The organism is Streptomyces sp. NPDC018263 (assembly GCF_055562575.1).
Window position 1 is genome coordinate 55728 of record NZ_JBVHFA010000003.1, and the last position, 114694, is coordinate 170421.

99 protein-coding genes, 2 tRNA genes, 2 pseudogenes and 1 riboswitch (2 of these 104 only partly in view) are annotated in these 114694 nt (G+C 70.9%); of the genes and pseudogenes, 46 read left to right on the forward strand and 57 right to left on the reverse strand.

What is annotated here, in order from left to right; translation table 11 throughout:
- From folE to dacB, 6 genes are all read right to left on the reverse strand, one after another.
- Positions 1-141 carry the 5' end (the start) of a GTP cyclohydrolase I FolE gene (gene folE / locus ACZ3HQ_RS09375; RefSeq protein ID WP_135787453.1) on the reverse strand. It extends 465 nt beyond the left edge of the window, so the window shows 141 of its 606 coding nt (coding positions 1-141); its start codon is at positions 139-141; its stop codon lies off the left edge, out of view.
- Positions 142-250: 109 nt separating this feature from the next.
- Positions 251-2290, reverse strand: coding sequence for an ATP-dependent zinc metalloprotease FtsH (ftsH, locus tag ACZ3HQ_RS09380; RefSeq protein WP_467509118.1), 2040 nt, complete (start codon positions 2288-2290; stop codon positions 251-253).
- A gap of 194 nt (positions 2291-2484) precedes the next feature.
- Positions 2485-3045 (reverse strand): hypoxanthine phosphoribosyltransferase, encoded by a 561-nt coding sequence (gene hpt / locus ACZ3HQ_RS09385; protein ID WP_031182761.1) that lies wholly within the window; start codon positions 3043-3045, stop codon positions 2485-2487.
- Positions 3046-3132: 87 nt separating this feature from the next.
- Positions 3133-4233, reverse strand: coding sequence for a tRNA lysidine(34) synthetase TilS (gene tilS, locus ACZ3HQ_RS09390; protein WP_467509119.1), 1101 nt, complete (start codon positions 4231-4233; stop codon positions 3133-3135).
- A 193-nt stretch (positions 4234-4426) separates the two neighbouring features.
- Positions 4427-5533 carry a zinc-dependent metalloprotease gene (locus ACZ3HQ_RS09395; protein ID WP_467509990.1) on the reverse strand — a complete coding sequence of 369 codons (1107 nt, stop codon included), beginning with the start codon at positions 5531-5533 and terminating at the stop codon, positions 4427-4429.
- A 228-nt stretch (positions 5534-5761) separates the two neighbouring features.
- Complete coding sequence (gene dacB, locus ACZ3HQ_RS09400) at positions 5762-7324, reverse strand: D-alanyl-D-alanine carboxypeptidase/D-alanyl-D-alanine endopeptidase (RefSeq protein WP_467509120.1); 1563 nt, start codon at positions 7322-7324, stop codon at positions 5762-5764.
- Between the two features lie 112 nt (positions 7325-7436).
- On the opposite strand from dacB, the gene ACZ3HQ_RS09405 reads away from it, so the two are divergent.
- Both ACZ3HQ_RS09405 and ACZ3HQ_RS09410 read left to right on the forward strand, forming a co-directional pair.
- On the forward strand, positions 7437-7928 hold the full coding sequence (locus ACZ3HQ_RS09405) for an inorganic diphosphatase (RefSeq protein WP_030811306.1): 492 nt from the start codon (positions 7437-7439) through the stop codon (positions 7926-7928).
- A gap of 117 nt (positions 7929-8045) precedes the next feature.
- Positions 8046-9701, forward strand: coding sequence for a threonine/serine exporter family protein (locus ACZ3HQ_RS09410; RefSeq protein ID WP_467509121.1), 1656 nt, complete (start codon positions 8046-8048; stop codon positions 9699-9701).
- 11 nt (positions 9702-9712) lie between these two features.
- On the opposite strand, the gene ACZ3HQ_RS09415 is transcribed toward ACZ3HQ_RS09410, so the two are convergent.
- Positions 9713-10738 carry a DedA family protein gene (locus ACZ3HQ_RS09415; protein WP_467509122.1) on the reverse strand — a complete coding sequence of 342 codons (1026 nt, stop codon included), beginning with the start codon at positions 10736-10738 and terminating at the stop codon, positions 9713-9715.
- A 150-nt stretch (positions 10739-10888) separates the two neighbouring features.
- On the opposite strand from ACZ3HQ_RS09415, the gene ACZ3HQ_RS09420 reads away from it, so the two are divergent.
- On the forward strand, positions 10889-11254 hold the full coding sequence (locus ACZ3HQ_RS09420; RefSeq protein WP_130338306.1) for a YbjQ family protein: 366 nt from the start codon (positions 10889-10891) through the stop codon (positions 11252-11254).
- A 16-nt stretch (positions 11255-11270) separates the two neighbouring features.
- Here ACZ3HQ_RS09420 and ACZ3HQ_RS09425 read toward each other — a convergent pair whose 3' ends face one another.
- Positions 11271-12032, reverse strand: a complete 762-nt coding sequence (locus ACZ3HQ_RS09425; protein WP_467509993.1) for a MerR family transcriptional regulator — start codon at positions 12030-12032, stop codon at positions 11271-11273.
- 131 nt (positions 12033-12163) lie between these two features.
- On the opposite strand from ACZ3HQ_RS09425, the gene ACZ3HQ_RS09430 reads away from it, so the two are divergent.
- Together ACZ3HQ_RS09430 and ACZ3HQ_RS09435 are read left to right on the forward strand one after the other, a co-directional pair.
- Positions 12164-13450, forward strand: a complete 1287-nt coding sequence (locus ACZ3HQ_RS09430) for an ion channel protein (protein ID WP_467509123.1) — start codon at positions 12164-12166, stop codon at positions 13448-13450.
- Positions 13451-13486: 36 nt separating this feature from the next.
- Positions 13487-14890 carry a glutamate decarboxylase gene (locus ACZ3HQ_RS09435; RefSeq protein WP_467509124.1) on the forward strand — a complete coding sequence of 468 codons (1404 nt, stop codon included), beginning with the start codon at positions 13487-13489 and terminating at the stop codon, positions 14888-14890.
- Between the two features lies 1 nt (position 14891).
- On the opposite strand, the gene ACZ3HQ_RS09440 is transcribed toward ACZ3HQ_RS09435, so the two are convergent.
- The 3 genes from ACZ3HQ_RS09440 to ACZ3HQ_RS09450 form a co-directional block, all read right to left on the reverse strand.
- The gene (locus tag ACZ3HQ_RS09440) at positions 14892-15440 is read right to left on the reverse strand and encodes a DinB family protein (RefSeq protein WP_467509125.1); all 549 of its coding nucleotides are present in this window, start codon (positions 15438-15440) and stop codon (positions 14892-14894) included.
- A gap of 123 nt (positions 15441-15563) precedes the next feature.
- Entirely contained in the window at positions 15564-17024 is a 1461-nt protein-coding gene (locus ACZ3HQ_RS09445) for an aldehyde dehydrogenase family protein (protein ID WP_467509126.1), read from the reverse strand.
- 114 nt (positions 17025-17138) lie between these two features.
- Entirely contained in the window at positions 17139-17963 is an 825-nt protein-coding gene (locus ACZ3HQ_RS09450; RefSeq protein ID WP_467509995.1) for a helix-turn-helix domain-containing protein, read from the reverse strand.
- Between the two features lie 333 nt (positions 17964-18296).
- Here ACZ3HQ_RS09450 and ACZ3HQ_RS09455 point away from each other — a divergent pair, with 333 nt between their 5' ends.
- A complete protein-coding gene (locus ACZ3HQ_RS09455) occupies positions 18297-18806 on the forward strand; it encodes an ATP-binding protein (RefSeq protein WP_467509127.1) in 510 nt (169 codons plus the stop codon).
- Positions 18807-18925: 119 nt separating this feature from the next.
- Here the strand turns inward: ACZ3HQ_RS09455 and ACZ3HQ_RS09460 are convergent, their stop codons facing one another.
- Positions 18926-19195 carry a DUF397 domain-containing protein gene (locus ACZ3HQ_RS09460; protein ID WP_387650679.1) on the reverse strand — a complete coding sequence of 90 codons (270 nt, stop codon included), beginning with the start codon at positions 19193-19195 and terminating at the stop codon, positions 18926-18928.
- A gap of 398 nt (positions 19196-19593) precedes the next feature.
- On the opposite strand from ACZ3HQ_RS09460, the gene ACZ3HQ_RS09465 reads away from it, so the two are divergent.
- Both ACZ3HQ_RS09465 and ACZ3HQ_RS09470 read left to right on the forward strand, forming a co-directional pair.
- Positions 19594-20076: a hypothetical protein gene (locus ACZ3HQ_RS09465; protein ID WP_467509128.1), complete on the forward strand. Its 483-nt coding sequence runs from the start codon at positions 19594-19596 to the stop codon at positions 20074-20076.
- 99 nt (positions 20077-20175) lie between these two features.
- The gene (locus ACZ3HQ_RS09470; RefSeq protein ID WP_467509129.1) at positions 20176-20703 is read left to right on the forward strand and encodes a DUF4232 domain-containing protein; all 528 of its coding nucleotides are present in this window, start codon (positions 20176-20178) and stop codon (positions 20701-20703) included.
- Between the two features lie 151 nt (positions 20704-20854).
- Here the strand turns inward: ACZ3HQ_RS09470 and ACZ3HQ_RS09475 are convergent, their stop codons facing one another.
- Entirely contained in the window at positions 20855-21964 is a 1110-nt protein-coding gene (locus tag ACZ3HQ_RS09475) for a DUF2786 domain-containing protein (protein WP_467509130.1), read from the reverse strand.
- Between the two features lie 133 nt (positions 21965-22097).
- On the opposite strand from ACZ3HQ_RS09475, the gene ACZ3HQ_RS09480 reads away from it, so the two are divergent.
- The 4 genes from ACZ3HQ_RS09480 to ACZ3HQ_RS09495 all read left to right on the forward strand — a co-directional run bounded on the left by ACZ3HQ_RS09480 (position 22098) and on the right by ACZ3HQ_RS09495 (position 26810).
- Positions 22098-22877: a Clp protease N-terminal domain-containing protein gene (locus ACZ3HQ_RS09480; RefSeq protein ID WP_467509131.1), complete on the forward strand. Its 780-nt coding sequence runs from the start codon at positions 22098-22100 to the stop codon at positions 22875-22877.
- A gap of 60 nt (positions 22878-22937) precedes the next feature.
- Positions 22938-24605 (forward strand): bifunctional 3'-5' exonuclease/DNA polymerase, encoded by a 1668-nt coding sequence (locus tag ACZ3HQ_RS09485; protein ID WP_467509132.1) that lies wholly within the window; start codon positions 22938-22940, stop codon positions 24603-24605.
- Positions 24606-24633: 28 nt separating this feature from the next.
- Positions 24634-24698, forward strand: a riboswitch (guanidine-III (ykkC-III) riboswitch).
- Between the two features lie 10 nt (positions 24699-24708).
- Entirely contained in the window at positions 24709-25023 is a 315-nt protein-coding gene (locus ACZ3HQ_RS09490) for a DMT family transporter (protein WP_467509133.1), read from the forward strand.
- Between the two features lie 116 nt (positions 25024-25139).
- The gene (locus ACZ3HQ_RS09495) at positions 25140-26810 is read left to right on the forward strand and encodes an eCIS core domain-containing protein (RefSeq protein ID WP_467509134.1); all 1671 of its coding nucleotides are present in this window, start codon (positions 25140-25142) and stop codon (positions 26808-26810) included.
- Positions 26811-26873: 63 nt separating this feature from the next.
- Here the strand turns inward: ACZ3HQ_RS09495 and ACZ3HQ_RS09500 are convergent.
- The 11 genes from ACZ3HQ_RS09500 to bldG form a co-directional block, all read right to left on the reverse strand.
- A tRNA-Thr gene (locus ACZ3HQ_RS09500) sits at positions 26874-26947 on the reverse strand.
- A gap of 106 nt (positions 26948-27053) precedes the next feature.
- A complete protein-coding gene (locus ACZ3HQ_RS09505) occupies positions 27054-28688 on the reverse strand; it encodes an alpha/beta hydrolase (RefSeq protein ID WP_467509135.1) in 1635 nt (544 codons plus the stop codon).
- Between the two features lie 58 nt (positions 28689-28746).
- Positions 28747-29952 (reverse strand): DNA polymerase III subunit delta', encoded by a 1206-nt coding sequence (locus ACZ3HQ_RS09510; protein WP_467509136.1) that lies wholly within the window; start codon positions 29950-29952, stop codon positions 28747-28749.
- A 142-nt stretch (positions 29953-30094) separates the two neighbouring features.
- Positions 30095-33160: a dTMP kinase gene (gene tmk / locus ACZ3HQ_RS09515; RefSeq protein ID WP_467509137.1), complete on the reverse strand. Its 3066-nt coding sequence runs from the start codon at positions 33158-33160 to the stop codon at positions 30095-30097.
- Positions 33161-33345: 185 nt separating this feature from the next.
- Complete coding sequence (gene topA / locus ACZ3HQ_RS09520) at positions 33346-36177, reverse strand: type I DNA topoisomerase (RefSeq protein WP_467509138.1); 2832 nt, start codon at positions 36175-36177, stop codon at positions 33346-33348.
- Positions 36178-36435: 258 nt separating this feature from the next.
- Entirely contained in the window at positions 36436-36633 is a 198-nt protein-coding gene (locus ACZ3HQ_RS09525; RefSeq protein WP_467509139.1) for a hypothetical protein, read from the reverse strand.
- A 267-nt stretch (positions 36634-36900) separates the two neighbouring features.
- Positions 36901-38421: a DUF7059 domain-containing protein gene (locus ACZ3HQ_RS09530; protein ID WP_467509140.1), complete on the reverse strand. Its 1521-nt coding sequence runs from the start codon at positions 38419-38421 to the stop codon at positions 36901-36903.
- Positions 38422-38484: 63 nt separating this feature from the next.
- Positions 38485-39096: a small secreted protein gene (locus ACZ3HQ_RS09535; protein WP_467509141.1), complete on the reverse strand. Its 612-nt coding sequence runs from the start codon at positions 39094-39096 to the stop codon at positions 38485-38487.
- 185 nt (positions 39097-39281) lie between these two features.
- The gene (locus ACZ3HQ_RS09540; RefSeq protein ID WP_467509142.1) at positions 39282-41702 is read right to left on the reverse strand and encodes a sodium-translocating pyrophosphatase; all 2421 of its coding nucleotides are present in this window, start codon (positions 41700-41702) and stop codon (positions 39282-39284) included.
- Positions 41703-42043: 341 nt separating this feature from the next.
- Entirely contained in the window at positions 42044-42481 is a 438-nt protein-coding gene (locus tag ACZ3HQ_RS09545; RefSeq protein ID WP_467509143.1) for an ATP-binding protein, read from the reverse strand.
- Positions 42482-42644: 163 nt separating this feature from the next.
- Positions 42645-42986: an anti-sigma factor antagonist BldG gene (gene bldG, locus ACZ3HQ_RS09550; RefSeq protein ID WP_010986038.1), complete on the reverse strand. Its 342-nt coding sequence runs from the start codon at positions 42984-42986 to the stop codon at positions 42645-42647.
- 82 nt (positions 42987-43068) lie between these two features.
- Between bldG and ACZ3HQ_RS09555 the strand changes: the two genes are divergently transcribed.
- Positions 43069-45639: a DEAD/DEAH box helicase gene (locus tag ACZ3HQ_RS09555; protein ID WP_467509144.1), complete on the forward strand. Its 2571-nt coding sequence runs from the start codon at positions 43069-43071 to the stop codon at positions 45637-45639.
- 192 nt (positions 45640-45831) lie between these two features.
- On the opposite strand, the pseudogene ACZ3HQ_RS09560 reads toward ACZ3HQ_RS09555, so the two are convergent.
- The 7 genes and pseudogenes from ACZ3HQ_RS09560 to ssd all read right to left on the reverse strand — a co-directional run.
- A pseudogene (locus tag ACZ3HQ_RS09560) lies at positions 45832-46149 on the reverse strand (Rv3654c family TadE-like protein); the annotation flags it as partial.
- Positions 46146-46484, reverse strand: coding sequence for a TadE family type IV pilus minor pilin (locus ACZ3HQ_RS09565; RefSeq protein ID WP_467509145.1), 339 nt, complete (start codon positions 46482-46484; stop codon positions 46146-46148). The gene ACZ3HQ_RS09565 and the pseudogene ACZ3HQ_RS09560, both read right to left, overlap by 4 nt.
- Before the next feature lie 31 nt (positions 46485-46515).
- Positions 46516-46716 (reverse strand): DUF4244 domain-containing protein, encoded by a 201-nt coding sequence (locus tag ACZ3HQ_RS09570; protein WP_086690392.1) that lies wholly within the window; start codon positions 46714-46716, stop codon positions 46516-46518.
- A gap of 81 nt (positions 46717-46797) precedes the next feature.
- The gene (locus tag ACZ3HQ_RS09575; protein ID WP_467509146.1) at positions 46798-47583 is read right to left on the reverse strand and encodes a type II secretion system F family protein; all 786 of its coding nucleotides are present in this window, start codon (positions 47581-47583) and stop codon (positions 46798-46800) included.
- A complete protein-coding gene (locus tag ACZ3HQ_RS09580) occupies positions 47580-48455 on the reverse strand; it encodes a type II secretion system F family protein (RefSeq protein WP_467509147.1) in 876 nt (291 codons plus the stop codon). The genes ACZ3HQ_RS09575 and ACZ3HQ_RS09580 overlap by 4 nt, the downstream gene beginning before the upstream one ends.
- A gap of 348 nt (positions 48456-48803) precedes the next feature.
- Positions 48804-50003, reverse strand: coding sequence for a TadA family conjugal transfer-associated ATPase (locus tag ACZ3HQ_RS09585; RefSeq protein ID WP_467509148.1), 1200 nt, complete (start codon positions 50001-50003; stop codon positions 48804-48806).
- Entirely contained in the window at positions 50000-51106 is a 1107-nt protein-coding gene (gene ssd / locus ACZ3HQ_RS09590) for a septum site-determining protein Ssd (RefSeq protein WP_467509149.1), read from the reverse strand. Before ssd ends, ACZ3HQ_RS09585 begins: the two co-directional genes overlap by 4 nt.
- A gap of 581 nt (positions 51107-51687) precedes the next feature.
- Here ssd and ACZ3HQ_RS09595 point away from each other — a divergent pair.
- Entirely contained in the window at positions 51688-52518 is an 831-nt protein-coding gene (locus ACZ3HQ_RS09595; protein WP_467509150.1) for an HAD family hydrolase, read from the forward strand.
- A gap of 343 nt (positions 52519-52861) precedes the next feature.
- On the opposite strand, the gene ACZ3HQ_RS09600 is transcribed toward ACZ3HQ_RS09595, so the two are convergent.
- Complete coding sequence (locus ACZ3HQ_RS09600; RefSeq protein WP_467509151.1) at positions 52862-53686, reverse strand: Fic family protein; 825 nt, start codon at positions 53684-53686, stop codon at positions 52862-52864.
- 129 nt (positions 53687-53815) lie between these two features.
- Here ACZ3HQ_RS09600 and ACZ3HQ_RS09605 point away from each other — a divergent pair, with 129 nt between their 5' ends.
- Positions 53816-54796: an ATP-binding protein gene (locus ACZ3HQ_RS09605; protein ID WP_467509152.1), complete on the forward strand. Its 981-nt coding sequence runs from the start codon at positions 53816-53818 to the stop codon at positions 54794-54796.
- Between the two features lie 20 nt (positions 54797-54816).
- Here ACZ3HQ_RS09605 and ACZ3HQ_RS09610 read toward each other — a convergent pair whose 3' ends face one another.
- Positions 54817-56082, reverse strand: coding sequence for a polysaccharide deacetylase family protein (locus tag ACZ3HQ_RS09610; RefSeq protein ID WP_467509153.1), 1266 nt, complete (start codon positions 56080-56082; stop codon positions 54817-54819).
- A gap of 345 nt (positions 56083-56427) precedes the next feature.
- On the opposite strand from ACZ3HQ_RS09610, the gene ACZ3HQ_RS09615 reads away from it, so the two are divergent.
- The 6 genes from ACZ3HQ_RS09615 (at position 56428) to ACZ3HQ_RS09640 (ending at position 64250) form a co-directional block, all read left to right on the forward strand.
- On the forward strand, positions 56428-58764 hold the full coding sequence (locus ACZ3HQ_RS09615; RefSeq protein ID WP_467509154.1) for a SulP family inorganic anion transporter: 2337 nt from the start codon (positions 56428-56430) through the stop codon (positions 58762-58764).
- Positions 58765-58890: 126 nt separating this feature from the next.
- Positions 58891-60849 carry an acetate--CoA ligase gene (acs, locus tag ACZ3HQ_RS09620; RefSeq protein WP_467509155.1) on the forward strand — a complete coding sequence of 653 codons (1959 nt, stop codon included), beginning with the start codon at positions 58891-58893 and terminating at the stop codon, positions 60847-60849.
- Between the two features lie 170 nt (positions 60850-61019).
- Positions 61020-62462 carry a Na+/H+ antiporter NhaA gene (gene nhaA / locus ACZ3HQ_RS09625; protein WP_467509156.1) on the forward strand — a complete coding sequence of 481 codons (1443 nt, stop codon included), beginning with the start codon at positions 61020-61022 and terminating at the stop codon, positions 62460-62462.
- A 54-nt stretch (positions 62463-62516) separates the two neighbouring features.
- Positions 62517-62996 carry a phage holin family protein gene (locus ACZ3HQ_RS09630; protein WP_467509157.1) on the forward strand — a complete coding sequence of 160 codons (480 nt, stop codon included), beginning with the start codon at positions 62517-62519 and terminating at the stop codon, positions 62994-62996.
- Entirely contained in the window at positions 62993-63928 is a 936-nt protein-coding gene (locus ACZ3HQ_RS09635) for an alpha/beta fold hydrolase (protein WP_467509158.1), read from the forward strand. Before ACZ3HQ_RS09630 ends, ACZ3HQ_RS09635 begins: the two co-directional genes overlap by 4 nt.
- 139 nt (positions 63929-64067) lie before the next feature.
- Positions 64068-64250, forward strand: a complete 183-nt coding sequence (locus tag ACZ3HQ_RS09640; protein ID WP_467509159.1) for a hypothetical protein — start codon at positions 64068-64070, stop codon at positions 64248-64250.
- A gap of 66 nt (positions 64251-64316) precedes the next feature.
- On the opposite strand, the gene ACZ3HQ_RS09645 is transcribed toward ACZ3HQ_RS09640, so the two are convergent.
- From ACZ3HQ_RS09645 to nth, 3 genes are read right to left on the reverse strand one after another with little or no spacing between them, the layout of a single operon-like run.
- Positions 64317-65516 (reverse strand): MarP family serine protease, encoded by a 1200-nt coding sequence (locus ACZ3HQ_RS09645; protein WP_467509160.1) that lies wholly within the window; start codon positions 65514-65516, stop codon positions 64317-64319.
- A gap of 56 nt (positions 65517-65572) precedes the next feature.
- Positions 65573-66268, reverse strand: a complete 696-nt coding sequence (locus tag ACZ3HQ_RS09650; RefSeq protein ID WP_467509161.1) for an NUDIX hydrolase — start codon at positions 66266-66268, stop codon at positions 65573-65575.
- A 51-nt stretch (positions 66269-66319) separates the two neighbouring features.
- On the reverse strand, positions 66320-67141 hold the full coding sequence (gene nth, locus ACZ3HQ_RS09655; RefSeq protein ID WP_467509162.1) for an endonuclease III: 822 nt from the start codon (positions 67139-67141) through the stop codon (positions 66320-66322).
- A gap of 311 nt (positions 67142-67452) precedes the next feature.
- On the opposite strand from nth, the gene ACZ3HQ_RS09660 reads away from it, so the two are divergent.
- Both ACZ3HQ_RS09660 and ACZ3HQ_RS09665 read left to right on the forward strand, forming a co-directional pair.
- Complete coding sequence (locus ACZ3HQ_RS09660) at positions 67453-68127, forward strand: Crp/Fnr family transcriptional regulator (protein ID WP_030811441.1); 675 nt, start codon at positions 67453-67455, stop codon at positions 68125-68127.
- Positions 68128-68183: 56 nt separating this feature from the next.
- Positions 68184-68999 carry a nucleotidyltransferase domain-containing protein gene (locus ACZ3HQ_RS09665; RefSeq protein ID WP_467509163.1) on the forward strand — a complete coding sequence of 272 codons (816 nt, stop codon included), beginning with the start codon at positions 68184-68186 and terminating at the stop codon, positions 68997-68999.
- Here the strand turns inward: ACZ3HQ_RS09665 and ACZ3HQ_RS09670 are convergent.
- The 4 genes from ACZ3HQ_RS09670 to ACZ3HQ_RS09685 all read right to left on the reverse strand — a co-directional run bounded on the left by ACZ3HQ_RS09670 (position 68996) and on the right by ACZ3HQ_RS09685 (position 71395).
- The gene (locus tag ACZ3HQ_RS09670; protein ID WP_467509164.1) at positions 68996-69826 is read right to left on the reverse strand and encodes an MBL fold metallo-hydrolase; all 831 of its coding nucleotides are present in this window, start codon (positions 69824-69826) and stop codon (positions 68996-68998) included. The genes ACZ3HQ_RS09665 and ACZ3HQ_RS09670 overlap by 4 nt on opposite strands.
- The gene (locus tag ACZ3HQ_RS09675; protein WP_467509165.1) at positions 69823-70713 is read right to left on the reverse strand and encodes an NUDIX hydrolase; all 891 of its coding nucleotides are present in this window, start codon (positions 70711-70713) and stop codon (positions 69823-69825) included. Before ACZ3HQ_RS09675 ends, ACZ3HQ_RS09670 begins: the two co-directional genes overlap by 4 nt.
- A 62-nt stretch (positions 70714-70775) precedes the next feature.
- A complete protein-coding gene (locus ACZ3HQ_RS09680; protein ID WP_467509166.1) occupies positions 70776-71240 on the reverse strand; it encodes a RidA family protein in 465 nt (154 codons plus the stop codon).
- On the reverse strand, positions 71237-71395 hold the full coding sequence (locus tag ACZ3HQ_RS09685) for a DUF4177 domain-containing protein (RefSeq protein ID WP_018547934.1): 159 nt from the start codon (positions 71393-71395) through the stop codon (positions 71237-71239). The genes ACZ3HQ_RS09680 and ACZ3HQ_RS09685 overlap by 4 nt, the downstream gene beginning before the upstream one ends.
- A 71-nt stretch (positions 71396-71466) precedes the next feature.
- Between ACZ3HQ_RS09685 and bagA the strand changes: the two genes are divergently transcribed.
- Both bagA and bagB read left to right on the forward strand, forming a co-directional pair.
- Positions 71467-72444, forward strand: coding sequence for an ATPase BagA (gene bagA, locus ACZ3HQ_RS09690; protein ID WP_467509167.1), 978 nt, complete (start codon positions 71467-71469; stop codon positions 72442-72444).
- A complete protein-coding gene (gene bagB, locus ACZ3HQ_RS09695) occupies positions 72441-73820 on the forward strand; it encodes an ATPase BagB (protein ID WP_467509168.1) in 1380 nt (459 codons plus the stop codon). Before bagA ends, bagB begins: the two co-directional genes overlap by 4 nt.
- Before the next feature lie 158 nt (positions 73821-73978).
- On the opposite strand, the gene wblA is transcribed toward bagB, so the two are convergent.
- Positions 73979-74317 carry a transcriptional regulator WblA gene (gene wblA, locus ACZ3HQ_RS09700; RefSeq protein ID WP_030811461.1) on the reverse strand — a complete coding sequence of 113 codons (339 nt, stop codon included), beginning with the start codon at positions 74315-74317 and terminating at the stop codon, positions 73979-73981.
- A gap of 530 nt (positions 74318-74847) precedes the next feature.
- On the opposite strand from wblA, the gene ACZ3HQ_RS09705 reads away from it, so the two are divergent.
- On the forward strand, positions 74848-77115 hold the full coding sequence (locus tag ACZ3HQ_RS09705) for a transglycosylase domain-containing protein (protein WP_467509169.1): 2268 nt from the start codon (positions 74848-74850) through the stop codon (positions 77113-77115).
- Between the two features lie 60 nt (positions 77116-77175).
- Here ACZ3HQ_RS09705 and ACZ3HQ_RS09710 read toward each other — a convergent pair whose 3' ends face one another.
- Positions 77176-77643: a GatB/YqeY domain-containing protein gene (locus ACZ3HQ_RS09710; RefSeq protein ID WP_031182704.1), complete on the reverse strand. Its 468-nt coding sequence runs from the start codon at positions 77641-77643 to the stop codon at positions 77176-77178.
- Between the two features lie 93 nt (positions 77644-77736).
- On the opposite strand from ACZ3HQ_RS09710, the gene ACZ3HQ_RS09715 reads away from it, so the two are divergent.
- The 4 genes from ACZ3HQ_RS09715 (at position 77737) to ACZ3HQ_RS09730 (ending at position 80176) form a co-directional block, all read left to right on the forward strand.
- The gene (locus ACZ3HQ_RS09715; protein WP_467509170.1) at positions 77737-78663 is read left to right on the forward strand and encodes a metallophosphoesterase; all 927 of its coding nucleotides are present in this window, start codon (positions 77737-77739) and stop codon (positions 78661-78663) included.
- A gap of 99 nt (positions 78664-78762) precedes the next feature.
- The gene (locus ACZ3HQ_RS09720) at positions 78763-79509 is read left to right on the forward strand and encodes a Pr6Pr family membrane protein (protein WP_467509171.1); all 747 of its coding nucleotides are present in this window, start codon (positions 78763-78765) and stop codon (positions 79507-79509) included.
- A gap of 64 nt (positions 79510-79573) precedes the next feature.
- Positions 79574-79647, forward strand: a tRNA-Pro gene (locus ACZ3HQ_RS09725).
- A 205-nt stretch (positions 79648-79852) separates the two neighbouring features.
- Positions 79853-80176, forward strand: coding sequence for a hypothetical protein (locus ACZ3HQ_RS09730; protein WP_467509172.1), 324 nt, complete (start codon positions 79853-79855; stop codon positions 80174-80176).
- A gap of 122 nt (positions 80177-80298) precedes the next feature.
- Here the strand turns inward: ACZ3HQ_RS09730 and ACZ3HQ_RS09735 are convergent, their stop codons facing one another.
- Positions 80299-80613: a YfhL family 4Fe-4S dicluster ferredoxin gene (locus ACZ3HQ_RS09735; RefSeq protein WP_467509173.1), complete on the reverse strand. Its 315-nt coding sequence runs from the start codon at positions 80611-80613 to the stop codon at positions 80299-80301.
- A 204-nt stretch (positions 80614-80817) separates the two neighbouring features.
- On the opposite strand from ACZ3HQ_RS09735, the gene ACZ3HQ_RS09740 reads away from it, so the two are divergent.
- The 3 genes from ACZ3HQ_RS09740 to ACZ3HQ_RS09750 all read left to right on the forward strand — a co-directional run bounded on the left by ACZ3HQ_RS09740 (position 80818) and on the right by ACZ3HQ_RS09750 (position 83032).
- Positions 80818-81462 carry an ABC transporter ATP-binding protein gene (locus ACZ3HQ_RS09740; protein ID WP_467509174.1) on the forward strand — a complete coding sequence of 215 codons (645 nt, stop codon included), beginning with the start codon at positions 80818-80820 and terminating at the stop codon, positions 81460-81462.
- Entirely contained in the window at positions 81459-82301 is an 843-nt protein-coding gene (locus ACZ3HQ_RS09745) for an ABC transporter permease (protein ID WP_467509175.1), read from the forward strand. Before ACZ3HQ_RS09740 ends, ACZ3HQ_RS09745 begins: the two co-directional genes overlap by 4 nt.
- 317 nt (positions 82302-82618) lie before the next feature.
- Positions 82619-83032, forward strand: coding sequence for a nitroreductase/quinone reductase family protein (locus ACZ3HQ_RS09750; RefSeq protein WP_467509176.1), 414 nt, complete (start codon positions 82619-82621; stop codon positions 83030-83032).
- A gap of 248 nt (positions 83033-83280) precedes the next feature.
- On the opposite strand, the gene ACZ3HQ_RS09755 is transcribed toward ACZ3HQ_RS09750, so the two are convergent.
- The 4 genes from ACZ3HQ_RS09755 to ACZ3HQ_RS09770 form a co-directional block, all read right to left on the reverse strand.
- Positions 83281-83766 (reverse strand): hypothetical protein, encoded by a 486-nt coding sequence (locus tag ACZ3HQ_RS09755; RefSeq protein WP_467509177.1) that lies wholly within the window; start codon positions 83764-83766, stop codon positions 83281-83283.
- Between the two features lie 758 nt (positions 83767-84524).
- Positions 84525-86042: a LacI family DNA-binding transcriptional regulator gene (locus tag ACZ3HQ_RS09760; protein ID WP_467509178.1), complete on the reverse strand. Its 1518-nt coding sequence runs from the start codon at positions 86040-86042 to the stop codon at positions 84525-84527.
- A 27-nt stretch (positions 86043-86069) separates the two neighbouring features.
- Positions 86070-86414 (reverse strand): helix-turn-helix domain-containing protein, encoded by a 345-nt coding sequence (locus ACZ3HQ_RS09765; RefSeq protein WP_467509179.1) that lies wholly within the window; start codon positions 86412-86414, stop codon positions 86070-86072.
- A 157-nt stretch (positions 86415-86571) separates the two neighbouring features.
- The gene (locus tag ACZ3HQ_RS09770; protein ID WP_467509180.1) at positions 86572-87090 is read right to left on the reverse strand and encodes a helix-turn-helix domain-containing protein; all 519 of its coding nucleotides are present in this window, start codon (positions 87088-87090) and stop codon (positions 86572-86574) included.
- Positions 87091-87390: 300 nt separating this feature from the next.
- Here ACZ3HQ_RS09770 and ACZ3HQ_RS09775 point away from each other — a divergent pair, with 300 nt between their 5' ends.
- The 4 genes from ACZ3HQ_RS09775 (at position 87391) to ACZ3HQ_RS09790 (ending at position 92288) form a co-directional block, all read left to right on the forward strand.
- Entirely contained in the window at positions 87391-88692 is a 1302-nt protein-coding gene (locus tag ACZ3HQ_RS09775) for a DUF3631 domain-containing protein (protein ID WP_467509181.1), read from the forward strand.
- Positions 88693-88881: 189 nt separating this feature from the next.
- The gene (locus ACZ3HQ_RS09780) at positions 88882-89805 is read left to right on the forward strand and encodes a DUF2637 domain-containing protein (protein WP_467509997.1); all 924 of its coding nucleotides are present in this window, start codon (positions 88882-88884) and stop codon (positions 89803-89805) included.
- A 141-nt stretch (positions 89806-89946) separates the two neighbouring features.
- The gene (mobC, locus tag ACZ3HQ_RS09785) at positions 89947-90588 is read left to right on the forward strand and encodes a plasmid mobilization relaxosome protein MobC (RefSeq protein ID WP_467509182.1); all 642 of its coding nucleotides are present in this window, start codon (positions 89947-89949) and stop codon (positions 90586-90588) included.
- The gene (locus ACZ3HQ_RS09790) at positions 90588-92288 is read left to right on the forward strand and encodes a relaxase/mobilization nuclease domain-containing protein (RefSeq protein WP_467509183.1); all 1701 of its coding nucleotides are present in this window, start codon (positions 90588-90590) and stop codon (positions 92286-92288) included. Before mobC ends, ACZ3HQ_RS09790 begins: the two co-directional genes overlap by 1 nt.
- Here the strand turns inward: ACZ3HQ_RS09790 and ACZ3HQ_RS09795 are convergent, their stop codons facing one another.
- Together ACZ3HQ_RS09795 and ACZ3HQ_RS09800 are read right to left on the reverse strand one after the other, a co-directional pair.
- On the reverse strand, positions 92289-92846 hold the full coding sequence (locus ACZ3HQ_RS09795) for a flavoprotein (RefSeq protein ID WP_467509184.1): 558 nt from the start codon (positions 92844-92846) through the stop codon (positions 92289-92291).
- Positions 92843-94114: a helix-turn-helix domain-containing protein gene (locus ACZ3HQ_RS09800; RefSeq protein WP_467509999.1), complete on the reverse strand. Its 1272-nt coding sequence runs from the start codon at positions 94112-94114 to the stop codon at positions 92843-92845. The genes ACZ3HQ_RS09795 and ACZ3HQ_RS09800 overlap by 4 nt, the downstream gene beginning before the upstream one ends.
- A 176-nt stretch (positions 94115-94290) precedes the next feature.
- Here ACZ3HQ_RS09800 and ACZ3HQ_RS09805 point away from each other — a divergent pair, with 176 nt between their 5' ends.
- The 9 genes from ACZ3HQ_RS09805 to ACZ3HQ_RS09845 all read left to right on the forward strand — a co-directional run bounded on the left by ACZ3HQ_RS09805 (position 94291) and on the right by ACZ3HQ_RS09845 (position 103222).
- Positions 94291-94722, forward strand: coding sequence for an ATP-binding protein (locus ACZ3HQ_RS09805; protein WP_467509185.1), 432 nt, complete (start codon positions 94291-94293; stop codon positions 94720-94722).
- A gap of 3 nt (positions 94723-94725) precedes the next feature.
- Entirely contained in the window at positions 94726-96045 is a 1320-nt protein-coding gene (locus ACZ3HQ_RS09810) for a UDP-N-acetylglucosamine 1-carboxyvinyltransferase (protein ID WP_467509186.1), read from the forward strand.
- Positions 96042-97277, forward strand: coding sequence for a metallophosphoesterase (locus tag ACZ3HQ_RS09815; RefSeq protein WP_467509187.1), 1236 nt, complete (start codon positions 96042-96044; stop codon positions 97275-97277). The genes ACZ3HQ_RS09810 and ACZ3HQ_RS09815 overlap by 4 nt, the downstream gene beginning before the upstream one ends.
- Positions 97274-97813: a dCTP deaminase gene (gene dcd, locus ACZ3HQ_RS09820; RefSeq protein ID WP_467509188.1), complete on the forward strand. Its 540-nt coding sequence runs from the start codon at positions 97274-97276 to the stop codon at positions 97811-97813. Before ACZ3HQ_RS09815 ends, dcd begins: the two co-directional genes overlap by 4 nt.
- Positions 97810-98346: a dCTP deaminase gene (locus tag ACZ3HQ_RS09825; RefSeq protein WP_467509189.1), complete on the forward strand. Its 537-nt coding sequence runs from the start codon at positions 97810-97812 to the stop codon at positions 98344-98346. The genes dcd and ACZ3HQ_RS09825 overlap by 4 nt, the downstream gene beginning before the upstream one ends.
- Positions 98343-99458: a glycosyltransferase family 4 protein gene (locus ACZ3HQ_RS09830; RefSeq protein ID WP_467509190.1), complete on the forward strand. Its 1116-nt coding sequence runs from the start codon at positions 98343-98345 to the stop codon at positions 99456-99458. The genes ACZ3HQ_RS09825 and ACZ3HQ_RS09830 overlap by 4 nt, the downstream gene beginning before the upstream one ends.
- Positions 99459-99552: 94 nt before the next feature.
- Positions 99553-100596 (forward strand): serine hydrolase domain-containing protein, encoded by a 1044-nt coding sequence (locus ACZ3HQ_RS09835; RefSeq protein WP_467509191.1) that lies wholly within the window; start codon positions 99553-99555, stop codon positions 100594-100596.
- Between the two features lie 251 nt (positions 100597-100847).
- Positions 100848-102830, forward strand: coding sequence for a hypothetical protein (locus ACZ3HQ_RS09840; protein ID WP_467509192.1), 1983 nt, complete (start codon positions 100848-100850; stop codon positions 102828-102830).
- Positions 102827-103222, forward strand: coding sequence for a hypothetical protein (locus ACZ3HQ_RS09845; protein ID WP_467509193.1), 396 nt, complete (start codon positions 102827-102829; stop codon positions 103220-103222). The genes ACZ3HQ_RS09840 and ACZ3HQ_RS09845 overlap by 4 nt, the downstream gene beginning before the upstream one ends.
- A gap of 874 nt (positions 103223-104096) precedes the next feature.
- Here the strand turns inward: ACZ3HQ_RS09845 and ACZ3HQ_RS09850 are convergent.
- From ACZ3HQ_RS09850 to ACZ3HQ_RS09885, 8 genes and pseudogenes are all read right to left on the reverse strand, one after another.
- Positions 104097-104417, reverse strand: coding sequence for a hypothetical protein (locus ACZ3HQ_RS09850; RefSeq protein ID WP_467509194.1), 321 nt, complete (start codon positions 104415-104417; stop codon positions 104097-104099).
- On the reverse strand, positions 104414-104728 hold the full coding sequence (locus ACZ3HQ_RS09855; RefSeq protein ID WP_467509195.1) for a hypothetical protein: 315 nt from the start codon (positions 104726-104728) through the stop codon (positions 104414-104416). Before ACZ3HQ_RS09855 ends, ACZ3HQ_RS09850 begins: the two co-directional genes overlap by 4 nt.
- 215 nt (positions 104729-104943) lie before the next feature.
- Positions 104944-105087, reverse strand: a pseudogene (locus ACZ3HQ_RS09860) (IS701 family transposase); the annotation flags it as partial.
- 320 nt (positions 105088-105407) lie between these two features.
- The gene (locus ACZ3HQ_RS09865) at positions 105408-107513 is read right to left on the reverse strand and encodes a PA14 domain-containing protein (protein WP_467509196.1); all 2106 of its coding nucleotides are present in this window, start codon (positions 107511-107513) and stop codon (positions 105408-105410) included.
- A gap of 857 nt (positions 107514-108370) precedes the next feature.
- Entirely contained in the window at positions 108371-108676 is a 306-nt protein-coding gene (locus ACZ3HQ_RS09870) for a hypothetical protein (RefSeq protein WP_467509197.1), read from the reverse strand.
- Between the two features lie 271 nt (positions 108677-108947).
- Positions 108948-109457 carry a hypothetical protein gene (locus ACZ3HQ_RS09875; RefSeq protein ID WP_467509198.1) on the reverse strand — a complete coding sequence of 170 codons (510 nt, stop codon included), beginning with the start codon at positions 109455-109457 and terminating at the stop codon, positions 108948-108950.
- Between the two features lie 20 nt (positions 109458-109477).
- Complete coding sequence (locus ACZ3HQ_RS09880) at positions 109478-114151, reverse strand: putative T7SS-secreted protein (RefSeq protein WP_467509199.1); 4674 nt, start codon at positions 114149-114151, stop codon at positions 109478-109480.
- Positions 114151-114694, reverse strand: partial view of a hypothetical protein gene (locus tag ACZ3HQ_RS09885; protein ID WP_467509200.1) — the 3' portion only. It continues 107 nt past the right edge of the window; only the last 544 of its 651 coding nucleotides appear in the window; its start codon lies off the right edge, out of view; its stop codon occupies positions 114151-114153. Before ACZ3HQ_RS09885 ends, ACZ3HQ_RS09880 begins: the two co-directional genes overlap by 1 nt.

The window sequence follows — 114694 nt, forward strand, 5'->3', positions numbered from 1 at the left end:
CCGTGCGGGGGTTTCCAGGAGGCCCTCGCGGTCGGGGTCCTCGCCGACGGCTATCAGGAGCTCGCGGACGGCGTTCTCGGCGCGTTTCTCGTCGAACTCGCCGATGGTGCCGTCTCCGGCAAGCGTCACGGGGTCGGTCATGTGGTGCCTCGTTCCTGTGCGTCCAGCGCGCGGGCATGGTGAAATGCCGCGCCCCCCAGGCTAGAACCCGGGGGGCGCGGCATACATTCCGGCCAGTGGCCGGGGAGCGTCAGCTCTCGGGGCGGTCCTCGGGGGACGGCTCCGGGACCGGACTCTGCTCGGTCGCCGTGGACTTGACCGTGCTGATCGCGGGCGTCGCGCCGTTCGCACCGTTGGTCAGTGCCAGCTCCCGGGGGGAGAGCACCGGCGGGCGGGTGGACGGCGTACGCCGCGAGGAGCCGGTCCAGGCCGGACGCGGCGGGCGCTTGTGGATCGACGCGAAGATCTCGGCGATCTCCTCCTTGCCCAGGGTCTCCTTCTCCAGGAGCGCCAGGACCAGGTTGTCGAGCACGTCCCGGTTCTCGACCAGGATCTCCCACGCCTCGTTGTGCGCGGTCTCGATAAGCTTCTTGACCTCTTCGTCGACCAGTCCGGCGACCTCTTCCGAGTAGTCGCGCTGGTGTGACATCTCACGGCCGAGGAAGGGCTCGGAGTTGTCGCCGCCGAACTTGATGGCGCCGAGCCGCTCGGTCATGCCGTACTGGGTGACCATCGCGCGGGCCACGTTGGTGGCCTTCTCGATGTCGTTCGCCGCGCCGGTGGTCGGGTCGTGGAAGACCAGTTCCTCCGCCGCGCGTCCGCCCAGCATGTAGGCGAGCTGGTCGAGCATCTCGTTGCGCGTGGTCGAGTACTTGTCCTCGTCCGGGAGCACCATCGTGTAGCCCAGGGCACGGCCCCGCGACAGGATGGTGATCTTGTGGACCGGGTCGGAGTTCGGCGAGGCCGCCGCGACCAGGGCGTGTCCGCCCTCGTGGTACGCGGTGATCTTCTTCTCCTTGTCCGACATGATCCGGGTCCGCTTCTGCGGGCCCGCGACCACACGGTCGATCGCCTCGTCCAGCGCGTGGTTGTCGATCAGCTTCTGGTCGCTGCGCGCGGTGAGCAGCGCGGCCTCGTTGAGCACGTTGGCCAGGTCGGCGCCGGTCATGCCGGGGGTCCGGCGGGCGACGGCGGCCAGGTCGACGTCGGGCGCGACCGGCTTGCCCTTCTGGTGGACCTTGAGGATCTCCAGGCGGCCCTGGAGGTCCGGCGGGTCGACCGCGATCTGCCGGTCGAAACGACCGGGACGCAGCAGGGCCGGGTCCAGGATGTCGGGCCGGTTCGTGGCGGCGATCAGGATGACGCCGCCCTTCACGTCGAAGCCGTCCATCTCGACCAGGAGCTGGTTCAGGGTCTGCTCGCGCTCGTCGTGACCGCCGCCGAGCCCGGCACCGCGGTGCCGGCCGACCGCGTCGATCTCGTCGACGAAGACGATCGCCGGGGCGTTCGCCTTGGCCTGCTCGAAGAGGTCACGGACTCGGGAGGCACCGACACCGACGAACATCTCGACGAAGTCGGAACCGGAGATCGAGTAGAACGGCACCCCGGCCTCGCCCGCGACGGCACGCGCCAGCAGGGTCTTGCCGGTACCCGGGCGGCCGTACAGCAGCACACCCTTGGGGATCTTGGCGCCGACGGCCTGGAACTTGGCCGGCTCCTGGAGGAACTCCTTGATCTCGTGGAGCTCCTCGACGGCCTCGTCACAGCCGGCGACGTCGGAGAAGGTGGTCTTCGGCGTGTCCTTGGTGATGAGCTTCGCCTTGGACTTGCCGAAGTTCATGACCCGCGAACCACCGCCCTGCATCTGGTTCATCAGGAACAGGAACACGACCACGATCAGGACGAAGGGCAGCAGGGTGAGCAGCACGCCGACGAACGGGCTCTGCTTCGAGGGAGAGACGGTGTATCCCTCGGTGATCTGCTTGTCCTGGTACTTGTTCTGCAGGGTCTGCGCCAGTGCCACGCCCTGGTCGCCGATGTAGCTCGCCTGGATCTTCGAGCTGTCCTTGACCTTGACGCCGTCCTTGAGCGTGACCTTGATGGTCTGCTCGTCACCGGTGGTCAGCTTGGCCGACTTGATCTTGTTGTCGTTGATCGCCGCCACGACCTGGCCGGTGTCCACCGTCTTGTAGCCGCCGGAATTGCCGACGACCTGCATCAACACGACCACGGCAAGGACGGCCAGCACGATCCACATGACCGGCCCACGGAAGTATCGCTTCACGTCCATCCACACGGAGCGGTGACGCCCCGTCCCTCCTGCCATAGTGAGTTTGATAAGACAGTTCTTCTGACGGTACCCCAGCCTCGTCGTCCGCAGCCGCACTCGGCGGCCCGGACGGACCACGGCCCGTCTTCCAATGCTCCAACGTCACGGAGCCCGCCGGGGTTCCCGATCTTCCCCGGCGGTGTGCGCCGCTCGGGTCAGCCGCCGTAGACGTGGGGCGCGAGCGTACCGACGAACGGGAGGTTCCGGTACTTCTCGGCGTAGTCCAGGCCGTAGCCGACCACGAACTCGTTCGGGATGTCGAAGCCGGCCCACTCGACGTCGATGGAGACCTTGGCGGCGTCCGGCTTGCGCAGCAGCGTGCACACCTTCAGGGAGGCGGGCTCGCGCGAGCCGAGGTTGTTGATCAGCCAGGACAGGGTCAGCCCGGAGTCGATGATGTCCTCGACGATCAGGACGTGCCGGCCCTTGATGTCGGTGTCGAGGTCCTTGAGGATGCGGACCACGCCGGAGGACTGGGTGCCCGCCCCGTAGGAGGACACGGCCATCCAGTCCATGGTGACGGGGGTGGACAGCGCACGCGCCAGGTCTGCCATGACCATGACGGCGCCCTTGAGGACACCGACGATCAGCAGGTCCTTGCCCGCGTACTCCGCGTCGATCTTCGCGGCCAGTTCGGCCAGCTTCGCGTCGATCTCTTCCTTGGTGATGAGCACCCGCTGGAGGTCGGCACCCATGTCTTTCGCGTCCACCCGCATCACTTTCGGTCGTCCCGCATTTACGGCCGCACCGGCGGCCACCGGCAGGCCCGGCCCCGGCGGAGTCGGGCTCCGGGGGTCGGGATTTCAGCCTTGCCGAATCACCAGTCTGCCACCCTGCCGCCGGGCGACGACCTTGCCCGGCAGATTGATGGCTCCCTGGCCGCGCCAGCCGGTGATCAGGCGGTCCATCTCCTCGATGTGCCGGGCGAAGAGCGAACCGGCCGGAGCGCCCGCCTCGATGGCGGCCCGGCGCAGCACCCGGCGGCGCACGGCGGGGGGCAGCGCGTAGAGCTTGGCGCACTCCAGCACGCCCTCGGCGTCGCGTACGGAGGTCTCGGCCTGGCCGGCCCAGGCGTCCAGGGCGTCGGCGTCGTCGCGGGAGAGCTGGGCGGTGCGGGCGAGCGCCTCCACGACGCCCTTGCCGAGCGCCTTCTCCAGCGCGGGCAGGCCCTCGTGGCGCAGCCGGGAGCGGGTGTAGGCGGGGTCGGTGTTGTGCGGGTCGTCCCAGACGGGCAGCGACTGGACCAGGCACGCCTTGCGGGCGGTCTGCCGGTCGAGCTGGAGGAACGGGCGCCGGTAACGGCCGTCGGCCCCCGAGACCGCGGCCATGCCGGACAGCGAGCGGATGCCGGACCCGCGGGCGAGGCCGAGCAGGACGGTCTCGGCCTGGTCGTCGCGGGTGTGGCCGAGCAGGACGGCGGCGGCGCCGTGGCGTTCGGCGGCGGCGTCCAGGGCGGCGTACCGGGCGTCCCGCGCGGCGGCTTCCGGTCCGCCCTCGCGGCCCACGGTGACGGAGACGGACTCCACGGGGGCGAGGCCGAGTTCGCGCAGTCTCAGGGCGACCTCGTCGGCGCGCAGGGCGGAGCCGGGCTGGAGGCCGTGGTCGACGGTGACGCCGCCGGCGCGCAGGCCGAGGCGGGGGGCCTCGAAGGCGAGGGCGGAGGCGAGCGCCATGGAGTCGGCGCCGCCGGAGCAGGCGACGAGCACGAGCGGCGCGGTGGCGGGGGCGGGGCCCCGGTGGCGCTGCGCGGTGCCCGGCCCGCCGGTTCGGTGGGCGACGGCCACGGCGCCGTGGCCGGTGGCGTGTCCGGTGCTGCCGTGCTCGGCGGCCTGGCCGGTGGCGATGTCGTGGAGGACGCGGCGGACCGCCAGGCGTATCGCCGCGACCGCGGGATGGGGACCCATGTCCGGTTCCCTTCATGAAGTTTCGGGGGACGAGCCCGAAGTCCGGTCACTCAGAGTGCGTCGATGGTGACAGAAGCGGGCCCTTCCCCGAGCATTGCACGCCTACGCATGGCTGACGGTCCCTCGGACGGGTGATTGGAGGGGCGTTTCCCTGCCGTCCACTCGCTCGCACCGCTCGCACCGCTTTCAGGGTTCAGGGTTCAGTCGTGCGGTGGACGCGCGCGACCCAGCCGGCCGGGTCGGAGATCTCGGCCTTGGTGGGCAGCGTGTTGGGCGAGGTCCACACCCGGTTGAAGCCGTCCATGCCGACCTCGTCGACGACCGCGCGGACGAAGCGCTCGCCGTCGCGGTACTGGCGCAGCTTGGCGTCGAGCCCGAGGAGCTTGCGCAGCGCGAGGTCGAGGCGGGAGGCGCCCTTGGCCCGGCGCTGCTGGAACTTCTCGCGGATCTCGGCGACGCTCGGCACGACCTCGGGGCCGACGCCGTCCATGACGAAGTCGGCGTGCCCCTCCAGCAGGGACATCACGGCGGTCAGACGGCCGAGGATCTCCCGCTGGGCCGGGGACTGCACCAGCTCCACCAGCGAGCGTCCGCCGTCCTCCTGCTCGCCCTCGGGGCGGCCCCCGGCGAGCGACTGGGCGGCGTCCCGGATGCGCTCCAGAAACGTCATCGGGTCGACGTCGGTCTCCGCGAGGAACGCCTGGATCTCGCCCTCCAGATGGTCGCGGAGCCAGGGCACGGCGGTGAACTGGGTGCGGTGGGTCTCCTCGTGCAGGCACACCCACAGCCGGAAGTCGTGGGGGTCCACGTCGAGTTCACGCTCCACATGGACGATGTTCGGCGCGACGAGCAGCAGCCGGCCGCCTCCGCCGGGGGCGGTGCCCGCGGGCAGGTCGGGGGCGGCGGGGGCGAAGGTCTCGTACTGGCCGAGGACACGGGAGGACAGGAACGACAGCAGCATGCCGAGTTCCACGCCGGTCACCTTGCCGCCGACGGCACCGAGGACGGCGTTGCCCGCGCCGGGGCCGCGCCGCTCCTGCATCTTGTCGAGCAGGGGCCTCAGCAGCTCCCGGAACCCGGCGACGTTGGCCCGCACCCAGCCGGGCCGGTCGACGACCAGTACCGGGGTGTCGTGGACGTCGTCGGTCCCCATGCGGGTGAACGCCCGTACGTGCTCCTCGGAGACCTTGGCGTGCCGGCGCAGCTCGGCCACCACCGCCCTGGCCTCGTCCCTGCTGATCTCCGGCCCCGGCCGCACGAGCCGCGTCGCGGTCGCCACCGCGAGATTCCAGTCGACCATCCCCTGAGAAGCGGTGCCACCGAAGCTCGTCATGCGTCAACGGTACGTGAGCCCCCGCCCTCCGGGCAGTCCACGAACCGGGCCGAGCGGCCCGCCGGTGAGCCCCGGAGGCCCGGCGCTGACGGGCACCGGTACCGACAAGACGAATCCGAGCCCGCACCGCGTCGGCTGCCCGCTGGGCGCGGGCCGTATCCCGCCGAGGTCGGCCCCCGGTCGAACCGTCGGAGGCTAGCCGCAGCCGCAGTTGGCGAGGGTTGTGGCTGTGTGGTCCAGGGCGGACTGGGCGGACTGGGGGTCGGTGGTGCCTGAGGTGAGGAAGGCGAAGGCGAGGAGGTGGCCGTCCTTGGTGACGACCGTGCCGGCGAGGGAGTTGACGCCGGTCAGGGTGCCGGTCTTGGCGCGGATGAGGCCGGCCGCGCCGCCGTCGGCGTAGCGCTCGGCGAGGGTGCCGGTGAACCCGCCGACGGGCAGGCCGGTGAGGACGGGCCGCAGGCCGGGCCGGGCGGGGTCGGCGGCGGTGGCGAGCAGGGAGGTCAGGAGGTCGGCGGTGAGCCGGTCGTCCCGGTCGAGACCGCTTCCGTCGTGGAAGGAGGCACCGCGCATCGGCAGCCCGAGCTTGGTCAGCCGGGCGGCGACGGCCTTGGCGCCGCCCGCGAAGCTGCCGGGCTGCCCGGAGGCGAGGGCGGTCTGCCGGGCCAGCGCCTCGGCGATGTCGTTGTCGCTGTTGGTCAGCATCCGCTCGACCACGTCGGACAGCGGGGGCGAGGAGACGGTGGCGAGGGTCGTCGCGCGGGAGGTGGCCTTGGAGGGGCCGGGCGGGGTCGCCATGATGCCCGCCTCCTTCAGCAGCCCCGCGAAGGTGCGCGCGGCCTCGGCGGCCGGGTCGGCCACGCGGGTCACCGGTCCGCTGCTGGAGTTGTCCGTCCGGCCCTCGTCCGCGATGAGGGCGGTGACCTCGGCGAGGTTGTCGTTGACGCCGATCGGGTGCCGCGAGGGGCCGGAGTAGAGCGTCGTGTCGTAGGAGAGCGTGACCTTCTCCACGCCCCGCTTCTTCAGCGCGGCGGCGGTGCCGGTGGCCAGGGTGCGCAGGCTCGCCCAGCCGCCGCTCGCCTTGTGCGCGGTGAGGGTGGGGTCGCCGCCCCCGACGAGGACCAGCTCGCCGGTGTCGGGTTCGAGCGCGGTGCGGGTGGTGAGCCGGTGGTCGGGGCCGAGCGCGGACAGCGCGGCGACCGCGGTGGCGATCTTGGTGGTGGAGGCGGGAGTGAACGCCTGGTCGGAGTGGGTGCCGTAGAGACGGCTGCCGGTGGCCACGTCCACGACGGCGGCGGCCTGGCCGTCACCGAGGGCGGGGTCGGCGAGCAGGGGGTCCAGGACGTCCGCGATGCCGCTCGGCGGGACCTTGCCGGACTTCGCGGGCTCCGCGGCCGCGCCGAGCGCGCGCAGCACGGGCGGAGCGCTCGGGACCACGTCCGGGCCGCCCCCCTCGACGCCGCCGCCGTCGTGATCTGCGCCACGTGCGAGCGTGAGGGCGACCGCGCGGTCCCGCTCGGCCGTACGCTGACCCGCGCCGTCGAAGGGGCCGGCCACGGCCACTGCGCCGGCGGCCAGGGCCAGTCCGGCGGTGGCCGCCGAGGCGGTGAAGTACCAGGTCCGGGCGGGCCTGGGACCGGACCGGCCGGGTCCGGGACGCAGGGCGGACGTCAACCGGGCGAGACGCGGTTTCACGATGGACGCGGTGTGCGCCAGACTCGGTCGTAGGGCGCCCGCGAGCCGCTTCACATGCGGTCTCACGGACCGCAAAGGTCCCAGCTCCGGCACGACCACCAGCCCCTTTCGCGATCACACTCCTGCGTGAGGGACACTTAACCACCAGAACTATGCGCTGATCATGGAGGAGCCACCGGTGGAGTTCGACGTCACGATCGAGATCCCGAAGGGTTCGCGGAACAAGTACGAGGTGGACCACGAGACCGGTCGGATCCGCCTGGACCGTCGCCTCTTCACCTCGACCGCCTACCCGACCGACTACGGATTCGTCGAGAACACGCTCGGCGAGGACGGCGACCCGCTGGACGCGCTCGTCATCCTGGACGAGCCCACGTTCCCGGGCTGCCTGATCCGCTGCCGCGCGATCGGCATGTTCCGCATGACCGACGAGGCCGGCGGCGACGACAAGCTGCTGTGCGTCCCGTCGACGGACCCGCGGGTGGAGCACCTGCGCGACATCCACCACGTGTCGGAGTTCGACCGCCTGGAGATCCAGCACTTCTTCGAGGTCTACAAGGACCTGGAGCCGGGCAAGTCGGTCGAGGGCGCCAACTGGGTGGGCCGCCAGGAGGCCGAGGCCGAGATCGAGCGCTCCTACAAGCGCCTGGAGGAGCAGGGCGGTCACTGACCTGCCTTTCCTCGATGAGCGGGCCGCGTCACCCCGGTGGGGGTGGTGCGGCCCGCTCGCGCTTTCACGCGCATACTGAGGCGTAATCGGAAGGTGCCATTCAGGGAGCGGTGCGAGGTGTCGGAGGCGGAGGACCGCAAGCCCCGGTCGGACGAGGCGCGGGCCACGTTCGACCCGGAGATCACGTCCGAGTTCGCCATCCCGGAGGGACTCGCGGTCGCCAGAGGAAGCGGCGAGTCGGAGACGACGTCCGAGTTCGCCGTGCCCAAGGGGCTGGAGTCGACGCAGGCGGAGACCGAGCCGGAGGGTTCGGCGTTCAACACGCCGCGCACGTACAGCGTCAAGGACGCGCCGTCCGCGTTCACCCCCGCGACGGGCGTCCCGATGATCACGCTGATCACGGACGCGCCCTGGCAGGACCGGATGCGCACGATGCTGCGCATGCCGGTGGCCGAGCGCCCGGCGCTGGAGCCGGTGGCGCGCTCCGAGGACGAGGGCCCGGCGGTGCCGCGCGTGCTCGACCTGACCCTGCGTATCGGCGAGCTGCTGCTCGCGGGCGGTGAGGGCGCCGAGGACGTGGAGGCCGCGATGTTCGCGGTGTGCCGGTCCTACGGACTGGACCGCTGCGAGCCGACGGTGACCTTCACGCTGCTGTCGATCACCTATCAGCCCTCCCTGGTGGAGGACCCGGTGACGGCGTCCCGGACGGTCCGCAGGCGCGGCACCGACTACACGCGCCTGGCGGCGGTCTTCCGCCTGGTGGACGACCTCACGGACGCCGAGGCCCACCTCTCCCTGGAGGAGGCGTACGGCCGCCTGGCGGAGATGCGGCGCAACCGGCACCCGTACCCCGGCTGGGCGCTGACCATGGCCAGCGGCGGGCTGGCGGGCGCGGCCTCGGTGCTGGTCGGCGGTGACGCGATCGTGTTCGTCGCGGCCGCGCTGGGCGCGATGCTCGGTGACCGGCTGGCCTGGCTGCTGGCCGGGCGCGGGCTGCCGGAGTTCTACCAGTTCACGGTGGCCGCGATGCCACCCGCCGCGATCGGCGTGGCGTTCGCCCTGGCGGACGTGGACGTGAAGGCGTCCGCGGTGGTCACCGGTGGACTCTTCGCGCTGCTGCCCGGGCGGGCGCTGGTGGCCGGCGTGCAGGACGGGCTGACGGGCTTCTACATCACGGCGTCCGCGCGGCTGCTGGAGGTCATGTACTTCTTCGTCGCCATCGTGATCGGTGTGCTGACGGTGCTGTACTTCGGCGTCCAGGTGGGCGGCGAGCTGAATCCGGACGCGGAGCTGAACATCCAGTCCCGGCCGGTGCTGCAGATCCTGGCGTCCATGGTGCTGTCGCTGACCTTCGCGGTGCTGCTCCAGCAGGAGCGATCCACCGTGCTGTGGGTGACGCTCAACGGCGGTGTCGCCTGGTCGGTGTACGGCGCGCTGCACACGGCGGACTTCTCGCCGGTGGCGTCCACAGCGGTGGCGGCCGGTCTGGTGGGCCTGTTCGGGCAGTTGCTGGCGCGCTATCAGTTCGCGTCCGCGCTGCCCTTCACCACCGCCGCGATCGGCCCGCTGCTGCCCGGTTCGGCCACGTACTTCGGTCTGCTGTCCATCGCGCAGAGCGAGGTGGACAAGGGGCTGGTGTCGCTGGCCAAGGCCGTGTCACTGGCCATGGCCATCGCCATCGGGGTGAACCTGGGTGCGGAGATCTCCCGGCTCACCCTGCGGATCGGCTCCGCCGGCAAGCGCCGGGCGGCCAAGCGCACCAGGGGCTTCTAGGGGGCACGCCCCTACTGGGGGCGGTGGCCGCCCTGGTCGTACCCGTAGGGGTAGGGCTGCTGGGGCTGCTGCGGGTGCTGGGGCTGCTGGGGGCGCCCGTAGCCGTCGTACTGCGGCTGCTGCTGGGGCTGCTGTCCGTAGTACGGGTCCTGCTGCCGGCCGTAGCCGCCCTGGCCCTGGCCCTGGCCGGGGTAACCCTGGCCGCCCTGGGGCTGGTTGCCGTAGCCCTGCTGCCAGTGCTGCGGGGCGTGCGGCTGCTGCTGGGGGGCCGCCTGCTGCTCGTACGGACGCCCGTAGGGGTCCTCGTAGGGCTGGTCGGACTCGATGCGGCGGAGCTGGGTGGTGGAGTCGTCCATGACCGGGGCCTGCGGCTGCTGCTCGTACGCGGGCTGCTCGGGGGCCTGCTGCTGCGCGCGCTTGTTCTTGCCGCGGGCGCGCAGGAACTCGATGGCGATCGGGAGCACCGAGATGAGGACGATGAGGATGAGCATCGCCTCGATGTTGTCCTTGACGATGCCGATGTTGCCGAGCCAGGAGCCCAGCAGCGTCACCCCGGCGCCCCACAGCACACCGCCGATGACGTTGAAGGTCAAAAACGAGCGGTACCGCATCCCGCTGACGCCCGCGATGATCGGCGTGAAGGTGCGCACGATGGGCACGAAGCGGGCCAGGACCAGGGACTTGGGGCCGTACTTCTCGAAGAACTCGTGCGCCTTGGTGACGTTCTCCTGCTTGAACAGGCGCGAGTCGGGCCGGTTGAACAGCGACGGGCCGACCTTCTTGCCGAACATGTAGCCCGCCTGGTCGCCCAGGATCGCGGCGACGCAGATCAGCGCGATGGCCCCCCACAGCGGGAAGTCGAGCTGCCCCGAGGTGATCAGCAGACCGGCGGTGAACAGCAGCGAGTCACCCGGCAGGAAGAAGCCGATGAGCAGGCCGGACTCGGCGAAGACGATGAGCAGCAGACCCCAGATGCTGTAGGTGTTCAGCAGGTAGTTGGGATCGAGCCAGCTCGGGCCGAGGGCGAGTGTCATCACGGGTCCGGGCTCCTGAGGGGGGAAGAGGGCGGCGACGGCGGCTGCGATGCATGGGTGGCCGCCCAAAGCTATCAACGCTTCGTGACGGGCCCAGGTTCCACCGGCCGTCCCAGAATGCACTGTGCGGCGAGCGGGGCAAAGCTGTGCGCCATGGGACTCGAAGACTACGGCGGCGGCCAGGGGCCCGAGCCGGACGTACTGGTGGTGACGGCGAACGACGTGCCCGGACGGCGGGTGGAGCGGGTGCTCGGCGAGGTCTTCGGCCTCACCGTCCGCTCGCGGCACCTGGGCAGCCAGATCGGCGCCGGGCTGAAGTCGATGATCGGCGGCGAGCTGAAGGGGCTGACCAAGACCCTGGTGCAGACCCGCAACCAGGCCATGGAACGCCTGGTGGAGCAGGCACGCGCGCGGGGCGCCAACGCCGTGGTCGCCTTCCGCTTCGATGTCACCGAGGCGGCCGACCTGGGCACCGAGGTCTGCGCCTACGGCACGGCGGTGGTCCTGGCCCGCGAGTGAGCCAGGACCGGGGTGCCTACGCCCCGTGCCGGCCGGCGTTGGCGGCGATGGCCGCGTTCAGGTGGGCGGCGACGCCGGGACCGAGGGCCTCGTAGTACGCGGTGAAGCGTTCGTCGGCGACGTACATCTCACCCAGACAGCGGTGCATCGGGTAGGGACATTCGTAGAACCAGCGGCCGATGTGGCGGCGGTGCTCCTCGGCGAGGTCCATCGCCGCCGGGTCGGTGGGCGGGACGCCGTCGGCCACCAGGGTGGCGTAACGGGCGTTCCAGTCGTCGGACTCGGCGCGCATCCGCCGCCAGTCGGTCTTGGTGTAGCGGGCGGTGCGGCGGCGGGACTCGGCGTACGCCTCGGTGCCGCCCCAGCGGCGCTCGGTCTCCTCGGCGTAACTCTCGGGGTCGTGGTCCCCGAAGACCTCGAAGCGTTCCTCGGGGGTGAGGTGGATGCCCATCGTGCGTGCCTCCATGGCGTGTTCCACGGCCGCCGCCATCCGGCTCAGCCGCTCGATCCGGGCGGTCAGCAGTTCGTGCTGCCGGCGCAGGTGGGCGCGCGGGTCCGCGCCGGGATCGTCGAGCAGGGCGGCGACCTCGTCGAGCGGGAAGCCCAGCTCGCGGTAGAACAGGATCTGCTGGAGCCGGTCGAGGTCGGCGTCGGCGTAGCGCCGGTGTCCGGCGTGCGTGCGCTCGCTGGGCACGAGCAGCCCGATCTCGTCGTAGTGGTGCAGGGTGCGCACCGTGATCCCGGCGAACCCCGCGACCTGTCCCACGGAGAAGCTCAACGTTCCGCGCTCCTTGTCGTCGGCGGCGCCCGGTGCGCCGCCGAGTACACGCTCGGTCCTCACGCCGGGTGAGGTGCAAGGGGGATTCTGTTCGGGATGTTGTGCCGGTTGTGTCCACTTATGGTGAGCCCGTGGCCCAGGACACCGCGCGGCAGCCGCCCCCGACCGCTCCCACGGCCCCGGCACGTGCGCTGCTGCCGCTGATCCTGCCCTCCGTCTCGGTGGGGATCGCCTCCAGCCTCGTCTTCGTCGGGGTGAGCGCGGCCGCCGAGAAGCTCCAGCACGTGCTGTGGGGACCGCTGCCGGACGCGCTGGGGGTGGGCCGGTACTCGGTGCTGTGGATGTTCGTGATGCTCTTCGCCACCGGTGTCGCGGTCGGCCTGGTGGTGTGGAAGGTCCCCGGCCATGCCGGGCCCGACCCGGCCACCCTCGGCCTGGACGCGCCGGTGCTGCCGCCGAAGGTACTGCCGGGGCTGGTGCTCGCGGTGGGGCTGATGCTGGCGGGCGGGCCGAGCCTCGGGCCGGAGAACCCGATCATCGCGGTCAACGTGGGTCTCGCCATGTGGCTGGGGCAGAGGCTGGTGCGCCGGGCGCCGGACTCGCTGTGGCCGGTGCTGGCGGAGGCGGGCACCATCGGGGCGCTGTTCGGCACGCCGGTCGCGGCCGCGCTGGTGATCTCCGAGGCGCTGGCCGGGCGCCCGCTGCGGGGGCGGCTCTGGGACAACCTCTTCGCCCCGCTGACCGCCGCCGCGTGCGGCGCCATCACCACCACCCTGATCGCCCGCCCCACCTTCGACCTGGGCCTGCCGCCCTTCGGCCATCCCCGGTGGAGCGACGTGGTGGCCGCCCTGGTGATCGCCTCGGCGGCCGCCCTGCTCGGCATGTGCGCGGTCTACGTCTTCCCCTACGTCCACACCGCCTTCCGCCGGCTGCGGCACCCGATGCTGATGCTCCCGGCGGGCGGTCTGGTGCTGGGCGCGCTGGCGGCGGCGGGCGGCCATCTGACGCTGTTCAAGGGGCTCACCGAGATGGGGGAGCTGGCGCGGGACCCCGGCGGCTGGTCGGCGGGGCAGTTCGCGGTGATGGCGGTCGTGAAGCTGGCCGCGCTGGTGGTGGCGGCCTCCTGCGGGTTCCGGGGCGGGCGGATCTTCCCGGCCGTGTTCATCGGCGCCGCGCTGGGCCTGTGCGCGCACGCGCTCGTCCCGGCCGTGCAGCCCTCGGTCGCGGTCGCCACGGGCGTCCTGGGCATGCTGCTGGCGATCACCCGGCAGGGCTGGGTCAGCCTCTTCACCGCCGCCGCCCTGGTCTCCTCCCCCGCGGTGCTCGCCCTGCTGTGCATCGCCTCGCTGCCCGCCTGGCTGCTGGTGACCGGGCGCCCGCAGATGCAGTTGCGCGCGGACGGTACCCCGATCCGCTGAGATCTCCCTGATTTCCCCCTGATGGAGGCACGGCCCATGGCGCTGCACCGAGGTTCCAGGAAGCACGGGGAACGTCACATATCCGTCAACCCGTTCTTCGGGGACGCCGACCCCGTGAGCGGGATGACCGAGGCGCCGCCCACCCACCGGATGCCGGACGCGCCGCTGTCCCCGGCCACGGCCTACCAGGTCGTCCACGACGAACTCATGCTGGACGGCAACGCCCGGCTGAACCTGGCCACCTTCGTCACCACCTGGATGGAGCCGCAGGCCGGGGTGCTGATGGCGGAGTGCCTGGACAAGAACATGATCGACAAGGACGAGTACCCGCGCACCGCCGAGCTGGAGCGGCGCTGCGTGGCGATCCTCGCCGACCTCTGGAACGCCCCCGACCCCTCGGCCGTGGTCGGCTGCTCCACCACCGGCTCCAGCGAGGCGTGCATGCTGGCCGGCATGGCGCTCAAGCGCCGCTGGTCCAAGCGGAACGCCGACCGGTATCCGGGGGCCCGCCCCAACCTGGTGATGGGCGTCAACGTCCAGGTCTGCTGGGACAAGTTCTGCGACTTCTGGGAGGTCGAGCCCCGGCTGGTCCCCATGGAGGGCGACCGCTTCCACCTCGACCCGCGCGCGGCGGCCGGACTGTGCGACGAGAACACCATCGGGGTCGTCGGCGTCCTCGGCTCCACCTTCGACGGCTCCTACGAGCCCGTCGCCGCCCTCTGCGCCGAACTGGACGCCCTCAAGGAGCGCACCGGCCTCGACATCCCCGTCCACGTGGACGGCGCCTCGGGCGCGATGGTGGCGCCCTTCCTGGACGAGGACCTCGTCTGGGACTTCCGCCTCCCGCGCGTGGCCTCGATCAACACCTCGGGCCACAAGTACGGGCTCGTCTACCCCGGCGTCGGCTGGGCGCTCTGGCGGGACACCGGCGCGCTCCCCGAGGAGCTGGTGTTCCGGGTGAACTACCTGGGCGGCGACATGCCCACCTTCGCGCTGAACTTCTCCCGCCCCGGCGCCCAGGTCGCGGCCCAGTACTACACGTTCCTGCGTCTGGGCCGCGAGGGCTACCGCGCGGTGCAGCGCTCCACCCGGGACGTGGCGACCTACCTGGCCGAAAGGATCGAGGCGCTCGGCGACTTCCGTCTGCTGACCCGCGGCGACCAGCTCCCGGTCTTCGCCTTCACCACCGCCGGCCACGTCACCGCGTACGACGTGTTCGACGTCTCCCGGCGGCTGCGGGAGTACGGCTGGCTGGTGCCCGCCTACACCTTTCCGCCGGACCGGGAGGACCTCTCCGTGCTGCGGGTGGTGTGCCGCAACGGGTTCTCCCACGACCTGGCCGACCTCTTCCTCGCCGACCTCACCCGCGCCCTGCCCGGCCTGCGCCGCCAGCAGGGGCCGACCGGTGACCGGGAGGCGGCCACCGGGTTCCACCACTGAGCTAGGACATTTGCCGCTGCTCCTCCAGCGCGACCAGCTCGAACGCCGTCTTGCCGTCCAGGGACTCCCGGATGATGTCGGCGTGGCCGGCGTGCCGGGCCATCTCGCGGATCAGGTGGAGACAGAGCCAGCGCAGCGAGACCGCGCCGTCCGGCGGGAACCAGGGGGCGGAGGGCAGCGGGAAGGTGTCGTCCAGGCTGGGCGCGGAGCGGATCAGCTTCTCCGTCCCCGCCGCCAGCTCGGCCCAGTACGCGAGCTGCTGCGCGACCGTCTCATCGTCGGTGAGCTGAAAACACTCGTGCCAGTTCGACTGGTCCCGCTCCACCGCGGGCGGCTCCTGCCGGGCGCGGGCCTGCCACGCCTGCTCGACCTCGGCGACATGCTTCAGCAGGCCGCCCAGCGACAGTTCGCTCGCGCTGGGCCGGGTGCGCGCCTGCTCCTCCGTGACGCCCAGCAGGGCCCGGCGGATGCCGCTCCGCTGCTCCTCCAGGAACGCCAGCAGTGCTCCGCGCTCGTCGCCCGGCGCCTCGGCTCCCACATGAGTGACCATGACCGTCCGCCTCTTCCCTCGGCTACCGCCGGGGCCGTCCGCCCCGACACCGACGAAGCTACGGGCCATCGAGGTCAGATCCTGTCCTCAATGGCCCGTGGTGCCGGAACTTCTCGCGCCGGCTCAGAACGGGAAGCCGCTGCGCCCGTGCTGCACCGAGATCCACTTGGTGGTGGTGAACGCCTCCAGGGTCGTCTCGCCGTTCAGCCGGCCGGTGCCGGAGTGCTTCTCCCCGCCGAAGGGCACGATCGGCTCGTCGTGCACGGTGCCGTCGTTCACATGGAACATCCCGGTGTCGATCCGCTGCGCGAAGGCCACCCCGCGCTCGATGTCACCGGTGTGGACGGCGCCGCTGAGCCCGTAGGGGGTGTCGTTGACGAGGCGGACCGCCTCCTCCTCGCCGTCGAACGGGACGAGGAAGACGACCGGCCCGAAGACCTCCCGCCGCAGCAGCTCCGACCCCTCGGGCACGTCGGTGAGCACGGTGGGCGCGACCAGGTTGCCCTCGACCGGGCCGTGCACCAGCGCCGTGGCCCCCTCCGCGAGCGCCTGCTCGACCACGGCGGACAGGGCGTTCGCCTGCGTGGAGTTGATGACCGGGCCGATGACCGTGGCCGGGTCGCGCGGGTCGCCCACGGGCAGCGAGCGCACCTTGGCGACGAACTTCTCGGTGAACTCCGCTGCCACCGAACGGTCCACCAGCACCCGGTTGGCCGCCATGCAGACCTGCCCCTGGTGCACGAAGCGGCTGAAGACGGCCGCGTCCACCGCGTAGTCCAGGTCGGCGTCGTCCAGCACCACCAGCGCGCTGTTGCCGCCGAGTTCGAGCACCGCCCGCTTGAAGTGCGCGGCGCACACGGTGGCGACATGGCGGCCGGTGCCGTCGGAGCCGGTGAAGGAGATGACCCTCGGCACCGGGTGCTCCAGGAAGGCATCCCCGATCTCCGCGATGTCGGTGACGACCACGTTGAGCAGCCCGCCGGGCAGACCCGCGTCCTCGAAGAGCTTGGCGATGACGGTGCCGCCCGCGATCGGGGTGTTCTGGTGCGGCTTGAGGACCACGCCGTTGCCGAGCGCGAGCGCCGGGGCGACCGACTTCAGCGACAGCAGGAAGGGGAAGTTGAACGGGCTGATCACGCCCACCACACCGACCGGGACCCGGTAGACGCGGTTCTCCTTGCCCTCCAGGGGGGACGGCAGGATGCGGCCCTCGGGGGCCAGCGCCAGATGGACCGACTCGCGCAGGAACTCCTTGGCGAGGTGGATCTCGAAGCCGGCCTTCACGCGGGTGCCGCCCAGCTCCGCGACGATCAGCTCGGCGATCTCCTCCTCGCGCTCCTGAAGCAGGGTGAGGGCCCGCTCGAAGACCGCGCGACGCGCGTAGGGGCTGGTGCGCGCCCATTCCTTCTGGACGCGCTCGGCGGCCCGGTACGCCTGGTCGACCTCGTCGACCGAGGCCACGGTGATCGAGGCCAGCTTCTCGTCGTCGTAGGGGTTGAAGTCGATGACGTCCCAGGAGCCGGTGCCCGGCCGCCATTCGCCGTCGATGTACTGCTGGGCCAGGTCGCTGAAAAAGGCCGCCATGTGATCCCTCAATCGTGAGCGTACGGCTGAGTCACGCCAGGTGCTGATCACAGGCCATCGTACTGGTGCGCTACGGAGAGCGAGGAGCGCGTGGCTCCTCAACTCCGTTGTATGTCACACCTGTTCAGCGAGCCTCGCGATGAGTTCGCGGCTCTCCTCGGGACCGGGACTGTCCTGCTGGAGTTCCTTGAGGGCGTGCTCGTACTGGGCGACGTCCTCGCGCTTGTCCAGGTAGAGGGCGCTGGTGAGCTGCTCCAGGTAGACCACGTCGGAGAGGTCCGACTCGGGGAAGCTGAGCAGGGTGAAGGCACCGCTCTCCCCGGAGTGTCCGCCGAAGGCGAAGGGCATCACCTGAAGGCGGACGTTGGGCCGCTCGGAGACCTCGATCAGGTGCCGGAGCTGACCGCGCATGACCTCGCGGTCGCCGTACGGGCGGTGCAGGGCGGCCTCGTCGAGCACGATGTGGAACTCGGGCGCGTGCTCGCCGAGCAGGTGCTTCTGCCGCTCCAGGCGCAGCGCCACCCGCCGCTCGACGTCCGCCGCGCTCGCGCCGCGCATGCCGCGCCGGACGACGGCGCGGGCGTAGTCCTCGGTCTGGAGCAGGCCGTGCACGAACTGCACCTCGTAGACCCGGATGAGGTGCGCGGCGCCCTCCAGGCCCACATACGTGGGGAACCAGCTCGGCAGCACGTCGGAGTAACTGTGCCACCAGCCCGCCACGTTGGCCTCCCGCGCGAGGGAGAGCAGCGACTCGCGCTCCGCCTCGTCGTCGATGCCGTAGAGCGTCAACAGGTCTTCGACGTCCCTGGTCTTGAAGCTCACCCGGCCCAGTTCCATCCGGCTGATCTTCGACTCGGAGGCGCGGATCGAGTAACCCGCCGCCTCGCGTGTGATCCCCCGCGCTTCCCGCAGCCGCCTGAGTTGCGAGCCGAGCAGCATCCGCCGCACCACCGATCCGGGCTCTCCCGCGCTCACGTACGTCGCCTCCCCAACCATCCGCAAGTGACTGAGTCTGCCACTAAAACACTTCAAGCAGTACTCGTGCGGTTACGGAAACGGAAAGAGGTGAACCGTTTCTGCGTGCCAGAGGTCACGACCACTGGCGCCGATGTGCGCCCCGATGGCGGAAAAAATGGCCAAGAAGCGGTACGCGCAGGGCGATTTCGGCCGCGTGCACGTGCATCTGCCCTTGCATCTGCTGTGCGCATCCGAAACCATGGGTGCCGCGCCACCGCTGCCTCGCAACGACCGCGAATTCCGGGAGTGCCTCGCATGGGGACGAATGGATCGACCATGCTCAAGCCGTTACGGCAGGGCCTTCCTCCGCTGGACCCCTCGGCGGTGTCCGACGCCGCCTCCTGCGCGCTGCCGGCCCGCTACGAAGCCGTCCGCGAGGCCCGGAACTTCACCCGCTCCACTCTCGGCCGGTGGGACGTCGGCGACCGCTTCGACGACATCGCCCTGGTCGTCTCCGAACTCGTCACCAACGCGCTGCGCCATGCGCTCCCGCCCTGCGGGGGACAGTCGGCGCCCGTGCGGCTGCATCTGCTGCGCTGGACCGGGCGGCTGGTGTGCGCGGTGCGCGACCCCAGCGACGAGAGTCCGGTGCCGCGCGAGACCGAGGACGACTTCTCCGCCGAGTCCGGGCGCGGGCTGCTGCTGGTGGAGTCCTTCGCGGACGGATGGGGCTGGCACCCGGCTTCGGACGAGGCCGGGGGCAAGCTGGTGTGGGCGCTGTTCCGGCTCGGGAAGGACGACGTCGGGCAGGACGAACTCGGGTAGGGCGGTGCGGCGGGGCTGAACGTCGGGCAGCGCGGTTGCGGGTGCCCGACTCCCTTGCTGGTCAGGGGTGTTGACATCGTTGCCGGACCGGCTGCCGCCCAGGGGTGCCGGGGGTGGGTTCAGCCGGCGATGAGGTGGTCGAACTCGCCGTCCTTGATGCCGAGCAGCATCGCCTCGATCTCCGCGCGGGTGTAGACCAGCGCGGGGCCGTCCGGGAAGCGCGAGTTGCGCACCGCGACCTCACCGCCGGGCAGCCGCGCGAACTCCACGCAGGAACCCTGGGAGTTGCTGTGGCGGCTCTTCTGCCAGGCCACGCCGTCCAACTGCGTGGCAGCCATGCCGTTGTACACGTCGTACCCCCCGTACACGTCGTCAACGTAGCGGTCCACAGGTCGCTCCCCGCTGTGCACTGGTCTGATGTGGCCGATCGACCCGGATCATAACCTTGTTCATGTGCAGATGAATGGGCAGATGCACGTGCACGGCGGGTGTTCCCGCGGTTACAGCTTTGACGTCCGCTTTACCCGAGCCGCTGGGGCAGGTGATGTCGACGCGTCTGCCCGAAAGCGGCTCGTGGCATGCCTGGGGGCGCGCCAGGCCCGCGCTTCCGCGCCAGGTCGTCCGGATCGGACCGTCCCGCTTCGGGGGAGACGCGCGCCGCACCCTTTCTGTTGCCCGGTGTCCCGGATTCCCCCCGGTAACGGCTGGTAACTTGCTGCGGACCTCCGGCTCAGGGGGGCCTCGCGCACGGCCGGCGGGGCGACCGGCTACTGGTTGGGAGCTTGACGTGACGACGGCGAAGGTACGGGCCGCTGCGGCGGCGGCACTGATGGGCGCGCTCGCGCTGACCGTGACGGCGTGCGGCGGGGACAGCTCGCCGGACGACTCCCCCGGCACGAGCAGCGCGGCCCCGGCGCCCTCCGGCGCGGACGGTTCCGGCGGCGCGGGCGCCTCCGACCGGCTCCAGGGCAGTTGGATCACCACCGGCGGCGGCAAGATCGTCGCCCTGGTCATCACCGGCAGGCAGGCCGGCCTCTTCGTCACCGGCGGCACGGTGTGCAGCGGTACGGCGGGCGAGCAGTCCGGCCATGGTGTGATCAAGCTGACCTGCCAGGGCGGCGACGACAGCCGGGCCGAGGGCACGGTCGACTCCGTCAGCGGCAAGGCCCTGAAGGTGACCTGGAAGGGCAGCGCCGGGTCGGAGTCGTACACCAGGGCGGAGGGCGGCAAGCTGCCCACCGGGCTGCCGACGAGTTTGCAGCCGTCCTAGGCGCTCCCCGTCCTGGTGAATCGGCGGGGGCGCGTGTCGGCGCGCCGCGCCGAGGCGCCATGATGCGGGGAGACGTCACGACCTCGATGGGACCAGTACATGCGCCGCGTCATTCCGCTCACCCTCACCGCTCTCGCCGCCGCCCTCGCCCTGACCGCCTGCGACGACGGCGGCAGCGGCGGCGCGGACGGCGCCAAGAGCAAGGCCGGATCGGGCTGCGCGACCGGCGCGGTGGCCCTGGAGGTCGGCTCCGCGAGCGTCGCGCCCGCCGCCGGGGACACCGGCGAGGTGCCGGTCAGCATCACCAACCAGAGCGCCCCCTGCACCCTGGACCACTTCCCCGGCGTCGTCCTGCGCCAGGGCGACCGCACGGTGAAGCTGCCGGTCAGCGAAGGCGCGCAGGCCCAGACCCTGAAGCTCGCCAAGGGTGCGTCGGCGTCCTTCACCGTCTCCTACACGCGAGGCGCGGACGGCGACGCGAAGGCGCTGGCCGCGAGCACCATGGAGGTCACGCTGCCGGGCGGCGGCGACGCGAAGACCTTCCCCTGGAAGTTCGGCCCGGTGGCGGCCAAGGGCGCGGACTCGGTGAACGCTTCGGTGAGCGCGTTCCAGCAGGTCGGAGACTAGGGCTCCGCCTGGGGGCGGGGGCTCGGCCGGGCCGGGTTCCACAGCCTGCGGCCGGTACGGCGTCCCGGTCCGACAGCCTGCGGTCGGCGCGGTCAACGCGGGCCGCGCCGCTTCGGTCGGCCTCCGCTCGGCCACGCTCCCCTTCGCGGTCTCAGGGCAGTCTCGGGCGTGACCTCACCTGGGCCTCGTCCGCCGCTTTCGCTCCCTCTGTCCAGCCGGCCTCGTCGTTGATGCCGCGCAGGCGGGTGGTGGTCGTGCGGGGGAACATGGTTTCCAGGCGGTCGGTGACGGCTGTTTCGCGGGTGACCAGTACCGGGAGCAGGTCCTGGGTGACCTGGCTTTCGGCGGCGGCCGCGAGGCGGTCGCCGACGCGGTGGGCGTAGGCGGCGAGGAACGACTGGCGGAAGGTCTTGGTCCGCTTGCGGCCCCCGGCCCGCTGGGCGGCCTCGGCCTTCGCCATCGCGTGCGTGGCCTGCACCAGCAGCGAGGTGTACAGCAGCTCGACCGCCTCCAGGTCCGCCTCGAAGCCGACGACCGTGGAGAAGGCGTACGGCTCGTTCCACACCGCGCGGCAGTGGTTGGCACGGGCGACCGCGTCCAGCAGTACGGCCTTGGCCTGCTCGTACGGCGGCTCGACGCCTATGCGGCAGGCGCCGGGCGCGTCCGGCGCCGGGGCGGAGGCGGCGAGCAGCGCCTCGTCGACGCTGTGCCGGGCCATCAGCTCCTGCGCCTTGGCGGTGAGCGCCTCGGCCTCCTCCGGATACCCGGTGCCCTCGGCCTTGGCGAGCAGCGCGCGGATACGGCCGAGCATGCGCGACGTACCCGGTCCGGCGGGCCTGCGGGGTTCCTCCAGCGGCTCCAGCGTGGGCAGGCGCAGCAGCAGCCGGTACAGCTCCAGGACGGTGGTGGCGTGCGAGAAGCGGTCGGCGGGGCGGGGCTCGGGCTGCTCGGCGAGGGCGTCGAGCTGGGCGGTCCAACGGGGCCCGCGCGGCCGGTCCTTCGCCGCCTGGGCGCGGATCAGCGCGACGGCGAGGCCGAGGTGGGCGTCCTCCAACTCCCGCCGCACCAACCGCGTCACGTCGGCAGGCTGCCACCCGCGCTGCCAGGCGGCCGCCATGAACTCTTCGCCGCGCCGGGTGAGTTCGGCATCGGCACCGGTGTCGGCGGCGAGCAGGGACGCGCCGGTGTCGAGTCCCGAGTCGGTGTCGTCGTAGAGGGCGGCCGCGAAGGCGCGTTCGACGGTGCTGGCAGTGCTGGTCACGTGGTCGATCGTGCCACGGCGGACCGACAGCCCGCCGAAGCCGTCCACAGCCTGTGGAAAACCTCCCGGACTCCCCGCACATCACTGTCAACCATCGGTTGACAGTCCGCTACTGTCAACCTACGGTTGTCACATGGCGACCAACCCGAAAGTCACGGCATCCGTACGCCTCGACGACCTCATCGAGGCCATCAAGACCGCCCACGCCGAACCCCTCGAACAGCTCCAGGACGCGGTGATCGCCGCGGACCACCTGGGCGACGTGGCGGACCATCTGATCGGGCACTTCGTGGACCAGGCCCGCCGCTCGGGCGCCTCCTGGACCGACATCGGCAAGAGCATGGGCGTGACCCGGCAGGCGGCGCAGAAGCGGTTCGTCTCCAAGGAGTCGGCCGACCTCGACCCCAACCAGGGCTTCAGCCGCTACACCCCCCGCGCCCGCAACGTCGTCATGGCGGCGCACAACGCCGCGGTGACCGCCCGCAACGCCGAGGGCCGCCCCGAGCACCTGGTCCTCGGCCTGCTGGCCGAACCGGAGGGCCTCGCGGTCAAGGCCATGGAGGCGCAGGGCGTCGCCGCCGACGCCGTACGACAGGCCGCGACCGCCGCGCTCCCCCCGGCGACCGAGACCACCCCCGACCTGGTCCCCTACGGCCCCGAGGCCAAGAAGGCCCTGGAACTCACCTTCCGCGAGGCGCTCCGCCTCGGCCACAACTACATCGGCACCGAGCACATCCTGCTGGCCCTGCTGGAGCAGGAGAACGGCACCGGTGTCCTGGCCGGCCTCGGCATCACCAAGGAGGGCACCGAGGAGTACGTGAACCGGGTACTGGCGCTGCTCCTGGAGCAGAAGCAGGCGGCCGCCTCGGCCCAGCAGGCGGCCACCCACCCGGACGACGAGCAGGAAGGCTGACCCGCTCGGCGAAGGCGCGGGCCGGACCGGTTGTCAGACCCCCCTGCCACACTCGGACGCATGACCGACCGGTGGGCGCTCGCACCGGCCGAGGACGGTGGCGTGGACGTCGCCCCCCTCGGCCGGGACGGGCTGCCCGCGGGTCCGGTCCGGCGCGAGAGCGATCTCGCCCAGGCGGTGCGGAGCCGCCCGGAGACCGGACGCTGGGTGTGGAGGTCGACCGCCGAGGTCTATCCGCGCCTGCTCGCCACGGGGGTGCGAGTAGAGCGGTGCTACGACGTCGAGGACGCCGAGACCCTGCTCCTGGGCCACGAGGGACGGCACGGCGAACCACGCTCGGCCGCCGCCGCCCTGGCCCGCCTCCGGGGCGGCGCCGTACCGCCCGACCCGCCGCAGCGCGCGGCCGAACCGGGCGCGCAGTCCTCGCTGTTCGAGCCGACCGGCCCCCGGATGCCGCTGACCGACCTCCTGGAGGTCTACGCCGAGCAGCAGCGAAGACACGACCGGACCGCCCACCCCGACCGGATGCGCCTGCTGACCAGCGCGGAGTCGGCGGGGATGCTGGTGGCCGCCGAGATGAACCGCGCGGGCCTGCCCTGGCGCGCGGACGTGCACCGCGCCCTGCTCACCGACCTGCTGGGCGAGCGGTACGCGGGGGGCGGCGAGCCGCGCCGGCTGGCCGAGCTGGCCGACGAGGTGTCCGCCGCCTTCGGCCACCGGGTCCGCCCGGACCTCCCGGCCGACGTGATCCGCGCGTTCGCGCGGGCCGGCGTCAAGGTCTCCTCCACGCGCCGCTGGGAGCTGCGCTCCCTGGACCACCCGGCCGTGGCCCCGCTGCTGGAGTACAAGCGGCTGTACCGGATCTGGGTGGCGCACGGCTGGTCCTGGCTGCGGGACTGGGTGCGCGAGGGACGGTTCAGACCCGAGTTCCACGCGGGCGGCACGGTCACCGGGCGCTGGGTCACCAATGGCGGAGGCGCACTCCAGATCCCCAAGGTGATCCGCCGCGCGGTGGTGGCCGACCCCGGCTGGCGGCTGGTGGTGGCCGACGCGGCCCAGATGGAGCCCCGGGTACTGGCGGCGATCTCCCGCGACCCCGGCCTGATGGAGGTGGCGGCCCGCGAGGGCGACCTCTACCAGGCGGTGTCCGAGCGCACCTTCTCCGGCGACCGCGACCAGGCCAAGCTGGCCGTCCTCGGCGCGGTCTACGGCCAGACCGCGGGCGACGGCCTGAAGAACCTGGCCGCGCTGCGCCGCCGCTACCCCAAGGCCGTGGCCTACGTGGACGAAGCCGCCCGCGCGGGCGAGGAGGGGCGGCTGGTCCGCACCTGGCTGGGCCGCACCTGCCCGCCGGCGGCGGGGTCAGGCGCGGACGCGGCGGAGGAGGCGGGCATCCCGCTGGGCGACGAGCGGGAGGGACGGGAGGGAACAGCCGCCGACCGGGGCCGGGGCCGGTTCGCCCGTAACTTCGTCGTGCAGGGCAGCGCGGCCGACTGGGCGCTGCTGCTCCTCGCGGCCCTGCGGCGCGCGTGCGCGGACCTCGCCGCCGAGCTGGTCTTCTTCCAGCACGACGAGGTCATCGTGCACTGCCCCGCCGAGGAGGCGGAGCAGGTGGCCGAGGCCATCCGGGAAGCCTCCGCGCTGGCGGCCCGCCTCACCTTCGGCGACACCCCGGTCCGCTTCCCCTTCAGCACGGCCGTGGTGGAGTGCTACGCCGACGCCAAGTGAGCGCGCGCCACCTGTGCGACCATGGCGGACAGAGCGCGAAAGCGACTCCTGGACGAGGTGCGCCGTACCCAGCCCACGACAAGACGGCGCGTGGGAGTTCGACATGGGATGGATCGCGCTCGTGATCTCCGGAACGCTGGAAGCGGTGTGGGCGACGGCCCTCGGCAAGTCACAGGGCTTCAGCCGGCCGCTTCCGTCCGTCGTCTTCGTGCTGGGTCTGCTGCTGAGCATGTCCGGCCTGGCCTTCGCCCTCCGCACGGTCCCCGTCAGCACCGGCTACGCGGTCTGGGTCGGCATCGGAGCGGCCCTCACGGCGGCCTACGCGATGCTCTTCGACGGCGAACCGGCCAGTACGGTCAAGATCCTGCTGCTGCTCGGGATCATCGCGTGCGTGGCGGGACTGAAGCTGACGCACTGAGCGGTTCCCCGGACGGCCTCACGTGCCCCCGAGACTGCCCTTATGGTTCTTCCCGGCTGCCCGGGGGCGCGGCGATACTGCGCGGGAACGTGTCATCCCCCTGCCGAAGGAGCAGCGTGCGCAAGCACGAGGAGTACGACACCGCACCGGCCCGGTCCCACCGCCCGGCCGCCCGGCCCGCCGCCCCGGCGCAGGCGCCGCCCTCGCTGCGCGCGCTGCAACGCAGTGTGGGGAACGCGACGGTGGCCCGCATGCTCTCGCAGCGCGACGAGCCGGCCGACGGCCCCGCCGTACAGCGGCGGTCCCGCGTCCACGACGTGCTGCGCTCCTCCGGCCGGCCGCTGGAGCCCGGTGTCCGCGCCGAGATGGAGGGCCGCTTCGGCGGCGCCGACTTCGGTGACGTACGGGTGCACCAGGACGCGGCGGCGCAGCGCTCGGCGGCGGAGATCGGCGCCCGCGCGTACACCTCCGGGCGGCACATCGTCATCGGCGAGAACGGCGCGGACAAGCACACGCTGGCCCACGAGCTGACCCATGTCGTCCAGCAGCGCTCCGGCCCGGTCGCCGGGACGGACACCGGCGACGGCCTGCGCCTCAGCGACCCCTCCGACCGGTTCGAGCGGGAGGCCGAGGCCAACGCCCACCGGGTGATGTCGGGTGGCGGCCACGACCGCGCGGCACCGGCCGGCCCGGCACCCCAGAACGGCCGGGCGCCGATCCAGCGTTACGTCGAGATCTCGCCCGGCGAGGCCAACTACCCCACCAAGCACCGGCGTTCGTCCATCGGCTCCAACAAGAGCGCCGAGAGCGACGACCACTTCTTCCCCAGCCAGCAGGAGGCGGGCGGCAGTTACTTCTCGGACGCGCAGGCGCGCACGCCCAACATCGCCTTCAATGGCAGTGTCCCGCTGCGCCTCTCGGACAGCTTCGACCTGGCGATCGAGCAGGGGCCCGGCGAGTCGAAGGTCTTCTTCGCCACCGAGACCCACATCCGGGCCGCGAACGAGGCGCTCGCCGGCCGCGTACGGCTGCGCCGGGGCTCCCGCTTCCTGAAGGTGACGGGCGAGTCCGGCGAGCTGCGGCTCTACCAGGTCAAGCCGGTGGTGGAGACGAAGCAGACCGGTGTGGCCGGGGCGCTGGGCATGACGCAGAAGGCGACCGGCCTGTCGGTCCTCACCCCGCAACGCTGCAACGAGATGGCGGAGTTCGTCACCGGCAAGAAGGGCCTCTCCTCGCAGGGCATCGGCGCCTGGGAGAACTTCCTGGCCCGGGTCCTCGACCTCGTCGACGGCGGCGGCAGCACACACCTGGACGGCGTCGAGGAGGCGTTGCGGAAGGGCATCGCCGGGGACCAGGCCGCGTATCTGTCCTACTCCCAGACGATGAGCCGCACCTTCCAGGACCTGAAGACCGCCAACTCGCCCGCACTCGACGCGGCCCTGCGCGAACTGGGCCTCAACGAGTTCCTGCCACCCCCGCCGCCCGGCTCCGCCCTGGTGACGGTCGGCTACGGCGACGCCGCCCAGGAGGCGTCCCGCGACCGCGACAACACCTTCGAGTACCACTTCGGCGCCACCGTGGCGACCAGCGGCAACGACTACGTCACCATGGAGAACTACGCCCGCCGCGACCCCGGCGTGGGCAACGCCACCGCCTCCAGCGGCGACCCCTTGTTCTACTTCAAGATGTACGGCACCCGCCCCGACACCGGCGACACCTGGCACGGCAGCCAGGTGTCCACCGGCGGCTTCATCGGCGCGATCCTCTCGATCACCCTGGAGGGCTGACCGCCTCGCGCCGGTCGGGACAACAGAAAACCCCAGGCCATCCGACCTGGGGTTTCTCAGCGGAGCCGCTTTCGGGATTCGAACCCGAGACCTACGCATTACGAGTGCGTTGCTCTGGCCATCTGAGCTAAAGCGGCGTGTCGGACGCACCGGGGTGCGATCGGCAACGTCGGTAAGTCTACACAGGTTCGAGGGGTGGTTCGTACCGGGCCCCGGCCCGAGGGGCCCGGTCACGCGGGGTCGTCAGGTGCAGCGTTTGCCCTCGGCCGGAGGGGTGCCGCGGAGGAGGTAGGTGTTGATCGCGGTGTCGATGCAGGCGCTGCCGCGGCCGTAGGCGGTGTGGCCGTCGCCCTCGTAGGTGAGGAGGCGGCCCGAGGCGAGCTGGCGGGAGAGGGACTGGGCCCAGCGGTAGGGGGTCGCCGGGTCGCGGGTGGTGCCGACGACCACGATGGGGGCCGCGCCCTTCGCCTCGATGCGGTGCGGCTCGCCGGTTGCCTTCACCGGCCAGTACGCGCAGTTCAGGGAGGACCAGGCCAGGTTCGGGCCGAACACCGGGGACGCCTTCTCGAACCGCGGCAGCGCCTGCTCCACCTGCTCCGGGCCCTCGAAGGCGGGCGGCAGGTCGAGGCAGTTCACGGCCGCGTTGGCCATCATCAGGTTGCTGTAGTGGCCGCGGGCGTCGCGCTCGTAGTAGCTGTCGGAGAGCGCCAGCAGGCCCGCGCCGTCGTTCTCGTCCATCGCGGAGTTCAGCGCCTCGCGGAGCTGCTCCCAGGTGCTCTCGTCGTACATCGCGGCGATCACGCCGATGGTCGCCAGCGACTCGGTCAGGCGGCGGCCGTCCGCGTCGCCGGCCGGGATCGGGTGCGCGTCGAGCGTGCGGAAGAACTTCTCCAGGCGGTCGCCCACCTGCGCCGGCGTGGCGTCCTTGCCGTCCAGCGGGCAGTCGGCCCGCTCGACGCAGTCCGCCGAGAACGCCTGGAACGCCGTCTCGAAGCCCGCCGTCTGGTCCAGGTTGAGCTGCCTGGCGTCCAGCGAGGGGTCCATCGCGCCGTCCAGCACCAGGCGGCCGGTGCGGTGCGGGAACAGCCCGGCGTAGGTCGCGCCGAGGAACGTGCCGTAGGAGGCGCCCACGTAGTTCAGCTTCTTGTCGCCGAGCAGTTCGCGCAGGACGTCCATGTCGCGGGCCGCCTCGACGGTGGAGACGTGCCGCAGCAGCTTCGCGGAGTGCTCCCCGCAGCCCTCGGCGAACTTCCGGTCGGCGCCGACCAGCGCGTCCCTCTCCATGGCGTCGTCCGGGGTCATGTCCGTCTGCGTGAACGTGTCCATCCGGCGGCCGTCGAGGCACTCCACGGGCTCGCTGCGGGCCACCCCGCGCGGGTCGACGGCGACCATGTCGTAGCGGGCGCGGACCTCGGCGGGATAGCCGATGCCCGCGTACTGCTGGAGGTAGGCGATCGCGGAGCCGCCGGGGCCGCCCGGGTTCACCAGCAGGGAGCCGAGCGGCTTGCCCTTGCCCGTGGCCTTCTTGCGGGCGACCGCCAGCTTGATGTCGCCGGAGGCGGGCTTGTCGTAGTCGAGCGGCACCTTCATCGTGGCGCACTGGAAGCCGGCGGCGCCGCACTCCCGCCAGCTCAGCTTCTGCTGGTAGTACGGCGACAGCGCCGACGGCGTCGACACCGGCAGCGCGGCCAGCGCCGCCCCCACGGTGCCGTCCGAGCCCGTACCGCTCGCGCCGCAGCCGGACACGAGCAGCGCGGACGCCACGAACAGGGCCGCCGCCGTCCGGGCCGCGGCGCGGGAGGCGGCCGGCGGGCGGAACGGGCGGCGCGCCAGGGGCGGCCGGGCGGGCGGGGGCAGCGGGGAGGGCCTGGTGTCCATCAGGCGAGCGTAACGCTGAGCAACGCCCCGTGTGCCCTGCGTCCACCTTGTGGCGCGCTCACCCCGCGCGCAGGGCCATCGTCATCGCCTCCACCGCCAGCAGCGGGGCCACATTGCGGTCCAGGGCGTCGCGGCAGGCGGCGATGGCCTCGATACGGCGCAGGGTGGACTCCGGGGAGCCCGCGCCGGCGACGCGCTGGAGGGCGTCCTCGGCGTCCTCGTTGGCGATGGCCACGCGGGAGCCGAGCTGAAGGGCGAGGACGTCGCGGTAGAAGCCGGTGAGGTCGCCCAGGGCGACGTCGAGGCTGTCGCGCTGGGTGCGGGTGCGGCGCCGCTTCTGCGTGTCCTCCAGGTCCTTCATCACCCCGGCCGTGCCGCGCGGCAGCCGTCCGCCCTGGGCGGCGCCGAGCGCGGCCTTCAGCTCGTCGGTCTCCTTGCCGTCCATCTCCTCGGCAAGCTGCTTGGCGTCCTCGGCGGCGGCGTCGACCAGCTCCTGGGCCGCCTTGAGGCAGCCGCCGACCTCCTCGACGCGCAGCGGCAGCTTCAGCACCGAGGCACGGCGGCGGCGGGCCTCCGGGTCGGTGGCCAGGCGCCGGGCGCGGTCGACGTGCCCCTGCGTGGCGCGGGCGGCGGCCGCGGCGACCTCGGGCTCGACGCCGTCGCGGCGCACCAGCATGTCGGCGACGGCCGCGACGGGCGGGGTGCGCAGGTTCAGGTGGCGGCAGCGGGAGCGGATGGTCGGCAGCACGTCCTCGATGGAGGGCGCGCACAGCAGCCAGACGGTGCGCGGGGCGGGCTCCTCGACGGCCTTCAGCACGGCGTTGGCCGACTTCTCGTTCAGCCGCTCGGCGTCCTCGACCAGGATGATCTGCCAGCGGCCGGTCGCCGGGCTGGTGTACGACTTGCGGACCGTGTCCCGCATGTCCTTGACCAGGATCTCCGCGCCCACGGCCGCGACCGAGGACACGTCCGCGTGGGTGCCGAGCAGCGCGGTGTGGCAGCCGTCGCAGAAGCCGCAGCCGGGGGTACCGCCGAGGGCGCGGTCGGGGCTGACGCACTGGAGGGCGGCGGCGAAGGCGCGCGCCGCCTGATTGCGGCCCGCGCCGGGCGGGCCGGTGAACAGCCAGGCGTGGGTCATCTTCGACGTCTCGGGCGGCGGCTGGTCGGCCGCGGCGGCGGTGACGAGCGCGTCGGCGTCCCGCGCGGCCGCCTCCAGCGCCGCGCTCACCTTCTCCTGCCCGACGAGGTCGTCCCAGACGCTCATGGGTCACGCCGCCCTTTCCGTCACTTCGTGTTCCGTCGTCCATTGTGCGGGGAGCCACCGACAGTGCCGCCCGCACGGCGAAGGGCGGCGCCCTCCGTGACGCCGAAGCGCCCGGTGGACACCGCCCCCTGGTTCCGCCCGCCTAGCCGCGCCGGCCCCGGCCGCGCCGGCCGCCGTCGTCGTGCTCGTCGTAGGACCCGAGGAGTTCGTCCGCGAGCGACGGCAGGTCGTCCAGCGGGGTCTCCTCGGCCCAGTCGGGGCGCGGGCGGCGGGGCTTGCCGTCTGCGCCGAGCTGCGGGATCTCGCGGGTGCGGTCCTCGTCGTCCCGGACGGGCGGCAGGACGGCCGTCTCCTCGGCGGGGTTCACCGGAGGCAGTACGGCGGTCTCGTCGGCGTCCCGGTCGGAGAACCTCGGCAGCAGCGCCGTCTCGTCCGCCGCGCCCTGCGGGGCGGGCGGCTGCGGCAGCTCGGCCGTCACCTCGGACTCGGAGCCGCCGTCGCGCACCGGGCGCAGCACTGCCGTGTCGTCGCCCGCGCGGGGCGCCGGGGCGTCCGGGACGGGACGCTCGCGCTCGGACGGCTTGCGGGCCGCGGTGTCGGCCGCCGCGGCGGCCTCGGCCGCGCGCCTGCGGGCCTCCTCGGCGCGCAGCAGCGCTTCCTCCGCCTTGCGCTGCTTCTCCAGGCGCAGGGCCTCGGCCTCGGCGCGCTGCCGGGCCTCCTCCTCGGCCTGCTTGCGGCGCCGCTCCTCCTCGGCCCTGCGGCGGGCCTCCTCCTCGGCGCGGGCCTTCTCCTCGGCGAGGAGACGCTGACGCTCCTCCTCGGCACGGCGGTGCGCCTCCTCGGCACGGCGCCGGGCCTCCTCCTCCTGCCGCTCGGCCTCGCGGCGCTGCGCCTCCTCCAGCTCGCGGCGCTTGCGCTCCTCCTCCTCGGCACGCAGCCGGGCGAGCTGCTCGGCGCGCTCGCGCGCCACCCGCTCCTCCTCGGCCTTGCGGGCGGCCTCGATCTCGGCCTTGCGGCGGGCCTCCTCCTCGGCCTGCTTCCGTGCCTCCTCCTGGGCCTTGATCTCGGCCTCGGAGAGCGGCAGCACGGTGTCGAGCCGGTGCCGGATCACGCTGGTGACGCCCTCGGGCTCCTGGCCCGCGTCCACGACCAGGTAGCGGCCGGGGTCGGCGGCGGCCAGGGTGAGGAAACCGGACCGCACGCGCGCGTGGAACTCGGCCGGCTCGGACTCCAGCCGGTCCGGCGCCTCGGTGAAGCGCTCCCGCGCGACCTCCGGCGGCACGTCCAGCAGGACGGTCAGGTGCGGGACGAGACCGCCGGTGGCCCAGCGGTTGATGCGGGCGATCTCCGTCGGCGACAGATCCCGCCCGGCGCCCTGGTAGGCGACGGAGGAGTCGATGTACCGGTCCGAGATGACGACCGCGCCACGCTCCAGGGCGGGGCGTACGACGGTGTCGACGTGCTCGGCGCGGTCGGCGGCGTACAGCAGCGCCTCCGCGCGGTGCGACAGGCCGGCCTCGGACACGTCCAGCAGGATCGAGCGGAGCCGCTTGCCCACCGGGGTGGCGCCGGGCTCACGGGTCAGGACGACCTCGTGGCCCTTGGCACGGACCCACTCGGCGAGCGCCTCGGCCTGGGTGGACTTGCCCGCGCCGTCGCCGCCCTCCAGGGAGATGAAGAAACCGTTCCCCGCAGGGGCGGTGACCGGGTCGTCGCCGCCGAGCAGGGCGTCCTTGATGTCCTGGCGCAGCGGAATGCCGGAGCGGTCGTCGACCTTGGCGAGGACCAGCACGGCCACCGGGAGCAGCAGCGCGCCGACCAGCATCAGGGTGAACGAGGCACCGCCGTGCGCGAAGACGAAGCGGCCGTTCTCCAGCCGGTGGCGGCCGATGAGCCCGGCGACGACCGGGGCGATCAGCGCGCCGAGCGCCATGAAGACCCGGACGACGGCGTGCAGGTGCTCGGTGATCCGGGCGCGGCGGGATTCCTCGGTCTCCTGGTCGAGCAGGGCGTGCCCGGTGTTGGCGGAGATGCCCGCGCCGACACCGGCGAGGGTGAGGATCAGCAGGACGGTGGTGACGTCCGGGACGAGTCCGGCGGCCAGCAGGGCGATGCCGGTGAGCGCGATGGACAGGGCGAGCAGCCGGCGCCGGGACAGCGAGGGCAGCAGCGCGGGCGCGGTGCGGATGCCCACGCCGACACCGCCGGTCAGGCCCAGCACCAGCAGGCCGTAGAGCACCGGGCCGCCGCCCAGGTCGGAGGCGTGCAGCACGCACACCGCGACGGCGGCGGAGATGGCCCCGGCCACGGCGGCGCAGGCGACGACCAGCAGCAGGACGGCGCCCGTGCGGCCCTTGTCCACACCGGTGCCGGAGCGCGGACGGCGCAGGCCCTCCAGCGGGGAGCGCGGGCGCGGGGTGCGCGTGCCGGGCAGCTTCAGGGCGGTCAGCACGGACACCGAGGCGGCGAACAGGCCGGCCGCGACATAGGCCGCGAGGGCCGCGTGGTGCTGGTCGAACCAGGCGATGCCGGTGCCCAGCAGGTTGTTGAACAGGGAGGCGGTGACCAGGGCGGCGGCGGCCAGCGGCAGCGCCACGAAGCCGGTACGCAGCGACAGGCGGCGCAGCGCGTCCAGGTGGTCCGGCAGCGGCCGCACCGACGCGCCCTCCGGGGGCGGGGCGGGCAGCAGCGCGGGGGCCGCGCTCTCCCGGCACACCGTCCACAGCCGCTCGGCGATGCCGGTGACGAAGGCGGTGGCCAGCAGGACGGTCAGGGCGTTGCCCGGCGTCCAGTCGATCCACAGGGGCGCCACGACCAGCAGCGCGGCCCGCACACCGTCGGCGCCGACCATGGTCCAGCGCCGGTCGAGCGGGCCGTCGGGGGCGGTGAGCGTGGTCAGCGGGCCGAGCAGGACGGCACCGAAGAGCACGGTGGCCAGCACCCGGGCCCCGAAGACCGTCGCCACTGCGAACGCCGCGCCCCGGTAGCCCCCGCCGAGGGAGCCCTGGGTGACGGCCGCCTGGAGGACCAGCACCACCAGCACGAGCAGCGCGAGGGCGTCACCGACGCCGCTCACGAGCTGCGCGCTCCAGAGGCGGCGCAGGTCGGGTCGGCGCAGCAGTGAACGGACGGCGCGCTCGCGGGAATCCGCGACGAGGGCGTCGTCCTGTGCTGGGTTGGGGGCCGTTGGCTGCTCGGCTCGCGTCATGCGTTCAGCCTATCCGCAGCCACCCACCCCCATGCCCCCGTTGTCCCCACCCCTTCCCTGACCCTCACGCCTTGATCCCTTAAGGGGCGCACGCCGGAGCGCGGAACACCCCGGTCCGAGGCCGGTACCGGGGTGTTCGCAAACGCGGAAGCGCGTGAGGGAGAGGCGAGGGGAGAGGCGAGGGATCAGTCCTCCGCGCCGGAGCCCGTCGCCTTGGCCGACGTGGTCTTCTTGGCGGTCGTCTTCTTCGCCGTGGTCTTCTTGGCGGCCGTCGTCGTCTTCTTGGCCGCCGTCTTCTTGGCGGCGGTCTTCTTCGCCGGGGCCGCCTTCTTCGCGGTGGCCTTCTTCGCCGTCTTCTTGGCGGGCCCCTTCGCCCGCTTCTCGGCGAGCAGCTCGAAGCCGCGCTCCGGGGTGATCTCCTCCACACTGTCGCCGGAGCGCAGTGTGGCGTTGGTCTCCCCGTCGGTGACGTACGGACCGAAGCGGCCGTCCTTGACCACGACCGGCTTGCCGGAGACCGGGTCCTCGCCCAGCTCCTTCAGCGGCGGCTTGGCCGCGGCCCGGCCACGCTGCTTGGGCTGGGCGTAGATCGCCAGCGCCTCCTCCAGCGTGATCGTGAAGAGCTGCTCCTCGGCCGTGAGCGAGCGCGAGTCCGTGCCCTTCTTCAGGTACGGGCCGTAGCGGCCGTTCCGCGCGGTGATCTCGACGCCCTCGGCGTCCGTGCCGACCACGCGGGGCAGCGACATCAGCTTCAGGGCGTCATCGAGCGTGACCGTGTCGAGGGCCATGGACTTGAACAGCGAGGCCGTGCGCGGCTTGACCGCGTTCTTGCCGGTCTTCGGGGTGCCCTCAGGGAGCACCTCGGTGACGTAGGGGCCGTAGCGGCCGTCCTTGGCGATGATCTGGTGGCCGCTGACCGGGTCGGTGCCCAGCTCGAAGTCGCCGCTGGGCTTGGCCAGCAGTTCCTCGGCCAGCTCGACGGTCAGCTCGTCCGGCGCCAGGTCCTCGGGGACGTCCGCGCGCTGGTGCTGCTCGGTGTCCTTCTCGCCCCGCTCGATGTACGGGCCGTAGCGGCCGACGCGCAGCACGATGCCGTCGCCGACCGGGAAGGAGGAGACCTCGCGGGCGTCGATCGCGCCCAGGTCGGTGACCAGTTCCTTCAGGCCGCCGAGGTGGTCGCCGTCGCCGTTGCCCGCGTCCGCTGCGGCGCCGGTGTGCAGGCCCTCGCCGAAGTAGAAGCGCCTGAGCCACGGCACGGACTGGGCCTCGCCGCGCGCGATGCGGTCGAGGTCGTCCTCCATGCGGGCGGTGAAGTCGTAGTCGACGAGCCGGCCGAAGTGCTTCTCCAGCAGGTTGACCACGGCGAAGGACAGGAAGGACGGCACCAGGGCCGTGCCCTTCTTGAAGACGTAGCCGCGGTCCAGGATGGTGCCGATGATCGACGCGTAGGTCGACGGGCGGCCGATCTCGCGCTCCTCCAGCTCCTTGACCAGGGACGCCTCGGTGTAGCGGGCCGGGGCCTTGGTGGCGTGGCCGTCGACCGTGATCTCGTCGGCGGCCAGCGGGTCGCCCTCGGAGACCTGGGGCAGCCGGCGCTCGCGGTCGTCCAGCTCCGCGTTCGGGTCGTCGGCGCCCTCGACGTACGCCTTGAGGAAGCCGTGGAAGGTGATCGTCTTGCCGGAGGCGCTGAACTCGACGTCCCGGCCGTCGGCGGAGGTGCCGCCGATCTTGACGGTCACGCTGTTGCCGGTCGCGTCCTTCATCTGGGAGGCGACGGTGCGCTTCCAGATCAGCTCGTACAGCTTGAACTGGTCGCCGGTCAGGCCGGTCTCGGCGGGGGTGCGGAAGCGGTCGCCGGAGGGGCGGATCGCCTCGTGCGCCTCCTGCGCGTTCTTGACCTTGCCCGCGTAGGAGCGCGGCTGCGGCGGGAGGTAGTCGGCGCCGTACAACTGCGTGACCTGGGCGCGGGCGGCGCCGATGGCCGTCTCGCTCAGCGTCGTGGAGTCCGTACGCATGTAGGTGATGTAGCCGTTCTCGTACAGCTTCTGGGCGACCTGCATGGTCGCCTTCGCGCCGAAGCCGAGCTTGCGGCTGGCCTCCTGCTGGAGGGTCGTCGTACGGAACGGGGCGTACGGCGAGCGGCGGTACGGCTTGGACTCCACCGAGCGCACGGAGAACCGGGTGGTCTCCAGGGCGGCGGCGAGCGCGCGGGCGTTCGCCTCGTCGAGGTGGAGGGTGTTGGCGCTCTTGAGCCGGCCCAGGGAGTCGAAGTCGCGGCCCTGGGCGACACGCCGGCCGTCGACGCTCTGGAGGCGGGCGACCAGCGAGGACGGGTCCGAGACGTCGCCCGCGCGGCCGGTGGCGAAGGTGCCGGTCAGGTCCCAGTACTCGGCGGAGCGGAAGGCGATGCGCTCGCGCTCGCGCTCCACGATGAGCCGGGTGGCGACGGACTGGACGCGGCCCGCCGACAGCTTCGGCATGACCTTCTTCCACAGGACCGGCGAGACCTCGTAGCCGTAGAGGCGGTCGAGGATGCGGCGGGTCTCCTGGGCGTCGACCAGCTTCTTGTTCAGCTCGCGCGGGTTGGCGACGGCCTCGCGGATCGCGTCCTTGGTGATCTCGTGGAAGACCATCCGCTTGACGGGGATCTTCGGCTTGAGGACCTCCTGGAGGTGCCAGGCGATGGCCTCGCCCTCGCGGTCCTCATCGGTGGCGAGGAAGAGCTCGACGGAGTCCTTCATCAGGTCCCGGAGCTTCTTGACCTGCGCCTTCTTGTCCGCGTTGATGACATAGATCGGCGCGAAGTCGTGTTCCACGTCCACACCGAGGCGGCGGACCTCACCGGTGTACTTCTCCGGCACCTCCGCGGCGCCGGAGGGAAGGTCCCGGATGTGCCCGACGCTCGCCTCGACTACGTATCCGGGGCCGAGGTAGCCCTTGATCGTCTTCGCCTTGGCAGGCGACTCGACGATGACGAGTCGGCGGCCGCCCTGTGCGGTCTCGCTGGTCGGGGACAACTTCGCTCTTCTCTCCGGTCGGCGCTGGGGTCGCCCCCGGGCGCTCGTCCCTGGGGTCGCGGCGTGCGGTGGCTGGTGTGACGCTGCGGAGTGTGACGGTACATCCCGCCCCCGTGTCAAACGGGAAAAGCCCACAACGGCCACTCGAACGGTAACCCGACTACCGCCATTCCTGCCGCCCGGAGTACCCGCCAAGCGTTCGGCCCATGCCCGGAGCCCTCCGCTCCGGCCGCTGCCGCACCCGCCCGGCCGGCGGGGTCAGGGGCGCGTGAGGCAGTACGCGGCCAGTCCCAGCGAGACGAGCGCGGCGGCCGCCGCGAGCACCGCCGACGCGACCCGGCTCACACCGACGGCGACCGGTTCGGCGCGGCGCACCCGCACCCCGGTCCACACCATCAGAGCCCCTCCGAACAGGGCGAACACCGCTCCCGCGAACACCGCCGGCACGCTCTCCATGATCCGTCCGCCCCTCCCGCGCGCCCGGCGCGGTCCGCAACTCTCCAGCGCGGGGAGGCTGCCACGCCCGGTGAACGGCGGGGCGACGGCGGAGTGAACGGACGGGGCGGCGCACGCGGGCGGACGGCCGGCGCAGAACGTTTTCCGGCCGTTTTACCCACACGGCCGGTGCCCCCGGCATACGACGATGATCCGCCCGCCCGTCCACCGGCCCGGGTACGCCGGGTACGACAGTCGGATCAGCCGACGGGTCCGACCCGGTGCAGCTCAGTCCAGCGGCTCCAGGAAGCCCTGCTCCACCAGCAGCCGGATCTGCGCGGGCGTGCGGTCGCGCAGCACCACGGGGTCCTCGCCGACGAGCTGGGCGATGGCGTCCAGGATGACGCCCGCGCTCAGCGAGCCGTCGCACACGCCCGCGAAACCCGCGCCGATGGTGTCCACCTTCGTCGCCCGGCGCATGCCCCGGTGCTGACGGAGCACCACATGCTCGGGGTCCTCGGCGCCGGGCAGGCCGACCTGCTCCTGCACGACCTCGGCGGCGAGCTTGAAGTGGCCCTCCAGCAGGGCCGCGTCGTCGTGCGCGCGCAGGTGGTCGACGCGCTCGAAGTGGTCCCGGATGGTGTCGCCGAGCGGCTGCTCGACCGGGTGCGGCCACTCCTCCACGGTGACGGAGGGCTCGGCCGAGCCGGTGCGGCGCAGGGTGATCCAGCCGAAGCCGACCGCCCTCACCTTGCGCGCCTCGAACTCGTCCAGCCACGCGTCGTACCGCGACTGGTACTCCGCCACGTCCTCGCGGTGGTCCCCGGCGTCCCTGAGCCACAGCTCGGCGTACTGCGTGATGTCCTGGACCTCGCGCTGCACGATCCACGCGTCGCACCCGCGCGGCACCCAGGAGCGCACCCGGTCCTGCCAGTCCTCCCCCTCCACGTGCTGCCAGTTGGCGAGGAACTGCGCGAACCCGCCCTCGTTCAGCCTGTCCCCCGCCTGCTGAACGAGCGAGCGGCACAGATCGTCCCCGCTCATCCCGCCGTCGCGGTAGGTGAGCCGGGCGCCGGGCGAGATGACGAAGGGCGGGTTGGACACGATCAGGTCGAACGTCTCGTCGTCCGGGACCGGTTCGAACAGCGAGCCCTCGCGCAGGGTGGCGGCGGGCGCGCCGGAGAGGGCGAGGGTGAGCGCGGTGATGTGCAGGGCGCGCGGGTTGAGGTCGGTGGCGGTGACCCGGGTCGCGTGCCGGGAGGCGTGCAGCGCCTGGATGCCGGAGCCGGTGCCGAGGTCGAGCGCGGCGGCGACGGGGGTGCGCACGGTGATGCCGGCCAGTGTGGTGGAGGCGCCGCCCACGCCGAGGACCACGTCCTCGTCCCGGCTGCCGATGCCGCCCGCCCCGCCGACCGCGCAGCCGAGGTCGGACACGATGAACCAGTCCTCGCCGTCGGGCCCGCCGTAGGGGCGGACGTCGACGGTGGCGGCCAGTTCGTCGCCGCCCACCGGCGCGAGCCAGCCGGCCTCCACCGCGTCCTCGACCGGCAGGACGTCCGTCAGGCGGGCGCGGGGCACCGGCTGCTGGAGCAGGAACAGCCGCACCAGGGCCTCAAGCGGCGTGTCGCCGCGGGTCGCGCGCAGGGCGGGCACGGTCTCGCTGCGGGCGAGCGCCGCGTAGGCGGGGGCGCCGAGCAGGTCGAGGAGGCCGTCCGCGGTGAAGGAGGCGGACAGCAGGGCGTCGCGCAGGCGGGCGGCAGCCTCGGGCCGGTCGGTGGCGGGCAGGGGGGCGGAGCCGGAGTCAGTCACGGTCCCATTGTGGCCCGACGTGCCGCGCCGGGGCCGCCGCGACGGCCGTCCGCCCGGGCGCGGTCAGCTCTTGGCGGCGGGCGGTGCCGAGGCGGAGACCTTGCAGCTCTGCTGCTCGGCGATGGCCTCCTTGACGTCGCCCTGCTCCAGACGCTTCAGCGCCTCGGTACCGCTGCTGCTCTGGCGGCCGATCTCCTTGGTCTGGTCGGCGACCTCGTGCAGGCCCTTGGCGAACTTGCCCTGGTCCTTGGTGTCCAGGCCGTCGACCTTCTTCTTCAGCTCGCCGTAGGAGGTGGCCAGGCTGTTGAGGTTCCTCACCGCGTCCTGCTGCCGCTTGGCCCCGCCGTCGACCCCGGGGGGAGCGCCGGCGCCGTCGATGGCGGTGGCGATGGCCTTGTAGCCGTCGGACATGTCCTGGAACGCCTGCGCGTACGTCTCCTTGGCCGTCTTCGGCGGGAGGTCGCTGTCGCTGGCGATCTTGGCGATCCCGGCGTTGGCCGCCTTGATCTTGGTGTACTGCGCGGGCACCGCGTCGCACACCTTCTTCGCCCAGACACCCAGCTTGGGGTCGGGGCCGCCGCCGTCGCTGCCGCATCCCGTCAGCGCCGTTATCAGTACCGCGCCGCCGGACAGGGCGGCCGCGAGCTTCTTGTTCACCGGATCGGTCCCTTCCATGGCTATCGGCCACCGGAATCTACACGGCGGAACGAGACCATCCACACGACCGATGTCCTATAAGCGGACTTTTGCGGTGCTTCGCACCATGCGAGAGAAGGCTCACGGCCGACAGCCCTCCCCACAGCACACGGACGGGCGGCGACGCGTCAGCCCGCGCCGTCCGCCCGCCCGTTGACCCCTGCCTACGGAACCACCGCCGGGGGCGTGGAGTTGGGGACCTCTCCGGCGTCCTCGTCCTCGTCCCCGACCGCGATCCCGCGCCGCTTGGACACGTACACCGCGACGACGATCACCAGCAGCGCGAACACCGCGACCAGGACGCGGACAAGCATGCTGCTGCTGCCTCCGTAGGAGAACTTGATCACGGCGGGAGCGATGAGCAGGGCGACCAGGTTCATCACCTTCAGCAGCGGGTTGATCGCCGGGCCCGCGGTGTCCTTGAAGGGGTCGCCGACCGTGTCGCCGATCACCGTGGCCGCGTGGGCGTCGCTGCCCTTGCCGCCGTGGTGGCCGTCCTCCACCAGCTTCTTGGCGTTGTCCCAGGCACCGCCGGAGTTGGCGAGGAACACCGCCATCAGCGTGCCCGCGCCGATCGCGCCGGCCAGGAAGGCTCCGAGGGCGCCGACGCCGAGGGTGAACCCGATGAAGATCGGCGCCATCACGGCGAGCAGTCCGGGCGTGGCCAGCTCGCGCAGGGCGTCACGGGTGCAGATGTCGACCACCCGGCCGTACTCGGGCTTCTCCGTGTAGTCCATGATCCCCGGCCGCTCGCGGAACTGCCGCCGCACCTCGAAGACCACGGAACCGGCCGACCGCGACACGGCGTTGATGGCGAGTCCGGAGAAGAGGAAGACGACGGCCGCGCCCGCGATCAGGCCGACCAGGTTGTTGGGCTGGGAGATGTCCATCGACAGGGTCAGCGGCGAGCCCGGCCCGCTGAGGCGCTCCCCCACGTCCGCGACGCCGGTGGTGATCGCGTCCCGGTACGAGCCGAAGAGGGCCGCGGCCGCGAGGACGGCGGTGGCGATGGCGATGCCCTTGGTGATGGCCTTGGTCGTGTTGCCGACCGCGTCCAGGTCGGTGAGCACCTGCGCGCCGGCGCCCTCCACGTCCGAGGACATCTCGGCGATGCCCTGCGCGTTGTCGGAGACCGGGCCGAAGGTGTCCATGGCCACGATCACCCCGACCGTGGTCAGCAGCCCGGTCCCGGCGAGCGCCACCGCGAACAGCGCCAGCATGATCGAGGTGCCGCCGAGCAGGAACGCCCCGTACACGCTGAGGCCGATCAGCAGCGCGGTGTAGACGGCGGACTCCAGGCCCAGCGAGATGCCGGAGAGGACGACGGTCGCCGGGCCGGTGAGCGAGGTGCGGCCGACGTCGCGGACCGGGCGGCGGGTGGTCTCGGTGAAGTAGCCGGTGAGCTGCTGGATGACGGCGGCGAGCAGGATGCCGATGGCCACGGCGACCAGCGCCAGCACCCGGGGGTCGCCGTCCTTGCCGCTGACCGCCGCGTCGGTCACCCCGGCCAGCTCGGAGTAGCGGGCGGGCAGATAGACGTAGACGGCGATCGCGACCAGTGCCAGGGAGATCACGGCCGAGACGAAGAAGCCCCGGTTGATGGCGCTCATCCCGCTGCGGTCGGCCCGGCGCGGGGCGACGGCGAAGATCCCGATCATCGCGGTGACGACCCCGATGGCCGGGACCAGGAGCGGGAAGGCGAGCCCGGCGTCGCCGAAGGCGGTCTTGCCGAGGATCAGCGCGGCCACCAGGGTGACGGCGTACGACTCGAAGAGGTCGGCCGCCATGCCCGCGCAGTCCCCGACGTTGTCGCCCACGTTGTCCGCGATGGTCGCGGCGTTGCGCGGGTCGTCCTCCGGGATGCCCTGCTCGACCTTGCCGACCAGATCCGCGCCGACATCGGCGGCCTTGGTGAAGATGCCGCCGCCGACTCGCATGAACATGGCGATCAGGGCGGCGCCCAGGCCGAATCCCTCCAGCACCTTGGGCGCGTCGGCCGCGTAGACCAGCACCACGCAGGAGGCGCCGAAGAGGCCGAGGCCCACGGTGAACATGCCGACCACGCCGCCGGTGCGAAATGCGATCTTCATCGCTTTGTGCGAGACGACGGTGAGATCCTTTTCCGCCTCACCCTCCCCCGGAGTCGCCTCCCGGGCCGCCGCGGCGACGCGCACATTGCTGCGTACGGCGAGCCACATGCCGATATAGCCGGTGGCCGCCGAGAATGCCGCGCCGATCAGGAAGAACACCGATCGTCCGGCCCGCTGATTCCAGTCGTCCGCGGGAAGCAGCAGAAGCAGGAAGAACACCACGACGGCGAAAATGCCGAGGGTGCGCAACTGCCGGGCCAGATACGCCTTCGCGCCTTCCTGGACCGCCTCCGCGATCTCCCGCATACGTGCGGTGCCCTCGCCCGCCGACAGCACCTGGCGCACCAGGACGCCCGCAACGACCAGCGCCGCAAGGGCGACCGCCGCGATCACGGCGACCAGGGCGCGGTTGCCGTCGGTCAGGACGACGGCCGCGAGGGACGCGGAGTTGGATGCGGAGTGACCCGCCTGACCAGGGATGAGAAGCCCCGCCATTCGTCCTCCTTGACGCTTGGACCGAGCTCAAGCTGTGGACGGACTTGTAGCTGCCCGATGGTGATCCCGACCGGCACGGTAAACAGAATTGCCCGCCCCCAACCCTTTAGCAAACGAGCGAGTGGAGGACCAGAGCACGGAACCCGGACGGAGTAATACCCCTGAGGCATTTAAAATCGCGCCTTCCCCGGCGCGATCTGCGGAAGTCTCCGGTCGTGAATTCCTTCACGTATTCGGGGCGGCCGACGGTTCGGCCGAAAGTGGCCGGAACGACTCGAGGGGCCCTGCGGTGCAGGGCCCCTCGGAAGTCGTTCGGCGCGTGGTCTTCTGGATCAGTCCTTCTAGATCAGCACGGACGGCGGCGGGACGGTCGGCCAGGACATGCGGATCAGTCCGCCGTTCTCGCCGGTGGTGACCTGGACGTCGTCCACGAGGCCGCTGATGACCGCGAGGCCCATCTCGTCCTCCTCGGCCTCCACGTCGGCGTCGGCGGCCGCGCCGCCCGCCACCCGCTCGGCGGGCACGGTGTGCGGAGCTTCGTCGCCGACCTCGATGGAGAAGAGCTTCTCCTCCTCGATCAGCGCGACCTTGACCGGCGCGGTGATGCCCACGCTCTGGTGGAGTCCGACCGCGCGGGAGCACGCTTCACCGACCGCGAGGCGGACCTCGTCGAGTACGGCCTCGTCCACTCCGGCCCTGCGCGCCACCGCGGCCGCCACCAGACGGGCGGTCCGGACGTGCTCGGGCAGCGCGCTGAAGCGGAGTTCGACGGTGGCCATGCATCCCCCTCGCGTACTACGGGCGTGCGGTGCGGGGCCGGGGCTGCCTGAAGCCCGCACCCCCACGATGAAACTTCCGCGCCCCGGACCGCTGCGGGACCGAGGCGGAGTCGACCGGCGCCCGGACCGTCAGAACGGCCCGGACCCGGCGGTACGACTCTGGTCAGTCGGTGGCAGCCACCGCTTCCTCGACCGAGGTGTGGATCGGGAACACCTTGGTGAGGCCGGTGATACGGAAAATCTTCAGAATGCGCTCCTGGTTGCAGACCAGACGGAGCGAGCCCTCATGGGCGCGCACCCGCTTCAGGCCACCGACCAGCACGCCGAGCCCGGTGGAGTCGAGGAAGTCCACGCCCTCCATGTCGACGACGAGGTGGAAATTGCCGTCGTTCACCAGCTCGACCAACTGCTCGCGCAGCTTGGGCGCGGTGTACACATCGATTTCGCCACCGACCTCGACGACCGTACGATCGCCGACGGTACGGGTCGACAGGGACAGGTCCACGAATCCTCCAGCACCTTGCTATCGAGCGGTCGCCCCTCGGGACATCCCGGCTTACGGCCCTTGGAACACTTCGCCAGCCGCCATGGCATTCAATCACTTACCGGCAGGTGTGCACGACGCCTTGGCTCCATTGTCCGTCAAGCCGGTGACACACTCGGTGCCGATGGCCAAGAATCACCGACCCGATCACCCCCAGCCGGACCCGGCGTCCCGCCCGTCTCCGGAGACGGTTCTGCACCGGCTCGCCTCCGGTCCGAGCAGGTCCGCGCGCATCACTCATACGGAGCACTTGCCCCCGCGTGCGGGCCGTCATGCCGTCTGGCCGGACCGGATTCGGGCCGAGGTGATCGCGGCGGTCCGGGAGCGCGGGATCGAGCACCCCTGGGCCCACCAGGCGATCGCCGCCGAGCACGCCCTGGACGGCGACTCCGTCGTGGTCGCCACCGGCACCGCCTCCGGCAAGTCCCTGGCCTATCTGATGCCGGTGCTGTCCGCCCTCCTGGACGGCTCCGAGGCCCCGAACGGCCGGGGCGCCACCGCCCTGTACCTCTCCCCGACCAAGGCCCTGGCCGCCGACCAGTGCCGGGCGGTACGGGAACTCGCCGCGCCCCTGGGCAACGCGGTGCGCCCCGCGGTCTACGACGGCGACACCCCGTTCGAGGAACGCGAGTGGGTCCGGCAGTACGCCAACTACGTCCTGACCAACCCGGACATGCTGCACCGGGGCGTCCTGCCCTCCCACCCCCGCTGGTCCTCCTTCCTGAAGTCGCTCAAGTACGTCGTCATCGACGAGTGCCACACCTACCGGGGCGTCTTCGGCTCGCATGTCGCCCAGGTGCTGCGCCGGCTGCGCAGACTGTGCGCCCGCTACGGCGCGTCGCCCGTCTTCCTGCTGGCCTCCGCCACGGCCGCGGAGCCCTCGGTGGCCGCCCGCCGGCTGACCGGACTGCCGGTGGTCGAGGTCGCCGACGACGCCTCCCCGCGCGGCGAACTCGTCTTCGCCCTCTGGGAGCCCCCGCTCACCGAGCTGCACGGCGAGAAGGGCGCCCCGGTGCGCCGCACCGCCACGGCCGAGACCGCCGACCTGCTGACCGACCTCACCGTGCAGGGCGTGCGCTCGGTCGCCTTCGTCCGCTCCCGGCGCGGCGCCGAGCTGATCTCGGTCATCGCGCAGGAGCGGCTCGCCGAGGTCGACCGCTCCCTGGTCCGGCGTGTCGCCGCGTATCGGGGCGGTTACCTGCCCGAGGAACGCCGCGCCCTGGAACGCGCCCTGCACTCCGGCGACCTGCTCGGGCTGGCCGCCACCACCGCCCTGGAGCTGGGCGTGGACATCTCCGGTCTGGACGCGGTGGTGATCGCCGGCTATCCGGGCACCCGCGCCTCCCTGTGGCAGCAGGCGGGCCGCGCCGGGCGCTCCGGGCAGGGCGCGCTGGCGGTCCTGGTGGCCCGCGACGACCCCCTGGACACCTACCTCGTCCACCACCCGGAGGCCCTGTTCGACCGCCCGGTGGAGTCCACGGTCCTGGACCCGGACAACCCCTACGTCCTCGCCCCGCACCTGTGCGCGGCCGCCGCGGAGATCCCGCTGACCGAGGCCGACCTGGAACTCTTCGGTCCGGTCAGCGCCGATGTGCTGGGCCAACTGGAGGCCGCCAAACTGCTGCGCCGCCGCACCCGGGCCTGGCACTGGACACGCCGGGAGCGTGCCGCCGACCTGACCGACATCCGGGGCACCGGCGGGCCTCCGGTGCAGATCGTGGAGGAGGGCACCGGGCGCCTGCTCGGCACGGTCGACGCGGAGGCCGCGCACTCCGCCGTCCACGAGGGCGCGGTCCATCTCCACCAGGGCCGCTCCTACCTGGTGCGCTCGCTCGACCTGAAGGACTCCGTCGCCCTGGTCGAGCAGGCCGACCCGCCGTATTCCACCGCCGCCCGCGACACCACGTCCATCGCCGTCCTGGAGACGGAGACGGAGATCCCGTGGGGCTCCGGCCGCCTCTGTCTCGGCTCGGTCGAGGTCACCAACCAAGTGGTCTCCTTCCTGCGCAGACGCCTGATCACCGGTGAGGTGATGGGCGAGACGAAACTCGATCTCCCTCCGCGTACGCTCCGCACCCGCGCGGTGTGGTGGACGGTCACCGAGGACCAGCTCGACGAGGCCCGGATCAACCCGGAGATCCTCGGCGGCGCCCTGCACGCCGCCGAGCACGCCTCGATCGGCATGCTGCCCCTCTTCGCCACCTGTGACCGTTGGGACATCGGCGGAGTCTCGGTCCCGCTGCACCCCGACACGCTGCTCCCCACGGTCTTCGTCTACGACGGCCACCCCGGCGGGGCGGGCTTCGCCGAGCGCGCCTTCCACACCGCCCGCGCCTGGCTGACGGCCACCCGCGAGGCCATCGCCTCCTGCGAGTGCGAGGCCGGCTGCCCGTCCTGCATCCAGTCCCCCAAGTGCGGCAACGGCAACGAGCCGCTGCACAAGCGGGGGGCGGTGCGGCTGCTCACGACGCTGCTGCGGGGGGCACCGGCGGAGGCCGACGGTAGCGGAGCGGGGGCGCCGGAGGAGGCGGAGGCCGACGGTAGCGGGGCGGGGGCGCCGGAGGAGGCGGAGGCCGACGAGGCCGGGGCGTTCGGGGAGGGCGAGCCGACCTAGGGGCCGGGGGCCTGCGACGCGGGTGCCGGGGTCGCGGGTGGCGGGGTAGCGGGTGGCGGGGTAGCGGGTAGCGGGTGGCGGGGTCGCGGGTGGCGGGGTAGCGGGTGGCGGGGTCGCGGGTGGCGGGGTCGCGGGTGCCTGCGATATGGGGGCAGGGGCCCTCGCGTCCGGCGGTTCAGGAGGCCCCGCCCTGGCCCGTACCTCCGCCGCGAACGGCCCGTGTCCCGACCCCGCGCTCACGTCCGAGGTCTCGCCGGTGATCGCGCACCGCACCAGCCGCGCGCCCTGCGCCGACGCCACCCGGCGACCCGCCGCGCACGCCGCCTCCGCGCCCTCGGCCCAGTGGTCCGCCGCGGCGAGCGCCGCCAGATCGGCCGCGCCCGCCGCCCGGTGCCGTACGACGACCGCGTGCCCCAGCCCGAGCACGGCGCCGAACACCACGCACAGCAGGGCGATCACCCCGAGGCTCCAGACGGTGGCGGAACCCCGGTCACCGTCCCGGCATCTCATGGCCCCTCCTCTCCGGCCCCCACCGCCTCCTCGGCGGCGGCCACGGCCTCCTCCCGTACCTCGAACGGCAGCCCCGTCAGCACCGGCGGCTTCGCCACCACCGTCACGCGGACCTGCTCGCCCTCGCGGACGACGCCGACCGTCGCCCCGCTCGGCGCCGCCTCTTCGGCCAGCCGGACCACCGCGTCGGGCGGGTCCTGGCGGGCGGCGGCCCGTGCCCCGGTGCGGGCGGCGTCCACGCACTGGATCTGGGCGGCCACGGCGAGCAGCCCCCAGACCAGCGCCATGGTGAACGCCACCAGCACCGACAGCACCACGGCCGCCTCCGCGGTCACGAACCCCCGGTCCGCACCCCGTTCACATGGTTCACATGCGCGCACTGAGCGCTCGTTTCACGATGCCCTGGAGTTCCGCCTTGACCTGGCCGCTGGTGACGACCTCGTAGAGCAGCAAGGCGAAGCCGACCGCCGCGATGATCCCCATGGCGTACTCGGAGGTCACCATTCCGGCGTCCTTGCGGCACCGTTCCCGTAGCAGCGCCCATGCCCTGCCGGCCTTCTCACGCATCTCACGTTCCTTTCGCTGAAGCTTGGTTGTCGTTGTCGCTGTCGTTGTCGTTGTCGTTGTCGTGCACGTCGGTCCGGTCGGTCAGGGCCCACCTCCTCCCATCGCGCCGCCCGCGAGGCCGATCACCACGGGCAGGACGCCGACCGCGATGAAGGCAGGGAGGAAACACAGCCCGACCGGCGCCGAGATCAGTACGGCCGCCCTGCGGGCCCGGACCGTGGCCGCCCGTATCGACTCCGCCCGGGCGTCCGAGGCGAGCCGGGCCACGGGTTCGGCCGCCGGGAGCCCGGACCGGTCGGCCCGCTCCAGCAGACGGGACAGAACTCCTGCGCCGGGCAGGGCAGCCAACCGGGCCCAGGCGTCCGCCGGTTCACCACCGAGGCGGGCCTCCGCCGCACCCCGCGCCAGCGCGTCGCCGACCGGGCCACCGAGCGCCTCTCCCACTGCCTGGGCGGCGACCACCGGTCCCGCCCCGGCCTCGATGCACGCGGCCAGCAGCTCAGCCGCGAGCGGGAGTTGGCGAGCCGCGGCGGCCGTGTCCGGCTCTGCCGCAGGCTGTGCCGCCGCCCGGCGCTCCTGCCACCGCCACAGCGCCACACCGGCCCCGAGGCCCAACAGCGCTCCGAAGACCCCACCGACCACCGCCCACGCCCCGCACCCCACCCCGGCCACCGGCAGCCACTTCCGGGCCGCGTCGGCGACCGCGAGGGAGCGGCCGGCCTGGGGCGGCTCCACCGCCAGCAGCCCCGCCAACCTCCGCCTGGCCCGGCGCCGTTGCCGCACCGAGTCCAGCCGGTGAGACGCCCAGCCGAGGGCGACGACCGTCCCCATGGCCACCCCCAGGCTGTGGACGACATCCCCGTTCATGCCGCCTCAGCTCCCCGCACGATCCGCGCCGCCCACCACACCCCGGCGCCCTCGAACACCGCTCCCGCCACCAGACAGCCCAGCCCGGCCCCTGTGTGCAGCAGCACCCGGAGTGGATCGGCACCCATGGCCGCGCCCAGCAGCAGGCCGAACAGGGGCAGCACCGCCAGCAGCAGGGCCGTGGCCCGGGCGCCGGACAACTGGGCTCTCAGGTCGGCACGTTGGTCCCGTTCCGCGCGCAGGGCGCCGTCCAGCCGGTCGAGACCGGCCGCCAGGCCCGCCCCCTGGACCACCGCCACCCGCCAGCAGGCGGCCAGCCCCAGCAGTCCCTCGGCGCCCGGCTGACGGGCCGCCACGGCGAGGGCGCCCGGCACATCGCCCCCGAACCGCGCCGCCGCGATCGCGGCCGCCTGCCCCTCACCCAGGCCCCCGGAGTCCCGCTCGGCCCGCAACAGGGCCTCGCCGGGCTGCTGGCCGGCGCGGACCTCCCCGGCAAGCACCCCGCACAGGGCGATCACCGCGTCCGCCCGGTGTTCCCGCACGAGCCGGGCCCGCCGCGCCTTCCCCACCCGGCGCAGCACCGGCACCCCAGCGGCCCCCGCCAGCACCGGGATGACCGAAGCCCCCAGCAGGGCCAGCACCACCCCGGCCACGAGCGACCACCACTCGGCGCCGACGCGGTCGTGCAACCGCCGCAGTTCACCGAGGCCCCGCTCCCAGGGCGTCGGCCCGGGGTCCACCGCCCCACCGCCCGCAAACAGCAACCGCGCCCGCCGCACCCCCTGATGGTGGGCGTTCACCACCCAGGCCCCACCCCCCACGCAGGCCAGCACCGCGCCCAGCACCGTCTCTCCCAACCCGACGTCAGCCATCACAGACCCCCTCACTCCGGCCGTCCGGCGGCCGCCGCAGATCACCGAGACCCCGCCCCGAAGGCGACGGCCCGGGGTCCACCACCCCGCCACCCGCGAACAGCAGCCGCGAGCTCAGCACCCAGGCCACGCCGCCAGCACCGGCCAGCCCCGTCTCTCCCAACCCGACGTCAGCCATCGCAAGCCCCCTCACCCCGGCCGTACAACCGCCGCACTTCACCGACGCCCCGCTCCCAGGGCGATCGCCCCGCGAGCAACAACCGCGCCCGCCGCATCCCTTGGTGCCGGGTGTTCAGCAGCCAGGCGGCACCCCCGGCGCCGGCCAGCCCCGTCTCTCCCACACCGACATCACCCATCGCCGCCCCCCTCGCTCCCAGCCCCGTCGGACAGCAGCCCCCCCAGCCGCTCCCACCCCCGCTCCGGCACGAAGGCCCGCTCGCCCCACCGCAGCGCCGGTACCGTGCGCACCAGCCCCGAGGGGGCGCGCTCCAGGACGTGGATCTCCGCGATGCGGCGCCGCCCGGCACGGTCCCGCACCAGGTGGATCACCACCGAGAGCGCGGCCGCCAACTGGCTGTGCAGTGCGGCCCGGTCGAGGCCGGCCGCCGTGCCCAGCGCCTCCAGGCGGGCCGGGACGTCGGCGGCCGCGTTGGCGTGCACGGTGCCGCAGCCGCCTTCGTGACCGGTGTTGAGCGCGGCCAGCAGATGCACCACCTCGGGGCCGCGCACCTCCCCGACGACCAGCCGGTCGGGCCGCATCCGCAGCGCCTGCCGGACCAGGTCCTCCAGCGTGACCAGCCCGGCGCCCTCCTGGTTCGCGGGCCGGGTCTCCAGCCGGACGACATGCGGATGGTCGGGCCGCAGCTCGGCCGAGTCCTCGGCCAGCACGATCCGCTCACCGGGACCCACCAGCCCGAGCAGCGCGCTCAGCAACGTCGTCTTGCCGGTGCCGGTTCCGCCGCTGACCAGGAAGGACAGCCGGGCCCCCATCAACGCCCGCAACAGCCCCTCCCCGCCCGGTGGCAGCGTGCCCGCGCGGGCCAGCTCGCCGAGGGTGAAGGCGCGAGGCCGGACCACGCGCAGGGACAGGCAGGTGCAGCCGACCGCCACCGGGGGCAGTACCGCGTGCAGCCGGGTCCCGTCGGGAAGGCGGGCGTCGGCCCAGGGCCGGGCGTCGTCCAGGCGGCGTCCGGCGACGGCGGCCAGCCGTTGCGCGAGCCGTCGGACCGCCGGGGCGTCCGGGAAGGTGACCGGGGTCAGTTCCAGGCCGCCGCCCCGGTCGACCCACACCCGGTCCGGCGCGGTGACCAGCACATCGGTGACGCTCGGGTCGGCCAGCAGCGGCTCCAGCGGGCCGGAGCCGACGAGTTCGGAGCGCAGATGCTCGGCCGCGCCCAGGACCTCGGCGTCGCCCAGCACCCGGCCCTGTTGGCGCAGCGCCTGCGCCACGCGCGCCGGGGTGGGTTCGGCGCCGCTCTCGGCGAGGGTGCGCCGCACGCCGTCGAGGAGGGCGGCGCCATCGGCCAGGTCGAGTCCGGGAAGTGTCATCGGGGGTCTCCCGACTCGGGCAGGGCCTGCTCCCAGAAGGCGGTGCAGAACCGGGACAGCGGGCCGCGTCCGGTCGCGCCGGGCGGTCTGGCGGTCCCCCGGGGCCGCAGCAGCGCGGGCTCGACGGGGACCGTGCCGATCAACGGCAGCCCGAGCAGCCGGGCCACCTCGGCCTCGTCCAGTCCCGGCCCGTACGGTCCCCGGACCGCGACCCGCAGGTCCCGCACGACCGTGCCCAGGGCGGAGGCGACCCGGCCGGCGGCCGCCAGGGCGCGCAGCTCGGCCGGGACGACGAGCACCGCCATGTCGAGCTGGGCCAGGGCTTCCGCGACCCCGTCGTCCAGGCGGCGCGGAAGGTCGACGACCACCGTGCCCCCGCGTCGCCGGGCGGCGGCCAGCACCGCGCGGACGGCCTGGGGCGGCACGGACACGCAGTCGCCCCGGTCCCAGCTCAGTACGCGCAGCGCGTGCAGTTCGGGCAGCGATTCCTCCAGGGCGCCCCCGCCGACTCTGCCGCGGGAGGCGGCGAAGGCGGGCCAGCGCAGCCCTTCGGCGGTCTCGCCGCCGAGGAGCACGTCGAGTCCGCCGCCGAGCGGGTCGGCGTCCACCAACAGGGTGCGCAGGCCCTGGTGGGCCGAGGTGACGGCGAGGGCGCAGGCCAGGGTGGAGGCACCGGCGCCGCCCCGGCCGCCGATGACGCCGACGGTGAGGGCGGGTCGGCCGACGCCCTCGGCCACGTCGGCGATGCGGTCGATGAGCCACTGCTCGCCGTCGGGCAGCATCAGCACATGGTCGGCGCCGATCCCGACCGCGCGTTTCCACACGTCCGGGTCGTCCTGGTCCCGGCCGACCAGGACCACTCCGCGCCGCCGCCCGGCTCCGCGCACCCGGCGGGCGGCGTCGTCCCCGACCAGGACGAGTGGCGCGCCGTCCCATCCCCCGCCGTGGTCCGGGACGCCGTGGTGGACCTCCGGTGTGGCGCCGGCCGCCGCGCACAGGCGCAGCAGATCGTCCAGGAGCGCCGCGTCCTCGGTGACGATGAGCGGCCGTCCCGGTCGTCCGGCCATGGCCGACGGCGGATCGTGCGCGACGGGTCCGGTCATGGTGTTCCCCCTTCACTGCGACTTCCGCGCGGCTCTCTCCGCCGCGCGATTGCTGAAGATGTGGAGAACCGGTAAAGGTCTCCATATGAACGGCCGACAGAAACCGGCCAAAGGCACTCCGCATTGCGATCCGGCCATGAACGGACCCGGATCAGGAGCGCTGGAATCACGATGGGGGGAACCGCGAAATCGTGTGGATCTTGGTCAAAAACTGTGGACGGCGGAGCGCCTGTGAATAACTTCGTCACTCATACCGGTGACGTCGGCACGCACTGTGTACGAGTTTCCGAGCGCACCCTGATGATTACCCTACGTAATTAAGCATGGGCATGACGAAAGGGCGGCCACAGCCGCCCGATGCCGGTTCAGGGCCGACCCAAGAGGGGGTGAAAACGCATCCGGACATGCGACGACCCCCGCCGGGGGGGAGAGCGGGGGTCGTCCCCACGGTCGACTCGGGGGGGGGGAGGAGTCGAACCGGGGTTAGCACGGTCGCGAACGATCCGTGACTTCCATGGTGTACCCGAGAGGCTTCTCAGGCAAACCCACACGCCCCACCTTACGCCGAATGGTGGGCGCCTATGCTCATGGACGTGGAAAACCACTCCTTGCCTCGCGCAGCGGCCTTCTTCGACCTGGACAAGACGGTCATTGCGAAGTCCAGCACGCTCACCTTCAGCAAGTCCTTCTACCAAGGCGGACTGATCAACCGCAGAGCGGCCTTGCGCACCGCATATGCCCAGTTCGTCTTCCTGGCCGGCGGTTTGGACCATGACCAGATGGAGCGCATGCGGGAGTACCTCTCCGCGCTCTGCCGGGGCTGGAACGTGCGCCAGGTCCGCGAGATCGTGGCCGAGACCCTGCACGACCTGATCGACCCGATCATCTACGACGAGGCCGCCTCCCTGATCGAGGAGCACCACACCGCGGGCCGGGACGTCGTGATCGTGTCCACGTCGGGCGCGGAGGTCGTGGAGCCCATCGGCGAACTGCTCGGCGCCGACCGGGTGGTGGCCACCCGCCTGGTGGTCGGCGAGGACGGCTGCTTCACCGGCGAGGTGGAGTACTACGCGTACGGCCCCACCAAGGCCGAGGCGATCCGCGAGCTGGCCGCCTCCGAGGGGTACGACCTCGACCGCAGCTTCGCCTACAGCGACTCGGCCACCGACCTGCCGATGCTCCAGGCCGTCGGCCACCCGCACGCCGTCAACCCCGACCGCGCGCTGCGCCGGGAGGCCGTCTCCCGCGGCTGGCCGGTGCTGGAGTTCCAGAAGCCGGTGCGGCTCAAGCAGCGCCTGCCCTCACTCCACGCACCCCGCCCGGCGGTCGTCGCGGCGGCGGCACTGGGCGCGGCGGCCGCGACCGCCGGACTCGTCTGGTACGCCAGCAAGCGCCGGGGCGCGACCGTCTGAACGACTCCCCAGCCCGCCCGATTCGCACCGGTTCGATGGCAAAGGTAAAGAAAAGCGGGCAGGGGTTTCGCTCGTCACGAGGTTGCAGTACAAAGGATTCACGGCCTGCGGGACCTGAGGACATCCGAGAGGATTCCCTACCACTACGCATCTGGGCCCCACGGACCTCGCATGAACACTGGGCACCCACGCGACGTCGGACCGTCGATTACGGGCCTGCTGCACCAGGGCCGGGCAAAGACCCCGACCTGATGAGCAACATATCGAGGACGCTTGGTAACCCGGTGAACATGCCAGCGGCGGTACGAGGACACCTCGTACCGCCGCAGCCCTGTTCGAGGGGTCAGGCCGCTCCGCGCTGGAGGGCCTCGCAGACCGCCGTCGACTCGCGTGCGCCCAGCTCGACCGCGCGTCCGCAGTGGGCGATCCAGGCCGCCATGCCGTCGGGGGTGCCGGAGACGTATCCGTCGAGCGCGGCGAGGTAGGAGGCGCGGCCCAGTTCGGCGTGGCCGACCTCGGCCGGGCACACCGACTTCGGGTCCAGACCGCTGCCGATCAGGACGATCCGCTCGGCCGTGCGCGCCACCAGCCCGTTGTGGGAGGTGAAGGGGCGCAGCGCGAGGATCTCGCCGTGCACCACGGCGGCCGTCACCAGGGCGGACGCGGAGGACCCGGCGATGATCAGTTCCGCGAGGCCGTCCAGGCGTCCGGACACCTCCGGGGCGTCCGGCAGCGGCAGCTCGATGAGGGGCTCGTCGGCGAGTTCGCCCGCCTGGCGGGGCCGGCCGACCTCGTCGGTGTCGCTCGCGGCGGCCACCATGTGCAGTCGGGCCAGCACCCGCAGCGGGGACTGCCGCCAGATGGACAGCAGTTGCCCGGCCTCGGCGGTGAGCCGGAGGGCCGCGCCCATGACGCGCGCCTCGTCGCCGGTGCTGAAGTCGGTGCGGCGCCGCACCTCCTCCAGGGCCCAGTCGGCGCCGGAGAGCGCCGCCGAGCCGCGGGCGCCGCGCAGGGCCGCCTCGGAGGTGATGGCGTTACTGCGACGGCGCATGATCCGGTGTCCGTACACCCGGTCCACGGCCTTGCGCACGGACTCCACGGAGTCGGCCACGCCGGGCAGCGAGCCCAGGGCCGCGAGGGGATCTGCGGTCGCTCCTGTCGTACTCATGAGGTCGACCCTACGCGCCCGCGCGTTTCGCCGACCGTCACCCCTTGTTCGGCTCTCACACCCCTCGAAGGAGTGACGTTCAGCTTCTTCCTGGTACATACAGCTACGAGCTGACTACCCTTGGTGAACATGAAAATTGCTTTCGTCGGGAAGGGCGGCAGCGGCAAGACCACGCTCTCCTCCCTCTTCGTCCGCCACCTCGCCGCCGCCGGAGCCCCGGTGGTCGCCATCGACGCGGACATCAACCAGCACCTCGGACCCGCCCTCGGCCTCGACGAGGACCAGGCGGCGGCGCTGCCCGCGATGGGCGACCGGCTGCCGCTGATCAAGGACCATCTGCGCGGCACCAACCCGCGCATCGCCTCGGCCGAGACGATGATCAAGACCACCCCGCCCGGCTCGGGCTCGCGGCTGGTCCGGATCAGCGAGCCCGACGCGATCTACGACGCCTGCGCGCGTCCGGTGGAACTCGACGGCGGCGCGGTTCGTCTGATGGTCACCGGCCCCTTCACCGACGCCGATCTGGGCGTCGCCTGCTACCACTCCAAGACCGGAGCGGTGGAGCTGTTCCTGAACCACCTCGTCGACGGCCCCGGCGAGTACGTGGTGGTCGACATGACCGCCGGCTCGGACTCCTTCGCCTCCGGCATGTTCACCCGCTTCGACATGACGTTCCTCGTCGCCGAGCCGACCCGGAAGGGGGTCTCCGTCTACCGCCAGTACAAGGAGTACGCCCGTGACTTCGGCGTCACCCTGAAGGTCGTCGGCAACAAGGTCCAGGGGCCGGACGACGTCGACTTCCTGCGCGAGGAGGTCGGGGACGACCTGCTGGTGACGGTCGGACACTCGGACTGGGTGCGCGCCATGGAGAAGGGGCGCCCGCCGCGCTTCGGCCTGCTGGAGGACGGCAATGTCCGCGCCCTGGAGACGCTCCGGGCGGCCGCCGACGCCACCTACAAGCTGCGGGACTGGGAGCGGTACACCCGGCAGATGGTCCACTTCCATCTGCGCAACGCCCAGTCGTGGGGCAACGAGCGCACCGGGGCCGACCTGGCGGCGCAGATCGACCCCGGCTTCGTGCTCGGCGAGAGCGTGGCGGCTCCCGCCTGACCTCTACTGCCGCTTGACGCCTACTGCTTGGCGGCCGGCGCTCCGGGGACGCCCTTCGGCGCCGGGGCCGGACGGCCGGAGAGCAGGGACGCCCAGCCCTGCTTGGGCGCCTCGCCCACCTCCAGGGTGCGCAGCTTGGCCAGGGTCTGCGGGTCCTGGGCGTCCAGCCAGTCGGTCAGCTCGCGGAACGAGACGCAGCGGACGTCGGGCTTGTTGCACACGCTCTTGACGACGTCCTCGATGGCGCGCATGTAGGTGCCGCCGTTCCAGGACTCGAAGTGGTTGCCGATGATCAGGGGCGCGCGGTTGCCGTCGTAGGCGCGGTCGAAGCCCTTGAGGAGGCCGTCGCGCATCTCGTCGCCCCACAGGGCGAACTTGTCGGGGTCGCCCTGGGTCCGGGTGCCGGACTGGTTGACCATGAAGTTGTAGTCCATGGTGAGCTGCTCGAAGGTGTGGCCGGGGAAGGGCACGAGCTGCATGGACAGATCCCAGAGACCTTCCTTCTTCTTCGGCCAGACCTGGTTGTTGACGCCGCTGGAGTCGTAGCGGAAGCCCATCTGGCTCGCCGCCTTGACGAAGTTCTTCTGCCCCTCCAGGCAGGGCGTGCGGGCGCCGATGAGTTCCTTGTCGTAATCGAAGGGCAGCGGCGAGGACTTCTTCAGACCGGAGTTGGTCTTCCAGGTCTTCACGAACTCCTTGGCCTGGCTGATCTCGCTCTTCCACTCGGCCACGGACCACTGGCCGACCCCGCCGTCGGGGCCGCAGAAGTGGCCGTTGAAGTGGGTGCCGATCTCGTTGCCCTCCAGCCAGGCCAGGCGCGCCTGCTTGGCGGTGTCGGCGATGCCCTGCTCGTCGTTGAAGCCGATGTCGGAGCGGCCCGGCGAGTGCTGCGGCGGCTTGTAGAGGTCCCGCTTCTCCTCCGGCAGCATGTAGACACCGCTGAGGAAGAACGTCATGTTGGCGTGGTTGTCCTTGGCGACCTTGCGGAAGTGCGAGAACAGCTTCTGGCTGTCCTCACCCGCGCCGTCCCAGGAGAACACCACGAACTGCGGCGGCTTCTGACCGGGCTTCAGCTTCTCGGGCCTCGGCAGGTGCGGCTGGGCACCGGTGTACGCGGTGGAGCCGTCGCCGATCAGCCGGACGACGCTCTGGGGAGCCGGGGCGCCCTTCTGCGGGCCGGACGTGCCTTCCCGTGCCCCGTCGGAGCCGGCGGCGCAACCGGCGAGGGACGCGGCACCGGCAGCGGCGACCATGGCACAGACGGCGATCCTCTGGGTGGCGGCCATGTTCCGCCCACCTTCTTCCTTCTCTAGGGCGAACTCTCAGGCGAACGCCGATGAGGGCGTTTTCTGGTGATGCGCCGGATTCCTCCCGGCGGCGCCGTCAAAGTCGCATGAGATTGAGAAGGAATTAGTACGACAAGCCGATCAAATGCCCGCTTCACCCGGCCGAGTGCACATATGTGCCATTTGCTTCGAAAAGATATGCCGAGCCTTTACTCTGGATTACGGTTCGTTTACCGAGCGTTGAACCATCCCGCCGCTGCACGCCGTGACCCACGGCCGCGACCGAACCCCCGCCCCTGGCGGAACCCATGACCGCGACCGCGCTGCCCCGGAGGAGACGGGAACATGTCAGCCTGCGCACCACTCCGATCCGAGCACTCCCCGCCCCACACCACCCCACCGCCCCGGCGCCGCCGCTTCCGCGTAGCGGGCGCCGACGTCTCCGCGTCCATCGCGGTGTTCCTCATCGCCCTGCCGCTCTCTCTCGGCATCGCCCTGGCCACCGGTGCCCCGCTCCAGGCGGGCCTGGTCGCCGCGGCGGTCGGCGGGATCGTCGCCGGCCGCATCGGCGGCTGCCCGTTGCAGGTCAGCGGGCCCGCCGCCGGTCTGACCGTGGTCACCGCCGACCTCATCCACCAGTACGGGTGGCGGGCGACCTGCGGCATCACCGTCCTCGCCGGGCTCGCCCAGCTCGGCCTCGGCTGCCTGAAGGTGGCGCGCGGCGCGCTCGCCGTCAGCCCGGCGGTCGTGCACGGCATGCTCGCGGGCATCGGCATCACCATCGCCGTGGCCCAGGTGCACATCGTGCTCGGCGGCCGGCCGGACAGCTCCGTCCTCACCAACCTGCGCGCGCTGCCCGGCCAGTTGGCCCACCTCGACCCTGCCGCCCTGGTGATCAGCGCGCTGACGCTGACCCTGCTGCTGGCCTGGCCCCGCATCCCCGGCCCGGTGGGCGGGCGGCTGCGCAAGGTGCCGGCCGCGCTGGTCGCCGTCGTCGGGGCCACCCTGACGGCGGCGCTGACCGGGCTCACCCTGCCCCGCGTCGATCTGCCGTCCTGGCGCAGCCACGCCCTGGCCGGACTCCCCGAGGGGCCGACGCTCGGCATCGTCGCCGCCGTGCTCACCACCACCCTGGTGTGCAGCGTGCAGTCGCTGCTCGGCGCGGTGGCCGTGGACAAGCTGGCCGCCGGCCGTACCGGCCCCGCGCGCGTGGGGCGCTCCGACCTGGACCGCGAACTTCTCGGCCAGGGCGCGGCCAACATCGTCTCCGGCGCGCTCGGCGGACTGCCGGTCGCGGGGGTGGCGGTACGGAGCACGGCGAACGTCAACTCAGGTGCCGTGAGCCGGAATTCCACGATGCTGCACGGCGGTCTCGTGGTGATCGCCGCCCTGCTGATGGTCCCCCTCCTGGAGCAGATCCCGCTCGCCTCGCTCGCCTCCCTGGTGATGGCGGTCGGCATCCAGATGGTGTCCCTGAACCACATCCGCACGGTGACCCGCCACCGCGAGGTACCGGCGTACGCCGCGACCACCCTCGGCGTGGTCTGCCTGGGTGTCCTTCAGGGCGTGCTCCTCGGGATCGCCGTGGCCGTCGCCCTCGCCCTGCACCGCCTCACCCACACCCGCATCACGCACGAGGAGAAGGAAGGAGTCCATCACATCCGGGTGCGCGGCCAGTTGACGTTCCTCGCCGTGCCCCGCCTCAGCCGAGCCCTCCACCAGGTCCCGCACGGCACCCGTGCCGTCGTCGAGCTGGACGGGTCTTTCATGGACCACGCGGCGTACGAGTCGCTCCAGGACTGGCGGAGTTCCCACACCGCGCGGGGCGGCTCCGCGGAGCTGAAGGACCACCGCACCGGCGTGCGGAGCGCGGGCCCCCCGTCCTCCACCGTCTGCCGGTGCCGGCCCTGGACGCCGTGGCGCAACCACCGGTGCGACATGCCGGCGGCCACCGTGCGCCAGGGTGCGGCCGACGCCACCGGCACCCCGCGCGCCGACACCCGTGAACTCGCCCGTGGCATCAGCTCGTTCCAGCGCAACACCGCCCCGCTGGTGCGGGAGGAGCTGGCCCGGCTGGCGAGGGAGGGACAGCGGCCCTCGCAGCTCTTCCTCACCTGCGCCGACTCCCGGCTCGTCACCTCGATGATCACCGCCAGCGGCCCCGGCGACCTCTTCGTGGTGCGCAATGTCGGCAACCTGGTGCCGCCACCGGGCCAGGAGCACACCGACGACTCGGTGGCCGCCGCCATCGAGTACGCGGTGGACGTGCTCGGGGTCGGGTCGATCACCGTGTGCGGGCACTCCGGGTGCGGCGCGATGCAGGCCCTGCTCGCCGCCGAGCCCGGCGCCGCCCCGACCCCGCTGCGCCGGTGGCTGCGGTACGGGGAGCCGAGCCTGGCCCGGCTGGCCGAGGGGCACCCGGAGCGGCCCCGGCTCGCCCCGCGCCCGGTGGCCGACGCGGTGGAGGAGCTGTCGCTGGCCAATGTGGTGCAGCAGTTGGCGCACCTGCGGGCGCACGAGTCGGTCGCACGCGCCCTGGCTGCCGGGACGCTGGAGCTGCACGGCATGTACTTCCACGTCGGAGAGGCGCGGGCGTACCTGCTCGGCGACGAGGGTAAGGCGGTCTTCGACGATGTCGGAGAGGACGTGCGAGAGGCGCCGGAGGTGGGCAGCTTGGTCTGAGCGGCCACCCGCACAGTGACCGCAGAAAGGTCTAAACCAATTCTGCGGTCCACCCTTGTCATCAGCCCCGACGTCTGATGAGGTGTGGCCTGGGACACAACGGACACCCTGGGAAAGGGAGATGTCGTGAGCAACGAGAGCCTGGCCAACCTTCTGAAGGAGGAGCGACGCTTCGCGCCGCCGGCCGACCTGGCCGCGAACGCCAACGTCACGGCCGAGGCGTATGAACAGGCCGCGGCGGACCGGCTCGGCTTCTGGGCCGAGCAGGCCCGCCGGCTGAGCTGGGCCAAGGAGCCGACGAAGACGCTGGACTGGTCGAACCCGCCGTTCGCCAAGTGGTTCGAGGACGGCGAGCTGAACGTCGCCTACAACTGCGTCGACCGGCACGTGGAGGCCGGCAACGGCGACCGGGTCGCCATCCACTTCGAGGGCGAGCCGGGCGACAGCCGCTCCATCACCTACGCCGAGCTGAAGGACGAGGTCTCCAAGGCGGCCAACGCGCTGCTGGAGCTGGGTGTCCGCAAGGGCGACCGGGTCGCCATCTACATGCCGATGATCCCCGAGACCGCCATCGCCATGCTGGCCTCGGCCCGCATCGGCGCCGCGCACTCGGTGGTCTTCGGCGGCTTCTCGGCCGACGCGCTGGCCACCCGCATCAAGGACGCGGACGCCAAGGTCGTCATCACCGCGGACGGCGGCTACCGCCGGGGCCAGCCGTCCGCGCTCAAGCCCGCCGTGGACGACGCGGTCGCCAAGGCCGACGGCACCGTCGAGCACGTGCTGGTGGTGCGCCGGACCGGGCAGGACGTGGCGTTCGACGCCGAGCGGGACGTGTGGTGGGACGAGCTGGTCGGGCGTCAGTCGGCCGAGCACACCCCGGAGGCGTTCGACGCGGAGCACCCGCTGTTCATCCTCTACACCTCCGGCACCACGGGTAAGCCCAAGGGCATCCTGCACACCTCGGGCGGCTACCTCACACAGACCGCCTACACCCACTGGGCGGTGTTCGACCTCAAGCCGGAGACGGACGTCTACTGGTGCACGGCGGACGTCGGCTGGGTCACCGGCCACTCGTACATCGTCTACGGCCCGCTGGCCAACGGCGCGACCCAGGTGATGTACGAGGGCACCCCGGACACCCCGCACCAGGGCCGCTTCTGGGAGATCGTCGAGAAGTACCGGGTCTCGATCCTCTACACCGCGCCCACCGCGATCCGGACGTTCATGAAGTGGGGCGACGACATCCCCGCGCAGTTCGACCTGACCTCGCTCAGGGTGCTCGGTTCGGTGGGCGAGCCCATCAACCCCGAGGCGTGGGTCTGGTACCGCAAGAACATCGGCGCCGACCGCACCCCGGTCGTGGACACCTGGTGGCAGACCGAGACCGGCGCGATGATGATCTCGCCGCTGCCGGGCGTCACCGAGACCAAGCCCGGTTCCGCGCAGCGCCCGCTGCCCGGCATCAGTGCCACCGTCGTCGACGACGAGGCCAACGAGGTGCCCAACGGGGGCGGCGGCTACCTGGTCCTCACCGAGCCGTGGCCGTCGATGCTGCGCACCATCTGGGGCGACGACCAGCGCTTCCTGGACACCTACTGGTCGCGCTTCGAGGGCAAGTACTTCGCCGGCGACGGCGCCAAGAAGGACGACGACGGGGACATCTGGCTCCTCGGCCGGGTGGACGACGTGATGCTGGTGTCGGGCCACAACATCTCCACCACCGAGGTGGAGTCGGCCCTGGTGTCGCACCCGGCAGTCGCCGAGGCGGCCGTCGTGGGCGCCGCCGACGAGACGACCGGGCAGGCCATCGTCGCGTTCGTCATCCTGCGCGGCTCGGCCGCCGAGGACGAGAAGCTGGTCGCCGAGCTGCGCGACCACGTCGGCGCCACCCTCGGCCCGATCGCCAAGCCCAAGCGCGTGCTGCCGGTCGCGGAGCTGCCCAAGACCCGCTCCGGCAAGATCATGCGCCGGCTGCTGCGGGACGTGGCGGAGAACCGTCAGCTCGGGGACGTCACGACCCTGACCGACTCCACGGTCATGACGCTCATCCAGTCCAAGCTGCCCTCGTCCTCGAGCGAGGACTGAGCCACCGGCGGACAGAGGGTGCCCCGGCGAGCGCGCCGGGGCACCCGATCTGCCGGATCGTCTGATCTTAGGTAAAGTAAACAAAGTACGGCAGTGGTCCGTGCCCGAGGTGCGCCGGGAAGTCTGGTCGGCAAGCGTTCTGTCATGCCCACCAGCCGGAGGTCCTCACCGTGGCCGCGCCCCGCACCCCCAACGCCGCCCGCAAGGCGCTCGCCCGCCTGTCGCTGCCGGAGCGGACCGCCGTGGCGGACGCGCTGCGCACCGAGACCGTGGGCGGTGTCCTGCTGCTCGCCGCCGCCGTCGCGGCGCTGATCTGGGCCAACATCCCCGCGCTGAGCCACGCGTACGAAGCCGTCTGCGACTTCCACCTCGGCCCCGCCGCCCTCGGCCTGAACCTCTCCGTCGCCCACTGGGCGGCCGACGGACTGCTCGCGGTGTTCTTCTTCGTCGCCGGGGTCGAGCTGAAGCGGGAACTGGTCGCCGGCGACCTGCGCGACCCCAGGGCGGCCGTCCTGCCCGTGGTGGCCGCGCTGTGCGGAATGGCCGTACCCGCGCTGGTGTACACGCTCACCAGCCTCACCGGAGGCGGCTCCCTGGCCGGCTGGGCGGTGCCGACCGCCACCGACATCGCCTTCGCGCTCGCCGTCCTCGCGGTCATCGGCACCTCGCTGCCCAGTGCGCTGCGCGCGTTCCTGCTGACCCTCGCCGTGGTCGACGACCTCTTCGCCATCCTGATCATCGCGGTCTTCTTCACCGGCCGGATCGATTTCGCGGCGCTCGGCGGCGCCGTCGCCGCCCTTGCGCTCTTCTGGCTGCTCCAGCGCAAGGGCGTGCGCGGCTGGTACGTCCATCTGCCGCTGGCGCTGGTGATCTGGGCGCTGATGTACAACAGCGGCGTGCACGCGACCATCGCCGGTGTGGCGATGGGCCTGATGCTCCGCTGTGTCACCCGTGAGGGTGAGGAGCGCTCACCGGGTGAACGGCTGGAGCATCTGGTGCGGCCCCTGTCGGCCGGACTCGCCGTGCCGCTGTTCGCCCTGTTCAGCGCGGGGGTGCCGGTGTCCGGCGGGGCACTGGCCCAGGTGTTCACGCGGCCGGAGACGCTCGGGGTGGTGCTCGGCCTGGTCCTCGGCAAGACGGTCGGTGTCTTCGGCGGGACCTGGCTGACCGTGCGCTTCACCCGTGCCTCGCTGAGCGAGGGGCTGGCCTGGGCCGACGTCTTCGCGGTCGCCGCGCTCGCCGGGATCGGCTTCACCGTCTCCCTGCTCATCGGCGAGCTGGCCTTCGCCGGCGACGCCCCGCTCACCGAGGAGGTGAAGGCGTCCGTCCTCGTCGGATCGCTGATCGCGGCCATCTGTGCGACGGTGCTGCTGAAGGTGCGCAACGCCAGATACCGGCGGCTGTGCGAGGACGAGGAGCGCGACGAGGACCAGGACGGCATCCCCGACGTCTACGAACAGGACGACCCGGCGTACCACCTGCGCATGGCCGAGATCCATGAGGGGAAGGCCGCCGAGCACCGGCGGATCGCGGCCGGGCTGTCCGCCGCCGCACGCCACGCGCGTGCCGAAGTGCCGGGCGGGGCAGGCGAGGAGAACGGTCGTCCGGCATGATCTGACGAGACGGTACAAAACAAGACGGCACCACAAGCAGAGGGAGAGAACGCGATGAGCGCACCCGACGGCAGGCCGGTCGGCGCCGAACACAGCATCGGCCAACTGGTCGCCTCGGCGACGACCGAGATGTCGGCGCTGGTGCACGACGAGATCGCGCTGGCCAAGGCGCAGCTCAAGCGGGACGTGAAGCGCGGCGCGGCGAGCGGCGGGGCCTTCTCCGGCGCGGGCGCGGTGCTGGTGTTCTCGCTGCCGATGCTCAACTTCGCGCTGGCGTACGGCATCCGGACCTGGAGCCACTGGAACCTCGCGGTGTGCTTCCTGCTGTCCTTCGCCGCCAATGTGCTGGTGGCCGGCCTGCTCGCCCTGATCGGCGTGATGTTCGCCAAGAAGGCCAAGAAGAGCAAGGGCCCGCAGAAGGTCGCCGCGTCCATGAAGCAGTCGGCGGGCGTCCTGCAGAAGGCCAAGCCGCACCCGCGTGAGCTGCCTGTGGCGGACCGCGCGCACAAGGCTGTGGCACGCTCGTCCTCATGACGGAACCCGCCGCCGCACCAGCCGTACGCCTCGACCTGCCCTCCGGGGAGCGGGTGACGCACCGGGACGTCGCCGCCAACGGCGCGCGTTTCCACATCGCCGAGCTGGGCGACGGCCCCCTGGTGCTGCTGCTGCACGGCTTCCCGCAGTTCTGGTGGACCTGGCGGCACCAGTTGTCCGCGCTGGCGGGCGCGGGCTACCGGGCCGTGGCCATGGATCTGCGGGGCGTCGGCGGCAGCGACCGCACCCCGCGCGGGTACGACCCGGCCAACCTCGCGCTGGACGTCACCGGCGTGATCCGCTCGCTCGGCGAGCCGGACGCCGCGCTGGTCGGCCACGACCTGGGCGGCTATCTGGCCTGGACGGCGGCGGCGATGCGGCCCAAGCTGGTGCGGCGGCTCGCGGTGGCGTCGATGCCACACCCGAGGCGCTGGCGGGCGGCGATGCTGCGCGACGCACGGCAGACGGCGGCCGGCTCCTACATCTGGGGCTTCCAGCGGCCGTGGATTCCCGAGCGCCGGCTCACCGCCGACGACGGCGCGCTGGTGGGCGAGCTGATCCGGGACTGGTCCGGGCCGCGGCTGCCGGAGGACGCGGACGTGGCGGCGTACCAGCGGGCGATGTGCATCCCGTCGACGGCGCACTGCTCGATCGAGCCGTACCGCTGGCTGGTGCGGTCGCTGGTCCGGCCGGACGGCATCCAGTTCAACCGGCGGATGAAGCGGCCGGTGCGGGTGCCCACGCTGCATCTGCACGGCTCGCTGGACCCGGTCCTCCGCACGCGCAGCGCGGCCGGTTCGGGCGAGTACGTGGAGGCGCCGTACCGCTGGCGGCTGTTCGACGGGCTGGGGCACTTCCCGCACGAGGAGGACCCGGTGGCGTTCTCCACCGAGCTGATCAACTGGCTGAAGGACCCCGAACCCGATCGGTGACCGTTCGGATGCGCTGAGTGTCCGCTTTCCCGACCGTTTACGACTGTTTGCTCACCGAACTGCCACATGCCTGACGCATAGGCCGATCAGGGGGTCCGGAGGCGGTTACTGACCTTGGGGTGGGGGCACACGTCGGGGTATGGGCTGGACGCACGACTACGGTGACGCACCCCGCGAACGACGCTCGGCCTCCGGGCCGGATTCGCCGCCACCAGGAACGCCGCAACTCGCGGAAGGGGACCCGAGGGTGGGGATTCCGCGTATCCTCCGTCGCCGGGCCCGCTGGGTCTCCGTACGCCTGCGTCACACCGCGCGCACCTGAGCCCGCGTCACCTCACGGGACGCGGGCACCTCGCGGAGTGCGGGCACCTCGCGGGCCACAGCCGCCTCACAGGGCGCAGTTGTCGGTACCCACCTGTTGGTTCGCCGTACGCCCCCGCGCGATGTCCGGGCGGATCTCGTCGGCGGTGAGGGCGTAGCCGGTCTCGGCGTCGTCCCGCGACTTGGCGAACACCACGCCGTACACCGTGCCCTGAGGGGTCAGCAGGGGGCCGCCGGAGTTGCCCTCGCGGACGGTGGTGAAGAGTGAGTACACGTCACGGCCGACCGTGCCCCGGCGGTAGATGTCCGAGCCGTTCGCCGTGATGCGCCCGCGCACCCGCGCCGCGCGCACGTCGTACGCGCCGTTCTCCGGGAAGCCGGCCACGATGGCGCTGTCCCCGCTGCCCGCGTCCTTCGAGGCGAACCGCAGTACGGGCGCCTTCAGGTCGGGCACGTCCAGGACGGCGATGTCGCGCCGCCAGTCGTAGAGGACCACCGTGGCGTCGTACCTGCGGCCCTCGCCGCCTATCTGGACCGTGGGTTCGTCCACGCCGCCGACGACATGGGCGTTGGTCATCACGCGCCGGTCGCCGAAGACGAAGCCGGTGCCCTCCAGCACCTTGCCGCAACTGCGGGCGGTGCCGGTGACCTTGACGATGGAGCGCTGGGCCCGGACCGCCACGGCGCTGCTCGCCAGGGCCGGGTCCGGCGGCTGGACCTCGCGGATCTGCTCGTCGGAGAAGGGGCTGAAGACCTGCGGGAAGCCGTTCTGCGCGAGGACCGAGCCGAAGTCCTTGAACCAGGTGCCCGACTGCACGGGCAGCACCTGGTCCATCCCGACCAGCACCTTGGAGCCACGGACCTCCCGGCCGAGCGTCGGCAGCGTGGTCTGGGCGAGCGCGGAGCCGATCAGCCAGGCGACCAGCAGCATGGCGACCACGTTGACCAGGGCGCCGCCGGTGGCGTCCAGCGCGCGGGCCGGGGACCACGTGATGTGGCGGCGCAGCTTGTTGCCCAGGTGGGTGGTGAGGGCCTGCCCCACGGAGGCGATGACGATGACGACGACGACCGCGACGACGGCGGCCACGGTGCCCACCTCGGCGTCGCCGGTCACCGCGTCCCAGACCGGGGGCAGCGCGTAGACGGCGAGCAGGCCGCCGCCGAGGAAGCCGATCACCGACAGGATGCCGACGACGAAGCCCTGGCGGTAGCCCACGACCGCGAACCAGACGGCGGCCAGCAGCAACAGGATGTCCAGCACGTTCAACGCTTCAGGCCCCGCCCATCGACTCTCCCGCGGTAACGATCACGCACGACACCCTGTCACGACCGGCGGTCGAGCGGGACCTGCCGGGTCCGGTCCCAGGGGCGCTCCCAGCCCGCGTAGTGCAGCAGCCGGTCGATCACCCCGGCGGTGAACCCCCACACGAGGGCCGATTCGACCAGGAATGCCGGGCCCCGGAACCCGCTGGGGTGCAGGGCGGTGGCCCGGTTGGCGGGGTCCGTGAGATCCGCCACGGGGACGGTGAAGACACGGGCGGTCTCGGCCGGGTCGACCACCCCGACCGGGCTCGGCTCGCGCCACCAGCCGAGGACGGGGGTGACGACGAACTCGCTGACCGGGATGTACAGCGCCGGCAGCACGCCGAAGAGCTGCACGCCGGCCGGGTCGAGCCCGGTCTCCTCCTCCGCCTCGCGCAGCGCCGCCCGCAGCGGGCCGTCGCCCTTCGGGTCGCCGTCCACCGCGTCCAGGGCGCCGCCGGGGAAGGAGGGCTGGCCCGCGTGGGAGCGCAGCGAGCCGGAGCGCTCCATCAGCAGCAGCTCGGGGCCGCGCTCTCCCTCGCCGAACAGGATCAGCACCGCCGACTGGCGGCCGCCGCCGTCCTCGGGCGGCAGGAAGCGGCTGAGCTGGAGCGGCTGGACCGTCTCGGCGGCCCGCGCCACCGGCTCCAGCCAGCCCGGCAGCCCCTCCCTGCGCAGCGCCACCGGGCCTTCGTGCGTGTCACGCGTGTACGTCATGCCACCCCCTGCTGCCGTGTCCAACGCCCGTCTGCCCCGTGATCGTTCCCCTCATCCGGCCCCCAGCGGCGGGGCCGGGATGCCGCCCGCGTCCAGGTAGGACTGGGGCGGGTTGAGCCGCTGGCCGGGGAAGCCGCCCTTCTCGTACTTGAGGAGCTTGCGGGCCTTGACCGGGTCGGTCTCGCCCTCGCCGTACGACGGGCAGAGCGGGGCGATGGGGCAGGCGCCGCAGGCGGGCTTGCGGGCGTGGCAGATGCGGCGGCCGTGCCAGATGACGTGGTGGGAGAGGTCGGTCCAGTCCTTCTTGGGGAACAGCTCGCCGACCGCGGCCTCGATCTTCTCGGGCTCGGTCTCCTCGGTCCACTTCCAGCGCCGCACCAGCCGCTGGAAGTGGGTGTCCACGGTGATGCCGGGGCGGCCGAAGGCGTTGCCGAGGACCACGAAAGCGGTCTTGCGGCCGACGCCGGGCAGCTTGACCAGGTCCTCCAGCTTGCCGGGGACCTCCCCGCCGAAGTCCTCCACGAGCGCCTTGGACAGCCCTATGACCGAGCGCGTCTTGGCCCGGAAGAAGCCGCAGGGGCGCAGGATCTCCTCCACCTCGGCGGGGTCCGCCGCCGCGAGGTCCTCCGGGGTGGGGTACTTGGCGAACAGCGCCGGGGTCGTCTGGTTGACGCGCAGATCGGTGGTCTGGGCCGACAGGACCGTGGCGACCACGAGCTGGAAGGGGTTCTCGAAGTCCAGCTCGGGGTGGGCGTACGGATAGACCTCGGCGAGTTCGCGGTTGATCCGGCGGGCGCGGCGGACCAGGGCGGTGTGCGATTCGCCGGTCGGGCCACCGGCCGCCTTGGCCGAGTCCTTTTTTGTGGTTTTCACCTTTTTGCCACTTCCATCGGAATCCTGTTCGCCCACGGCGGAATCACGTCGTGCAACCACCCGCGCAGCCCCCTCGGCCTGTGCTCTCACCGGCGATTTGGACACCCGGCCAGCCTAGAGCCCGGCACCGACATCCGCGCCGGACCCGGAAGATCGGCCCCCGATTGGACCCCTGCCGCTTACCCCGGGACACCTGTGCGGCATCCTTGTGACAGATCACACTGTTTGGACCGTCCGGGAAAACGGGGAACACGGTCCCCTGGCACGCTGGGGAGGAACATCCCCTGAGCAGCTCGACAAGGAGAGAACTCGTGGACGACGTTCTGCGGCGCAACCCGCTCTTCGCGGCTCTTGACGACGAGCAGTCCGCGGAGCTGCGCGCCTCCATGAGCGAGGTCACCCTCGCCCGTGGCGACTCCCTCTTCCACGAGGGCGACCCCGGCGACCGGCTCTACGTCGTCACCGAGGGCAAGGTCAAGCTGCACCGCACCTCCCCCGACGGGCGGGAGAACATGCTGGCGGTCGTCGGCCCCAGCGAGCTGATCGGTGAGCTGTCGCTGTTCGACCCGGGCCCGCGTACGGCCACCGCGACCGCGCTGACCGAGGTCAAGCTGCTCGGCCTCGGCCACGGCGACCTCCAGCCCTGGCTGAACGTCCGCCCCGAGGTCGCCGGCGCCCTGCTGCGTGCCGTCGCCCGCCGGCTGCGCAAGACCAACGACGCCATGTCCGACCTGGTCTTCTCCGATGTGCCCGGCCGTGTCGCCCGCGCCCTGCTGGACCTCTCGCGCCGCTTCGGCGTGCAGTCCGAGGAGGGCATCCACGTGGTGCACGACCTCACCCAGGAGGAGCTGGCCCAGTTGGTCGGCGCCTCCCGCGAGACCGTCAACAAGGCGCTGGCCGACTTCGCCCAGCGCGGCTGGCTCCGCCTGGAGGCGCGCGCGGTGATCCTGCTGGACGTCGAGCGCCTCGCCAAGCGGTCGCGCTGACGCCTGCCCGTCGTAATTGACCTGCACCGCCGCCGTCGGCGGTGCACAGTGTCCGCATGTCCGGACCGCCCGTCCCGCACGGCCTCGACGCCGAGGGGTTCATCGCCCGTGAAGGCTCCCTCGCGCGCGTGCGGGACGCGTTCCGTCCCGTGGTGGCCGCCGCGCGGGACGGACTGGCGCAGACCTTCGGGGCCCGGCTGCACAGCGGCTACCTCTACGGCTCCGTCCCGCGCGGCACCGCGCGCGTGGGGCGCAGCGACCTGGACCTCCTGATCGCCCTGCGCGAGGAGCCCACCGACGCCGACCGCGCCGCCCTGACGGCCCTCGCCACGGCCCTGGACCGGCGGTTCCCCGAGATCGACGGCGTGGGCCCGCTGCTGTACAGCGAGGCCCGGCTGCTGAGCGAGGCCGAGCGGTACGACATGGGCTGGTTCCTGGCCTGCCTGTGCACCCCGCTGCTCGGGGACGACCTCGCCCGGCGCCTGCCCCGCTACCGGCCCACGCCCCGGCTCGCCCGCGAGACCAACGGCGACCTGGCGGACCTGCTCCCGCGCTGGCGCGAGCGGATCGCGGGCGCCGCCGGCACGGAGGAGGCCCGGCGTCCCCTGGTCCGCTTCATGTCCCGCCACCTGGTGCGCACCGGCTTCACCCTGGTCATGCCCCGCTGGAACGGCTGGACGAGCGACCTGGCCGAGATGGCCGGGGTCTTCGGCGCCTACCACCCCCGCCGCGCCGCCCAGATGCGCGTCGCCGCCCGCTACGGCCACGAGCCCGTCGGAGACCCCGCGATCCTGCGCGGCTACGTGGACGACCTGGGCCCGTGGCTGGCGGCGGAGTACGCGCGCGTGCACGGCGTGAAGGGCGCGTCCTAGATGAGCCCGTGCTCGCCCAGGTAGTCCAACTGGGCCCGTACCGACAGTTCCGCCGCCGGCCACAGGGAGCGGTCGACGTCGGCGTAGACGTGGGCGACGACGGCCTCGGCGGTGCGGTGGCCGTTCTCGACGGCTGTCTCGACCTGGGCGAGGCGGTGGGCGCGGTGGGCGAGGTAGAACTCGACCGCGCCCTGGGCGTCCTCCAGGACGGGCCCGTGGCCCGGCAGGACGGTGTGCACGCCGTCGTCCACGGTCAGCGAGCGCAGCCGGCGCAGCGAGGCCAGGTACTCCCCCAGGCGGCCGTCGGGATGCGCGACCAGGGTCGTGCCACGCCCGAGGATGGTGTCGCCGGTGAGCACGGCCCGGTCGGCCGGGACGTGGAAGCTGAGGGAGTCCGCGGTGTGGCCGGGCGTCGGTATGACCCGCAGCTCGAGACCGCCGACCGTGACCACGTCACCGGCGCCCAGTCCCTCGTCCCCGAGCCGCAGCGCGGGATCGAGCGCGCGCACGCGCGTGCCGGTGATCTCCGCGAACCGGGACGCGCCCTCCGCGTGGTCGGCGTGCCCGTGGGTCAGCAGGGTGAGCGCTATCCGCTTGCCGGCCTTCTCGGCGGTGTCGACCACCTCGCGCAGATGGCCCTCGTCCAGCGGTCCGGGGTCGATGACCACGGCGAGGTCGGAGTCGGGCTCCGCGACGATCCAGGTGTTGGTGCCGTCCAGCGTCATGGGCGAGGCGTTGGGCGCGAGCACGTTGACGGCGCGCTCGGTGGCCGGCCCCGAGCGGACCACGCCGCGGGGCCGGCCGGGCAGGGCGGCGGCGTCCGTCATGCCACCCCTCCCCGCGGACCCGGAGCGGCCGGGACGTGCTTGGTGAACTCCTCGTGCCCCGGCCAGCTCAGCTCCACCCGGCCGTCCAGCAGCCGGGCCCGCGCGAGCACCGGGGTGAGATCGCGGTCCGGGGCCGCGGCGAGGGCCTCGGCGGCGGTGCCGTAGGGCAGGAGCTGGCGCAGGGTGGCGATGGTGGGCGGCATCATCAGCAGCTCGCCCCGGTCGTACCCGGCGGCGGCCTCGGCGGGCCGGGTCCACACCGTGCGGTCGGCCTCGGTGGACAGGTCGCGGGTGCGCTGGCCCCCGGGCAGGGCGGCGACGAAGAACCAGGTGTCGTAGCGCCGGGACTCGAACTCCGGGGTGATCCAGCGGGTCCACGCGCCCAGCAGGTCGGAGCGCAGGACGAGCCCCCGGCGGTCCAGGAACTCCGCGAAGGACAGCTCGTGCGCGACCAGGGCGCGCCGGTCCGCCTCCCAGTCGTCGCCACTGGTGTCGCCGACGACGGTGTCCGGCCCGGTCCCGGCGAGCAGGACGCCGGCCTCCTCGTACGTCTCGCGCACGGCCGCGCAGACGATCGCCTGGGCGCCCATCTCGTCGCCCTTCTCCATGCCGAGCCGGTCGGCCCACCACGCGCGCGTGGGGCCCGCCCAGCGGACGTGGTGGTCGTCGTCGCGCGGGTCGACACCGCCGCCCGGATACGCGTACGCGCCTCCGGCGAAGGCCATGGAGGCGCGTCTGCGCAGCATGTGGACGGCCGGTCCGGCCGGGGTGTCCTTGAGCAGCAGCACGGTCGCCGCCCGCCGGGGGACGACGGGAGTGAGCGTGCCGTCCGCGAGGGCGCGGATGCGGTCGGGCCACTCCGGGGGATACCACTGACCGTTCGCCATGGGCGGAGGCTATCCCGAACAGGGCAGATGTTCGAGAGGTACCCGACCGGCAGCCGGGCGGGCTACGGGAGCAGCTCGACCAGGATCTCGACCTCGACCGGAGCGTCCAGCGGAAGCACCGCGACACCGACCGCGCTGCGGGCGTGCACACCCTTGTCGCCGAGGACCTCGCCGAGCAGCTCGCTGGCGCCGTTGAGGACACCGGGCTGGCCGGTGAAGTCGGCGGCGGAGGCGACGAAACCGGTCACCTTCACCACACGGGCGATCCGGTCCAGGTCGCCCGCGACGGACTTGACCGCGGCCAGCGCGTTCAGCGCGCAGGTCCGGGCCAGGTCCTTGGCCTCGTCGGCCGTGACCTCGGCGCCGACCTTGCCGGTGACCGGGAGCTGTCCGTCCACCATCGGGAGCTGGCCGGCGGTGTAGACGTACTCCCCGGAGCGCACGGCGGGCTGGTAGGCGGCCAGCGGGGGCACGACCTCCGGCAGCGTCAGGCCGAGGTCGGCGAGCCGGGCCTCGACCGCGCTCACGCCTGCTTCTCGCGCTTCAGGTAGGCGACGAGCTGCTCGGGGTTGGGGCCGGGCACCACCTGGACGAGCTCCCAGCCGTCCTCGCCCCAGTTGTCCAGGATCTGCTTCGTGGCGTGGACGAGCAGCGGCACAGTTGAGTATTCCCACTTGGTCATAGGCCGACTGTAGTCGCTGTTATCCACAGCCTCCCGCGTGAGTGTCGCCCGGACTGGTTAGGCTCGAAGACGTGAGCAGGCTCCAGGTCGTCAGCGGCAAGGGCGGGACCGGAAAGACGACGGTCGCCGCCGCTCTAGCGCTGGCTCTCGCCGAGGAGGGGAAGCGGACGCTTCTCGTCGAGGTCGAGGGCCGGCAAGGCATCGCGCAGCTCTTCGGGACCGAGGCGCTGCCCTACGAGGAGCGGAAGATCGCCACCGCTCCCGGCGGAGGAGAGGTGTATGCCCTCGCCATCGACGCCGAACAGGCGCTTCTGGACTACCTCCAGATGTTCTACAAACTGGGCGGAGCCGGCCGCGCGCTGAGAAAACTCGGCGCCATAGACTTCGCCACCACCATCGCCCCCGGCCTGCGGGACGTCCTGCTGACCGGCAAGGCGTGCGAGGCGGTGCGCCGCAAGGACAAGAAGGGCGAGTTCCTCTACGACCACGTCGTGATGGACGCTCCCCCGACCGGCCGCATCACCCGCTTCCTCAATGTCAACGACGAGATGGCCGGCCTCGCCAAGATCGGCCCGATACACAATCAGGCGCAGGCCGTGATGCGGGTGCTGAAGTCCCCGGAGACGGCCGTGCACCTCGTCACGCTGCTGGAGGAGATGCCGGTCCAGGAGACCGCCGACGGCATCGCCGAACTGCGCGCGGCGGGGCTGCCGGTGGGCCGCGTCATCGTGAACATGGTCCGCCCCGAGCTGCTGGACGCGGCCGAGCTGGACCTGGCCCGTACCGTCCCGCACACCGCCGTCGCCCGCGCGCTGTCCTCGGCGGGCCTCGGCGGAGCACGGCGCGGCGGGCACGCCGAGCGGCTGGTCGACCCGCTGCTGGCGCAGGCCGCCGAGTACGCGGAGCGGCACACCCTGGAGCAGGAGCAGCGCGCGGTCCTCGACGAGCTGGACCTGCCGGTGGCCGAGCTGCCGCTGCTTCCCGAGGACATGGACCTGACGGGCCTGTACGAACTGGCCACCGAGTTGCGGAAGCAGGGGTTGTCATGAGCCAGGAGCCGCAGACCGACGACGGCCCGGACGCGCGCACCGGCCGGTCCCCGGCGCCGACCCTGCACGTGGACGCGCTGCTGGACGATCCTCAGACCCGGATCGTGGTGTGCTGCGGTTCCGGCGGCGTCGGCAAGACCACCACGGCCGCCGCGCTCGCCCTCAGGGCCGCCGAGCGCGGCCGCAAGGTGGTCGTCCTCACCATCGACCCCGCCAAGCGGCTGGCCCAGTCGATGGGCATCGACTCCCTGGACAACGTGCCGCGCCGGGTCAAGGGCACCGAGGACCGCCGGGAGGAGGCCCCCGGCGAGAGCGCCGAGCCCGGCGAACTGCACGCCATGATGCTCGACATGAAGCGCACCTTCGACGAGGTCGTGGAGACGCACGCGGACCCCGAGCGGGCGGCCCAGATCCTGGCGAACCCCTTCTACCAGACGGTCTCCGGCGGCTTCGCGGGCACGCAGGAGTACATGGCGATGGAGAAGCTCGGCCAGCTCCGCGCCAAGGACGAGTGGGACCTGATCGTCGTCGACACCCCGCCCTCCCGCAACGCGCTGGACTTCCTGGACGCGCCCAAGCGGCTCGGCTCGTTCCTGGACGGCAGGCTGATCCGGCTGCTGACCGCCCCCGCCAAGCTGGGCGGCCGCGCGGGGATGGCGTTCCTGAACGTGGGGATGTCGATGATGACCGGCACCCTGGGCAAGATCCTGGGCGGTCAGCTCCTCAAGGACGCGCAGACGTTCGTGTCCGCCATGGACACCACCTTCGGCGGCTTCCGCACCCGCGCGGACGCCACCTTCAAGCTGCTGCAGGCGCCGGGGACGGCGTTCCTGGTGGTGGCGGCGCCCGAGCGGGACGCGCTGCGCGAGGCGGCGTACTTCGTGGAGCGGCTGGCGGCCGAGAAGATGCCGCTGGTCGGCCTGGTGCTCAACCGGGTCCACGGCAGCGGCGCCACCCGGCTGTCGGCCGAGCGGGCGCTCGCCGCCGCGGAAAATCTTGCGGAGCCCGGCATTGTGGATCAGCCGGACGGGAATGCTGACGTTCGTAACTCCCCCGAAACAGACGGAAGTTCAGTTTCCGCCCCGGCGGATGCCCCGGCTCTTGCGGACGGCTCCCCCGCCGCCGAACCGGACCGGCCCGTAAACGACGTGGACACCGTGGACGACGTGGACGAGCTGACCGCGGGTCTGCTGCGTCTGCACGCCGAGCGCATGCGGCTGCTCGCCCGCGAACAGCGCACGCGGGACCGTTTCATCAGCGACCACCCCGAGGTGGCGATCGTGGAAGTACCCGCGCTCGCCGGCGACGTCCACGACCTCACGGGCCTGCGCGACATCGGCGACCGCCTCGCGGCGGGGCACACGGAACTGTCCTAGCGGCCCCCGGGCGCGTACAGGCACACCCGCACGTACGGCGGCGCGGCGGGCGCGGGCGCGTAGAGCGCCCTGCTCCCCGCGCGGCATCGCCGTACCGTCCCCGTGACGGGCGTCCGTGCGGACCGCCGGTGCCGCCGGCCTATGCCGGAGGCGAGCCGTCAGCTCACGGCCGCGTAGTTCTCGTAGACCTCGTCGTCGTCGAGGGGCACGATTCCCGTGCCGCGCTCGTACTCCGAGCGGGCGGTCTCCAGCAGCCGCCGCCAGGAGCTCACAGTGGGCCGGCGGCGCAGCAGCGCCCGGCGCTCGCGCTCCGTCATGCCTCCCCACACGCCGAACTCGACGCGGTTGTCCAGCGCGTCGGCCAGGCACTCCGTGCGCACCGGGCATCCGGTGCACACCGCCTTGGCCCTGTTCTGCGCTGCTCCCTGCACGAACAGTTCATCCGGATCGGTAGTGCGGCAGGCGGCCTGCGCACTCCAGTCGGTAACCCAGCCCATACCGGCGCCGTCCTCTCCCGAATCGAGGCTCCCCCACGGCGGCAGCGGCATATTCACCGCCGCCAGTTGAGGACGTTACGGAAGGCGCGGACAGCGCAACACCCCCTTCGGGCCCAATCTTGAATGGCCCGAACGGACTATGGGTAAGCGGCAGATCACCCGGAGGAGTGAGCTGGCGACATGCGTGATCATCCCGGCAAAGCGGGACGGTTGTGGTGCGGCACATGGGGCGCCGGGTGACACACGAGGCGGTTTCGGACACGTCCTCATCGGAGAGTCGGGGTTCTCCGGAGCGATTCGGGGTCGCCGGACGTATTGCTACCTGGCCGCGCCGCTGTGACAGTTGAATGCAGCTTAGGCCAACGCCTGTGCGTGTGTCCGGCGAATGACAACCTGAGCCCCCGCTTTGTCGCGCCGTCACGCCCTCGCGCCGTCGCACCACCCGACCGGACGTCACGATCCTGCACCCGAACCGCCCGGCGGCCCGTCGCTCCCCCGGAACGCTTATCACCACGGCTTAGGCTGCACCCATGCCAAAGAAGCGCTCGGGCGGTGGTCTGTCGGCCACGCAGCAGGCCGCCAAGTTCCTCGGTGTCAGCGTGCTCGCGGGGGCGGTGATGGCAGGGATCGCGCTGCCGGCCGCCGGGGCGCTGGGCCTTGCCGCGAAGGGCTCGGTACAGGGCTTCGACGAGATCCCGGCCAACCTCAAGAGCCCCCAGCTCAGCCAGCGGACGACCATTCTGGACAGCCGGGGCGACCAGATCGCCAGCGTCTACTCCCGTGACCGCACGGTGGTGGAGCTGAAGGACATCTCGCCGTACATGCAGAAGTCCATCGTCGCCATCGAGGACTCGCGCTTCTACCAGCACGGCGCGATCGACCTCAAGGGTGTGCTGCGCGCGCTGAACAAGAACGCGCAGAGCGGGGGCGTCGCCCAGGGCGCGTCCACCCTCACCCAGCAGCTCGTGAAGAACTACTTCATCGAGGAGGCCGGCGACGACCCGACCAAGGTCGCCCAGGCCACCCAGCAGACCCTCGGCCGCAAGGTCCGCGAGCTGAAGTACGCGATCCAGATCGAGGAGAAGCTCGGCAAGAAGAAGATCCTGGAGAACTACCTCAACATCACCTTCTTCGGCGAGCAGGCGTACGGCGTCGAGGCCGCGGCCCAGCGCTACTTCTCCAAGCCCGCCAAGGACCTCAACCTCCAGGAATCCGCCCTGCTGGCGGGCATCGTGCAGTCCCCGAGCCGCTACGACCCGGTCAACGACGAGGCCGAGGCCACCAAGCGGCGCAACACCGTGCTCCAGCGGATGGCCGAGCTGGGCGACATCTCCCAGGCCGAGGCCGACCGCGCCGGCAGGCAACCGCTGGGTCTGAACGTCAGCCACCCCAAGAACGGCTGCATCACCGCGACCCGCGACTCCGCCTTCTTCTGCAAGTACGTCGAGCACGTCTTCCTCACCGACCCGGTCTTCGGCAAGACCCGCGAGGAGCGCGCCAAGCTCTGGAACAAGGGCGGCCTGACGATCCGTACGACGCTGGACCCGCAGGCGCAGAAGTCGGTGCAGGACTCGCTCAAGGACCACGTCTACAAGTCCGACTCGGTCGCCGCGGCCGCCACCCTGGTGCAGCCGGGGACCGGCAAGGTGCTGGCGATGGGCCAGTCGAAGCCGTTCGGCTACGGCAAGGACGAGACGGAGTACAACTTCTCGGTCGACCGGGACCTGGGCGGCTCCAACTTCGGCTTCCCGACGGGTTCGACGTTCAAGCCGTTCGTGGCGGCGGCCGCGATCGAGGGCGGCAAGCCGCCGACGCAGGCGTACTCGGCGCCGTACAAGATGGCGTACCCGAGCCCGGTGCAGCGGTGCGGCTCGACGCCGTACCGGAACACCAAGAAGGAGACGGTGGAGAACGAGAACGAGTCCGAGAAGGGCCCGTACCGCATGAAGGAGGCGATGGCCAAGTCGGTCAACACCTACTTCGTGCAGCTCATCTCCGACATCGGGCTGTGCCCGGTGGCCAAGATGGCCGACAAGCTGCACGTGGTGCAGGGCGACGGCTCGAAGCTGCCGCAGGAGCCGTCCATCGCGCTCGGCTCCATCGGCCTCTCCCCGCTGACCATGGCCAACGCGTACGCCACCTTCGCCGCGCGCGGCATGTACTGCACGCCGGTCTCCATCGAGTCGATCACCGAGAGGTCCGGTGACGAGGAGAAGTCGCTGCCGGTACCGAAGTCCACGTGCACGCGGGCGATGAGCGAGAAGACGGCGGACACGGTCAACACCCTGCTCCGGGACGTGATCGACTCCGGTACCGGCCAGGAGGCGGGTCTGAACGACCGGGACAGCGCGGGCAAGACGGGTACGACGGACGAGCGGAAGAACGCCTGGTTCGTCGGCTACACCCCGAACATGTCCGGCGCGGTCTGGGTCGGCAGCGCCCGGCAGAACGTGAAGATGATCGGCATCACCATCGGCGGGGCCTACCACGACCTGGTCTTCGGCGGCGGCGTGCCGGGTCCGATCTGGCGGGACGCGATGTCCGGCGCCCTGGTGGGCAAGGACGCGCCCGACTTCAACACCATCGACATCCCCGACGACCAGGACAAGGGCGACGGCGGGGGCAACGACCGGGGCGACGGCGACGGCCGTCAGGGGACGCCGGGCGGGGGCCTGATCGGCGGCCTCTTCGGCGGGCTGACCGGAGGGAACGGCAGCCGTCCGGGCGCCGGGCAGCCGAAGCCGACGAAGCCGGGGACCCTGGTGCAGGGGAACGCGAACGGCGGACGCCGGAACTGAGGTTCTCGTACGACAGTGGGGCCGCGCCTTCTCGAAGGCGCGGCCCCACTGTCATGCCGCTCAGCCCTGGAGCTGCTGCTTCACGATCGCGGCGACGCGGCCGCCGTCGGCCTGGCCGGCCACCTTGGGGTTCACGATCTTCATGACGGCGCCCATGGCCCGCGGCCCCTCGGCGCCGCCCGCCTTCGCCTCCTCGACGGCCTGGGCCACGATCGTGGTCAGCTCGTCGTCGGAGAGCTGCTTGGGCAGGTAGGTGGCGAGCAGCTCGCCCTCCGCCTTCTCCCGCTCGGCCTGCGCGGGACGACCGCCCTGGGCGAAGGCGTCGGCCGCCTCACGGCGCTTCTTCGCCTCCTTGGTGATCACCTTGAGGACCTCGTCGTCGGACAGCTCGCGCTTCTCCTTGCCCGCGACCTCCTCCTTGGTGATCGCGGCGAGGGTCAGCCGGAGCGTCGCGGAGCGCAGCTCGTCGCGCTCGCGGATCGCGGCGTTGAGGTCGTCGTGGAGCTTCGACTTGAGCGTGGTGGTCATGGACCGATTGTCGCAGGTGCGTGCGGCCGGACGCCCCCTGATTAAAGGGACGCCAGGTCTTGGCGTCACGGTGGTGTCTGACACGATGGGCGTATGCGCGCGCGATACGGAGTACCCCTGGGGATCATGGCGGCCGGGGCCGCCGGAGTGGCGTACGCGGCGGGCTTCGAGGTCCGCTCCTTCCGCCTCCGACGAGTGACCGTGCCGGTCCTTCCGCCGGGCATGCGCCCGCTGCGGATGCTTCAGGTCTCCGACATCCACATGGTGGGCGGGCAGCGCAAGAAGCAGCGCTGGCTCCAGTCGCTGGCCGGGCTGCGCCCCGACTTCGTGATCAACACCGGCGACAACCTCTCGGACCCCGAGGGCGTCCCCGAGACGCTGGACGCGCTGGGCCCGCTGATGGAGTTCCCGGGCGCGTACGTCTTCGGCTCCAACGACTACTACGGCCCCAAACTCCGCAACCCCGCGCGGTACTTGCTGGAGAAGGCGAGCGGGAAGCACGGCCTGAACGGCAACGCGCCCGCGGTCGGCGTGGTCCACAACCCCTGGGAGGACCTCAGGGACGGCTTCGACGCCGCGGGCTGGCTGAACCTGACCAACCAGCGGGGCGTGCTGAAGGTCGAGGGCGTCTCCATCGAGCTGACCGGCCTGGACGACCCGCACATCAAGCGCGACCGCTACGCCCGCGTGGCCGGCGGCCCCTCCGAGGGCCACGACTTCTCGATGGGCGTCGTGCACGCGCCGTACCTGCGCACCCTGGACGCCTTCACGGCGGACGGCTACCCGCTGGTCCTCGCCGGGCACACCCACGGGGGCCAGCTCTGCGTCCCCTTCTACGGCGCGCTGGTCACCAACTGCGACCTGGACACCGACCGGGTGAAGGGGCTGTCCACCCACACGGCGGACGGCAACACCTCCTACCTGCACGTCTCGGCGGGCTGCGGCACGAACCGGTACACCCCGATCCGCTTCGCCTGCCCCCCGGAGGCGACGCTGCTGACGCTGGTGGAGCGGGTGTGATGGTGGGCGAGCGGGCGGGTGTAACCCTGACCGCGCGGGTGTAACCCGACCGGAGTGCCCTGAATGGTCGCATTTCGCCCTCGTGCCTAGCGTGAGGGCATGACCGCACCGATACCGCCCGTGCCCAGGGAGATCCCGGATCTGCCCGCGATCCCCTGGGAGAGCACGCCCGTACTGAAGCCGTCGTTCGTGCCGGTGACGGCGGTGGTGGCGCCGGTCCGGCGCCCCCTGGTGGCCGCGTACCGCCTGCTGACCGCGCTGCTCGCGGCGGCGGGGGTGGCCCTGGAGATCCACCTCGCCGGTCCGGCCCGCGCGCTGAGCTACTTCAGCGTGCAGAGCACGGTACTGCTGGCGGTGGTCATGCTGGTGTCGGCCACCCGCTCCTGGCGCCCCCGCCGCGCCCTGCCGGCCGCGCTGACGGGGGCGGTGCTGCTGTACGTGGTGATCGGCGCGGTGGTGTACCACGTACTGCTGGCCCACACGACACCCCCGTTCACCATGACGGGGGCGACGACGCCGCCGGCCCGGTGGCACGGACAGTGGGCCGCGCTCCAGGTGCTGCACACGCTGGTGCCACTGGCGGCGGTACTGGACTGGCTGCTGCTGACCCCGGCGTCCCGGATGCACCTGCGCCAGGCGGCGGGCTGGCTGCTGTTCCCCCTGGCGTACCTGGTCTTCCTCCTGGTCCGGGCCCGCTCCCGCTACCCCTTCCTGGACATCACGGCCCACGGCTACCGCCACACGCTGGCCAACGCGCTCCTCCTGGGCCTGGCGATCTACGCCTCCGCGGTGGTCCTGATCGCCCTGGACCACGCCCGCCCCTCCCCGGTCCGCCGCCGCGTCTAACCGGATTTCGCCTCAGGCCCCCGGTGGGCTAAAGTAAACGACGTCGCCGCGACAGCAGCGACATCGGGGTGTAGCGCAGCTTGGCAGCGCGCTTCGTTCGGGACGAAGAGGTCGTGGGTTCAAATCCCGCCACCCCGACAGCCGTAACAACAGGTCAGGCCCGGTGCTGAGAGATCAGCACCGGGCCTGATTTGCTTTGTCACCCCGTTTTGGGAGCCACTTGGGAGCCGACTTCGAGATACGGCTCCCCCATCGGCCAGCCACTGACGGCCGCACGACCTTCGACTCCACGGGGCCCGCAACCAGCCGCATCGCTGCGTAGCTGGTCTGCTACTTTCTGTGCATGACTTTCGAACCGACGCGCCGTCATGCGCTCCGGGTCACGTTCGGCGGCCTTGTCGCGTCATGCGTCGCGGGTCTCGGACAACCTGCCGCTGCAGCGCTCAGCCACAAGAAGAGCCGCCCGGAGTACCACGCCCGCTACCGCGAGCTGTTCAGAGCTTGCGGAAAAGACCTGGACAAGAAGGTACTTGTCGGGAAGCGGCTGCTCGACAACTACGACCGTGACGCGTGCGTCTATCACGTACCCGACCGCGCCGCCGTGGCGCGCATGCACGCCGCTCTCGTACGTCAGCACCACGCCCGCCGGGCCGGCGCGAGTTCCTGACGGCCCAGATACACATGCCCAGGCTCCGACCGTTCCGGTGCACCGGTCATAGGGCTGGAGGCGTGGGTTGCGGTGCCGAGCCGCGGACCGTTGCCCGGCAACGGTCCGCGGCTCGGCGCCGGTCACGCCGTCTGCGTCCGGAAATGGCTGGGGTAGTCGTTGGCGTCCGCCTTCCGCCGGAGCTCGGCGTCGTCGGGGTGCAGGCTCAAGGATCGGTTGATCAGGACTTCTTCGCTCTCCACCTTGTCCGGATCCGGCAGGCAGCACTCCACCGGACACACGGCCTGGCACGCGAGATGATCGAAGAATCCCACGCACTCCGAGCAGGCGTTGGGGTTGATCTCGTAGACCTCGTCACCCTCTTTGATCGCCTCGTTGGGGCACTCGGGTTCGCAGGCACCGCAGTTGATGCAGTCCTCGGTGATCTTGATGGCCACTGACGCTCGCTCCTGTCTCCTGGTTCAGTCCGATGACCAACGAGCGAGCGGTCGGGGAGTGCGCGTCACCCACACAAGCAGGCCCTGAACAGCCCTGGGCCTGTCCTCACGGCTCACGAGATCAGGTGACAGCGGGCACCGCATCGACACGCTGTGCCGGGCTCCTCGTTACAGCCGGTATGACTTCCCGACGCGAGGTGACAGATGCCCGAGGATGAGCTCGTCCTGCGCGTGCGCGACGTGCACAAGGGCTATGGGCGGCGTTCCGTGCTGCGCGGCGCAAGTCTTGATCTGCCCGCAGGCCGACTGGTGGGGATCGTCGGGGAGAACGGGGCGGGCAAGAGCACCCTCCTGCGGGTCCTGGTCGGCGATCTGACGATGGACAGCGGGACGGTGGAGCGCCACGGGCGGGTGGGCTATTGCCCGCAGAAGACCGTGCTGCATGAGGCGTTCACCGTCGACCAGCACCTGCACTACTTCCGGGTCGCCTACGGCCTGGCCCGCCTCGACAGGGCCCTGGAACTGCTGGAGGCGCTGAACTTCGCCGAATACCGCCACCAGCGCGTCGACACCCTCAGCGGCGGCACCCGGCAGAAGCTGAACCTGACCCTCGCGCTCATGCACAACCCCCGTCTGCTCCTCCTGGACGAGCCCTACCAGGGATTCGACTGGGAAACGTATCTGCGGTTCTGGGACGTCGCCCGCGCGTTGCGCGAACTCGGCTGCTCGGTCCTGGTGGTCTCCCACCTCGCCTACGACACCGAACGCCTCGACGCCGTCTACCAACTGGACGACGGGACCCTGCGGCGCACGCGGCACAGCGCGGCCACCTGTGCGGGTGCGGCATGAACCGGATCTGGCTGTGTTTCGCCACCGCCGTTCGCTACGCCGTCCTCGCACAGCTGCGCAACCGCCTCGCACTGGCGCTGGTCGTCTTCTTCATCCCGGTGTGGCTCACCCTCGCCTACACCGTCAGCGCCAGGACCCCGGTCCCCTTCTTCCTGCGCGCGGCCGGTCGGACGATCACCGTGAACGGCAACATCCTCATCCAGCTCACCGGAGCACTGCACTCCATCTCGCTGATCATCGGCTTCATGATGTTCCTAGCCACCTCCCAGTCCGCGCAGTTCGACAGCCGCCTGGTCATGGCCGGCTACCCGCGCCTGTGCCTGGTCCTGGCCAAGTACGCCACGCTGGTCCTCACCGCGGCCCCGGTCGCCTGCTACGCCACCCTCTGGGTCCGGCTGTTCTGGCGCCCCGAACAGCTGGAGCTGCTCACCGCTTCGCTGTTCGTCGGCGGCCTCATCTACGGCGGCGCAGGCATCATGCTGGCCGCCGTACTGCGCAGCGAGCTCGCCGGAACCCTCCTGGTCATCATGGTCAGCTTCCTCGACGTCGGACTGCAGAACCCGATCGCCAACCCGGCGGCCGACAGCCCCGTGATCCGCTTCCTGCCGACCTACGGTGCGATGCAGTCCGCCACCAGCGCGGCACGCCTCGGCACGCTGCCCTGGTCCTACCTCGCCCTGGGACTGTGCTGGGCGCTGGGCATGACGGCGATCGGCATGACGACCTTCGCCCTGCGCAACCGGCACCGCTCCACCAACAAAACCCACCTCACCCTCCCCCACCCACGGGCAGCCGACGACACACTCCGTCCACTCACCGAGACCCGAAGCACGCGGTGACCAACAACAACAGCGCCCCTCACCAACAGGCCACCCCCGGCGTCGCACCGACCCACACACCCGGCGGCCGGGCCCCGGCGCGCCGCGCCCACGAGTCGGCTCCCGAACCACAGGGCACCGGGCCCGCGCGCAGGGCAACCGGCCGCCAGCACTCCGCCGCCCAGCCCGCACAGCCATCTGTGCCGACGACCTGGACAGAAGCGCCAGCACGGGACGCCACCACGCCACCCACCTCAACCGTGGGCCCCCTCCTACGACTCCTGAACCGGGTCGGCACCAGCCGATGGGCCAGCGGCCTGATGCGAGCAATGGTGCCCGTGGACGCCGTGGTGCAGCGCCGCACCACCGGACGCCTCAGCGTGGGACGGGCAGTCGGCCTGGAATCACTCCTACTCACCACAACCGGCGCCCTAACCGGCCTGCCCCGGCAGGTCCCGCTGTTCCACGTGCCGCATGCGGGAGGATTCGCGGTCATCGGCTCGAACCTCGGTGCAGACAACCACCCGGCGTGGAGCACCAATCTTCTCAAACACCCGCATGCCACCGTCGTCACCCGCGGCAAGAAGCTGCCGGTCGTCGCCCGCATGGCACACGGACCCGAACGCGGAGAGATCTGGCAGGCGATCCTTGCCGTGTCGCCCGGCTACGCGGCCTATGACACACGCTGCCGCCGCAACCTACGGATCTTCCACCTGCAACCCACAACGGAGAAGGAAGCACGGCCGGGCTAGAAGACTGATGAAGACACCTTCGACGGCCGCCTGTCGGCGGCCCGTCAGTGACCCCAACCACTCTGGTTACACCGTTCATTTGACAGACCCCCTTCCGACATGACGAAGGGGGCTGGAGGCCGGGAAGTACCCCGGCCTCCAGCCCCCTTCACGCGAGCGGGTCAACGTACACGCTGTACTGCCGTCTGCTTCAACCTATGGCGCTGTGCATGACGCCCCAGCTCCCTGTGGCGCTGACATCAGTGCGGTCACACCCAGACGCTCCGCTGGGTCCCCCAGCCCCAGCTGCCGAACGTGTCTCCACCGTAGGCACCTGCCTGCAGGTACACGCGTCCGTCCGGGAGCAAACGGCCCGTCTCCGTGATCGATTCTGTTGCATACGGATACTGGCTGTCGCCGCAGGAGCGCTGCACATACCGCCAGCTTTCGGCGCTGGACCCGAAAGCCAGACCCCATTGCTGATCCGGCCCCGAATCGCGGTGGCACCGGGACTTCACGAGGGCTGTCAGTTCATACTGATCACCGATCCGGGTGACCGTACCCCTGATGTCCACCCAGTACGAGTTGCGGGTGGTGCTGTCGACGTTGCTTTCGTACGTGATGTGGAATTCCTGCGGCTCGGCGGCAGCCGCAGGGTTGCCCCCGCTCAGCGTGACCATCAAAGCTGCTACCGCGCAGAGCGCGATCCGGACTACAGTCCGGCAGGCCCTAACCACCCATTGCATGGACGTCATAGCCCCTCCAGAAGGGTCGAAGAAGGTCGGATCATTTCGCTGGGACTGCCGACCAGAGGAACCGCGAGGTCCGGGCCACGAGGTTCTGCGCCATTGCTTCCGGGACCAGATCGCGAATCTCCAAAGCGACAGTCCTGGGCACGCCACCGTCGAGGAGTGGGGAAGAATCCGCACGCGCCATCCCGGAGGGACTGACAGCCCGGATACCGCGGCCGCCGTGATCAGCGGTCAGGAACGCTTCACTACCTCTCCCTTCGGGGCCAACCACAAGGGCCCACCACGTGCAGTCCCGGTCCTCACTCTGCCCGCAAGGACACAGGGCGTACTCGCGGCGCAACAGGAAACCCCCAGGGAACCCCCCAGGGGGCGACAAAGGGAAACGTCGGTTCGATTCGGCCGCGCCACCAGCCAGTACTCAGTCCGCTCGATCGAGGTCACAGCCCACCCCAGGCCCCAAGACACGGAGCTGGGGCGGCCGCCCCTGGCCGCCGCGGCCTGAAGACCCGGCGAAGCAATGCGGTCAGAGCACTAGCGTGCGCCGTCGCGGCTCTCCCAGCGGTGCCCGCCTCAGAAGCTGGGCGGGCTGAACTCGCCCGGGGGCGCTTCCGCAGGCAGGCGCCGGGCTTCGGCTTGGACGTGTCTGGCCTTGTACGTGAGAACGATGTTGTTGCGCACAGGGCAGAACCCGCACCAAACGTTTTTTGGCCCCTGAGCCCCCTGGGAGCCAGCTGGCGGGGCTGGCTCCCAGAAGCGGAGCGTTAGCGACGAGCAACCACGCGCGTGCGCAGGAGGTCATTGAGCACGCGCACCGGCGACGTCAACTGCATCGCCTGGCGGGCGTCAAGCGCCGTCTCCCACTGTTCGGTCAGTCCGAGCATGAGGCGCTTGCGCATGCCGAGGGTGACGTGGGCGTAGCGGGCCGAGACCGAGCCGTCGATGTGGCCCATGCGTTCGTCCATGAGGACCTTCTCGGTGCCGAGGTCCTCCATCATCGTCCGGTGGGTGTGGCGCAGGCCGTGTGGGGTGAGGCCCTTGGCTATCGGGACCCAGCAGGAGTCGGACCGTTCACTGGCTCCACGCCCCCGTGCCGGCACTCCTGGCCACGGCTCACCGAGTAGGGGCACGGGGCGGGCCTCCTGTGGGGCCTTCTTCGGGTACCAGCCCGAGACCGCCGGGGTGAACAGCCAGGTGGCGAAGCCGTTTCGGCGCCAGTGGGAAGCGTGCTCCGGCAACGCGCCGCCTCGCACGAACCCCAGGTCCGCGATGGCCTGCTTCACCTTCGCTCGGGTGGCTTCAGTGACGCGGTTGGGGTGGTTGAGGACGTTGGACACCGTGCCCGTGGAGACTTCGGCACGTCGCGCGACGTCGACGAGCTTGGCGCCCTGGTGGCCGCCGGTACGGGCCGCGCCTTGGCCTCGGAAGACGTAGGTCTTGCCGTGACAGGGGCAGGGGGCGGGTTTTGTACGGGCGATGTGGTTGGCCACCAGCGCCGACAGCCAGTCCATCGAGTCGATGGTGCGGTAGCTGTCATCCTTGGGTGGACAGCGCACCAGCTCGCCCGTGTCGAGTTCGTACAGCTGCCATTCGACGCGGACAGCCCCAGGACGAGCGAACTCGGTCTCCAGACCGACGATTTCGCCCCAGCGCATGCCCGTGTACCCCTTGAGGACCACGGCGACGAACTCGTCGTCGCGGCCGGAAAGCAGCGCGGCCCTCTCTGCTGTCAGCAGGATGCCGAGCGCGTCGGTGACGACCTTCTCCGGACCACGGTCTCGGGAGCGGCCTGCGCGCTTGCCGCGTCCGCGTCGCCTGGCAGCCGGGTTTGACGTGATCAGGCCCTCCTCGATCGCGTCCTCGAAGATCAGGTGGAGCGTCGAGCGCCAGGTCTTGACGCTGGAAGCCGCGTAGACGGCCCTCTCCTTCTTCTCCCAGAGGTCGACGTCCGTGCGCAGGATGCCGGCGAGCGCCTTGTCCTCGAACTCGGGGAGCAGGTGCTCCTCGATGTGCCGCTTGTAGTTCTGCATGGTCGAGGCGGCCAGATCCTGGCCCTCGTACCAGCGGTTGGCGTACTCGCCGAACGTCTCCTGACCGAGCGCCGGGTCGCGCCAGTCGCCGCGCCGGTACTTGTTCTCGGCCTCGCTCGCGGCGCGCTGGGCCTCGCCCTTGGTGGCGAACCTGATCGCCTTGCCGTTCTCATCGACGACCGTGAGGTGCTTGCCAGGCGCGGTCTTGTATCGACCGCGCCAGTAGTTTCCACGCTTCTCCGCGAAACCCACGTATTCCTCCCCTTCTTCGTCGTCGCCCTAAGCGGCGGTACCGAACTGGCTCTGGCGTGCTCGGCGTGGTGGCCGGGCGCGCAGGGAGGCCGTGGGCACAGCAGACGGAGGAGAGGGCTTGCGGGTTGACGGCTTGGGAGCGGAGGCAGTTGCCAGGTGCTGCCGCATGGAGGCGGGACGAGCCTCGTGCATGCGGATGATCTCCGCGAGGTGCTCGCCGGTGAAGCGGTAGGCGCGGCCGACGCGAGTGAACGGGATGAGGCGTCGCCGGGCACGGTCCTTGACCCACCAGGCGGAGCAGCCGAGGACGGCGGCGACCTCCTCGGGGACGTACAGGCGCGGGAGAGCGGCCTCCGAGTGCGGAGTCGGCACGGAGGCAGGGGGTATCACGGATTGGCGCAAGGGGGTGAGTCCTCTTCTGGCGGGCGCGGTGCGGCAACACCGGCCCGCCGGTCGATTGCTAGGGATGTGGTGAGGTGTCCGTGCTGGGGGTTTGCGGGCCCAGGACGGGGTGAATGAGGGTCGGCGGCTACGCCTCGCCTGAGGAGCCGGTGTCCTCGCACTGCTCGGCGGACGACGGTCCGTGCGACTCCAGCAGATGCTTGGTCGCTACCTCGGCCATGGCGTTGGAGACCATCACGTCCGCTTCCGCGCGGATGTCGGGGTGTTCGACTAGGTACACGTCCAGGGCGTCACGCGCCTGGGTGAAGGCGGCGTTGGCGCGCTGGGTCCCGCGGTACGCGTCCACGATGGCGTCGATGAGCTCCATCGCGCGGGCCTGGGCGGCGAGCTGCGGGGGGCCGACGAGGTTGCGCAGGTCGATGCCGAAGACCTCGGCGAAGCCGATGGCCTCGTCGAGGTTGATGCGGCGCTTGCCGTTCTCGATGCGCCAGACCGCCGACGGGTTCATGTCGAAGCCGGCGTCGTTCAGGCGGTCGGACAGAGCGTTGGTGCTCCAGCCGCGCGCCTCGCGCTCGAGCTTGATGCGCACCGCGACGTTCGCCTCGCCGCTGAGCAGTACGCCCTGCGAGGCGTCTTCGTCCGCCACGGCCACCTCCTTCCGTTCGTAGCGAGTCACTGCCGTATGCAGCAACGTGCCCACAATAACATCCTTCTGCATCACGCATAGGGCTTCTGCAATCGGCAATTCGTGTGGCATGCTGATAGCCCCACCCCCACCAGCCCGAGGAGTCCCCGCGGCCCACCCCATGTGGCGCCACATGCAAAAAGCCCCCGGCTGTCACCGGGGGCCAAGCGCAAACCTCTCAACCGCCATCCCTAGCGATCGACCCGCGTGGCCGGGATTGCCGTCCCGTATGGCCCGCGAGCAGAGGAGCTGAAGCCCAGTATGACCGAACCTCAGCCGAGTACGCCATCCCTCCAGGCCGACGGCACACCGGCCGACGCAACCGGCCAGCCGACTCACACCGCGCCACCCGCAGACGCGGCCCGCGACGACGAACCCGAAGGCGTGCCTGCGTTCGAGGGGGCTCAGGTACTGGATGACCTGCGGGCCCGGATCAAGCAGTTCGTCGTGATGCCGAGCGAGGAGGCCCTCACCGCAGTAACCCTGTGGGTGGCGGCCACCCATCTGCAGCCCGCGTGGCAGCACGCGCCGCGCCTGGCGGTGGTCGGCCCGGCCAAGCGGTGTGGCAAGTCGCGGCTGCTCGACGTGGTGACCGAGACCGTGCACGCACCCCTGATCACGGTCAACGCCAGCCCTGCGGCGATCTTCCGCTCGATCACCGCCGAGGATCCGCCCACGCTCCTGGTCGACGAGGCCGACACGCTGTTCGGCACCGTCAAGTCGGCTGAGCGCAACGAGGACCTGCGCGGCCTGCTGAACGCCGGCCACCAGCGCAACCGGCCCACCTTGCGTGTCACCGGACCTGAACACACACCGGTCGCCTTCCCGACCTTCGCCATGGCCGCCCTGGCGGGCATCGGTGACCTCCCCGACACGATCATGGACCGGTCGGTGGTCATCCGGATGCGCCGCCGGGCACCAGGCGAGACCGTCGCAGCGTTCCGCACAGGGCGGGACACCCCCGCCTTGCACGCCGTACGCGACCGCCTTACCGCCTGGCTCCAGCCTCGGCACACCGAGGCGATGGACGCCGAGCCGGGCATGCCGGTCGAGGACCGCGCCGCCGACACCTGGGAGCCCTTGGTGATCGTCGCCGACCTCGCCGGGGGCGACTGGCCCACGCTGGCCCGAACGGCCTGCCGGGTGATGACCGCCCACGAGTCGGGCAAGGACGCGGACACAGGGCTGCGCACCCGCATCCTGATCGACATCCGCCGGGTCTTCACCGCCGAGCGCAACCCCGCCGCGCTGCGCACTAGCCGTCTACTCGAAGAGCTCAACAGCGACGAGGAAGCGCCATGGGCTGAGTACGGCTCTACCGGGCTGACCTCGCGCCGCCTCGGGATTCTGCTGGAGGACTACGGCATCCGCCCGGGCAATCACCGGTTCCCCGGCGGCGGCCAGGCCAAGGGCTACGCCCGAAACCAGTTCCTCGACGCCTGGGCCCGCTACTGCCCCGCGCCGGCAGCCGAAACGGCGAATCCAGCCGAGCCCGGCGTGGCCGCAGGACCAGCACGAGCACCAGCACCAGCACCAGCACCAGCACCAGCACCAGCAGCCTGACCCGGCTCGACCCGTCACACCCGTCCCCGCGCAGGTCAGCGCGGGGACGGGTGATCGACCCGCAACGGGTCGACCCGACATCGTCATGTCTCTCGTACCTGCCCTGACCAGGCACGCAACGGGTGGTACGAGTCACCGCACCTCACAGCGGCCCCTTCCTCCTGCGCCGTGAGCGCCGCCCACCATCACATGGAGTGCTTCCGCTTGACTCCTCGCACCGCCGTCACCGCACCCTCCGCCATACCGGGCAGCGCCGCGATCCGCTTCGGTATCGCCCTGCTCGGCGCCATCGGCTTCGCCCTCTCCTACGACGCACTCCGTCAGATGGCCGTCGCCATCCACATCCGCGGACTGCTCACCTATGCCTTCCCGCTCGTGATCGACGGGTTCATCGCTATCGGCGTCGGCGCCCTGCTCATCCTGCGCACAGCCCCGCTGTTCTCTCGCCTCTACGTGTGGGCACTCGTCGGACTGGCCACCGCCACGAGCATCTGGGCCAACGCCCTGCACGCGGTCCGCCTCAACCAACAAACCCGCCCGGACAAACTGCACCTGGACGACATCACCGTCGGTGTCCTGTCCGCCATCGCTCCGCTCGCCCTGGCCGGCGCCGTCCATCTCTACATCGTGATCCGCCGCAATCCCACGTCTGGCGCCCAGGAAGTGGGCACCGTCGTACGCCGCACCCCTGCTACCCACATCCCCAGCGGCACCGATGGCGCCCAGCTCGCCGCCCTCGTAGAAGGAGAGCCCGATCGCCCGGACCCACTCGCTCTGGAAGTGGCAGACGGCAACATCAACGTGGCTCGGGATTCCGCCGTCGTGGCGCAAAGCGCCGCCAACGCGCCGGAGCTCCCACAGGCTTCTGCCGAGCCGAAAGCCCAGAAGCTCCGCACGGTGTCCGCCGAACTCCTCGTCATCGCCCGCACCGCTCCACTAGGACGCGGTGGTCGCGCCTCACGCCGCCACATCGAGGATGCGATCCGCGGCGAGGGCCTCACCATCGGCAAGGCCGAGGCAGAGACGATCAAGAAAGCCCTACAGGCTGAACTCGACGAGGCCGCCGCTCAGGAGCAGACCGAACTGACCAAGGTCCCTGCTGGCGCCTTCTGAGCCTACGACCGCTCCCGTCGCCCTCCCACTCGACTCGCACCACCCGTCCCCGCGCAGGTCAGCGCGGGGACGGGTGCTCGGCCCGCAACGAGTCCACCCGACATCACCCCGCACCACCAACGCTCCACGGAGAAACTCCCCATGCGCGACCCGCACGACGAACTCCCCACCACCCAGCAGGCGATGACGACCACCGCCACACAGCCAGCAAGGTATGCCGCTGGACCGTCCAAGGGCCGGTCCAACGAAGCAGCCTCCGCCCCAGGGGTGGCGGAGGCCCTCGGGCACCAGGGGGTGCCCGAGGAGGAACAGCCCGTCCACACTGCCGCCACTCCGCTGCCGCGAGCCGCCGACGCCGCCGCGCTGCACCGCGTCGCCCGACGCCGCCAGCGCAAAGACACCCAGCGCAAGGAGCGTGTCGACGTGCGCTACAGCGTCGACGAGAAGGCCGACATCCTCCGCACGGCGAGGTCGCTGAACATCACCGGCGCCCACTACGTGGGTGCCGTCGTCATGGCCCACGTCAACGGCGACCTCGCCCTGCCTGGCCAGCGCACCCCGATCGACGACTACATCGACGAGCTGACCGCCCTCCGTGGCGAGGTCGCCAAGATCGGCCACAACATCAACCAGATCGCCAGGAAGCTCAACTCGGGTGGTCATTCACACCCTGGGGACCCCGCCCTCTTGAACCAGGTCGACCGCACCCTGGACGTGGTCAGCACCACCGTCCGCCACATCGCGGCAGCCACAAACCAGGCAGCCGCCAAGAAGACGGCCTGATGATCGCGAACATCCGAAGCGGCAAGGAAACCGCCGGCCTCATCCGGTACCTGTTCGACACGAAGAGGGCCAAGGACCACACAGACCCGCATCTGGTCGCCTCCTGGGACGACTTCGCCCCCGACCCAGACCGATCCGAGGACGTCGACGCTACAAAGAACCTCTTGGTGGCGGACCTGGACCTGCACGTCAAGCAGGCCACACGGCTCGGCCGCGCTCCCGAGCGACACGTGTGGCACTGCTCGGTACGCGCCGCACCCGAAGACCGCATCCTCAGCGACGACGAGTGGGCCGACATCGCCCGCCGGATCGTCGCCGCCACCGGCATCGCGCCGGAAGGCGACCCGGACGGCTGCCGCTGGGTCGCCGTCCGCCACGCCCCCGACCACATCCACATCGCCGCCACCAAAGTCCGCCGCGACCTGCGCACCGCCCGCCACTGGAACGACTACGTCACCGCCGACCGCGAACTCGCCTCCATCGAGAAGGAATACGGCCTGCGGCAAGTCGTACGCGGTGACCGCACCGCCGCGAAGCGCTCGACCCGCGCCGAGCAGGAAAAGGCCCACCGCCAAGGCCAGCAGAAGCCCGCCCGAGAACGTCTGCGCTCCACTGTCCGCACCGCAGTATCCGCTGCCACCAGCACCGAGGAGTTCGTACACCTGCTGAGCCACGTCGACGGAGTGCTCGTCGAGGTCGTGCACTTCCCCTCCGGCGACGTACGCGGCTACAAGGTCGCCTGCGAAGACACCACCACCGCCAGCAACGAGCCCGTCTGGTTCTCGGGCTCCGAACTCGCCCCGGACCTGTCCTTCCCCAAGATCCGCGAGCGCCTCGAAGCCACCGCCACGCAGCCCATCAACCAGCCGGGCCGGCGCAGGCCCAACCCCTGGCACCAGGCCACCGCCGCCACCGAGCGCATCCCCCACCACCTCGACCAGGCCGACGATGAAGCCGCCCAGGCCCACCTTGCCGCATTCGGCGAAGCCCTGGACGCCCTCCCCCTCCTCGCACCCACACCCATCCGCTCTCAGCTCCGAGAGGCGGCCACCAAATTCGAGCGCGCCACCCGCTCGCGCATCCGAGCCGAACACCACCACGCCCGCGCCCTGCGCGGCGCCGTACGAGCCATGCTCCGCGAGACGGCCCCCAGGGACGGAGCTGCCCTGGCGATGTTCCTCGACGCCGCGATCCTCGTCGTCATCGCCGCCACCCGCTGGCACCAGCTCCGCCACCACGATCAGCAAGTCGCAGCCGCCCATCAGGCCGTGATCCACCTCCAGGCGGCCTACGACCAGGTGGCTGCCGCGCCCCTGGCCGCCCTGGCCCAGCGCCAACCGCCGCAGCAGGCGGTCGAGCGGCACGTCCACGTCATCCGACGGTCCGTGCCCGAACACGCGGAGCAGGTGCTGAAGGACGCGGCCTTCGACGCCCTCGCTGCCACACTCGCCGAGGCCGATGCCGCAGGACACGATCCCGAGCAACTCCTCCAGCAGGCCGCCGACCAGCGCGCCCTGGACGATACTCGCCACCCGGCACGGGTCCTGACCTGGCGCGTCCAGCGTCTCAGCGCAAGGCCGGCGCCGAGCGCACGTGCCCGTGCAGCGCAGGCCCGCAGCGCGGCATGGCGCCCCGGCGAACCGGTACCAGCGGCAACATCTGCCCTGCCCCCGCAGGGGCCGCACGTTCGACGACGCTGATCACACCCGCTCGGACAACCTAGGGGTGAGCAGTTCCAGCGCTTCCTCCCAGCGGTAGCGGTCGGCCCCGCCGCCGGCCTTCGGCTGGTGAGGCTCGTACGAGCCGATCAGGACGCCCATCTCGCGCAGCCGGGCCAGGCTCTGTCCATAAGCGGGATGGGCTGCCTGCGCCGAGTTCACGTACGGCAGGACGGCGGTGGGGATGCCGAAGCCGTACGCCTCGCACAGGATGCCCAGGGCGAGCGTGTCGGATATCCCCGCCGCCCACTTGTTGACCGTGTTGAAGGTGGCCGGGGCCACCGCGATGGCATCGGCGGGCGGCAGCGGACGAGGATCGCCGGGGGAGCGCCACGCCGAGCGGATCGGGTAGCCGGTCTGGGTCTCGATGGCCGCCGCGTCCAAGAAGCCCAGGCCCTGCGGGGTGGCGATGACGCCGACGTCCCAATCCGACTCCTGCGCGGCCGTGATCAGCTTGCCGACGTCGCCAGCGACTCCGGCCGCGCATACGACGACGTACAGAAACGGCTTCTTGGTCTGCTGGTTGGGCTGCTCGCTCACGCGGGGACTCCCAGTTGACGGCTGAAGTGGTGAAGTGCGGGCAGGGTACGGCGGCGGTCGCGCGCGGCCATGTCGGCGACCAGCTCCCGGACAGCGGGGCGGCGGATGTCCTGGGCCGCGCAGCTCTCGGCGATGCGCAGCGCCTGGTAGCCATCGGCGAGACGGCCCTGCTGGCTGTAGGCGCGGGCGGCGTCGACCCACAGGGCGGCACGGCGCTCGGGGACCGGGATGTGCCGGCGCATGAGCGGCTGGGCTGCTGCCAGGGCGATGCCTGCGTCGCCGAAGGACACGGCCGCGCTGACCTGATGGAGGGCGACATTGGTGGGGCTGAAGTTCGCCCAGGCGTCGGGCCGGTCGAAGGCGACGTAGCGAGCCACCTCTCGGGCTTCGGTGAGGAAGTCCTCGGTGGTGTCGCGGTCGCCGTTCCTGCTGGCTGCGGTCGCGCCTCGGAGCAGCAACAGGCCGACCGCTGCCAGGTAGCGCGACGACCGCTGGTCGTAGGCGCCGGTGAGCTGGTCAGCGGTATGGCGGATGATGTTCACCGCTTGTGGGGTGTGCTTCTCGCGGATGAGGACGTGGGCGTGAACGCGGACGCTGGCGGCGAGGACGACGGGGTCCCCGGAGCGTTCCGCCTCGGCCATGGCGCGACCGGCCGCGAGCCAGGCATTGCCCTGATCGGCTCGCTTCAGTAAGAGGCTCACTGACGTCTGGTACGCGGTCGCGAGCAGCCCGGACGCCTCGGCCGTGCCGGATGAGCCGCCGACTGCATGGCGCAGGTCGGCGATCAGCCCGGGCAGGGTGCGTTCCAACTCCGTGTAGTCGCACGTGCAGAACAGCCGCCGTACGGTCCGTGTCCGATCACGCAGCCCGTTGATGTCCAAGTCTTGGCCCGTGGCCGTTGGGCTCGTACCGGGCAGCAAGACCCGAACCAGGTCGTGATGCGTTGCGGCGGGCGAAGTCGGAACCGCGAGCGCGGCGACGCCTGCGGCAAGAAGGGTACGGCGGTGCATGTCCTCTGCCTCAAGGTCCGAGGTGCTGGTATTCGGCGCGGCAGCGAGGCCAAGGTGGTGTAGCGGGATGTTCAGCGCCTGCGCGACCTCACGCAGCATGCGGACATCGTCGGTACCCCGGCCACTCTCCAGGCGGCTCACCTTCGACTGGTGATACCCCAGTGCGGATGCGACGTCTTTCTGCGAGCGCCGCTGTAACACGCGCGCCCGACGGATCACTTCGCCGATCCGTCTCGCCTCGTTCTGCCCCTCGGCCATCTGTGCCACGGCTCCTCCTGCCGTCGCCGATCCTGCCCGTTCAACCGAGCGTAGCCGAGGGGCGATTGACCGTGATGCAGCTCCTGCATAAGTGATGCAGCCACGGCATCCGGTGTGGCTCCGCTTGTGCCTGGCGCGGTTGCGTGGAGGAGCCGCACCGATCCAGGAGGTCACTCATGGAAGTACACCAAGTCCGTTTCCCTGTCTCCGGCACACCTGCTGCAGCTACGGCCGCACGGCAGCAGCTCGCGGGCGCCATACGGACCTGGAATGCGTTCCTGGGGCCCGAACTCCTGGACACGACAGAGCTGGTGGCCGCCGAGCTGATCACGAACGCGGTGCGGCACGCGGGACACGGGTCGATCTCGGCCGGCGCGCGCCTGAGCGACGTGCGTCTGCTGATCGAGGTGACAGACACGAGTCCTGACCTCCCGCAGGTCGGTCTGCCCGACACGGACGAGGAAGGAGGACGGGGCCTGTTCCTCGTCGCCGCGCTCGCGGATCGCCACGGATTCGATCAGGTGCCACGAGGCAAACGCTGCTGGGCCGAGTTCGAGGTCAGCGCACCGCCTCAGCTCTCCCAACGCTTTCCCTTGCAGAGGAGTTGACTGTTGACAGCCGTACGGATTCCCCCAGTCGCAGCCGAAGTAGTCGCCATCCGGCCCGGCAGCCCGCTCACCGGTTCCGTCGGCGTCGACGGGTCCAAGAACGCGGCATTGCCCCTGCTGGCTGCCGCCGCGGCCATGCACCGGCCGGTGCACGTGGGGAACGTTCCGAGGAACACCGACGTCGAGACCATGCTCACCCTGCTTCAGCAGGCCGGGTGGCACACGGCCCGCCCCATCAGCGATCCACACACCGTGGTGATTCTGCCGAGCGACAGAATCCAGTCGGGCCCTGATGCCGATACCGCCGCCCGCATCCGGGCCTCGTACTACCTCGTACCCGCACTGCTGGGCGCGTACGGGCGGGCCCGACTTCCCTGGCCGGGCGGTTGCCGCATCGGGGAGCGCGGGATGGAGCAGCACTTCACGGTCTACGAGCGCTTCGGTGACCGCGTGACCGTCGACGACCACGGCTACCTCGTGGAGGCAGCATCAGCCCAGAGCGGAACAGTCTCGATCATGCTGCCCTTCCGCTCTCGGGGCGCGAGCATCGCTGCTCTCCTGCGTGCGGCTGTAGCCGGACGGCCGCTGCGTCTTGGCCAGCCCAACCTGTCACCGGAAGTGCTCAGCATCGTCGAAGCGTTGCAGATGGCCGGATGGGAGTGCCGGGTCAGCGAATCCGTCCTGACGCTCGCGCCGCACCCGGCCGCCCCCACCGAGACCATCACCTGGAGAGTTCCTGGCGACAAGGTCGAGGCCGGAACGCTGGCCTGTGCGGTCGCGGCGACCGGCGGCGACGCGCGCATCTGCGGTGTACGCGGCGATGACGTCGCTCCTCTGGTCGCCGCCCTGCGATCGCTCGGCGTACCCGCCGACACCGAGGACGGCATGCTCACCGTGCAGGCCCAGGACGCCCGCCCCGCCGACAAGCCGCTGCGAGCCATCGCCTCCCTGTCACCCGGCGGTCTGGACGCCGACTTCGAACCTCCGCTGATGGCGTTTGCCCTCACCCGCCCCGGTACCCATCTGTTCGCTGACACCATCAACCCGGGCCGCCACGGCAACCTCTTGCCGCAACTCGCCCGCCTGGGTGCCGAGATCCACGAGGTCTCGCCCACCGAGTGCCGCTTCACCGGCCCGCAGCAACTGGCCGGCGCGGGGGTGGAGGCCACCGACATCCGCACGGGCTCCGCCCTGCTCATCGCCGGCCTCACCGCCCGCGGTGTCACCACGCTCGGCGGCCTCGAACAGCTCCGGCGCGGCCATGCCGACCTGCCCACCAAGCTGCACGCCCTCGGCGCCGACATCTGCGAGGTCACCCCGTGAGCCGACAGCTCCGGCGGATCATCGCCACGACCGACGTGCATTCCTCCTTCAGCTCGGCCGCAGCGATGCTCGCCCACCTCCACGCCAGCAGGGCCGACAGCCTGATCGTGGACTGCGGTGACTTCTTCGAAGGCAGCGGCTTCTACCGCTTCGGCAAGGGCCGAATCGAGCGCCGGGTCCTCACCAGCCTGTACGACCTGCTCGCACCGGGAAACCACGGCTGGCCGCACTACTTCGAACCGGCGCTGCACGAGATGACCGTGTGCGCCAATGCGATCGACGAGAACGGCAGGTCCCTCTTCGACCGCGTACGCGTCAAACGCATCGGTGGCCGCCGAGTCGCCATCACCGCAGTGATCGGACCGCAGGCATTCAACGCGGTTCCCGTTGACCAACGCGTAGGTCATCAGGTCACCGATCCGGCCCAGGCCCTGCGGAAGTTGATGCTGGAGTACCACCACTGCACCGACGCCTGGATCGTGTTGTCCCACTCCGGCTTCGACGAGGACCTGAAGCTCGCCGCCGCGTGCCCGTTCGCGAACGTCATCTTCTCGGGCCACTGTCACAGCGACACCTACGGCCCCGTGCACATCGGCGACACCCTCGTCGTAAAGGGCCACGAACTCGGCCTCGGATACGCCACCGCGGAGCCCGTCGGCAGCGGCTGGGGCGCCCGCGCGTCCGTCTTCCCGGACTCGGTCGCGATCCCCGAGGGCCTCACCGCACTACATGCAGAGATCAGCCTCGTGGCACGGACACTGACGAGCCCACTCGGCACAGTGAACGAGCCCTATCGCAACGCCCCGTTGGACCGACGCCGCCTCCTGGCCGAGATCGCCGGCCGACTGCACTCCGGTCTCGGCGCGGGCGCGGTCATCCTCAACGAGACCGCCCTGCGTTCCACCCCGCTCGGCCACATCCTGACCCTCGGCGACCTGCTGTCCATCGAACCCTTCGACAACCAGCTCGTCCACGCCTTCCTCCCCGACGAGTACGCCCAGGGCCACGACAAGCTGCTCTACCGCCTCACCGAGCGCGTCGGTCCGCTGGTCATCACGCCCGAGCCTCTGCCGTCCGCGATACGCAGCGTGCTGACCACCAACTACCTCGCCGACAGCTACCTCGGCGGACGCACGCATCAAGCCGGACTGCGTCTGGGGCAGGCCGCACGAAGCGTCCTCGCCACGCCCTTCCCCTCGACTGCCGACCTCATCGAAGGAGGCGAACAATGATCCTCACCGGACCCGAGATCACCGCCGCGACCCATGACGGCCGGCTGGTCATCAACCCCTTCGAGCCGGACCAGGTCAACCCCAACAGCTACAACGTCCGTCTCGGTCCGACGCTGCTGACCTACACCGCCGCCGAGATCGACGCCCACCGCCCCAACCCCACCCACGAGGTCGAGATCGGCCAAGGCGGTTACGTACTCCAGCCCGGCGAGCTCTACCTCGGCCACACGGTCGAACACGTCGGCTCCGACACCTTCGTGCCGCTGCTGTTCGGCCGCTCCTCGGTCGGCCGACTGGGCCTGTTCGTCGAGATCACCGCCCCGATCGGTGACATCGGCTTTCACGGCCAGTGGACGCTGATGCTCTCCCCGATCCGCCCGTTACGCGTCTACGCGGGCATGAAGATCGGGCAGATCATGTTCTTCCTCTCCACCGGCGCCGTCGACCTCTACCGCGGCAAGTACCAGGCAGCCAATGGTCCCCGGCCGTCGGCCTACTGGCGCGACCGTACAAAACCTCGGACGGTGGTCTTGTGATCCTCACCGGCCCCGCAATCGCCGCCGCCGTCCGGATCGGCGAGATCACCATCGAGCCGTACGACCCCGCCCTGCTCTCCCCGAACGCCTACGACTGGCGTCTCGGCGACACACTCCGCGTCTGCGACGGTGACCTCGACGCTGCCACCCCTACCGCATTCGTCGAGCAACCCATCCCGGTCAACGGCCTGGTGCTACAGCCCGAGACGCTCTATCTCGGCGTCACGCTGGAGAAGACCGGTTCGGAGACGTACGCACAGATGCTCAACGGCGACCGCACCATCGGCGCCCTCGGCATCTGGGTCCACGTCTCAGCCCCGCTCGGACACCAGGGCCACGCCATCCGCTGGACCCTGGAAATCCGTGCCGCCCGGCCCGTGCGCGTCTATCCGGGGATGACCTTTGGAAAGCTCGTCTTCCTCACGGCCTTCGGCGCCTCGGCCAGCTACCAGCAGCAGCACTCCAAGTACGCGTCGACGGAAGGCATCGGCATCTCCCGCCTCTACGAAGAGATTCCTGGAGGTGTTCTGTGAGCTCCCGCTCGGCCACCGGACCACTGGCCGCCACCTTCCTGGACCTGCCCGTCGGAAGCCCTGGCGGCAGCGTCGAACTCTTCCTCGACCTCTACACGGGCGACCGCCCCCTCATCCCCGCACGCGCATTCATGCTGGGCTCGTCGACTCCGAGACACCGTCTCCCGGCCGGGCTCGACCTGCTGGCCGTGCCGGGGAAGTGCCTGGAGGGTTCCGCCTTCGGCCGCTATGTCGCTGCCCTTCGCAGGGCTCTCGCGATGGCGATCGACCCGGCCCAGATCGGTGTACTCCATCTGCAGCACCTCGCCTTCGGTGCTACCCCCGCCCTGATTCGGGCGCTCCCCCTGCATCCCCGCATCGCCTTGGTCCACGGCACGGACCTGATCTTCGCCGAGGCCCACCGCGACCAACTCCAGGTCCTCCGCGAGACCGCCAGGGCGGCCGACGCGATCGTCGTTCCGACGGGGGCAATGGCCGACCACCTCCTCAAGCTCGCCCCACGGATCGACCACCGGAAGATCACCCACATCCCCTGGGGCATCCCCGACCACCTGCTCACCGATCCGCTGACCCGACCCGTCCGCAGGTCCTCCAGCCACCTACGCCTGCTGTACGCAGGACGGCTGACCGCCGAGAAAGGTGTCGAGGCCCTGGTCAAAAGCCTGGCCCGCGTGCCAGGTGTCGAGCTGAGCATCGCCGCGCCCAGAGCCCAGTTCCATGCCCAGGCCCCGCTGTTGCAACGGGCCGGTGTAGGGGCCCGTTACCTCGGCTGGCTCCGCCGCCCACAGTTGTGGAGAGCGTTCACCGAGCACGACGTACTGGTCATGCCGTCAACCACCCTGGAGGCCATGGGCCTGGTCGCACTGGAGGCCCAAGCGTGTGGTCTGCCCGTCCTCTACCAACCCGTTCCCGGCCTCAGCGAAGCCCTCGCCGCCTCCGGCGTTGCCACCGACTTCACCCACTCTGCCGCCCTGGCCCGTGACCTCGACCGGCTGCGCACCTCCCCCGGCCTGTTGCCCGCCCTGCGGCAAGCGGGCTACGCGAACGCCGCGCGCTACCCACTCTCGGAGACCGCACGGTCTCTGACCGAGCTCGGCCGCCAACTCGCCTGAACGACCCTCCGAGCGGTCCACCGCGCCGCTGCCCGGTCCGCTCCGTGAACGTCACTACGCTGGCCGGCGGGATGCCCCGGCGAAGAGGGAGACCATGACGTACGACATCGACCGCATCGAAGCCCTGCTCGACGAGGGCGTCCGCGACAAGGTGTACCCCGGCGCCGTGTGGGCCGTCGGCGACGCCGATGGCATCCGCGCCCAAGGCACCGCTGGTGTCCTCGATCCTGACGAGCCGGACGTGCCGATGCACGCCGACACCGTCTTCGACGCCGCCAGCCTCACCAAGATCCTCGCCGTTTGGTCAACCATCGGCGCTCTGTGGGAAGACGGTGCCCTCGACCTGGACCAGCCGCTTGGCGGCTTCTGGGGCGAGGTCACCGGTTATCCGCTTGGAGCAGTTACCGCGCGGCAACTGCTGACGCACACGGCTGGCCTCCCCTTGCGGGCGCAGCTGAAGAACCTCTATGGCACCGATGGGGACGACATCCGCCGCAGTGTATTGCGCGAGCAACTACACCGGTGCCCCGGCGAGGCCGTGGAATATACCGACCGGGCCGCCCTCATCCTCGGCTACCTTGCCGAACACCTCTCCGGTCAACCCCTGGACCAGCTGGCCACCGCCCGCGTCTGGCAACCACTGGGGATGAACTCCACCCGCTTCGGTCCGCTGCCCGATGCAATCGTGGCCCGCTGTGCCCCGACCGAACTCGACCAGGACACCGACACCCACCTCAAGGGCGTCGCGCACGACTTTTCCGCCAGGCTCCTTGGCGGAGTGTGTGGCATCGCTGGCTCCTTCACCGTCCGGGACGACGTCGCCGTATTCCTGCGCCACATGCTGGGCACCGCCACCATGCTTGGACAGCCCGGATTCGGCCCTGCCTGGATCGCGGAATCACTTACCGTTCAGACCGGTCTCCTGGAACCCGCACGTGGCCTGTTTTGGCACCCCGCCCCCGGCACGCGCCCCGGCGACGACATCTGGGTCCACTACGGCTTCACCGGGACCGGCATGTGGATCTCACCTCGGCAGCGTCGATGGGCGGTGCTGCTGACCAACAAACTCTTCTACACCCGCGACCGCCAGCCTCTCGCCGAAGTCCGCAACGCCTTCCGCGCACTCGCCTTCAACTGAGGATGTAGCCTCTGGCCCCACCGCCAGGAAGTTTGCCTCCACATGGATCAAGCCAACATCGCTGAGTACTGGACACAGCGCGATCACGGTTGATCATGTCCCTCACCTGGGAGACCAGGAGTCAGTCCGCTAAGCGCATCCCGCCATGGCACGGCCGAACAGGTTTCAGTCTCGCCGTAAACCCTGGTTATCCGCGTGACACATGGGCAGGATGCCCGCTCAAGGGCGGGGCTTCCGGGGGGAGGTGGTGTATGTCCATGCCGCCGTGGCGGGTCTCACCGCTGGACGATTCATCCAGCAACGGCATGACGAAAACCGGCCCTTCGGACTCCTTCCCAGGCGTCCCTGTGCAGGCAGCCCCGGACGGCCTGAGGCCCACCAGTGGCTACTGGCCGTGGCGCACCACCTACGCCGAGCGCAATGACGTACCCGACGCGAATGCAGTGACTCGCCAACTGGCGGGCATCATGCATGCACGCGTCGACCGCATCGGACAGGCACGGGATCTGATCGGACGCTGGCAGGACCGCACCCTGGGGCGGCGCCAGCGGGAGATCCGGCAACTGCCTGACATCGCCGGCGAGAAACTCGCCAAGTGGGCGCTGGACAACGTGCTCAACACACGCACGCGACCAGCCCCCTCATTCGGATTCGGTCTGGCCCCGGTCCTCACTCACAGCGTCGCAGCGCACCGCCAGCAGCGGATACGCAGCCTCCTCCTCGCAGGAGTCGTCGTGCTGATCGCGGTGCGTCACCCATGGGGGACGGGCGCATTGATGGCGACGGCACTCCTGTACCAATTCGTCGCCGCCGGCCGCTTCAGCTCCCTGCTCCGCTGGGGTGTCAGCTCACTGGTCTCCATGGCCGTCCTGGTGGCGGGCGCCTTCTTAGCCTGGACTCAGATGAAGTCCCACTCGTTCCTACTCAAGGCCGTCGTGCAGGACGCGGTTTCGGCCGGAGTTTGGCTGACACTACTGATCGCAGCCGTCTATACAGTGGACGGCTGGGTGGCCCTGGGCTACGTGTCGTCCCTGAGACCGTCACGCGAGAGGATCACACGAAGCCCCCGGCTCGCCCCGCGCGCAAAAGCGAGGATCGCTCAATGCGAGAAGGCCGAGCGCTGGCAAAGCACCCCGTACCTGAAGGAAAAGAACGGGGCGCACCGCTTCGTAGGTGCCGGCCTCGACGCCTGGGGCTCAGGTGGGCCACGCATTCAGCTCACGCCTGCCCGTCGAGCAGCTGACGGCGAAGGTACCGAGGGCGGCAGCGACAGCACGGGGTCTGGCAGCAAGACAGATCCTGAAAACGTAGGTGACGGGAACCAAGACGGCATTCGCAAGTTCGAAGCAGATGAGTTGCTCGACAAGGTGCGTGACGAGCTGGAACGGCTCTGCGGTGTCCTCGTCGAGACACACGCCCTGCCCACCTGCGACGTCTTCGAGACACTCGCGGTGCCGCAGTCCCGATGGAAGAGCCTGCCACGCGTACCCGACCACCCGAAGAAGGATCCGGGAGTAGTCAGCCCAGGAATGACTCGATCTGCACCGTGGCCGGAAGCCCGGGAGATGATCGTCCAAGGCAGGCAGGCCCCTTCGGGGCACCTCTCGCGCCGTTATCTGGCTGCCCAAGTCGTCGGTTGGGAAGGTCAGATCGTCGTCACGGTATTCGCTCACGCGGCGTTGGAGGGCAAGACGCTGCATTTCGTCACCCGCCCTCAAGTCCTTGCCCCGCTCAGAAAGGAAGTCCGCGCCGTACCCGCCGAGGGTCGGGCGCTGATCTGGAACATCCTGCTCGCGCCTATCCACGCCCTCGGCGACGCGGTTGCCCTGGCGCATCGGTCGTACGGCATCCTCATCCGCGCACTGAGCAGCCTCGTGCCCGGCGTACTCGGACGTGCCATGCGCCAACAAGTGGCAATCGCTCTGGACGAGGCGGCCCGGGATGACGACAGCCCGGTCAGCCTGCGCGAGCACTGTGCGCTCGTCGAGCCGGAGGACATGCACCAGATCGAAGACGCCCGTCGGCACATCTCCATCCTCCAGTCCCGCATGTTCAGCACGGTCAGCGCATTCCTCGACGACCACGGGGTGTTTACCGGCGACTTCAGGCGGCAGGCGGAGCAGTTCGTCACCAAGGTCTTCATCAACGGCGACCACAATCAGGTGAACACCGGCACCTTGCACGGCAATCAGACACAGGCGAACCCGACCGACGATGCGACGGCGAAAGGATGACGATGGGCACCTGGCGAGGGCGACGCGACACGAGCGGCGGCATGCACATCACTGGCAGCGGTAACCAGATCAACACAGGGCGGGTCGGCGGAGACCAACGCCAAGTCCACATCAGCGGTACCGCACCGGAGACCGCCCACCACCTGGCGGCAGCACAGGCAAGACTGGACGAACTGACCTCCGCCCTGGAAGAACACGCGACGGAACTGAGCAATCCCGATCTGGCCCGCCGCACCGCCGCCCGTATCGGCGAAGAACTGGAGAGCCCGAGCCCGGACCAACGTCGTCTGACGGAGAACCTCGAAGACCTCGGCCTGGCCGTCGGAGCGGTGGCATCCGTGGTGAACATCCTTCAAGCGCTAACAGCCGCGGTAGCCGCGCTGCGTGGCTGAGGTGCGCCAAAGACAGCGGAACTGAGAGCCCTCCGGGAGTTAGGCCGCTCCCCAAGCCCCTTCAAGACCACCCCACCCCGGCGCCCTGCCCAGGCAAAACAGCAAACCACCCGGTAACAACCCTGACCCAACTTCATTCGGGACGAGAGGACGGCGGCCAGATCACAGGCCCTCAGCCATGCATCGCCAGCCGAGGACTTTCTTACTTTCGAAGCACTCAGCGACGTATACACAGTCGGCATCGGTCGCAGGTGAAGTGGGAATGGAGAGAGAAAGACTGGATTCCACCCGCCTGGAACCCACTCTCCCCTTCTACCCCCATGTCTTCCATTTATCGAAAGCCGCCTGATTCATCTCAAGTATGTCGAGGTAATTGAGATTCAGAGGTGTGATTCCGAGCTGAAAGAGATTGAAAACGACACTTTCGAACGTCATTCGCCCTGTGCGAAAGTGATCCTTTCGCTTCAGGGGGACACTCGGATTAAGCACTGCGGTTCCAATGTGCTCATGAGGGAACTCGACATCACTCTTCCCACCGGGATGCCAGTGCCACGCAATCAGCTCTGCGTCGCCTTGGTCCATGACCGTATACATATAGCCACGCGTAGAGACCTTGTAGCGATCACTCGACCCGACGGGCCTCCCGAACTTGTCCTCACTCTGCTTGACAACGGAAAACTTGATTGAAGCCTCAAGCTGAAGCTTCACATCCGCACCCCGAAGGGTCACGGGCTCGCCTCGGTTTAGGGCTACCGAGTGCACTTCACCGACAGCCTGACCTTTGATTGGGCTGCAAACCCACTGATTCCTGGTCAGGCATGCGGCAGATGCACGCAAAGGCTCCAGGAATGCCTCGATAGCTTGATGTGGATTCCTACCGGGCATTGCCCTCATCTGGACGCGCAAAGGGGAGCAGCATAGCCACTTCCTCAGCCTTCACATTCTCTTCTGCTCCCTCGTACTCCCCTGCATCCCATCGAGTCATGAACTCTTCACCGGAGATACCAAGTTTGCGGCGAGCGGCGCGGTCAAGGATCTCCGCACCAGCAGCATAGTCAACCTCGACAACTTCGGGAATTACAGCGATCAGATGCGCCCGCGGATTAATGGCGTTACCAGATCCTGTCACTTGCACCGAGTCGTTACTCGTGCTGACCCTGGAGTCCAGTCGTACCGCATACGTTGAAGTCATCATTCCCCCCCTTGTGCATCGAACCTGTCCGCCGTGTTCTGGAGAACTTCGATCAGCTCTCCGAGGTGCCGGCGGGAGATAGCGAGCCTGGCTACGCTACGCACAGGCACGTAGCTCAGCTTCATCGCTTGCTCCCGCACCGTAGCCTCATCGTGCCCCATGAGCAGCGGCGGTGTCGCAGTTCCGAAGGCAAGGTAGACGTGATCACTGTCGAACTGAGTGAGCACCTGGTTGGTGCTGAGCACGGGCTGGTCGTCTAGGCCCACCCAGAGGAGTGGGACCGCGACCGCCTTGGCAGTGTCGTTGTCTCCCATGCCCTCATCGTCGCACGCCCCTCCGACAACGGACATAGGGCAAGCCTTAATGTCAGCCGTCCGGCTGGCGAGCCGGCTAGAGCTGACACGCTTCGCCCAGGTTGATGATCAGTTGCACATCCCGACCGAGTCACACCCCGCCTGCGTAGGCGCGGCGTGCAGCGCTGTGAGGGGTTGAACTGCCAGAAGACGACGGATCTCGGTTGATGTGAGACCTAAGAGGTCGAGGTGCCAACCTCGAGACTCCCTATGTTGCATTCCTGCATGGCCGTCACCGTAAGGAACATATGGGCGAGCATGGCGAGTGTGGTGTGCCGATACCAGCCCACATTGCGCTGAACCTCGACTTGCACAAGGCCGTCACTCCGCTGGGAGCCATCTGGGAGCCAACCCGCTCCCCAAGCCCCTCCGACACCACCCGAGACCACCTCATCCCAACGCCCTGACCAGGTAAAACAGCAAACCGCCCGGTGACGACCTTGACCGAACCTCATTCGGGACGAAGAGGTCGTGGGTTCAAATCCCGCCACCCCGACAGTGAAGTACCAGGTCAGGGGCCTGATCCGCTTAGCGGGTCGGGCCCCTGACGCGTTTGGGGGCGCGCTTTCGGGTGCCGGCCGGGGGCCGACTTCCGCAGTCGGCTCCCGGGCGGCATCCGGTGGGTCCGGACCGGTCGGCGTCAGTCGGCGGCCAGCGCTGTCTGGGTGGCTCCCGACTCCGTTCCGTCGTCGAACACGACGGTCACGCGGTAGAAGGACGACGTTCCTTGGGGGAGCGTCGTGTCCCAGTACCCGTCTTCCTCGCGGGGCACCGGCGTCGCGGTGAGCTTGTCGAAGGCGTGGGTGGCGGGGTTCCAGCGGTAGACGTTGAAGCCGGTCGCCCGACGTCCGCCCTCGTCGGCCTCGGGGGACAGTATCCAGGGGACCCAGCCGTGATCGCCGTACCAATGCGTGCTGAGCGACGTGAGCGGGGCCCCGGTCGCGGCCGGGGTCGCGCCGGCGTCCGGGCTGAGGTCCAGCTCGGTCACGTCGGCGACCGCGGCCCCGCCGTCCGGGGTGAGCGCATTGCCGTACTGGTCGACGGCGATGACGCTGTAGCGGACCTGCTCACCGTCGGCGGGGACCCGGTCGTGGTGGTGCGTCCCGGTGAGTTCCCAGGCCCGCAGGGTCACGGGGTCGATCAGCGGCGTGTACGTCCACTGCCCGTCGGCGCGGGTGCCGCGCAGGATCTCGTAGTGGTCGAGACCGGGGTCGCCGCTCGGCTCCCATGCGAGCGAGACGCCGTTCTCCTTCGGCGTGACGGTCAGGCCGGTCACCGCGGGCGGTGCGGTGGTGTTCCCCCGGACGGGCACCTCCATGTCCAGCGACGGCGTGCCGAGACACCCGGTGTCGTCCGCGGCCACGACCCAGTAGTGGTAGGTGACGCCGGGCCCGGGGGCCCTGTCGATGAAGGACGTGCCCCGCACGTGCTCACCGACGAGCTGCCCCTGCATCTTCGTCCCCTCGGGCCTGGGCGAGGTCGACCGGTAGACCCGGTAGCCGACGAAGTCGTCGCTCGTGGCCGTCGACTTGTCCCAGCTCACCGTGACCCCGGCCTCGCTCTCGACGGCCCGCGCGTTGAGCGCCGTCTCGTTCGGCGGTGTCTCGTCCCGCGTCATGAACTCCTGGCTCGCGGCGGACGGCGCCGACACGTTGCCGTGCTTGTCGACGGCGGTGACGACGTAGTAGTACCACTCACCGGTCTGCGGCAGCGTCCCGTAGTACGCGGGGCGGGGGAGCGGCGTGCTCCCGCTCACCAGGTTCGCCGGGGTGACGGCGACCGGCTTGCCGGTGGACCGGTAGACGCGGTAACCGGCGAGGTCGGACTCGGTGTTCGGCTCCCAGTCCAGGTAGACGTCGGTGACCTTGTCCATCGACCAGTTCCGGTCGACGCCCTTGGGCGCGGCGGGTGCCGTCTCGTCGGCGGTGGTGATGCCCTGGTCCGCGGTACCGGCGGACTCGTTGCCCGCCTTGTCGACGGCCCGGACCTCGTAGTAGTAGACCGCGCCGTTCCGGGGCAGAGAGGTGTCCGTGTACGAGGTGGCGGTCGTCGTCGCGAGCGGCTTGCCGCCGTACGAGGCGCCCTTGAGCCGGCGGTAGACGCGGTAGCCCGCGAGGTCCATCTCCTTGCCGCGCGCCCAGCCGAACCTGGCGTTGTGCGCGGAGTACGACAGGGAGGTGCCCGTCGGGACCAGCGGCTTCACCTTGTCGACGTCGCGTGAGGTGCGCGGCGCGTACGTGAACTTGGCGTTGGCGGCGCCGGTCCAGTTGACGTAGTCGATGCGGAGGGTGTGGGTGCCGGAGGGGATGGTGACGTTGACGGTCTTCGAGCGGGTCGTCGAGACGTTCTGCCAGAGGTCGGTCTTGCGCACGCCGTCCAGGTAGACGCGGATGCCGTCACGCGCCTGGGCGGCGAACGAGAACGGTCCGCCGGAGCCGAAGTCCCGTGTCACCGTCCAGCGGACGCCGAAGTTGTCCTTGGGCAGCCCCGACGCGGGAGCCCCGGCACCCCAGTTCTCGTCGATCACGGAGTCGCAGTCCGTCTTCCTCGGCGTACCGGAGAAGCCGGTGTTCGCGTAGAACGTCCGCTTGAAGACGGGAGAGGCACAGGTCACCGCGGCCTCGGCGGTACCGCCCGTGACGACCAGCAGACCACCGGCGGCGGCCGTCACGACGCCGACGGCGAGCACTTGCGCGGTGCGCCGGCCTATGGGCCCGGTGTCCAGCGGGCGAAGGGATCGCTTCATGCCGACCCAGACTTCCCAGGTCGGGGGATGGTTGCCCCCCGGTGACCGGGGTTGTGGAAGCAACCACGGACGCCCGAGGCATGGCGACCCGAGGGCTTCCACAGCCTGTGCATCGACAAGTCGCTGCGCGGTCCTCAGGGGCTTGCGGCCGATCCGTTCCGGTATGTCTCGGTCACCGCTGCTCGGAGTTCTGTGGCCGTGAGATCGGTGGGCTCGGCCAGTTCGGGGGCGACTTCGTAGTCCTCCAGGAGCAGGAAGACGTGGTTGAAGAGTTCTTCCAGAGGGCCCCTGATTCGTTCGCCGTTCGACTGTGCGGTTCGGCGGGTCTGCCACCAGGTGTGAGCGAAGGCGGGGGCTGGGGGGGGTGCCGTTGGTGAACTCTCGGAGTAGGTGCAGGTGGTGTGCAGTCGCGGTGTCCGGGGGCACCTCTGCGGCGTCGGACCAGGCGTAGTGGGTCGGGGCACACGCGGCTGCCACCGCGAGGAGTTCGGGGGGCCGGGCCGCTTGTTTGTGGGCGTAGCGGGTGAAGCGGGCTCGGGCTGCGTCGATGCCCTCCGGGACGGCTGCCGCCATGAAGGGCTTGGTGCCGGCCAGCAGGACGTGGCCGGGGGCCGGGAAAAGTAGCGCGCCCTGGTGATCGGGGGTCCGGAGGTGGGTGGCGCTGATCGAGCGGCAACCGGCCGTCACCCGGTCAGCCAGGACCTCGCCCAGCCGCCCGCCAACGGCGAGAGGCGTCACCGACTTTCCGCTCAGCCAGGCAGGGGCCAGGTTTCCGTCCGGGGTGAGCAGTACGGCCAGATCCGGTTCTGGGCGTTCCGTTGACGCTACCAACTTTCCCTCCGGCATAAATCCCTCCTTCACTGGAAGAGGAGCCGGTCCTGAACTGAAATTCGGGGGGAGATATCGATTTCCATGCCGCTGGCACACTCGCCTACAGAGAAGTCGATCTGCGCGCCGACAGTTGAGGGAGTGGATGTGAACGTGTGCCGCGTGGCGCCCTCGCGGTAGACATCCAGCAGCAGATCCCCCTCGTCGGAGCGCCAGCTCAGTACACGCGCTCCACTTTCCTCAATCTCCGGCCATTCACCGACGGTACCGAAAACCTCTTCGTCACCAGGGTACAAGAAATCTCCAGAAAAAACCAAAACCACTGGGAATGCCAAAGACAACTCAGCTTACTCATCGCAGCAGGCGAAGAAAAAGGAATCGAAGCTACCGGCTCGACATCGACTCCATTCACCGCACAGAAGGCGGAATCTATTGGCAGAGCATCGCTGGCATGATCCTGAACCTGAAGACCGCAACTTTGCAGCACCGCCACCCAGTCCCGATCGATTTCATTCGACATAATTCACAATCCGGGACGCGAGGAACGGCACCCTCCGGCCTGATTTCCCTCATAGAGCCGAGGTGATCACCTCCAAGGCGGTGTGATCACAGACCAGGCTGGGCCAGCAACCTTTCAGCATCGGAACTGGTCAGCTCCAGCAAAGCTTCTTCTTGGTACTGGTCGATATCATCGATGTAGGCCGCTACGTCGTCTCGGACAGTACTGAAGGTGACATTCGCCGTTAGGGTCTCATCCGACAGGCCGCCTTTGGACATGGAGATGTAGGCACGCACAGGCGTCTTGATTTGCTCGGACACACTCCGGAGCGCAAGGCAGGCATAGGCGAGCGAGCGCCGGAGAAGAATTTCTTGCCTCTCCGGGTCCGACACACTCAAGTCGTAGTCCATCATTCCACGGCCGTTCGCCCGCGCCTCGAAATAGGTAATATCATTGTAGTCCTCCAGATCGGGCTGACCACTCGATCGATTCAACGCAATCAGAAGGACAGCGCCTCGATCGTCGACGAACCACCCCGCCTCGGCGATTTCCCTGAACGCGGGAGGCGTGTCATCCGCCTGGACGGGCGGAAAACCCGCATCCAGGAAGCCCCTCATCGCTGCATTCATCCTCACGGTCAACCCTCTCCCAGCATACTAAGTCCCTTACGGATTCCCGCATTGAAGCCGCGAACGTTGGCGATCTGACGCTCAATGGATCGCGGAAGTCCCTCGAATTTCCCATCAACGAAATTGTACTGGTACTTGGCAGTCGGGTTACTCACATCCTGGAAGTGCATCTGTCCGGGTCGTTGACCAGGATTCGGATTCTCCACATCGATGCGATACGGCCCGTGCTCCCACATGGTTTTACTCGTGACCTGTGTTCCATGCTCTCCGATCATGCTGCTCGGAGTACGTTCACGGACGCCATAGACCTCCCGCGTGTCAGCTACGCGCTGGTCCACCACATCCGGATGATATGGATCATTCAAGGCAGGCCGAGGGGTATAACCCTCCGGCAGTTCGGGTTCCTCACATTTGAGCCCCAGTGGGTCCACCCACACATGCGGGTTGGGCACATAAACAAGGGGGTTCGGTCCCGGGATCAGACCCAGTGGGTCCTGTGACAGATACCGCGCCGTCTCCGGGTCGTAATGCCGGAAGTAGTTGTAATGCAGCCCCGTCTCAGGGTCGAAGTACTGGCCCGGGAAGCGGAGTGGCGTGTACGCCGTGCTGTTGGCTGCCCAGGCCGTCGTGCCCCACAGGGTGCTGCGGGTGCGCCAGGCTGTTTCGCCCTGTTCGTCGATCAGCTCCGTCGGGGTGCCGATCAGGTCGGTGACGATGGCGTAGAAGCGGGAGTCGATGTCCGTGTCGGAGGTGGTGATGCGTTCTGTCTGGGTGACCGGGTGGAGGCCCTGGTGGTCCCAGGTGAGGGTGACCGGGTGGGGCAACTCGGGCGCGGACGTGGTCTGTTCGCAGAGAGTCGTGCCGTCCCAGGTGAACACCACGCGCTCCACCACCGCCTCGCCCGCCATGCGGAGCTTGGCCGTGCGGCGGCCCAGGGGGTCGTAGGTGTAGTGCCAGCGGGTGCCGTCCGGGGTGGTGACCGCGGTGAGGCGGTCCTCGGTGTCCCATTCGTAGCGCCAGGTGTCCGGGCGCCGGGAGAGCCGGGTCTTCTGGCGGAGGACCGTGCGGCCGAGGACGTCGTGTTCGTAGCGGATGCCGCCCGCCCGGGTGATGCGCGTGCCGGCGTAGGCGCGCGGGCCCGTCGCCTCGGCGCCCGGGTGGGTCGACGGCCAGCTCGCCTCGGTCTGGTTGCCCGCCTCGTCGTACGCGTACCGCTCCGTCCAGCCGGCCGCGTGGACCGCCGTGACCCGGCCGGTGGCGTCCAGGTCGAAGGTGCGGGAGGAGAGGTCGTCGTCGATGCGGGTGACGTTGCCGTCCGCCCGGTACTCGTACGCGCGGTGGCGCAGGAGGCCGCCGCGCGCCGTCCGTACCGACTGGGCCTTGAGGCGGCCCAGCACGTCGAAGGTGTGCTCCAGGGAGAGTGACTCGCCTATGTGGCGGCCGACTTCACGGCCCGCCGCGTCATAGGTGAAGTCGATGCCGCGGCCGGAGGCGACCATGCCGGTACGGCGGCCCGCCGCGTCGTAGGACCAGGTGGTCGTGGCGCCGGTGGGGGTGGTGCGGCCGGTACGGCGGCCGAGGGCGTCGTACGTGTAGGTCAGCGTGCGGCCGTCGACCGTCTCGGAGACGATGCGGCCGTACCGGTCGCGCAGGATCTGGAGGGTGCCGCCGTCCGGGCCGACCGCTTCGGCCAGTTGGCCGGTGAGGTCGAAGGCGTACGTGGTGACCGCGCCATCCGCGTCCTTGCGGACGGTACGGCCCAGCTCGTCCCGCTCGAAGACGATGGTCTCGCCGAGCGCGTTGGTGCGGGCGGTGAGACGGCTCGCGGGGTCGTAGGCGTACGTCAGCGTGCGGTCGTCGAAGTCCGTCTCCGCCGCGAGGCGTCCCGCCGGGTCGTACGTGTAACTCCACTTGAGCCCCTGCGGGTTGGTGACCTCCGTCAGCCTCAGCTCGGTGTCGTAGGTGAAGGCGTGCTGTACGCCGTCCGGGCCGGTGCGGGCCGTCAGGAGGTCGAAGTGGGTGTACTCGAAGCGGGAGACCTGGCCGAGGGCGTCGGTGTGGGTGGTGCGGTTGCCCTCGCCGTCGTACGTCCACGACTCACTCGTGCCGTCCGGTGCCGTACGGCGGGTCAGGTGGCCCTCCACCGTCCACTCCAGGCGGGTCACCGCGCCGGTGGGGTCGGTGATCGCGACCGGGCGGCCGAAGGCGTCGCGCTCGTAGGACGTGGTCGCGCCCAGCGGGTCGGTGACGCGCAGCGGGAGGCCGGCGCGGTCGGTGACGATGGTGGTGGCGTGTCCGAGCGGGTCGGTGACGGAGATCAGGTGGCCGGCGCCGTCGTAAGCGAAGTGGGTGGTCTGGCCCGCCGCGTCGGTGATCGAGGTGAGGTTGCCGCGGTCGTCGTAGGTCTGGCGGACGGTGGTGCCGTCGGGGCGGGTGACCTTCACCGGGAGGCCGAGCGCGTCGTACTCGGCACGGGCCTCGCGGCCGTCGGGGCGGATCACCTTCACCGGGTTGCCGTCGACGTCGCGGTGGAACTCCGTGGTGTGGCCGAGTGGATCGGTCACCGACAGCAGGCGGTTGCGGCGGTCGCGCCGGTAGCGGGTGGTGGCGCCGAGCGGGTCGGTCTCGGCGACGACCTGGCAGTGGCGGTCGACGCGGTAGCGGCTGGTGTGGCCGAGGGAGTCGGTGATGGCGGTGACCGTGTCGCCGGTGGCCGGGTCGGGGTCGCCGTAGGCGAAGGTGGAGCGCAGGTGGCCCTCGGCGCCGGACTGGTGGACGCAGCGGTCCTGGTCGTCGTAGCCGTAGGTGAAGTGGCTGTCGTTGGTGTCGGTCCAGGAGGTGATGCGGGCCGAGTCGTCGTAGGTGAAGCGGGTGGGGCGGCCGGAGGAGTTGGTGACCTCGGTGAGGTGGCCGCCGGTGTGGCCGTAGCGGAACAGCTCCTGGTCGGCGCCCGTGAGGCGGAGGGCGGTGACGCGGCCCTCCGCGGTGGATATCCCCAGGTGGTAGCCGCCGCTGTGGACGAGGGCGCTGGGCGCGCCGTCGGCGTCGTACTCGAAGGTGATCCAGTTGCCGTTGCGGTCGTCGAGCTGCTCCAGGACCGCGAGGGTGTCGGAGCGGTCGGCGAAGTGCCGCGTGTGCCCGGACTCCGGGTCGGTGAGGGTGTAGCCGCCCTCCACCCGGTCCAGCGGCCACCGCGGGCCGTGCGAGGGCAGGGTCGGTACGCCGGGCGCGGGGTGCGGGTAGGCCAGGACGAGGCCGTCCTCGCCGACGAACACCACGCCCTCGGTGTCGACCTCCAGCCGCTGGTCCAGCGTCGAGGACCAGGACGGGCCGAACCAGCCGCCGAGCCGGTACGACGACTCGAACTGCCGCTTGACCACCAGCGGAAGCACACCCGGCAGCGCCACGTCGGTCTGCGGCAGCACCATGCGGCCGGTGGCGACGTCGACCGGGTCCTTCTCGCAGATCTTCTCGCCCGGACGCCGGGCCACGTCGTCCGCGTCCTTCTCCACCACGTTCCGGGCGGTACGGCGGATGCCCTGGCTCGCGGCCTCCTCCGCGCCCTCCTTCATGGCGAGCCGGAGCCCGCCGCGCGCCAGCCCCGCGCCCTTGGTGCCGATCAGTTCCGGGATCAGGCGGCCGACGAACTCCGACGGGTCCTTCTTCAGCCCGTCCACCACGGCCTGCACCGTGCGCTCGGGATGCGTCCCCGCGGACACCAGCCCCGACAGCGTCATGTTGACGTTCTGGAGGTACGCCGCCGGGTGGGTCAGGTTGTACGGGTCGGTCGGGTTGAGGCCGCGGGCGAAGTTGACCAGGCCGGCCGTGCCCTTGAGGGCGCCGCCGACGACGTGGGTCAGTTCCGTGTTGGCGGCCTGGAAGCCGTCGGTGAAGTCGTGGCCGAGGCGTTCCAGCGGCGGGGGCTCGGCGGGGGCGTGGGCGAGGGCGGCCTTGACCTTGCCCTGAGCCTCGGCGGCGGCGGTGTTGCGCTGCTTGCGGGCCTCGTTCAGCTTGTTCGCGGCGGCGTCGCGGTCGGTCTTGCCCGCCTGCATGTCCTGCACCGGCTTGGCGCCGGGGTCCTCGCCCGCGCGGGCCTTGGCGTTGTAGGCGTCGGCCTTCTTCTGATAATCGTCCGCCGCGTCGTCGAACGCCTTCGTGCCCTTCTTGTACAGCTCGACGGCCTCCGCGGCCTGTTTCTGCGCCCAGGTGACCGTGTCGGCGTACCGTTCCAGCGCGGCCGCCGCCGAGCCGCACGCCTCGGCCGCGTGGGCCCACTTGGCGGGGTGGACGCCGAACTTCTCGCGGAAGGCGTCGCCGCCCTCACCCTTCCAGCCCGCCGAGTCGATCTTCTTCAGGCCCGAGCCGACCTTGTCGAACGCGCCGTGGAAGTCCTTCAGGTGCTTCGCGCTCTCGCGGATCTTCTCCGGCTTGCCGTGGACGAGTTCGTCGGCCTGCTCGGTCTGGCCGAGCTGCTGCTCGCCCGGCGTCGCGCCCAGGTCGGAGGCGACCTCGTCGCCCCAGTCCTCCACACCGTCGGCCCAGTCGTGCAGGCCGACTCGGTCCATCGCGCCGCCGAGCTTGTCCGTGCCCTCGTCGACGAGTTCGCCGGCCTTCTTCTTACCCTTGTCGTACAGGTCCTCGGCGCCGCCCAGCAGCGAGTTGGTGAGATCTCCCAGCCCCATCAGCCCTCACCGCCCTGCTGCTCGGCGGCCTTCGCGCGGGCCTCCGGCGACGGGCCGAAGGTGTCGTCGAGGAACTGGTCGTACTCCTTGTCCGACACGCCCAGCGCGCCGTGCATGGTCTCCGGGGTGACGGGGACCGTGCCGAGCAGGGGTGCGGTCATCGCGTCCCGGCCGGCGTCCTTCCAGCCCTGCTTGCTGTTCTCCCACGCCTGCTCGAAGGACTCCTGCGAATAGTCCACCGTACGGCCGGACTTGGCGATGTCCCCCCAGCCCATCCTCTCCACGTCCTCCTCGGAGGCGTACGGGTTGCCCACCGCCGAGTTGGCGACGATCTTCACGCTGCCCTTGAGGTACTGCTCGGTCTCGTAGTACGTGCCCGCCGAGAGGTCGGTCTTCTGCGCGAAGGCGTTGCCCTCCGCGATCAGGGCCCGTACGCCCCACTCCCAGCGTTCGCAGAACGTCTTCAGCTCACCGGTGAGGCCCTCGTGACCCAACTCCAGCCCCGACAGGGCGATTCCGGAGAAGCCCCGGCCCGCGCCGGCC

Coding starts and splice junctions, on each gene's coding strand:
- ftsH (WP_467509118.1), bottom strand. CDS start 2,290: ATGGACGTGAAGCGATACTTCCGTGGGCCGGTCATGTGGATCGTGCTG.
- hpt (WP_031182761.1), bottom strand. CDS start 3,045: ATGCGGGTGGACGCGAAAGACATGGGTGCCGACCTCCAGCGGGTGCTC.
- tilS (WP_467509119.1), bottom strand. CDS start 4,233: ATGGGTCCCCATCCCGCGGTCGCGGCGATACGCCTGGCGGTCCGCCGC.
- ACZ3HQ_RS09395 (WP_467509990.1), bottom strand. CDS start 5,533: ATGGTCGACTGGAATCTCGCGGTGGCGACCGCGACGCGGCTCGTGCGG.
- ACZ3HQ_RS09420 (WP_130338306.1), top strand. CDS start 10,889: ATGGGACTCGAAGACTACGGCGGCGGCCAGGGGCCCGAGCCGGACGTA.
- ACZ3HQ_RS09435 (WP_467509124.1), top strand. CDS start 13,487: ATGGCGCTGCACCGAGGTTCCAGGAAGCACGGGGAACGTCACATATCC.
- ACZ3HQ_RS09440 (WP_467509125.1), bottom strand. CDS start 15,440: ATGGTCACTCATGTGGGAGCCGAGGCGCCGGGCGACGAGCGCGGAGCA.
- ACZ3HQ_RS09445 (WP_467509126.1), bottom strand. CDS start 17,024: ATGGCGGCCTTTTTCAGCGACCTGGCCCAGCAGTACATCGACGGCGAA.
- ACZ3HQ_RS09450 (WP_467509995.1), bottom strand. CDS start 17,963: ATGCTGCTCGGCTCGCAACTCAGGCGGCTGCGGGAAGCGCGGGGGATC.
- ACZ3HQ_RS09455 (WP_467509127.1), top strand. CDS start 18,297: ATGGGGACGAATGGATCGACCATGCTCAAGCCGTTACGGCAGGGCCTT.
- ACZ3HQ_RS09470 (WP_467509129.1), top strand. CDS start 20,176: ATGCGCCGCGTCATTCCGCTCACCCTCACCGCTCTCGCCGCCGCCCTC.
- ACZ3HQ_RS09480 (WP_467509131.1), top strand. CDS start 22,098: ATGGCGACCAACCCGAAAGTCACGGCATCCGTACGCCTCGACGACCTC.
- ACZ3HQ_RS09485 (WP_467509132.1), top strand. CDS start 22,938: ATGACCGACCGGTGGGCGCTCGCACCGGCCGAGGACGGTGGCGTGGAC.
- ACZ3HQ_RS09490 (WP_467509133.1), top strand. CDS start 24,709: ATGGGATGGATCGCGCTCGTGATCTCCGGAACGCTGGAAGCGGTGTGG.
- ACZ3HQ_RS09505 (WP_467509135.1), bottom strand. CDS start 28,688: ATGGACACCAGGCCCTCCCCGCTGCCCCCGCCCGCCCGGCCGCCCCTG.
- ACZ3HQ_RS09510 (WP_467509136.1), bottom strand. CDS start 29,952: ATGAGCGTCTGGGACGACCTCGTCGGGCAGGAGAAGGTGAGCGCGGCG.
- tmk (WP_467509137.1), bottom strand. CDS start 33,160: ATGACGCGAGCCGAGCAGCCAACGGCCCCCAACCCAGCACAGGACGAC.
- ACZ3HQ_RS09525 (WP_467509139.1), bottom strand. CDS start 36,633: ATGGAGAGCGTGCCGGCGGTGTTCGCGGGAGCGGTGTTCGCCCTGTTC.
- ACZ3HQ_RS09535 (WP_467509141.1), bottom strand. CDS start 39,096: ATGGAAGGGACCGATCCGGTGAACAAGAAGCTCGCGGCCGCCCTGTCC.
- ACZ3HQ_RS09540 (WP_467509142.1), bottom strand. CDS start 41,702: ATGGCGGGGCTTCTCATCCCTGGTCAGGCGGGTCACTCCGCATCCAAC.
- ACZ3HQ_RS09545 (WP_467509143.1), bottom strand. CDS start 42,481: ATGGCCACCGTCGAACTCCGCTTCAGCGCGCTGCCCGAGCACGTCCGG.
- ACZ3HQ_RS09555 (WP_467509144.1), top strand. CDS start 43,069: ATGGCATTCAATCACTTACCGGCAGGTGTGCACGACGCCTTGGCTCCA.
- ACZ3HQ_RS09570 (WP_086690392.1), bottom strand. CDS start 46,716: ATGCGTGAGAAGGCCGGCAGGGCATGGGCGCTGCTACGGGAACGGTGC.
- ACZ3HQ_RS09575 (WP_467509146.1), bottom strand. CDS start 47,583: ATGAACGGGGATGTCGTCCACAGCCTGGGGGTGGCCATGGGGACGGTC.
- ACZ3HQ_RS09580 (WP_467509147.1), bottom strand. CDS start 48,455: ATGGCTGACGTCGGGTTGGGAGAGACGGTGCTGGGCGCGGTGCTGGCC.
- ACZ3HQ_RS09585 (WP_467509148.1), bottom strand. CDS start 50,003: ATGACACTTCCCGGACTCGACCTGGCCGATGGCGCCGCCCTCCTCGAC.
- ssd (WP_467509149.1), bottom strand. CDS start 51,106: ATGACCGGACCCGTCGCGCACGATCCGCCGTCGGCCATGGCCGGACGA.
- ACZ3HQ_RS09595 (WP_467509150.1), top strand. CDS start 51,688: ATGCTCATGGACGTGGAAAACCACTCCTTGCCTCGCGCAGCGGCCTTC.
- ACZ3HQ_RS09600 (WP_467509151.1), bottom strand. CDS start 53,686: ATGAGTACGACAGGAGCGACCGCAGATCCCCTCGCGGCCCTGGGCTCG.
- ACZ3HQ_RS09605 (WP_467509152.1), top strand. CDS start 53,816: ATGAAAATTGCTTTCGTCGGGAAGGGCGGCAGCGGCAAGACCACGCTC.
- ACZ3HQ_RS09610 (WP_467509153.1), bottom strand. CDS start 56,082: ATGGCCGCCACCCAGAGGATCGCCGTCTGTGCCATGGTCGCCGCTGCC.
- ACZ3HQ_RS09615 (WP_467509154.1), top strand. CDS start 56,428: ATGTCAGCCTGCGCACCACTCCGATCCGAGCACTCCCCGCCCCACACC.
- ACZ3HQ_RS09630 (WP_467509157.1), top strand. CDS start 62,517: ATGAGCGCACCCGACGGCAGGCCGGTCGGCGCCGAACACAGCATCGGC.
- ACZ3HQ_RS09635 (WP_467509158.1), top strand. CDS start 62,993: ATGACGGAACCCGCCGCCGCACCAGCCGTACGCCTCGACCTGCCCTCC.
- ACZ3HQ_RS09640 (WP_467509159.1), top strand. CDS start 64,068: ATGGGCTGGACGCACGACTACGGTGACGCACCCCGCGAACGACGCTCG.
- ACZ3HQ_RS09650 (WP_467509161.1), bottom strand. CDS start 66,268: ATGACGTACACGCGTGACACGCACGAAGGCCCGGTGGCGCTGCGCAGG.
- ACZ3HQ_RS09665 (WP_467509163.1), top strand. CDS start 68,184: ATGTCCGGACCGCCCGTCCCGCACGGCCTCGACGCCGAGGGGTTCATC.
- ACZ3HQ_RS09670 (WP_467509164.1), bottom strand. CDS start 69,826: ATGACGGACGCCGCCGCCCTGCCCGGCCGGCCCCGCGGCGTGGTCCGC.
- ACZ3HQ_RS09675 (WP_467509165.1), bottom strand. CDS start 70,713: ATGGCGAACGGTCAGTGGTATCCCCCGGAGTGGCCCGACCGCATCCGC.
- ACZ3HQ_RS09685 (WP_018547934.1), bottom strand. CDS start 71,395: ATGACCAAGTGGGAATACTCAACTGTGCCGCTGCTCGTCCACGCCACG.
- bagB (WP_467509168.1), top strand. CDS start 72,441: ATGAGCCAGGAGCCGCAGACCGACGACGGCCCGGACGCGCGCACCGGC.
- wblA (WP_030811461.1), bottom strand. CDS start 74,317: ATGGGCTGGGTTACCGACTGGAGTGCGCAGGCCGCCTGCCGCACTACC.
- ACZ3HQ_RS09705 (WP_467509169.1), top strand. CDS start 74,848: ATGCCAAAGAAGCGCTCGGGCGGTGGTCTGTCGGCCACGCAGCAGGCC.
- ACZ3HQ_RS09710 (WP_031182704.1), bottom strand. CDS start 77,643: ATGACCACCACGCTCAAGTCGAAGCTCCACGACGACCTCAACGCCGCG.
- ACZ3HQ_RS09715 (WP_467509170.1), top strand. CDS start 77,737: ATGCGCGCGCGATACGGAGTACCCCTGGGGATCATGGCGGCCGGGGCC.
- ACZ3HQ_RS09720 (WP_467509171.1), top strand. CDS start 78,763: ATGACCGCACCGATACCGCCCGTGCCCAGGGAGATCCCGGATCTGCCC.
- ACZ3HQ_RS09730 (WP_467509172.1), top strand. CDS start 79,853: ATGACTTTCGAACCGACGCGCCGTCATGCGCTCCGGGTCACGTTCGGC.
- ACZ3HQ_RS09740 (WP_467509174.1), top strand. CDS start 80,818: ATGCCCGAGGATGAGCTCGTCCTGCGCGTGCGCGACGTGCACAAGGGC.
- ACZ3HQ_RS09745 (WP_467509175.1), top strand. CDS start 81,459: ATGAACCGGATCTGGCTGTGTTTCGCCACCGCCGTTCGCTACGCCGTC.
- ACZ3HQ_RS09755 (WP_467509177.1), bottom strand. CDS start 83,766: ATGACGTCCATGCAATGGGTGGTTAGGGCCTGCCGGACTGTAGTCCGG.
- ACZ3HQ_RS09775 (WP_467509181.1), top strand. CDS start 87,391: ATGACCGAACCTCAGCCGAGTACGCCATCCCTCCAGGCCGACGGCACA.
- ACZ3HQ_RS09780 (WP_467509997.1), top strand. CDS start 88,882: ATGGAGTGCTTCCGCTTGACTCCTCGCACCGCCGTCACCGCACCCTCC.
- mobC (WP_467509182.1), top strand. CDS start 89,947: ATGCGCGACCCGCACGACGAACTCCCCACCACCCAGCAGGCGATGACG.
- ACZ3HQ_RS09790 (WP_467509183.1), top strand. CDS start 90,588: ATGATCGCGAACATCCGAAGCGGCAAGGAAACCGCCGGCCTCATCCGG.
- ACZ3HQ_RS09800 (WP_467509999.1), bottom strand. CDS start 94,114: ATGGCCGAGGGGCAGAACGAGGCGAGACGGATCGGCGAAGTGATCCGT.
- ACZ3HQ_RS09805 (WP_467509185.1), top strand. CDS start 94,291: ATGGAAGTACACCAAGTCCGTTTCCCTGTCTCCGGCACACCTGCTGCA.
- dcd (WP_467509188.1), top strand. CDS start 97,274: ATGATCCTCACCGGACCCGAGATCACCGCCGCGACCCATGACGGCCGG.
- ACZ3HQ_RS09835 (WP_467509191.1), top strand. CDS start 99,553: ATGACGTACGACATCGACCGCATCGAAGCCCTGCTCGACGAGGGCGTC.
- ACZ3HQ_RS09840 (WP_467509192.1), top strand. CDS start 100,848: ATGTCCATGCCGCCGTGGCGGGTCTCACCGCTGGACGATTCATCCAGC.
- ACZ3HQ_RS09845 (WP_467509193.1), top strand. CDS start 102,827: ATGACGATGGGCACCTGGCGAGGGCGACGCGACACGAGCGGCGGCATG.
- ACZ3HQ_RS09850 (WP_467509194.1), bottom strand. CDS start 104,417: ATGATGACTTCAACGTATGCGGTACGACTGGACTCCAGGGTCAGCACG.
- ACZ3HQ_RS09855 (WP_467509195.1), bottom strand. CDS start 104,728: ATGGGAGACAACGACACTGCCAAGGCGGTCGCGGTCCCACTCCTCTGG.
- ACZ3HQ_RS09865 (WP_467509196.1), bottom strand. CDS start 107,513: ATGAAGCGATCCCTTCGCCCGCTGGACACCGGGCCCATAGGCCGGCGC.
- ACZ3HQ_RS09875 (WP_467509198.1), bottom strand. CDS start 109,457: ATGAGGGGCTTCCTGGATGCGGGTTTTCCGCCCGTCCAGGCGGATGAC.
- ACZ3HQ_RS09880 (WP_467509199.1), bottom strand. CDS start 114,151: ATGGGGCTGGGAGATCTCACCAACTCGCTGCTGGGCGGCGCCGAGGAC.